Source organism: Pseudomonas sp. 2FE (assembly GCF_005503735.1).
Classification (GTDB): domain Bacteria; phylum Pseudomonadota; class Gammaproteobacteria; order Pseudomonadales; family Pseudomonadaceae; genus Aquipseudomonas.
The window spans coordinates 451838-567180 of record NZ_SCMO01000001.1 but is presented as its reverse complement, the minus strand read 5'-3'; the positions used below and the strand labels follow the sequence as shown (position 1 = coordinate 567180).

General features: G+C 60.8%; 100 protein-coding genes, 7 tRNA genes, 1 other RNA gene and 1 pseudogene (1 of these 109 cut by a window edge). 33 read left to right on the top strand and 76 right to left on the bottom strand.

Translation table 11 applies throughout. The annotated features are described in order from the left end of the window. Window positions 1-5: 5 nt before the first annotated feature. The 11 genes from FFS12_RS02775 to gspE all read right to left on the bottom strand — a co-directional run bounded on the left by FFS12_RS02775 (window position 6) and on the right by gspE (window position 7734). Window positions 6-82 (bottom strand) — tRNA-Asp (locus FFS12_RS02775). Between the two features lie 35 nt (window positions 83-117). After that, window positions 118-193: transfer RNA gene (locus FFS12_RS02770), tRNA-Val, on the bottom strand. Window positions 194-342: 149 nt separating this feature from the next. After that, complete coding sequence (locus FFS12_RS02765; protein ID WP_137885423.1) at window positions 343-867, bottom strand: type II secretion system protein M; 525 nt, start codon at window positions 865-867, stop codon at window positions 343-345. 2 nt (window positions 868-869) lie between these two features. Continuing rightward, window positions 870-2009, bottom strand: a complete 1140-nt coding sequence (gene gspL / locus FFS12_RS02760) for a type II secretion system protein GspL (protein ID WP_137885422.1) — start codon at window positions 2007-2009, stop codon at window positions 870-872. Next, entirely contained in the window at window positions 2006-2977 is a 972-nt protein-coding gene (gene gspK, locus FFS12_RS02755; RefSeq protein ID WP_137885421.1) for a type II secretion system minor pseudopilin GspK, read from the bottom strand. Before gspK ends, gspL begins: the two co-directional genes overlap by 4 nt. Continuing rightward, window positions 2974-3657 (bottom strand): type II secretion system minor pseudopilin GspJ, encoded by a 684-nt coding sequence (gene gspJ / locus FFS12_RS02750; protein ID WP_137885420.1) that lies wholly within the window; start codon window positions 3655-3657, stop codon window positions 2974-2976. Before gspJ ends, gspK begins: the two co-directional genes overlap by 4 nt. Continuing rightward, the gene (gene gspI / locus FFS12_RS02745) at window positions 3654-4043 is read right to left on the bottom strand and encodes a type II secretion system minor pseudopilin GspI (RefSeq protein ID WP_137885419.1); all 390 of its coding nucleotides are present in this window, start codon (window positions 4041-4043) and stop codon (window positions 3654-3656) included. The genes gspJ and gspI overlap by 4 nt, the downstream gene beginning before the upstream one ends. Continuing rightward, complete coding sequence (gene gspH / locus FFS12_RS02740; RefSeq protein WP_137885418.1) at window positions 4040-4573, bottom strand: type II secretion system minor pseudopilin GspH; 534 nt, start codon at window positions 4571-4573, stop codon at window positions 4040-4042. The genes gspI and gspH overlap by 4 nt, the downstream gene beginning before the upstream one ends. A gap of 6 nt (window positions 4574-4579) precedes the next feature. Beyond that, window positions 4580-4966 carry a type II secretion system major pseudopilin GspG gene (gspG, locus tag FFS12_RS02735; RefSeq protein WP_137885825.1) on the bottom strand — a complete coding sequence of 129 codons (387 nt, stop codon included), beginning with the start codon at window positions 4964-4966 and terminating at the stop codon, window positions 4580-4582. Between the two features lie 49 nt (window positions 4967-5015). Then, window positions 5016-6233, bottom strand: a complete 1218-nt coding sequence (gene xcpS / locus FFS12_RS02730) for a GspF family T2SS innner membrane protein variant XcpS (protein ID WP_137885417.1) — start codon at window positions 6231-6233, stop codon at window positions 5016-5018. Between the two features lie 13 nt (window positions 6234-6246). After that, the gene (gene gspE, locus FFS12_RS02725) at window positions 6247-7734 is read right to left on the bottom strand and encodes a type II secretion system ATPase GspE (protein WP_137885416.1); all 1488 of its coding nucleotides are present in this window, start codon (window positions 7732-7734) and stop codon (window positions 6247-6249) included. Window positions 7735-8057: 323 nt separating this feature from the next. On the opposite strand from gspE, the gene FFS12_RS02720 reads away from it, so the two are divergent. Together FFS12_RS02720 and gspD are read left to right on the top strand one after the other, a co-directional pair. Then, window positions 8058-8630, top strand: a complete 573-nt coding sequence (locus FFS12_RS02720; protein WP_137885415.1) for a type II secretion system protein N — start codon at window positions 8058-8060, stop codon at window positions 8628-8630. Window positions 8631-8634: 4 nt separating this feature from the next. After that, the gene (gene gspD, locus FFS12_RS02715; RefSeq protein WP_137885414.1) at window positions 8635-10590 is read left to right on the top strand and encodes a type II secretion system secretin GspD; all 1956 of its coding nucleotides are present in this window, start codon (window positions 8635-8637) and stop codon (window positions 10588-10590) included. A gap of 82 nt (window positions 10591-10672) precedes the next feature. On the opposite strand, the gene FFS12_RS02710 is transcribed toward gspD, so the two are convergent. The 17 genes and pseudogenes from FFS12_RS02710 to leuC form a co-directional block, all read right to left on the bottom strand. Further along, complete coding sequence (locus FFS12_RS02710; protein WP_137885413.1) at window positions 10673-10918, bottom strand: GlsB/YeaQ/YmgE family stress response membrane protein; 246 nt, start codon at window positions 10916-10918, stop codon at window positions 10673-10675. Between the two features lie 109 nt (window positions 10919-11027). Next, window positions 11028-11656 (bottom strand): annotated as a pseudogene (locus FFS12_RS02705) (SDR family oxidoreductase). Window positions 11657-11796: 140 nt separating this feature from the next. After that, window positions 11797-13008, bottom strand: coding sequence for an O-succinylhomoserine sulfhydrylase (locus tag FFS12_RS02700; RefSeq protein WP_137885412.1), 1212 nt, complete (start codon window positions 13006-13008; stop codon window positions 11797-11799). Between the two features lie 40 nt (window positions 13009-13048). Continuing rightward, window positions 13049-14554: an amidophosphoribosyltransferase gene (purF, locus tag FFS12_RS02695; protein ID WP_137885411.1), complete on the bottom strand. Its 1506-nt coding sequence runs from the start codon at window positions 14552-14554 to the stop codon at window positions 13049-13051. A gap of 46 nt (window positions 14555-14600) precedes the next feature. After that, the gene (locus tag FFS12_RS02690) at window positions 14601-15155 is read right to left on the bottom strand and encodes a CvpA family protein (RefSeq protein WP_137885410.1); all 555 of its coding nucleotides are present in this window, start codon (window positions 15153-15155) and stop codon (window positions 14601-14603) included. Window positions 15156-15319: 164 nt separating this feature from the next. Beyond that, on the bottom strand, window positions 15320-15925 hold the full coding sequence (locus FFS12_RS02685) for an SPOR domain-containing protein (RefSeq protein WP_137885409.1): 606 nt from the start codon (window positions 15923-15925) through the stop codon (window positions 15320-15322). A 3-nt stretch (window positions 15926-15928) separates the two neighbouring features. Next, window positions 15929-17215, bottom strand: a complete 1287-nt coding sequence (gene folC, locus FFS12_RS02680) for a bifunctional tetrahydrofolate synthase/dihydrofolate synthase (protein WP_137885408.1) — start codon at window positions 17213-17215, stop codon at window positions 15929-15931. Beyond that, window positions 17212-18084 (bottom strand): acetyl-CoA carboxylase, carboxyltransferase subunit beta, encoded by an 873-nt coding sequence (accD, locus tag FFS12_RS02675; RefSeq protein WP_137885407.1) that lies wholly within the window; start codon window positions 18082-18084, stop codon window positions 17212-17214. Before accD ends, folC begins: the two co-directional genes overlap by 4 nt. A gap of 427 nt (window positions 18085-18511) precedes the next feature. Then, window positions 18512-19132, bottom strand: coding sequence for a phosphoribosylanthranilate isomerase (locus FFS12_RS02670; protein WP_137885406.1), 621 nt, complete (start codon window positions 19130-19132; stop codon window positions 18512-18514). 47 nt (window positions 19133-19179) lie between these two features. Further along, entirely contained in the window at window positions 19180-20010 is an 831-nt protein-coding gene (gene truA / locus FFS12_RS02665) for a tRNA pseudouridine(38-40) synthase TruA (protein ID WP_137885824.1), read from the bottom strand. Between the two features lie 36 nt (window positions 20011-20046). After that, entirely contained in the window at window positions 20047-22905 is a 2859-nt protein-coding gene (locus tag FFS12_RS02660) for a FimV/HubP family polar landmark protein (protein WP_137885405.1), read from the bottom strand. Between the two features lie 165 nt (window positions 22906-23070). Then, window positions 23071-24081 carry an aspartate-semialdehyde dehydrogenase gene (locus FFS12_RS02655; RefSeq protein ID WP_137885404.1) on the bottom strand — a complete coding sequence of 337 codons (1011 nt, stop codon included), beginning with the start codon at window positions 24079-24081 and terminating at the stop codon, window positions 23071-23073. 95 nt (window positions 24082-24176) lie between these two features. Then, window positions 24177-25289, bottom strand: coding sequence for an aspartate-semialdehyde dehydrogenase (gene asd, locus FFS12_RS02650; RefSeq protein WP_137885403.1), 1113 nt, complete (start codon window positions 25287-25289; stop codon window positions 24177-24179). A 71-nt stretch (window positions 25290-25360) separates the two neighbouring features. After that, the gene (gene leuB / locus FFS12_RS02645; protein WP_137885402.1) at window positions 25361-26443 is read right to left on the bottom strand and encodes a 3-isopropylmalate dehydrogenase; all 1083 of its coding nucleotides are present in this window, start codon (window positions 26441-26443) and stop codon (window positions 25361-25363) included. 95 nt (window positions 26444-26538) lie between these two features. Further along, window positions 26539-27303 carry a class I SAM-dependent methyltransferase gene (locus FFS12_RS02640; protein ID WP_137885401.1) on the bottom strand — a complete coding sequence of 255 codons (765 nt, stop codon included), beginning with the start codon at window positions 27301-27303 and terminating at the stop codon, window positions 26539-26541. A gap of 72 nt (window positions 27304-27375) precedes the next feature. Then, the gene (leuD, locus tag FFS12_RS02635) at window positions 27376-28020 is read right to left on the bottom strand and encodes a 3-isopropylmalate dehydratase small subunit (protein WP_137885400.1); all 645 of its coding nucleotides are present in this window, start codon (window positions 28018-28020) and stop codon (window positions 27376-27378) included. Window positions 28021-28031: 11 nt separating this feature from the next. After that, a complete protein-coding gene (gene leuC / locus FFS12_RS02630) occupies window positions 28032-29459 on the bottom strand; it encodes a 3-isopropylmalate dehydratase large subunit (RefSeq protein ID WP_137885399.1) in 1428 nt (475 codons plus the stop codon). A 138-nt stretch (window positions 29460-29597) separates the two neighbouring features. Here leuC and FFS12_RS02625 point away from each other — a divergent pair, with 138 nt between their 5' ends. Then, on the top strand, window positions 29598-30479 hold the full coding sequence (locus FFS12_RS02625) for a LysR family transcriptional regulator (RefSeq protein WP_137885398.1): 882 nt from the start codon (window positions 29598-29600) through the stop codon (window positions 30477-30479). 76 nt (window positions 30480-30555) lie between these two features. Here FFS12_RS02625 and FFS12_RS02620 read toward each other — a convergent pair whose 3' ends face one another. From FFS12_RS02620 to FFS12_RS02555, 14 genes are all read right to left on the bottom strand, one after another. Continuing rightward, window positions 30556-31002, bottom strand: coding sequence for an Hsp20 family protein (locus tag FFS12_RS02620; RefSeq protein WP_137885397.1), 447 nt, complete (start codon window positions 31000-31002; stop codon window positions 30556-30558). Window positions 31003-31120: 118 nt separating this feature from the next. Further along, entirely contained in the window at window positions 31121-32095 is a 975-nt protein-coding gene (locus FFS12_RS02615) for a tRNA-dihydrouridine synthase (protein ID WP_137885396.1), read from the bottom strand. Window positions 32096-32227: 132 nt separating this feature from the next. Further along, a complete protein-coding gene (locus FFS12_RS02610) occupies window positions 32228-32677 on the bottom strand; it encodes a thioesterase family protein (RefSeq protein ID WP_137885395.1) in 450 nt (149 codons plus the stop codon). Next, a complete protein-coding gene (locus tag FFS12_RS02605) occupies window positions 32674-33324 on the bottom strand; it encodes a bifunctional 4-hydroxy-2-oxoglutarate aldolase/2-dehydro-3-deoxy-phosphogluconate aldolase (RefSeq protein WP_137885394.1) in 651 nt (216 codons plus the stop codon). Before FFS12_RS02605 ends, FFS12_RS02610 begins: the two co-directional genes overlap by 4 nt. 37 nt (window positions 33325-33361) lie before the next feature. Further along, on the bottom strand, window positions 33362-35164 hold the full coding sequence (gene edd, locus FFS12_RS02600; protein WP_256657275.1) for a phosphogluconate dehydratase: 1803 nt from the start codon (window positions 35162-35164) through the stop codon (window positions 33362-33364). 48 nt (window positions 35165-35212) lie between these two features. Continuing rightward, on the bottom strand, window positions 35213-35896 hold the full coding sequence (gene pgl / locus FFS12_RS02595; protein WP_137885392.1) for a 6-phosphogluconolactonase: 684 nt from the start codon (window positions 35894-35896) through the stop codon (window positions 35213-35215). Window positions 35897-36023: 127 nt separating this feature from the next. Beyond that, complete coding sequence (locus FFS12_RS02590) at window positions 36024-36860, bottom strand: alpha/beta fold hydrolase (protein ID WP_137885391.1); 837 nt, start codon at window positions 36858-36860, stop codon at window positions 36024-36026. 11 nt (window positions 36861-36871) lie between these two features. Beyond that, complete coding sequence (locus tag FFS12_RS02585) at window positions 36872-37411, bottom strand: TetR/AcrR family transcriptional regulator (RefSeq protein ID WP_137885390.1); 540 nt, start codon at window positions 37409-37411, stop codon at window positions 36872-36874. Window positions 37412-37586: 175 nt separating this feature from the next. Continuing rightward, window positions 37587-37662, bottom strand: a tRNA-Glu gene (locus FFS12_RS02580). Between the two features lie 85 nt (window positions 37663-37747). After that, window positions 37748-37823, bottom strand: a tRNA-Ala gene (locus tag FFS12_RS02575). A gap of 51 nt (window positions 37824-37874) precedes the next feature. Then, window positions 37875-37950 (bottom strand) — tRNA-Glu (locus FFS12_RS02570). A 70-nt stretch (window positions 37951-38020) separates the two neighbouring features. Beyond that, window positions 38021-38096 (bottom strand) — tRNA-Ala (locus FFS12_RS02565). Window positions 38097-38241: 145 nt separating this feature from the next. Beyond that, entirely contained in the window at window positions 38242-39723 is a 1482-nt protein-coding gene (gltX, locus tag FFS12_RS02560) for a glutamate--tRNA ligase (RefSeq protein ID WP_137885389.1), read from the bottom strand. 79 nt (window positions 39724-39802) lie between these two features. Beyond that, window positions 39803-40723: a LysR family transcriptional regulator gene (locus FFS12_RS02555; protein WP_137885388.1), complete on the bottom strand. Its 921-nt coding sequence runs from the start codon at window positions 40721-40723 to the stop codon at window positions 39803-39805. A 105-nt stretch (window positions 40724-40828) separates the two neighbouring features. Between FFS12_RS02555 and FFS12_RS02550 the strand changes: the two genes are divergently transcribed. From FFS12_RS02550 to FFS12_RS02540, 3 genes are read left to right on the top strand one after another with little or no spacing between them, the layout of a single operon-like run. Then, window positions 40829-41875 (top strand): HlyD family secretion protein, encoded by a 1047-nt coding sequence (locus FFS12_RS02550; RefSeq protein WP_137885387.1) that lies wholly within the window; start codon window positions 40829-40831, stop codon window positions 41873-41875. 52 nt (window positions 41876-41927) lie between these two features. Further along, window positions 41928-43415, top strand: coding sequence for an MDR family MFS transporter (locus FFS12_RS02545; protein WP_171011817.1), 1488 nt, complete (start codon window positions 41928-41930; stop codon window positions 43413-43415). Window positions 43416-43458: 43 nt separating this feature from the next. Continuing rightward, window positions 43459-44358, top strand: coding sequence for an EamA family transporter (locus FFS12_RS02540; RefSeq protein WP_137885385.1), 900 nt, complete (start codon window positions 43459-43461; stop codon window positions 44356-44358). Window positions 44359-44464: 106 nt separating this feature from the next. Here FFS12_RS02540 and uvrB read toward each other — a convergent pair whose 3' ends face one another. Next, on the bottom strand, window positions 44465-46480 hold the full coding sequence (gene uvrB, locus FFS12_RS02535; RefSeq protein ID WP_137885384.1) for an excinuclease ABC subunit UvrB: 2016 nt from the start codon (window positions 46478-46480) through the stop codon (window positions 44465-44467). Window positions 46481-46666: 186 nt separating this feature from the next. Between uvrB and FFS12_RS02530 the strand changes: the two genes are divergently transcribed. Together FFS12_RS02530 and FFS12_RS02525 are read left to right on the top strand one after the other, a co-directional pair. Further along, on the top strand, window positions 46667-47863 hold the full coding sequence (locus tag FFS12_RS02530; protein WP_137885383.1) for an amino acid aminotransferase: 1197 nt from the start codon (window positions 46667-46669) through the stop codon (window positions 47861-47863). 67 nt (window positions 47864-47930) lie between these two features. Continuing rightward, window positions 47931-48006: transfer RNA gene (locus FFS12_RS02525), tRNA-Asn, on the top strand. A gap of 262 nt (window positions 48007-48268) precedes the next feature. Here the strand turns inward: FFS12_RS02525 and FFS12_RS02520 are convergent. Further along, complete coding sequence (locus FFS12_RS02520) at window positions 48269-48994, bottom strand: TetR family transcriptional regulator (RefSeq protein ID WP_137885382.1); 726 nt, start codon at window positions 48992-48994, stop codon at window positions 48269-48271. Between the two features lie 146 nt (window positions 48995-49140). On the opposite strand from FFS12_RS02520, the gene FFS12_RS02515 reads away from it, so the two are divergent. The 11 genes from FFS12_RS02515 (at window position 49141) to FFS12_RS20425 (ending at window position 62109) form a co-directional block, all read left to right on the top strand. Next, window positions 49141-50703, top strand: coding sequence for an NAD(P)/FAD-dependent oxidoreductase (locus FFS12_RS02515; protein ID WP_137885381.1), 1563 nt, complete (start codon window positions 49141-49143; stop codon window positions 50701-50703). After that, window positions 50700-51587: an SDR family oxidoreductase gene (locus FFS12_RS02510; RefSeq protein WP_137885380.1), complete on the top strand. Its 888-nt coding sequence runs from the start codon at window positions 50700-50702 to the stop codon at window positions 51585-51587. The genes FFS12_RS02515 and FFS12_RS02510 overlap by 4 nt, the downstream gene beginning before the upstream one ends. A 353-nt stretch (window positions 51588-51940) precedes the next feature. Next, on the top strand, window positions 51941-52849 hold the full coding sequence (locus FFS12_RS02505; RefSeq protein WP_137885379.1) for a glutamate/aspartate ABC transporter substrate-binding protein: 909 nt from the start codon (window positions 51941-51943) through the stop codon (window positions 52847-52849). 187 nt (window positions 52850-53036) lie between these two features. After that, window positions 53037-53783 carry an amino acid ABC transporter permease gene (locus FFS12_RS02500; RefSeq protein WP_137817290.1) on the top strand — a complete coding sequence of 249 codons (747 nt, stop codon included), beginning with the start codon at window positions 53037-53039 and terminating at the stop codon, window positions 53781-53783. After that, complete coding sequence (locus FFS12_RS02495) at window positions 53780-54448, top strand: amino acid ABC transporter permease (RefSeq protein ID WP_171006390.1); 669 nt, start codon at window positions 53780-53782, stop codon at window positions 54446-54448. Before FFS12_RS02500 ends, FFS12_RS02495 begins: the two co-directional genes overlap by 4 nt. Continuing rightward, complete coding sequence (locus FFS12_RS02490; RefSeq protein ID WP_137885378.1) at window positions 54445-55179, top strand: amino acid ABC transporter ATP-binding protein; 735 nt, start codon at window positions 54445-54447, stop codon at window positions 55177-55179. The genes FFS12_RS02495 and FFS12_RS02490 overlap by 4 nt, the downstream gene beginning before the upstream one ends. 232 nt (window positions 55180-55411) lie before the next feature. Continuing rightward, window positions 55412-56500, top strand: a complete 1089-nt coding sequence (locus FFS12_RS02485; protein ID WP_137885377.1) for an asparaginase — start codon at window positions 55412-55414, stop codon at window positions 56498-56500. A 167-nt stretch (window positions 56501-56667) separates the two neighbouring features. Next, on the top strand, window positions 56668-58584 hold the full coding sequence (locus tag FFS12_RS02480) for an ATP-binding protein (RefSeq protein ID WP_137885376.1): 1917 nt from the start codon (window positions 56668-56670) through the stop codon (window positions 58582-58584). After that, window positions 58577-59902, top strand: a complete 1326-nt coding sequence (locus tag FFS12_RS02475; RefSeq protein ID WP_137885375.1) for a sigma-54 dependent transcriptional regulator — start codon at window positions 58577-58579, stop codon at window positions 59900-59902. The genes FFS12_RS02480 and FFS12_RS02475 overlap by 8 nt, the downstream gene beginning before the upstream one ends. A 169-nt stretch (window positions 59903-60071) precedes the next feature. Then, on the top strand, window positions 60072-60542 hold the full coding sequence (locus FFS12_RS02470; RefSeq protein WP_137885374.1) for a hypothetical protein: 471 nt from the start codon (window positions 60072-60074) through the stop codon (window positions 60540-60542). A 1513-nt stretch (window positions 60543-62055) separates the two neighbouring features. Then, the gene (locus FFS12_RS20425; RefSeq protein ID WP_372239446.1) at window positions 62056-62109 is read left to right on the top strand and encodes a hypothetical protein; all 54 of its coding nucleotides are present in this window, start codon (window positions 62056-62058) and stop codon (window positions 62107-62109) included. Window positions 62110-62286: 177 nt separating this feature from the next. Here FFS12_RS20425 and FFS12_RS02460 read toward each other — a convergent pair whose 3' ends face one another. The 5 genes from FFS12_RS02460 to dnaX form a co-directional block, all read right to left on the bottom strand. Further along, window positions 62287-62859 (bottom strand): hypothetical protein, encoded by a 573-nt coding sequence (locus FFS12_RS02460; RefSeq protein WP_256657249.1) that lies wholly within the window; start codon window positions 62857-62859, stop codon window positions 62287-62289. Between the two features lie 299 nt (window positions 62860-63158). Beyond that, window positions 63159-64307, bottom strand: a complete 1149-nt coding sequence (locus FFS12_RS02455) for an acyl-CoA dehydrogenase family protein (RefSeq protein WP_137885371.1) — start codon at window positions 64305-64307, stop codon at window positions 63159-63161. 175 nt (window positions 64308-64482) lie between these two features. Continuing rightward, window positions 64483-65082 carry a recombination mediator RecR gene (gene recR / locus FFS12_RS02450; RefSeq protein ID WP_137817300.1) on the bottom strand — a complete coding sequence of 200 codons (600 nt, stop codon included), beginning with the start codon at window positions 65080-65082 and terminating at the stop codon, window positions 64483-64485. A gap of 158 nt (window positions 65083-65240) precedes the next feature. Beyond that, a complete protein-coding gene (locus tag FFS12_RS02445; RefSeq protein ID WP_137885370.1) occupies window positions 65241-65567 on the bottom strand; it encodes a YbaB/EbfC family nucleoid-associated protein in 327 nt (108 codons plus the stop codon). A 155-nt stretch (window positions 65568-65722) separates the two neighbouring features. Continuing rightward, window positions 65723-67789 (bottom strand): DNA polymerase III subunit gamma/tau, encoded by a 2067-nt coding sequence (gene dnaX, locus FFS12_RS02440; RefSeq protein ID WP_137885369.1) that lies wholly within the window; start codon window positions 67787-67789, stop codon window positions 65723-65725. A 413-nt stretch (window positions 67790-68202) separates the two neighbouring features. Between dnaX and FFS12_RS02435 the strand changes: the two genes are divergently transcribed. The 5 genes from FFS12_RS02435 (at window position 68203) to FFS12_RS02415 (ending at window position 73740) form a co-directional block, all read left to right on the top strand. After that, window positions 68203-69522 carry a site-specific integrase gene (locus FFS12_RS02435; RefSeq protein WP_137885368.1) on the top strand — a complete coding sequence of 440 codons (1320 nt, stop codon included), beginning with the start codon at window positions 68203-68205 and terminating at the stop codon, window positions 69520-69522. Window positions 69523-69871: 349 nt separating this feature from the next. Further along, the gene (locus FFS12_RS02430) at window positions 69872-70210 is read left to right on the top strand and encodes a hypothetical protein (RefSeq protein WP_137885367.1); all 339 of its coding nucleotides are present in this window, start codon (window positions 69872-69874) and stop codon (window positions 70208-70210) included. Between the two features lie 123 nt (window positions 70211-70333). Then, the gene (locus FFS12_RS02425) at window positions 70334-70633 is read left to right on the top strand and encodes a hypothetical protein (protein WP_137885366.1); all 300 of its coding nucleotides are present in this window, start codon (window positions 70334-70336) and stop codon (window positions 70631-70633) included. 455 nt (window positions 70634-71088) lie between these two features. Further along, window positions 71089-71853 carry an ArsR family transcriptional regulator gene (locus FFS12_RS02420; protein ID WP_137885365.1) on the top strand — a complete coding sequence of 255 codons (765 nt, stop codon included), beginning with the start codon at window positions 71089-71091 and terminating at the stop codon, window positions 71851-71853. 1176 nt (window positions 71854-73029) lie between these two features. Further along, window positions 73030-73740: a recombinase family protein gene (locus FFS12_RS02415; protein WP_137885364.1), complete on the top strand. Its 711-nt coding sequence runs from the start codon at window positions 73030-73032 to the stop codon at window positions 73738-73740. 257 nt (window positions 73741-73997) lie between these two features. On the opposite strand, the gene FFS12_RS02410 is transcribed toward FFS12_RS02415, so the two are convergent. The 6 genes from FFS12_RS02410 to ffs all read right to left on the bottom strand — a co-directional run bounded on the left by FFS12_RS02410 (window position 73998) and on the right by ffs (window position 78398). Next, on the bottom strand, window positions 73998-74612 hold the full coding sequence (locus FFS12_RS02410) for a hypothetical protein (RefSeq protein ID WP_137885363.1): 615 nt from the start codon (window positions 74610-74612) through the stop codon (window positions 73998-74000). Between the two features lie 27 nt (window positions 74613-74639). Continuing rightward, window positions 74640-75308, bottom strand: a complete 669-nt coding sequence (locus FFS12_RS02405; protein ID WP_256657247.1) for a hypothetical protein — start codon at window positions 75306-75308, stop codon at window positions 74640-74642. Window positions 75309-75382: 74 nt separating this feature from the next. After that, entirely contained in the window at window positions 75383-75781 is a 399-nt protein-coding gene (locus FFS12_RS02400; RefSeq protein ID WP_137885362.1) for a hypothetical protein, read from the bottom strand. A gap of 651 nt (window positions 75782-76432) precedes the next feature. Continuing rightward, the gene (locus tag FFS12_RS19825; RefSeq protein WP_171011794.1) at window positions 76433-76570 is read right to left on the bottom strand and encodes a hypothetical protein; all 138 of its coding nucleotides are present in this window, start codon (window positions 76568-76570) and stop codon (window positions 76433-76435) included. Window positions 76571-76832: 262 nt separating this feature from the next. Further along, a complete protein-coding gene (locus tag FFS12_RS02390; protein ID WP_137885360.1) occupies window positions 76833-77432 on the bottom strand; it encodes a hypothetical protein in 600 nt (199 codons plus the stop codon). Window positions 77433-78301: 869 nt separating this feature from the next. Further along, an RNA gene (gene ffs, locus FFS12_RS02380) (signal recognition particle sRNA small type) lies at window positions 78302-78398 on the bottom strand. 406 nt (window positions 78399-78804) lie between these two features. Here ffs and FFS12_RS02375 point away from each other — a divergent pair. Continuing rightward, window positions 78805-79083, top strand: a complete 279-nt coding sequence (locus FFS12_RS02375; protein WP_137885359.1) for an HU family DNA-binding protein — start codon at window positions 78805-78807, stop codon at window positions 79081-79083. Window positions 79084-79268: 185 nt separating this feature from the next. Here the strand turns inward: FFS12_RS02375 and FFS12_RS02370 are convergent, their stop codons facing one another. The 14 genes from FFS12_RS02370 to FFS12_RS02305 form a co-directional block, all read right to left on the bottom strand. Beyond that, window positions 79269-80315 (bottom strand): lipopolysaccharide assembly protein LapB, encoded by a 1047-nt coding sequence (locus FFS12_RS02370; RefSeq protein WP_137885358.1) that lies wholly within the window; start codon window positions 80313-80315, stop codon window positions 79269-79271. Window position 80316: 1 nt separating this feature from the next. Beyond that, window positions 80317-81285, bottom strand: coding sequence for a type II secretion system F family protein (locus FFS12_RS02365; RefSeq protein WP_137885357.1), 969 nt, complete (start codon window positions 81283-81285; stop codon window positions 80317-80319). Between the two features lie 141 nt (window positions 81286-81426). After that, window positions 81427-82413, bottom strand: a complete 987-nt coding sequence (locus FFS12_RS02360) for a type II secretion system F family protein (RefSeq protein WP_137885356.1) — start codon at window positions 82411-82413, stop codon at window positions 81427-81429. After that, a complete protein-coding gene (locus FFS12_RS02355) occupies window positions 82413-83849 on the bottom strand; it encodes a CpaF family protein (protein WP_137885355.1) in 1437 nt (478 codons plus the stop codon). Before FFS12_RS02355 ends, FFS12_RS02360 begins: the two co-directional genes overlap by 1 nt. 3 nt (window positions 83850-83852) lie before the next feature. Then, the gene (locus FFS12_RS02350) at window positions 83853-85073 is read right to left on the bottom strand and encodes an AAA family ATPase (RefSeq protein WP_137885354.1); all 1221 of its coding nucleotides are present in this window, start codon (window positions 85071-85073) and stop codon (window positions 83853-83855) included. Then, window positions 85067-85555 (bottom strand): TadE/TadG family type IV pilus assembly protein, encoded by a 489-nt coding sequence (locus FFS12_RS02345; RefSeq protein WP_137885353.1) that lies wholly within the window; start codon window positions 85553-85555, stop codon window positions 85067-85069. The genes FFS12_RS02350 and FFS12_RS02345 overlap by 7 nt, the downstream gene beginning before the upstream one ends. Then, complete coding sequence (locus FFS12_RS02340; protein WP_171011793.1) at window positions 85552-86031, bottom strand: TadE/TadG family type IV pilus assembly protein; 480 nt, start codon at window positions 86029-86031, stop codon at window positions 85552-85554. The genes FFS12_RS02345 and FFS12_RS02340 overlap by 4 nt, the downstream gene beginning before the upstream one ends. 10 nt (window positions 86032-86041) lie before the next feature. Then, a complete protein-coding gene (locus FFS12_RS02335) occupies window positions 86042-87256 on the bottom strand; it encodes a pilus assembly protein TadG-related protein (protein ID WP_305955912.1) in 1215 nt (404 codons plus the stop codon). A 73-nt stretch (window positions 87257-87329) separates the two neighbouring features. Continuing rightward, window positions 87330-87602, bottom strand: a complete 273-nt coding sequence (locus FFS12_RS02330; protein ID WP_137885351.1) for a hypothetical protein — start codon at window positions 87600-87602, stop codon at window positions 87330-87332. Between the two features lie 12 nt (window positions 87603-87614). Beyond that, complete coding sequence (locus tag FFS12_RS02325; protein WP_137885350.1) at window positions 87615-89132, bottom strand: type II and III secretion system protein family protein; 1518 nt, start codon at window positions 89130-89132, stop codon at window positions 87615-87617. 165 nt (window positions 89133-89297) lie between these two features. Next, window positions 89298-90092 (bottom strand): Flp pilus assembly protein CpaB, encoded by a 795-nt coding sequence (cpaB, locus tag FFS12_RS02320; protein ID WP_137885349.1) that lies wholly within the window; start codon window positions 90090-90092, stop codon window positions 89298-89300. Window positions 90093-90104: 12 nt separating this feature from the next. Then, complete coding sequence (locus FFS12_RS02315) at window positions 90105-91427, bottom strand: AAA family ATPase (protein ID WP_137885348.1); 1323 nt, start codon at window positions 91425-91427, stop codon at window positions 90105-90107. 14 nt (window positions 91428-91441) lie between these two features. Next, window positions 91442-91960, bottom strand: a complete 519-nt coding sequence (locus tag FFS12_RS02310) for a prepilin peptidase (RefSeq protein WP_137885347.1) — start codon at window positions 91958-91960, stop codon at window positions 91442-91444. A 28-nt stretch (window positions 91961-91988) separates the two neighbouring features. After that, window positions 91989-92183, bottom strand: a complete 195-nt coding sequence (locus FFS12_RS02305) for a Flp family type IVb pilin (protein WP_137885346.1) — start codon at window positions 92181-92183, stop codon at window positions 91989-91991. A gap of 420 nt (window positions 92184-92603) precedes the next feature. On the opposite strand from FFS12_RS02305, the gene FFS12_RS02300 reads away from it, so the two are divergent. After that, window positions 92604-93482 carry an AraC family transcriptional regulator gene (locus tag FFS12_RS02300; protein WP_137885345.1) on the top strand — a complete coding sequence of 293 codons (879 nt, stop codon included), beginning with the start codon at window positions 92604-92606 and terminating at the stop codon, window positions 93480-93482. Window positions 93483-93487: 5 nt separating this feature from the next. Here the strand turns inward: FFS12_RS02300 and ligA are convergent, their stop codons facing one another. The 5 genes from ligA to FFS12_RS02275 all read right to left on the bottom strand — a co-directional run bounded on the left by ligA (window position 93488) and on the right by FFS12_RS02275 (window position 103193). Further along, window positions 93488-95887, bottom strand: a complete 2400-nt coding sequence (gene ligA / locus FFS12_RS02295; RefSeq protein ID WP_137885344.1) for an NAD-dependent DNA ligase LigA — start codon at window positions 95885-95887, stop codon at window positions 93488-93490. 84 nt (window positions 95888-95971) lie between these two features. After that, window positions 95972-96805 carry a cell division protein ZipA gene (gene zipA / locus FFS12_RS02290; RefSeq protein WP_137885343.1) on the bottom strand — a complete coding sequence of 278 codons (834 nt, stop codon included), beginning with the start codon at window positions 96803-96805 and terminating at the stop codon, window positions 95972-95974. Window positions 96806-96976: 171 nt separating this feature from the next. Further along, window positions 96977-100480, bottom strand: a complete 3504-nt coding sequence (gene smc, locus FFS12_RS02285; RefSeq protein ID WP_137885342.1) for a chromosome segregation protein SMC — start codon at window positions 100478-100480, stop codon at window positions 96977-96979. Between the two features lie 32 nt (window positions 100481-100512). Next, window positions 100513-101172: a GntR family transcriptional regulator gene (locus tag FFS12_RS02280; RefSeq protein ID WP_137817320.1), complete on the bottom strand. Its 660-nt coding sequence runs from the start codon at window positions 101170-101172 to the stop codon at window positions 100513-100515. 371 nt (window positions 101173-101543) lie between these two features. Next, complete coding sequence (locus FFS12_RS02275) at window positions 101544-103193, bottom strand: phosphoethanolamine transferase (protein ID WP_137885341.1); 1650 nt, start codon at window positions 103191-103193, stop codon at window positions 101544-101546. 331 nt (window positions 103194-103524) lie between these two features. On the opposite strand from FFS12_RS02275, the gene xdhA reads away from it, so the two are divergent. The 5 genes from xdhA (at window position 103525) to guaD (ending at window position 109887) form a co-directional block, all read left to right on the top strand. Continuing rightward, on the top strand, window positions 103525-104979 hold the full coding sequence (gene xdhA, locus FFS12_RS02270; RefSeq protein ID WP_137885340.1) for a xanthine dehydrogenase small subunit: 1455 nt from the start codon (window positions 103525-103527) through the stop codon (window positions 104977-104979). Next, on the top strand, window positions 104972-107368 hold the full coding sequence (xdhB, locus tag FFS12_RS02265; protein WP_137885339.1) for a xanthine dehydrogenase molybdopterin binding subunit: 2397 nt from the start codon (window positions 104972-104974) through the stop codon (window positions 107366-107368). Before xdhA ends, xdhB begins: the two co-directional genes overlap by 8 nt. A 97-nt stretch (window positions 107369-107465) precedes the next feature. Then, window positions 107466-107639 (top strand): hypothetical protein, encoded by a 174-nt coding sequence (locus tag FFS12_RS19820; RefSeq protein ID WP_171006392.1) that lies wholly within the window; start codon window positions 107466-107468, stop codon window positions 107637-107639. Next, the gene (xdhC, locus tag FFS12_RS02260; protein WP_137885338.1) at window positions 107636-108487 is read left to right on the top strand and encodes a xanthine dehydrogenase accessory protein XdhC; all 852 of its coding nucleotides are present in this window, start codon (window positions 107636-107638) and stop codon (window positions 108485-108487) included. Before FFS12_RS19820 ends, xdhC begins: the two co-directional genes overlap by 4 nt. Before the next feature lie 95 nt (window positions 108488-108582). Next, window positions 108583-109887, top strand: a complete 1305-nt coding sequence (gene guaD / locus FFS12_RS02255; RefSeq protein WP_137885337.1) for a guanine deaminase — start codon at window positions 108583-108585, stop codon at window positions 109885-109887. Between the two features lie 191 nt (window positions 109888-110078). Here the strand turns inward: guaD and FFS12_RS02250 are convergent, their stop codons facing one another. Then, a complete protein-coding gene (locus tag FFS12_RS02250; RefSeq protein WP_137885336.1) occupies window positions 110079-110846 on the bottom strand; it encodes a GntR family transcriptional regulator in 768 nt (255 codons plus the stop codon). A gap of 792 nt (window positions 110847-111638) precedes the next feature. Here FFS12_RS02250 and FFS12_RS02245 point away from each other — a divergent pair. Further along, on the top strand, window positions 111639-112982 hold the full coding sequence (locus FFS12_RS02245) for an NCS2 family permease (RefSeq protein WP_137885335.1): 1344 nt from the start codon (window positions 111639-111641) through the stop codon (window positions 112980-112982). An 87-nt stretch (window positions 112983-113069) separates the two neighbouring features. Then, the gene (locus FFS12_RS02240; RefSeq protein WP_137885334.1) at window positions 113070-113696 is read left to right on the top strand and encodes a LysE family translocator; all 627 of its coding nucleotides are present in this window, start codon (window positions 113070-113072) and stop codon (window positions 113694-113696) included. An 824-nt stretch (window positions 113697-114520) separates the two neighbouring features. Here FFS12_RS02240 and FFS12_RS02230 read toward each other — a convergent pair. Then, a protein-coding gene (locus tag FFS12_RS02230; protein ID WP_137885333.1) for an amino acid permease crosses the window boundary here: on the bottom strand, window positions 114521-115343 show its 3' portion. Its footprint extends 731 nt past the window's final position; the window shows 823 of its 1554 coding nt (coding positions 732-1554); the start codon falls outside the window, past its right edge — the gene reads right to left on this strand; the stop codon is at window positions 114521-114523.

Here is a 115343-nt window from a genome sequence, read left to right as displayed (position 1 = left end):
GAATATGGCGCAGCGGACGGGACTCGAACCCGCGACCCCCGGCGTGACAGGCCGGTATTCTAACCGACTGAACTACCGCTGCGCGTCGGTCGGACTTGCGTCCGAAATTCACAAGAGTGGTGGGTGATGACGGGATCGAACCGCCGACCCTCTGCTTGTAAGGCAGATGCTCTCCCAGCTGAGCTAATCACCCGCTGCTTGCGAGGCGCGAAATTTACGCGGGAGACGCACCTAAGTCAACACCCTACATAGAGTTTTTCTTCAAAGAGGGGTTTATCTCGGCAACCTTCGAGTTTGCCTCAGGCTGCCCGCGCAACCGACCACCATGCTCGCGCGACCCGATCAATGCGCTACGCGCAAGGTCAGGCGCGCGGCGACCCGACCCTCTTCGTCACGATCCAAGCCCGCCTCATCGATCCGCACGCCCTGCCCTTCGAGCAAGGCAAACCAGCGCAACAGCTGGGCAAAAGGTGCTGGCTGCAGGTTGACCTGCAGGCCGCCATCCCCCTCGCTGTCCAAACGCTCCACGGCCAGGTTCTGCTGCGCCGCACTGGCAGTAATCAGACCTTGCAGCTTCGCGGGGTCCAGGCTGACTTGGGGTTTGCTGTGCAGCGCACGGGCTAAAGGTGCCCGTGCCTGCAGATAGGCATTCAGCTCGCGCTGCTGCTCGAAAGCACTGCGCGCGGCGATCAGGCGTTGCTCGGCAGGGCGCCAGACACTCAGATAGAGCAGCAGCGCCAGCAAAAATAACGCCAGCAGGCTCAACGCCAGGCGCTCACGAGGGATAAGCGCGCGCCAGCGCTGTAACAACACGGAACGCTCCAGTTGCGCCGCGAAGGGATTTTTCAATGCACTCAAACCGCTCATCCTTAGCCTCCAATCACCAAGCGGGCACTAACCCCAGTCGCTTCACGGCTGGCTGACCCCAACTGCACCACCAATCCAGCCGCGATCAGGCGTTCACGCAACCGCTCCAGCGCGTCGAAACCCGGCGCCTGCACCTGCAGCGCCAAGTCGCCGCGGCTGTCACTGAAGTCCAACTGCTGCACACGCACCTGCGCGCCTTCGGCAATCAGCGCTCCGGCTGCCTGACCGAGCAGACTGAGCAAACGGCTCTGACTACCAGCAGCACCTTCGGCCAAATGCTGGTCGAACTGGGTACGCAGGTTGACCAGCTTAGTGTCCTCAGGAAACAGCTCGCGATAGAGCGCCACATTGGACGCGGCATAGACCTCGCTCTCGCGCTGCACTTGCCAGCTCTGCGCCACATTGAAGCCCCACTGCAGCACCAGCCACAGGCCAACCAAGCCCAGCACCGGGCGCCAACGCAGCCAATCCTCGGCTGACTCACGCGGCGCGAACTCGCCTTGGGCCAGGTTGCAGCCCGCAGTCTGGCTGGCCAACCAGAGATGCAGATCCGGCTCGCGCTGACACTCGCCAATCCCTGCCGGCAGCGCCTGCTCCGGCCGGGCATAGGCCATGTGCGGCAGCGGACAGACCGGCGCCAGCGACGGCCAATCCTCGGCGGCCAGCGCCATGCGCGTCGGCGTGACTCCACCGAGCAGCCAACGCTCATCCAGCCAGAGCAGTTGCGTACCTTGCGCCGGTAGCAGATCCGCGTCGACCTGAATCGTCGCCGGCCGGTTTTCCGCGCACAGCGTCAACCAACCCGCCAGCCAGCTACGGCGCACGGCGAACACCCGGTGCCGACCGTCCGCCAACTGCTCGCCCAGGGCCAGATGGAAGTGCTCGACCTCTTCAGCCAGCAGCTCCTCCACCGCAAACGGCAAGGCCTGGCGCAACCAACGGGACTTCTGGGTCGGCAGTTGCACAACGCAACTGGTCACCGCCTCCACCGGCAGCACCAGGCGCCAGGGCGCCCCCAGCTCCGCCACTGCCGCGCAAAAGGCTAGCTGCGTGCGGACGCCCGCCTGCACGCGACACACCACCAGCTCAGGATCCGCCGCCACACAGGCGGTCGGCGGCAGAAAGATAGACACCTGACTCATTGACCGGACTCCTTGATTGGCGCTGGCGCTGAACCAGCCTGCCCTAAATCACGCGCCAGTACCCGCAGGCGACCATCTTCAGCACGTTGCAAACTGCTCACCAGCACCTGACGACGATCACCCACTCGAACCTCGCTGACCACCTGAAAATAATTAGTGCCCACAGCCACGTCCTCCTTCTGCACACCGAGCCCAGCCAATGGCGCCAGACCGCGGAAGCTATCCGCACTGAGAAAACCCTCGCTACCCCGCATCGCCAGCAGACCTTGGGCAACGCTCGGCGTCAAACCATCGGCCAGGCTGGAAAGCACTAAGGCACTGGCAGTATTGACGTTTAGCGTAGCGTCTGCGGGTAATGCGCTGACATAAGGCAACAGCCGCCGGTAGTCCGCCTCATTCATGCCCAATAACAGGCGCAGCTCGGAGACATCGCGCAGCAGTTGATTGGCGGCTCGGTAGGCGGGCTTTGCCAGCAGGTATTGATTGTCCTCCGCGCCAAAGGCGCCGCTCGGTTCCTGGTCGACATCCAGCCAGTCCTGCAAGCGCTCGGCATAGGGCTGCTCGATATCCAGGCGCAACAACAAGCGGCGAAACTGCGCCACGGCCCTTGCATTGACCTGACCCTGGCGCACCAAACTGTTGAGATTGAAGCGCCCGCTCGGATCCTCGATACGCACCCGCAACTCCCCCCCTTCATCCAGCTTGAAGGGAGCCTGCGGTCGCGCCCACGCCTCACCCAGGTGATCCACCGGCTGGCGCGGATCACCCTGGCGCAAATCGCGCAGCAGGAGCGCCTTGGCTAACGTCTCGCCACCCATGGCATAATGCCAGGCCTGACGCACATTCAACAGGTTGGCACTGCTCCGAATGGCCAACTGCTGGCGCGCGATCAACCCGGCACAGACCACCGTCACCACGGCCACCACCAGCAGCACCGTGATCAAGGCGACTCCCCTTTGGCGCTTCATGAGCCGGCCTCCGCTTCGGGCTCGGGCGCTGGCTGCTCACCACCTTCGGTGCCTTCCTTGGCCGCATCCTTGGGCATATCCGGCAAGCGCAAGACACGCCGCAGCTCACCATAACGACGATGCTCCAGCACTAACTCGACAGCCCTCGGCAACTGCTGCAAACGCTGGTCTTCGGCGCCTTCGGCCGGCGGCCAGTTGTCCAACCAGCGCCCCTCGCGATCCAGGTAACGCAGAGCAAAGTGGGTAACCCCGTCCAGCGCCTGCTGCACGCGCGGCTGGCTGTCCTGGGCCTGATCCAACACCGTCCAGTAACGTCGCTGCCACTGTTCGCCACTCAACTCCCAGCGAACCCGCTGCAAGCGCGAACGTGGCGCCCCAATGGGGTTGCGCCAGCCATTCCGGGTGAACTCCAATGCCGTGCGATCCCCATCCTCGCCGAGTAAGGCCGCACGCGGCTCGCCAAACGGGTCGCGCACCGGCCGCGCCACCACCTGCAGCACATCGCGCTCGAAAGCCGCCATGGCGCGGATCAACTCGCGTAATTGCTGTTCCTGGACTCGTGTCGCAGTGTCGGTGCGCAGCACGCTGCTGAGCATGCGGTAAGTGCCCAACCCCAGCAGGGCGAAGATCGCGATGGCAATCAGCAACTCCAACAGCGTGAAACCCGCGGAACGCCTCATGGTTCAGCCCCGAGGAAGCCGGTCAGGCTTAATACCGCGCGCTCTTTCAGCTCGCCACGGGCACCGCGCTCACCGCTCAGCGCCACCCAGAGCGTGACCCGGCGCATCGTCGGCTCGCTGGTTGGCTCAATCAGGCTAAGCCACTCCCAGTGTCGCCCGGCATAGTCCAACTGACCCTGCGCGCGGCCATCGGCCGGCGGCGTTTCGGCCAGTTGCAGTTCGCTCAAACGATTGTCGGCAATCCACATGGCCAGGGTCTTGTCTTCCAGGCGTGCGGCCGTCTGCAAGCTACGCGAACTGGCGGTCAGCACGCTGGCCGCGACCAAGGCGAAAATGGCCAGCGCGACTAACACCTCAAGCAAGGTGAAACCCCGTGCGCGCGTCATCCGGCCCGACCCTTGAGCCCCTCTAGCTCGACTCTGGGCAAGCGGAAACCATCGCTGGACATCTGCAGCCGCAAGCCATCTTTGCGCCGTTCAGCCAGGCGCAAGCGAAAAGGACTGAGTTCGCCGCTCGAGAGAATCAGTAACTGCGGGGCTTGGTTTTTGGCTTTTTTATCGTCATCCGCAGCCGGTGTAGGCAAGTTCAAGGCTTCGCCATCTAACTCGAAGCTCAGCACCGCCCAACTCGGCAAGCGATGGGCAGCCTTATCCACTGCCAGCCACTTGCCCGTGATTTCGTCGTAGCGCAGCACTTGATAGGCCTCGGGGCTCAGTCGTAGACCGTACTCGCGGTTGTCCAATACCGCCTCGTCGGCTAACACGCCGATCAAGCCGGTCAGGCGCTCAGCCTCGTTGTTCAGTTCCCGCGCAGGCCCTGCGATGCCGGTGCTGAGCACGGCCAACCCAACCAGGCTGCCGAGGATCACCAGCACCACGAGCAGCTCGATCAGCGTGAATCCCCGCGAGCAGCGCATCGCGGCTTACAGATCCCAGTTGCCGATATCGGCATCGTGGTCGTCGCCGCCTTCCTTACCGTCGGCCCCGAGGGAATACAGATCGAAAGGACCTTTAGTGCCCGGCGCCAGGTATTGATAGGGATTGCCCCAAGGATCGACCGGCATCCGCTTGAGGTAGCCGTCCTTGTTCCAATTCTTCGCCGGAGGGTTGCCCGAGGGCTTGTTTACCAGGGCTTCGAGCCCTTGCTGGGTGTTCGGATAGGCGTAATTGTCCAGTTTGTACATATCCAGCGCGGCGGAGATGGCCTTGACATCACCCTTGGCCACAGTGACCTTGGCCTGATCCGGGCGGCTCATCACCTGCGGTACGATCAAGGCCGCGAGGATCCCGAGGATCACAACCACCACCATGATTTCGATCAGGGTAAAACCCTGTTGCTTGCGCACGTCCTTCACTTGCTTACCCCACCAGTTGATTCAACGACAAAATCGGCAGGAGGATGGCCAGCACGATCAACAGCACCACCACCCCCATAAACACCAGCATGAACGGCTCGAACAGCCCGACCAATAAGGCGACCTGCGCGCCCAGATCATTCTCCTGATTGCGTGCGGTACGCGCGAGCATTTGATCCAACTCGCCGGAGCGCTCGCCGCTGGCAATCATGTGCAGCATCATCGGCGGAAACTGGCCACTGGCCTCCAGTGCGCGAGTCAGGCTGCCGCCCTCGCGAACCTTCTGCGCGGCCAGCACCACTTCGGCGCGAATCACCCGGTTGGCGATCACCTGCGCGCCAATGCCGAGGGCTTCGACCAAGGGCACGCCACTCCGGGTGAGGATCGCCAGGGTCGAGGCGAAACGCGCGCAGTCGGTCGCCCGCACCAAGCGGCCAACCAAAGGCAGGCGCAACAGCAAGCCATGCCAACGCCGCTTGACCCGCTCATCGCGCAATGCCCAACGCAGCCCAAAGCCGCCGGCGAGCAGCAGCAAGACCAGCAACCAGCCCCAGGCTTTAACCGCGTCACTGAGTGCAATCAGACCGCGCGTCAGCGCCGGCAAGGTCTGCCCGGAGTCGACAAATACTCGCACCACATCCGGCACCACATAGCCCAGGAGAAAGGCAACGATGATCAGCGAGGTGACCATCAGGATCAGCGGATATAGCAAGGCCAACTGAATCTTCTGCCGCGACTGTTGGCGCTGCTCGGTGTAATCCGCCAGTTGCTCCAACACCGGGCCCAAATGCCCGGCGTGCTCACCGGCGGCGACCGTGGCGCGGTACAACTCGGGAAAGGCCGCGGGGAATTCTTTCAGGCTAGCGGCCAGACTATGGCCCTCCAGCACTCTGGCGCGCACGGCGAGCAGCATCGCCTCGATACGCGGCGCGGTGGATTGCGCAGCGGCGGCGCGCAAGGCTTCTTCGATCGGCAACCCGGCCTGAATCAGGGTGGCCAACTGCCGGGTCACCAACGCCAGGTCGCGGGCGGAAAGCCCACGAACGAAGCTGAAATGCCCGTCATTGCTGGCTTGCTCGCGAGTGCGGGTGGCCTTCACCTGCAAGGGCGCCAACTGCCGCTCACGCAGCAACTGCCGCACTTGGCGGGCGCTGTCGGCCTCCAGAACGCCTTTCTGCTGACGCCCCTTGGGGTCGAGGGCGAGGTACTCGAATGCGGCCATGATGGTTCCTAGATCACTCTTCCCGTGTCACGCGCAGCACTTCTTCCAGGGTAGTCGTCCCCTCCAGCACCTTACGCCGGCCATCCTCACGAATGCTCGGCCCAAAGCGGCGCGCATGTTGGATCATTTCCTGCTCGGAAGCGGCGTTGTGCACCAAGGTGCGCAGATGGTCATCGAACACCACCAGTTCATAGATACCGGTACGCCCGCGATAGCCCTGCTGCTTGCACTCGGCGCAGCCACGGGCATGCTGGATCAGCGGTGGCTGCGCACTGTCGACGCCCAGCAGCGCACACTCCGCGGCATCGGCGGGGTAAGCCTCTTTGCAATGCGGGCAGAGCACGCGCACCAGGCGCTGGGCGAGCACTCCCAACAGCGAAGACGACAACAGGAACGGCTCGACGCCCATATCTACCAGCCGGGTAATGGCACCGATGGCGCTGTTGGTATGCAGGGTGGAGAGCACCAAGTGGCCGGTCAGCGACGCCTGCACGGCGATCTGCGCGGTTTCCTTGTCGCGTATTTCACCGACCATCACCACGTCCGGGTCCTGGCGCAAGATGGCGCGCAAGCCGCGAGCGAAGGTCATATCGACCTTGGGGTTGACCTGGGTTTGGCCGATGCCTTCCAGGTGGTATTCGATCGGATCTTCGACCGTGAGAATGTTCCGCGTACGGTCGTTGAGGCTGACCAAGCTGGCGTACAGCGTGGTGGTCTTACCCGAGCCGGTGGGGCCGGTGACCAGCAGAATCCCGTGGGGTTTGCGCACGGTTTCTTCCATCAGCTCGCGGTCACGCGCGCACATGCCTAAATGCTGCAGGGTCAGGCGCCCGGCCTGCTTATCGAGCAAGCGCAGCACCACCCGCTCGCCATTCGCCGAAGGCAGAGTGGACACCCGAATATCCACCTCGCGCCCACCCACCCGCAGCGAAATCCGCCCGTCCTGCGGTACACGCTTCTCGGCAATATCCAGCCGCGCCATGACTTTGATCCGCGACACCAGCAATGCTGCCAGCTCGCGCTTGGGTTCCAACACTTCACGCAAAATACCGTCGATCCGGAAGCGTACGACCAAGCGTTTCTCGAAGGTTTCCAGGTGGATATCGGAAGCGTTTTCCTTGATCGCCTCGCCGAGGATGGCGTTGATCAGGCGGATGATCGGCGCGTCATCCTCCTGCTCCAGCAAATCCTCGGTTTCTGGAATCTGCTCGGCCAGAGCAGCCAGGTCCATGCTGCCACCGATATCTTCGGCCAGCTGCATGGAGGCGGAATCGTGTTGGTAAGCATTGGCCAGGGCCAGTTCAAAGGCGTCGGCCGAGAGCGCGCGCAAGGGCAGACGCCGCCCGGCGAAACGCTGCGCTTCGACCAGAGCCACCAGTTCAACCGTGGGCCGGTGCCCCAGACAAGCCTGGTCGGACTCGACCATCAGCACCACACCATGGCGCCTGGCGAAACTGAATGGCAACCGGCGTAGCGGCGCCTCAGCAGGGAGAGCGTTCATATTGATCGGGCCTTCAAACGGTAATCTTGAGCGAGTATCACAGGCAAATTTGACCGGCGTACGTCACGACTCCGCATTTTTTTGTCGTTATCAATGCTCCCACTACGGGAGGGGTCACAGAGGTCTATCTTTAGCACATCAGACTATGGCACACACCCCCAAATTGGTTGCGGAGCCAAGCCTGCTAACTGCTATGATCGAGCCGCGATCCACACCACCAATAACAACAAATTCACGGAGTGACGCCCTTGCCCTTCCCTGGATCTCAGCGCTGGCTGCAATTGCAGGCCCCGACATTAGTCGGTGCCGCGCTGATCCTTGCCATGAGCCTAAGTTTAGCCTGGCAAACTACCGACTGGCTGCGCCTGCTGCGTGCTCCGACCCACTCCACCAGCACCGATACCCCGGCCGTGCTCGCAGCCCCTGCACTGGAACGCCTGGAACCCCTGTTCGGCACCAGCAGCCCGGCCAGCGATGCTCCACCACCGGCCACTAATCTGCGCTTAAGCTTGCATGGCAGCTTCGTACATGCCGATCCGCAACGCTCTAGCGCGATCATCCAGCGCGAAGGCAGCAAACCACAGCGCTATGCGGTCGGCGTCGAATTGAACCAAGGGGTGCGCCTGCATGCGGTCTATCGCGATCGCGTAGAGCTTGAACGCAACGGCCACCTGGAAAGCCTGCCCTTCCCCAGCCGCAAGAGCAGCGCAAACAGCGCTAGCGATACCGAAGCCGCACCCGCAGAAGACTCGGTCGATCAATTGTCGACGCTGCAAGAAGACAATGCCGCACAGCTGCGCGAACGCATGGACGCCCTGCGTCAACAGATGGATGCCGCCGGCACCCTGCCCGCCGCCGAACCCAATTCCACCGAACAGCCCACGGAAAGCGACTGACACGATGTCTCCAACCCTCTCTCGCCTGACTTTCGCCCTGCTCGCCACCGGCCTGATGGCCATGCCACTGCCGTCGAGTGCGGCGATCACACCCGCCTCAACAAGCGCCAACCAACAGGAGGAGCGCTGGACGATCAACCTGAAGGACGCCGAAATCCGCGAGTTCATCGACCAAATCGCCGAGATCACCGGCGAGACCTTCATCGTCGATCCACGGGTCAAGGGCCAGGTCAGCGTGGTGTCCAAGGCAGCACTGTCGCTGAGTGAGATCTATCAGCTGTTCCTCTCGGTGATGGCCACTCACGGTTTTAGCGTGATCACGCAAGGCGAACAGGCCCGCATCGTGCCCAACGCCGAAGCCAAGGCCGAAGCCGATGTCGGTCGCGCCGCGCCAAACCGCCTGGAAACCCGCCTGATCCAGGTGCAGCACGGCTCGGTGACGGAGCTGATTCCGCTGATCCGCCCACTCGTACCGCAATACGGTCACCTGGCCGCAGTGACCTCGGCCAACGCCCTGATCATCAGCGACCGCAGCGCCAATATCGCGCGCATCGAAGACCTGATCCATCAGCTCGACCAGAAGAGCGATCACGACTACAGCGTGCTCAACCTGCAGCACGCCTGGGTGATGGATGCCGCCGAAGCACTCAATGCCGCCCTCGCCCGCGGCCAGGCCAAAGGCGCCTCCGGTGCTCAGGTCATTGCCGATGCCCGCACCAACCGCCTGATCCTCCTGGGCCCGCCGGCTGCCCGCGCCAAGCTGGTGGCGCTGGCACAGTCTCTCGATACTCCCACCACGCGCTCGACCAACACCCGCGTGATCCGCCTGCGGCATAACGATGCCAAGGCGCTGGCACAGACCCTCGGGGAAATTTCCGAAGGGTTGAAAGCTCCAGCCGCCACCGGTGAAGCCGCCGGCAAGCCGCAGGACATCATGATTCGTGCCGATGAGAGCCTGAATGCCCTGGTTCTACTGGCCGAACCAGACCTGGTGGCGACGCTAGAGGACATCGTCCGCCAGCTCGATGTACCGCGCGCGCAGGTGTTGGTGGAAGCGGCCATCGTCGAGGTATCCGGCGATATCACCGACGCCCTCGGCGTGCAGTGGGCAGTGGATGCCCGCGGCGACACCGGCGGACTCGGCGGGGTCAACTTCCGCGGCACCGGACTGTCGGTCGGTTCCGTGCTGCAAGCCATTCAAGACACTAAGAATGACGTAGACAATCCGCTGCTGAACACCCTGCCGGATGGCGCGATCATTGGCATCGGCACCGACCACTTTGCGGCGTTGATCACCGCGCTGTCAGCCAACAACAACAGCAACCTGCTGTCCACCCCGAGCCTGCTGACCCTGGACAACCAGAAGGCGGAAATCCTGGTCGGGCAAAACGTGCCCTTCCAGACCGGCACCTTCACCACCGATGCATCCGGGGCTAACAACCCTTTCACCACCATCGAGCGCCAGGATATCGGCGTCACCCTCAAGGTCACCCCACACATCAACGAAGGCGCCTCCCTGCGCCTGGAGATCGAGCAGGAGATCTCCTCCATCGCCCCCGCCGCCACCCTCACCGCTCAGGCGGTGGACCTGATCACCAACAAGCGCTCGATCAAGAGCACCATCCTCGCCGAAGATGGCCAGGTCATAGTGCTCGGCGGGCTGATTCAGGACGACATCACTAAGACCGACTCGAAAGTCCCGCTGCTGGGCGATATCCCCTGGCTGGGCCGGCTGTTCCGCTCGACCAGGGACCAGCACGTCAAGCGCAACCTGATGGTCTTCCTACGCCCCAGCGTGGTCCGCGACGGTGCCGGTCTGGCGGCCTTGTCCGGGAAGAAATACAGCGACATCCGCGTGCTCGGCGACCAAACCAACACGACTCGCCCGAGTCTTCTGCCGCACAACCCCGGACAGCTGTTCGACGGCCATGGCGACTCGGCGATCGACCTGCGCCAATAGTCGAGCCGCGCCACCAACAGGCGCATAAAAAACGGGCGGCGTGCCTTTCAGCGACGTCGCCCGTTTTTTTATGGGGTACGACTCAAGCTTTTTTAATCAAGCCAACGATAAACAACAACACTACCGCACCGATCACCGCCGTGAGCAGTGAGCCAATCACCCCTCCACCCGCCGACACACCGAGATAGCTGAACAAGTGCCCACCGATTACCGCGCCGACTATCCCCACCACCAGATTGCCGACCAGACCAAAACCGCCACCGCGCATCAACTTACCGGCAATCCAGCCGGCGACAGCGCCAATAATCAAGAACAGTATCAGGCTCATGTGCGCCCCTTCATCTGTGGTTAGTCCTACAAGACTAGACCTTGCTCAAGCAGGTGCGCTGCCGACATGTCTGGGATGGGCTCGCGGGCGTCCCTGGCTGGGGCACAGCTCAGAGATAAATCATCTTGCGCGTCATCCCACCGTCGACCACCAACTCCTGCCCGGTGACGAAGCCGGCGTTGCCCGACAGGAGCCAGGCGACCAACGCGGCGATGTCCTCGACAGTGCCCACCCGGCCGGATGCTGGGCATGCTCGAGATCGGACAGCGGTGCGGTGCGGCGCGCGGAAAGATCGCGCGCGTCGATCCATCCGGGGCTGACCGCGTTAACCTGCACCTCTGGGCCGAGACTGGCCGCCAGCGCGTGCGTCAGTGCCAGCAGGCCGCCTTTGCTGGCCGCGCAAGCTTCCGAGTCCGGCTCGGACTGCTGAGCGCGGGTAGAGGTGAGATTGACGATAGAGCCGTAATGAGCGCGCAGATAAGGCGCGCAATACTTGGCCAACAACAGCGGGCCGCCGAGATTGACCGCCAACACCCGATTCCACTGATTCAACTCGAGACTTTCCAGCGGCGGGTTATGCGGCTCGGCGATGGCGGCGTTGTTGATCAGCGCATCGAGGCGGCCGAACTGGCCAAGCACTTCGGCCACCCCGACCACCACCTGGCTTTCCTGGGAGACGTCCATCGCGACGAACCAGGCGTTATCCCCCAAGGCCTTGGCTACCTTGGAGCCACGCACGCGGTCGGTATCGGCCAACACCACCTGCCAACCTTCGGCGATCAGTCAGGCCGCGATGCCCAAACCAAGGCCGCGCGCCGCACCGGTGACTAGCGCAACTCTGCCGTTATTCGGGGCCGCACGCTCCACTTCCCACTCAATCACAAAGCCGCTAGACCACGCACCAGGTCGGCCTTGAGGTCGGCCACATCTTCCAGACCCACGGCAACGCGGATCAGGCTGTCACGAATACCCGCAGCCGCGCGTTCTTCCGGCGACAGACGCCCATGCGAGGTGGTGCTCGGGTGAGTAATGGTGGATTTGCTGTCACCCAGGTTGGCGGTGATGGAAAGCAGGCGGGTGGCGTCGATAAAGCGCCAGGCACCGTCCTTGCCACCCTGCACCTCGAAACTAACCACCGCGCCGAAGCCGCTCTGCTGGCGCTTGGCCAATTCATGCTGCGGATGACTGGCTAAACCGGCGTAATGCACCTTCTCAATCCCGGGCTGCTGCTCCAGCCACTCGGCCAGAGCCTGGGCGCCGGCACAATGGGCTTGCATCCGCAGGCGCAGGGTTTCCAGGCCCTTGAGGAACACCCAGGCATTGAACGGGCTGAGCGTCGGCCCAGCGGTACGCAGGAACCCCACGACTTCTTTCATCTGCTCGCTACGACCCGCCACTACGCCGCCCAGGCAACGCCCCTGGCCGTCGATGAACTTGGTCGCCGAGTGCACAACGATATCCGCCCCCAGGGCCAACGGCTTTTGCAGCACCGGTGTGCAGAAGCAGTTGTCCACGACCAGCGAGGCGCCATGGCTATGCGCCACCTCGGCCAAGGCCGCAATATCCACCAGTTCGGCCAGCGGATTGGACGGTGACTCGACGAACAGCAGCTTGGTATTGGGCTTGCAGGCTTTTGCCCAGGCAGACAGGTCCGCCAGCGGCACGTAGTCGACCTGCACAGCGAAACGCTTCAGGTACTTCTCAAACAAGCTGATGGTCGAGCCAAATACGCTGCGCGAAACCAGTACGTGATCGCCCGCACTACAGAGGGCCATCACCGTGGCCAGAATGGCCGACATGCCCGAGGCCGTCGCTACAGCCTGTTCGGCACCTTCCAGCGCGGCGATACGCTCTTCGAAAGCGCGCACCGTCGGGTTGGTGTAACGCGAGTAGACGTTGCCCGGCACCTCGCCAGCAAAGCGCGCAGCCGCATCCGCGGCGGTGCGAAAGACATAGCTGGAGGTGAAGAACAACGGCTCACCGTGTTCGCCCTCCGGCGTGCGGCGTTGGCCGGCGCGTACCGCCAGGGTGTCGAAACCTACACCTTCGAGGTCGCTGTCCAGCCGGCCGGCATCCCAATCCTCTGTCATGCCGCTACTCCGTCAATTGTGTTATCGAGCACTTAATTGATCAATTATTGTACAGGTCGATGATAGCGCTGACCGCATGGGCCTTGACCTTGGACGAGTCGTTGCGCGCCTGTTCGATCTTGTTCAGATAGGCCTCGTTGACGTCGCCGGTGACATATTTGCCGTCAAAAACCGCGCAGTCGAAATGCTCGATCTTGACCTTGCCGCCGCCCACCGCATCGATCAGGTCGCTAAGATCCTGATAAATCAGCCAGTCGGCGCCTATCAGCTCCGCCACCTCTTCGGTCGTACGGTTGTGCGCGATCAGTTCATGCGCACTCGGCATGTCGATGCCATACACGTTCGGGTAACGCACTGCCGGCGCGGCCGAGCAGAAGTAGACGTTTTTCGCCCCGGCTTCGCGCGCCATCTGAATGATCTGCTTGCAGGTGGTGCCACGGACGATGGAGTCGTCCACCAGCATGACGTTCTTGCCGCGGAACTCCAGCTCGATGGCGTTGAGCTTCTGGCGTACGGATTTCTTGCGCGCCGCCTGCCCCGGCATGATGAAGGTGCGGCCGATATAACGGTTCTTCACGAAGCCTTCGCGGAACTTCACCCCCAGATGGTTCGCCAGCTCCAGCGCAGCCGTGCGGCTGGTGTCGGGGATCGGGATGACCACGTCGATATCGTGCTGCGGACGCTCGCGGAGGATCTTCTCCGCCAGCTTCTCACCCATGCGCAGGCGCGCCTTGTATACCGAGATACCATCCATGATCGAGTCCGGACGCGCCAGGTAGACGTGTTCGAAGATGCACGGCGAGTAATGCGGATTAGTCGCGCACTGACGGGTAGAGAGCTTGCCGTCTTCGGTGATGTACACCGCTTCGCCCGGCGCCAGATCGCGAATCAGAGTGAAGCCGAGGACATCCAGCGAGACGCTTTCCGAGGCGATCATGTACTCCACGCCTTCGTCGGTATGACGCTGACCGAAGACGATCGGGCGGATCCCGTTCGGATCGCGGAAACCAACAATGCCGTAACCGGTAATCATCGCCACCACCGCGTAACCACCGCGGCAACGCTTGTGCACATCGCTCACCGCGGCGAACACATCATCTTCGGTTGGCTGCAGCTTGCCGCGTACGGCCAGCTCATGGGCAAACACGTTGAGCAGCACTTCCGAGTCGGAGTTGGTGTTGACGTGGCGCAGGTCGGACTCGTAAATCTCCTTGGCCAGTTGCTCGACGTTGGTCAAATTACCGTTGTGCGCCAGCGTGATGCCATACGGCGAGTTGACGTAGAACGGCTGCGCCTCGGCAGAACTGGAGCTGCCGGCCGTCGGGTAACGCACATGGCCTATGCCCATGTGGCCGACCAGGCGCTGCATATGGCGCTGATGGAACACATCGCGCACCAGGCCGTTGTCTTTGCGCAGAAATAACCGACCGTCATGGCTGGTCACAATACCGGCAGCGTCCTGGCCGCGATGCTGGAGGACGGTTAGCGCGTCATACAGCGACTGATTGACGTTCGACTTACCGACGATACCGACGATGCCACACATGCGACGCAACCCCTACTCAGTGAATCAGGCTAATTCTGAAAGCTCTTTACGGCAGTTTAGGCTGCAAGAGACCTTCTTTAAACGGCAGCTCAACAGGCGTGCTGATACCGCTGGCGAGCCACTGACTGGCAAGCCCTAAAATGAGGTTTTTCGACCAGTCGGCGACCAGCAAGAAATGTGGCAGCAGACTCGACTGCTGCCACCAGGAATCTTGTTGTACCGGCGCCAGGCTGAGCAAGCCAACCAGCAGCACCACCAGCAAAGCACCGCGCGCGGCGCCGAAGGCCATGCCGAGAACACGATCGGTGCCCGAAAGGCCGGTGACCCGGACCAGCTCACCAATGAGGAAATTGAGCAAGGCGCCGACCAACAAGGTGGCGACAAAAAGAATGGCGCAGCCGGCAATGACGCGGGCCGAGGGTGTTGCGATAAATTCGACCAGGTGCTGCGAGAGCGCGCCACCGAACATCCAGGCGACGACCCCAGCAATGATCCAGGTGACCAGCGACAGAGCCTCTTTAACGAAGCCACGTTTTAAGCTGATTAAGCTGGAGACGGCGATGACGGCGATAATCGCCCAATCGACCCAGGTGAATGGCACAGTGCAGCCTACGAACGGGAAAGGCGCTGCATTTTAACAGAGCCCTTCCCAAGGGGTAAGCCGAGGATTCGACCGTCGCGGATTTATTCAGAGCCTATGCGCTAAAAACATCTGACGCCAGCACGACAAAGCGCCTGATTTGCCACCTTCTCTTGAACGGGTCCTTAGCTGCTCTCTGGCTGGAAGCGAACGATAAAACCCTTGAGCTTCTGTTGACGAGTCAACTGATCACGCAAACGATCGGCCTCGGCGCGCTCAATCAGCGGGCCGACAAATACCCGGTTCATCCCGTCAACACTGCGGATATAGGCGTTGTAGCCTTGGCTGCGCAGGGTTTTCTGCAGGCTTTCCGCACTGGCACGGTTAGACAGACTGGCCAACTGGATCGACCAACTGACCGGCAGACTGTTCGCATCCAGACGACTCGGCACCGGAGCAGGAGCAGGAGCAGCCGGCGCCACTGGTGCGCTGGCTTGAGCCTGCGACTGGCTCGGCGCTACAGCGGCCGGTGGCGGCGTCTGCAGCGACGCGCTTGCGACGGGATCGACCGGCACAGGCTCTTCCGGCAACAACTGCGGCTCTGGCACCGCGACCGGCTCGACTGCTACCTGCGGCATAGCCGGTGCTTGCGGCATGGCCGGCGCCTCGACCACCACGCGGCGCAACTCGTCCTCGCGGGACAGCAGCATCGGCAGAAAAATTACCGCCAACGCGACCAGCACCAGGGCACCCACTATCCGTTGCTTCAGTCCTTTATCCAGCAAAGCCATCCCCTACTTCCCCTTGGCATGGCAGGCCAGCCAGTCCAGGGCCTCGGCCACGCAATAAAAAGATCCAAACAGCAGAATTTCATCATCCGCCGAAGCCTTAGTCCACTGCCCTTCCAGAGCCGCCGCCACATCGGCGTAAGCCGTGACTGTCGCACCTTGGTTGAGCAAGGCCGCTTCCAGCTCGGCGACCGGACGCGTGCGCGCAGTCGGCAGCGGCGCTACCGCCCAATCTTGCACCACATCCAGCAGCGGAGCCAAAACCCCGGAGAGATCCTTATCGGCCAGCAAACCAAAGACTGCCAGACGCTTGCCCGTCACCGGTCGGCTCGCCAGGCGCTGGGCAAGATATTCAGCGGCATGGGGATTATGCCCAACATCCAGCAGCAGTGTGAGCGACTTACCCTGCCAATGCAGCGTTCGCCGATCCAAACGACCGGTTACCCGCGTGCGCAATAGCGCAGCGACAATCCGTTCAGCCTGCCAGGGTAGACCGAGCAAGGCATAAGCCTGCAGCGCCAAGGCCGCGTTTTCCATGGGTAGATCGAGCAACGGCAGGTCATGCAGCTCAAGGACTGCACCCGCCAGAGTCAGCCCGCGCCAATGCCACGCCTGCTCAGCAACGGCCAGGTCGTAATCGCGTCCACGCAAGAAGAACGGGCAACCCAACGCTGCCACTTGCGCCAACAACGGCCGCGGCGGCTCAAGGTCGCCACACAAAGCCGGCACCCCGGCGCGGAATATACCGGCCTTCTCAACAGCCACCGACTCACGGCTATCGCCCAGCCAATCGGCATGATCCAGGCCAATACTGGTGACCAGAGCAAGATCGGCGTCGATCAGATTGACCGCATCGAGCCGACCACCCAGGCCAACTTCCAGCACCGCCGCATCCAGAGCGCTACGCTCGAACAGCCAGAAAGCTGCCAAGGTACCCATTTCGAAATAGGTCAGGGATATCTCGCCACGCGCGGCCTCAACGGCGGCAAAGGCTTCGCACAGCTCCGCATCCGAGGCATCAACGCCGGCAATCTGCACACGCTCGTTGTAACTCAGGAGATGTGGCGAGCTGTAGACGCCGACTTTTAGACCCTGCTCTTGCAGCAGCGAGGCCAAAAAAGCGCAGGTGGAGCCTTTACCATTGGTGCCGGTAACCGTGATGACCTTGACCGCCGGCTTACCCAGGCCAAGCCGGCGCGCCACTTCACGCGAGCGCTCCAGCCCCATATCTATCGCCGAGGGATGCAGCTGCTCTAGATAAGCGAGCCAGTCGGCCAGGGTACGGTCAGTCATGCCGTGACGGGGGACGGCAAACGCATCAGCTGCGCCAACAACCTGGCCAGGCGTGGGCGTAGCTCTTCGCGGTGGATGATCATGTCGATCGCGCCATGCTCCAGCAGGAACTCGCTGCGCTGGAAGCCTTCCGGCAGCTTCTCACGCACGGTCTGCTCGATCACTCGCGGGCCGGCGAAACCGATCAGCGCGCGCGGCTCAGCGACAATCACGTCACCGAGCATGGCCAGACTGGCCGATACGCCGCCGTAGACCGGATCGGTCAGCACGGAAATGAACGGCACGCCCTCCTCACGCAGACGCGCCAATACCGCGGAGGTCTTGGCCATCTGCATCAGCGAGATCAGCGCTTCCTGCATCCGCGCGCCACCGGAAGCCGCGAAACAGACCAACGGGCAACGTTGCTCCAGCGCCACGTTGGCCGCGCGAACAAAGCGCTCACCGACAATGGCGCCCATCGAGCCGCCCATAAAGGAGAACTCAAAGGCGCAGGCCACCACGGGCATTTTCTCGAGGGTGCCGCGCATGGCGATCAGCGCATCCTTCTCGCCCGTCTGCTTCTGCGCGGCGGTCAGACGATCCTTGTACTTCTTGCTGTCGCGGAACCTCAGACGGTCGACCGGTTCCAGCTCGGCAGCGATTTCTTCGCGCCCTTCCGTATCGAGGAAGATATCCAGCCGGGCACGCGCATCGATACGCATGTGGTGGTGGCATTTGGGGCAGACATCCAGGGTCTTTTCCAACTCGGGGCGATACAGCACCGCCTCGCAAGACGGACATTTATGCCAGAGGCCCTCAGGTACCGAGCTTTTCTTCACCTCGGAACGCATGATCGAGGGGATCAGCTTGTCTACCAGCCAGTTACTCATGCACTTATTCTCCAAAGCTGTTGGCCCGGACGCGCTAACGAGCGATTGCCGCGCGCATGTCCTTGAGCAAATTCACGATTGCAGTCCTAGTCAGGGCCGACTCTGCGCATTCAGCAAATCGCACGAACAGCGCAAAGCCTACCACCACACCATCGACTATCCGGGCGACAATTCCACCAGAAACACCTAACCCTCTGTCACTGGCCCGACTCTCAGCATGGCTGAACCAGCCGCACCCTTTTGTTCTTCGTCATAGCGTTAACCGCGCGACATCATGCGAAGCTCAATACGGCCCCAAGGCCTACCTGCAACTCCAGGCTAATGGACGGCCAAAAATCTTCGCCCGTCACATAGAGAATCCAGCTCCGGCCTGCCAGCAGCGCCCGCTCGTGCCTACCCTAAGGCCATGCCCGCGAGGCCATCGAAGTCAGGCACGACCGACCTCGCGGATGAAGGCACGAATCTTTTCCGCATCCTTGATGCCCTTGCTCGCCTCCACGCCGCCGCTGACATCTACCGCATAGGGGCGCACTTGCCGGATCGCGGCGCGGACATTCTCCGCACAGAGCCCACCCGCCAGGATAATCGGCTTGGACAAATCATGTGGCACCAGCGACCAATCAAAGGACTCACCGGTGCCGCCCGGCACACCAGCTACGTAAGTGTCCAGCAGGATACCGGAAGCTTGGGAGTATTGAGCCGCTTGCGCCGCTATATCGTCGCCAGGCTTGACCCGTAGCGCCTTGATATAGGGGCGGCGGTAACCGGCGCAGTCGGCCGGTGTTTCGTCACCATGAAACTGCAATAGATCCAGCGGCACAGCATCGAGAATCTCGTTCAACTCACAGCGGCTGGCATTCACGAAGAGCCCAACCGTGGTCACGAACGGTGGCAAGGCCGCGATAATCGCCTGAGCTTGCTGAACACTGACCGCCCGCGGACTTTTGCCGTAGAACACCAACCCAATGGCATCCGCACCGGCTTCGGCGGCGACAAGCGCATCCTCGATTCGAGTAATGCCACAAATTTTGCTGCGAACGGCTGACAAGATGCGGCACCTTCATGGAAAGACTATGAATGGTAGCAAATGCCTTTTTAGGCGTCAGCCGCGAGTTCCGGCAAGCCCGAAAGGAAATGCGGCCCGATGTAACGCTCTGGCAAGACAAACTCTGGCGGGTACTCGACCTGCACCAGATAGAGCCCGAAAGGATGCGCGGTAACGCCGCCGAAGCGACGTATGCGAGCCTCCAGCACCTCCTTCGCCCACTCGACCGGCCGCTCGCCAGCACCGATGGTCATCAGCACCCCGGCGATATTGCGCACCATGTGGTGAAGAAAAGCGTTAGCCCGGACATCCAGCACGATCATCTTGCCGTGCTGAGTAACGCGCAGGTGGTGCATTTTCTTGATCGGCGATTTCGCCTGGCACTGCCCGGCCCGAAACGCACTGAAATCATGGGTGCCCACCAACGCCTGCGCCGCCTCGCGCATGCGCTCGACATCCAGCGGGCGGTGATTCCAGGTGATCTCCTCGGCCAGATGCGCCGGGCGAATCTGGTCGTTGTAGATCACATAGCGATAACGCCGGGCGACGGCCTTGAAGCGCGCATGAAAGTGCGCCGGCATCACTTTCGCCCAGGCCACGCTGATATCCGGTGGCAGGTTGATATTGGCGCCCATCACCCAGGCTTTAAGCGAGCGCTCGGCCTGCGTATCAAAGTGTACGACCTGACCACAGGCATGCACACCGGCATCGGTGCGCCCTGCACACATCAACGAAACCGGGGAGTCAGCCACCCTGGACAGTGCAGTTTCAAGCACTTCCTGAACCGTCGGCACACCCGAGGCCTGGCGCTGCCAGCCACGATAGCGAGAGCCTTTATATTCGACGCCAAGGGCAATTCTGGAAAAACCAACGGCAGCCATTTCGGCTGCCGCTGTCGGTATTGCTTCAGTCATGGATCAGACGATACGAGCGATCAATTCGCGCGCTTCCTGTTGTTGGCCATCGCTACCTTCGGTAATCACTTCGTCGAGAATGTCGCGAGCGCCTTCGGTGTCACCCATATCGATGTAGGCCCGCGCCAAATCCAGCTTAGTCGCCGTCTCGTCAGTACCGGAGAGGAAGTCGAAATCGTCGTCGGCATCCAGGCTAGCCGATTGCGGCGCGCTGGTAGCCGGAACTACGAACTCATCAAACCCAGCAGGCTGATCCAAGCTTTCGCTCAACTGATCAAGCTCGGCAGTGACTTCATCAAGCTGCGCCGCAAAGCTATCCGCGGCAGGTGCAGCCGGCGCCTCATCAGTCAGGGACAGATCGAAATCAGCCGCCAGCTCCAGATCGGCGCCCAAACCTTCTTCCGACAGATCCAAGCTCAGATCGGCAAACTCATTCATGGTCGGAGCGGCGCTCAACTCGTCATCCAAACTCAGCAGGAAATCATCTTCCTCCGAAACGGTGGATTTGCTGTCCCCGTCCAGATCCAGGCTGAAATCGGCCAGGTCATCAGTCAACGCCAAGCTGTCGGCAGCGGTTTCGCTATCCAAGCTCAGACCGAAGTCCAGGTCATCTGCCGCAGGCACGGCCAACGGGCTTGGCGAGCCCAGATCCAAATCGCTATCCAGGCTCAGCTCAGCAAAATCACTCAAAGAGTCATTGCGGTCAGAGGCTGGCAGATCACGCTCAAGCTCGGCCTCAAGTTCGTCCAAGCTCAAATCGAAAGCATCGTCCTGCTCGTCAGCATGGGCGACTGGCTCATCCAGTGTCAGGTCGTCGAGGCTAAAGCTATCCAGCTCATTGGCAGCCGCCGCACCAGCCAAACCGACCCCAGCCAAAGCAACCATGGCCGGATACCTGGACTTCAGCTGTTCAATCTCAGCGCTAGCGCCGCCGATTTCGCGCAATTCACTTTCCTGACGGGCAAAACCTTCGCGATCGCCCAGTTCGGCCTGCACTTCCATCAGTTTCAGGCGCAGGTCGCTGCGTTGCGGCTCATCGTTGATGGCGTCCTGCAGCAACTCGGCAGCTTGAGTAAAGCGGCCATAGGCAATGTAAATATCGGCCTCACCGAGCACATCACCAGTTTGTGCGGTAACGCGATCCTCTGGGGCCGGCGCTACCGCTTCGGCGGCAGCATCGCTATCCAGCCCATCAAAACTGCTGTCTGGCAACTCCAGATCGGTATCAAAGGGGCTTTCTTCGTCCTGGGCAGCCAGGCTGTTCTGCAGTTCGGCCTCTTTCAGGGCATTGCGCCGCGACAGCACCATCAAGCCAACCAGCAGCGCCAGCAACGCCCCGCCACCGGTCAAACCCAACAACATGGGATTGGCCATCAGCACATCGACAAAGCTGGTTGACTGCTCCTCTTCTGCCACTGGGGCAGATGCCGGTGCGCTCTGAGTGGTTTGAGCCGGCACTTCGGCAGCAGGAGCAACTGGTTGAGCGGCTGGAGCCTCAGCGACTGGCGGTTGAACAACGGCCACAGGCGCGACTTCAGGTTTAGCGGCCGGTTCCTCGCTGGAGTTATAGTCTGGAGCCGCAGCTGGCAGTGCAGCTGGGGCAGGCACTGCCGACTCGGCAGCAGGAGCCGGCTGCGCCGGCGCGGCAACGACTGGCGCGGCCGGCACAGCAGCAACCTCGGTACTGGGTTGCTTGGCATGCGCAGCCAAATCAGCCTGCAGCTTGGCGAGCTGGCTGTCTTTCAGCTGAATTAGACGTTGCAGCTTGTCCAATTGGCTCTGCAGATCGCCCATACGACTTTTCAACTCGTCATTCTCACGACGACTGGAGTCAAGGCTTTCTTTGGTGACAGCCAGCTTGTCATTCAGCGCCTTGCTATCACCGCTCGCGCCTTTATCGCTGCCAGCCGTGGCCTTTCCCGCTTCGGCAGAAACCAGTTTCAGGCTGTCTTTGCTTTCGGCTTGCGCTGGAGCGGCGCCCGCTGCGCTGCGCTTGGTCGCATCCAACTGACGCGTACCGGCAGCGGCCAAGCTGCGACCTTCGCGCCAGGCGGCGTTTTGCTCGGAGACCTGGGCAATCGCCTCACTCTGCGCGCGACTTTTGATCTGTTGTTCGTCGGGCAGACGGAGCACCTGACCGCTTTTCAAGCGGTTGATATTACCGTCGACGAAGGCATTCGGATTGAGGTCCTGAATAGCCAGCATGGCTTGGTGCGCCGAACCACCGGCACGCACACGCTGGGCGATGTCCCACAAGGTGTCACTGGAGGTGGTCTTGTATTCATTACCTTCCAGCTTGCTGGTTGCGACCGGGGCTGGCGGTGCAACTGGGGCCGCAGGACGACTAATCGGTGCAGTGGCTACCGGTGCCGCAGGCCGCGGAGCAGGAGCTGCCAGCGGACGTGGCGCCGGAGCGGCAACCGGAAGCTGAGGGGCAGCGGCTGCCGCGGTTTGCGGGGAATACAGCGGTGGGTCGAGCAGCAGGGTGTACTCACGCAGCACGCGACCACTTGGCCAGAGCACTTCAACCAGGAAATTCAGGTAGGGCTCGCGCACCGGCTTGCTCGAGGTCACGCGAATGACACTCTTGCCATTGGGCTTGAGCACCGGAGTGAACTTGAGGTCGGTGAGGAAATACTGGCGATCAACGCCGGCTTTGTTGAACTCTTCAGGAGACGCCAGATTCGGAATCACCTCGTTAGAGGCCAGATCGCGCACCTCCACCAATTCGATTTCGGCCACCAACGGCTGATTCAGCGCAGACTTCAGGGTCACTTCCCCGAGCCCTAGCGCCTGTGCCACACCGGAGGTCAGCGCCGAAGCAGCCGCGATTGCCAGCACCAGTTTGCGAACCCGAGCCATAGCGTTATCCCTTGTTTTATCTTTTTACTCGACGGGCGAGAGGGTCTTATAGTTGCTGCCTGTTCCGCCTTGCAGCGGTTCCCCACCAGCAAACAGCTCAGCCCCCCGGTATCACCAAGATAGGCCAAGCTCGAATGATTCTTCAAATTTCCAGGTAAGTATCTTTTACAGATAGTGTTTTATCAACAACTCACCTATTTGCACAGCGTTCAGAGCCGCGCCTTTGCGTACATTATCAGACGCAATCCACAAATTGAGTTCGCTCGGATCATCCAGTCCGTTACGCACTCGCCCGACATATACAACATCCTGACCAACCGCATCACCCACCACCGTCGGATAGTCACCCCGCTCTACCCGCTCGATGCTCGGCGCGCGGTCCAGAGCCGCACAGACTGCCGCTAGATCAACCGCGTTTGCCGACTGTAGCGACAGGCTCAGGCTATCGCCAAAAAACACCGGGGCCTGCACGCAGGTCGCTGCCACCTTTAACGCCGGAGCGGCGAGGATCTGCTTCAGCTCATCGGCCAGACGCTTTTCCAGAAGCGTATGCCCACTGTCATCTGCCGGCCCGACCTGACCCAGTAGATTGAACGCGATCTGCCGATCAAAAAACCGTGGCTCGAGCGGGCGCACATTGAGTAGTTCGGCCGTTTGCCGCGCCAGTTCGACCACAGCTTCGCGCCCCTGACTGGAGACCGCCAGGCAGGCCGTGACGCTCAGGCGTTGCAGCGTCAGCAGAGCGCGCAACGGCGCCAGCACCACGGCCAAAGCGACTACCGAGGCACTCGGACTACTCAACTGATAAGGCGCTGACAGCGACTTGAGCAATTCGGCGTTTGCCTCGGGCACCAGTCGCGGGGCCTGCTCCGCCGGCAAAGCACCGGACAAGTCAATCAGCGCGCAACCGGCCGCGTGGACACGCGGTGCATAGGTACGAGTTACCTCCTCGCCAGCGGCAAAGAAGACCAGGCGCACTTTGCTGAAGTCGAACTCATCGACCTCCCGCACCCGCAGGTTTTTGCCGCGAAACGGCACGGACTGGCCTGCCGACTCGATACTGGCCAGCAAATGCAAGGTGCCTACGGGGAACGCGCGCTCTTCGAGGAGCTGGACGAGGGTTTCGCCGACGGTGCCGGTGGCGCCAATCACGGCGATATCGAAGGGCTGGCTCACGGAACTACCTCAGGCGAAACGGGGAGCGGCACTTTAACCGCCACCCCGCGCCCAGGCAATCAAGCGCCGACGAGCCCGTCGGCGCCTGGTCTGAATTAACGCTCGAGCAGAATACGCAGCATGCGCCGCAGCGGTTCGGCAGCGCCCCACAGCAGTTGGTCACCGACAGTGAAGGCGCCCAGATACTGCGACCCCATGTTGAGCTTACGCAGACGACCGACCGGTACGCTCAAGGTGCCCGTCACCGCAGTCGGAGTCAGCTCCTTGATGCTGACTTCGCGCTGGTTCGGTACCAGTTTCACCCAAGGGTTGTGCTGGCTGATCAGCCCTTCGATATCGCTCAGCGGCACGTCTTTGTTCAGCTTCAGGGTCAACGCCTGGCTGTGGCAGCGCATGGCGCCGATGCGCACACAGATGCCGTCGACCGGAATCGGGCTCTTGAAGCGACCGAGGATCTTGTTGGTCTCGGCCTGGCCCTTCCACTCTTCACGGCTCTGGCCGTTCGGCAATTCCTTGTCGATCCAGGGAATCAAGCTGCCGGCCAGCGGCACACCGAAGTTCTCGGTCGGGAAGGCTTCGCTGCGCATGGCTTCGGCCACTTTGCGGTCGATGTCGAGGATCGCGCTAGCCGGGTTGGCCAGATCATCCGCCACCGCCGCGTGGGTCGCGCCCATCTGCTTGATCAGTTCGCGCATATTCTGCGCCCCTGCCCCGCTCGCAGCCTGATAGGTCATGGCGTTCATCCACTCGACCAGACCGGCCTCGAACAGGCCGCCCAAGGCCATCAGCATCAGGCTGACGGTGCAGTTGCCGCCGATGTAGTTCTTGGTGCCCGCGTCCAGCGACTGGTCGATCACCTTGCGGTTAACCGGGTCGAGCACGATGACCGAGTTATCGTCCATCCGCAGCGACGAGGCCGCGTCGATCCAGTAACCCTGCCAGCCCGCTTCGCGCAACTTAGGGAACACTTCACTGGTGTAGTCGCCGCCCTGGCAGGTGAGGATCACGTCGAGGCTTTTCAGCTCGTCGATGCTGTAAGCGTCCTTCAGCGGAGCAATCTCCTTGCCCACGGCCGGGCCTTGGCCGCCAACATTGGAAGTGGTGAAGAACACTGGCTCGATCAAATCGAAATCCTGTTCTTCCAGCATCCGCTGCATGAGTACGGAACCGACCATCCCGCGCCAACCGATCAGACCTACACGTTTCATCGCAACTACACCTTCATAAAAAGTGGGCCACTGCCTCGGCAGCGGACCCGAGAGATTACCTGACTTGCAAACTAGAGCGCACTCAGAGCTGCGACTACCGCATCACCCATTTCGCGAGTACCGACCTTGGTGCAGCCTTGCGACCAGATATCACCGGTACGCAGGCCTTGATCCAGCACCAGACTCACGGCTGTTTCGATGGCTTGCGCCGCGGCGTTCTGGTTGAAGCTGTAGCGCAGCAACATCGACACGGAGAGGATGGTCGCCAGCGGATTGGCAATGCCCAGGCCAGCAATATCCGGCGCCGAACCATGGCACGGCTCGTACATACCTTTATTGTTGGCATCCAAGGATGCCGACGGCAGCATGCCGATGGAGCCGGTGAGCATCGACGCCTCATCCGACAGAATATCGCCGAACATGTTGTCGGTCACCATCACATCGAACTGCTTGGGCGCGCGCACCAGTTGCATCGCCGCGTTATCGACATACATGTGGCTGAGCTCGACGTCGGCGTACTCCTTGGCCACTTCCTCGACCACTTCGCGCCACAACTGACTGGATTCCATGACGTTGGCCTTGTCCACCGAGCACAGCTTCTTGCCACGCACGCGGGCCATGTCGAAACCGACCTTGGCGATCCGGCGGATCTCGCTTTCGCTGTACGGCAGGGTGTTGTAGCCCTGGCGCTCGCCATTTTCCAGGGTACGGATACCGCGCGGGCCGCCGAAGTAGATGCCGCCGGTCAGCTCGCGAACGATGAGGATATCCAGACCGGAGACCACTTCCGGCTTCAGCGTCGAAGCCTCCGCCAGTTGCGGATAGAGAATGGCTGGCCGCAGGTTGGCGAACAGACCCAACTCGGCACGAATCTTCAGCAGGCCTTTTTCCGGACGGATGGCGCGATCTAGCTTGTCCCACTTCGGCCCGCCAACGGCGCCGAGCAACACCGCGTCCGCCGCACGCGCACGCGCCAGGGTTTCGTCGGCCAGCGGCACACCGTGCTTGTCGATGGCAGCGCCGCCGATGACGTCTTCGCTCAGCGCAAAACCGAGCTGGAACTTGTCATTCGCCAGCTCCAGCACCTTGACCGCTTCGGCCATGATTTCCGGGCCGATACCGTCACCGGGGAGAATCAGAATCTGCTTGCTCATAACGTCCTCGTTTATTCGTGGCGGCATCGCCAAATTCTTATGCAGGAGCGAGCATCGCTAATCGCTCGCGATGCTCGCTCCTACCAAACAAAAGCTTACCGCTCGGCCCAGAGCACCAGGACATCGAAGCTGAAGGAGCCGTCGGCGGCCACTTCGAAATACTCGCGCACCTCTTCGCCCACCGCCGCCTGCAAGGCGCGGATGGCCGCGCGAAACACCTCGGGGGTGCGCATGCGCTCGACCCAGGAGGCGAACTCGATGTGCAGGCGCTGGCGGCTATGACCGGTCACCTGCAACCCCGCTTCGCCGACCTGCCGCAGCCATTCGGCCGCCGAATAGTCGCGCACATGGCTGGTGTCGCGCAGCACTTCCACCGTTTGCAGATGGGTATCCAGCAGCGGACTGCCCGGCGCCATCACATCGATAAAGGCCGCCACGCCACCCGGTTTAAGCACGCGGCGCACTTCCCGCAGGGCTAAACCAAGGTCACTCCAGTGGTGCGCCGAATAGCGACTGAAGACGAAATCGAACTCGCCATCGGCAAACGGCAGCTTCTCGGCGGCACCGCGCTCGGTGCGCACATTGCCCAGCCCACGCTGCTCGGCAGCTGCAGCAACCACCTCAAGCATTTGCGCCGACAGGTCATAAGCCACCACCTCCCCCACCAAGGGGGCAACCTGGAAGCTGACATGCCCGGCACCGCAGCCGAGGTCGAGCACCCGCGCCTCGCCTCGGCCGGCAACCGCCGCCTGCAATAGCGCGAACTCGGTCCCCTGGGCATGCACCGCACTGTTTAAGTAGGCGTTGGCCTGCTCGCCGAACTGACGCTGGACTACCTGTTCATGGGTCTTGTCGTTCATTTCAGCTCCATCTGTACTCACCAATCGGATGCGTTGGCCCTGCGGGGTCACGCATCCTACGAAAAAATGCACTCAAGCGTCGCGGAACAACCAGGGTTGGCTTTGCCGATGCTGAACCTCGAAAGCACTAATGGCCTCGCGGTCTTGCAGGGTCAGGCCGATATCGTCCAAACCATTCAACAGGCAATGCTTACGGAAGGCGTCGACCTCGAAACCGAGCACCTTGCCATCGGCACGCGTCACGGTCTGCGCCGCCAGATCCACGCTCAGGCGATAGCCCTCATTGGCCTCGACCAGTTGGAACAGCTCGTCGACTTCGGCTTCCGGCAAGATGATCGGCAGCAGGCCGTTCTTGAAGCTGTTGTTGAAGAAGATATCGGCATAGCTCGGCGCGATGATGGCGCGAAAGCCGTACTCCTCCAGCGCCCACGGTGCATGCTCGCGACTGGAGCCACAGCCGAAGTTCTCGCGGGCCAGGAGCACGCTGGCACCCTGATAACGCGGCTGGTTGAGCACGAAATCCTGGTTCAACGGGCGATTGCTGTTATCCCGCCCCGGCTGACCGACATCCAGGTAACGCCACTCATCGAACAGGTTCGGACCAAAGCCCGAGCGCTTGATCGACTTCAAAAATTGCTTGGGGATGATCTGGTCGGTGTCGACGTTGGCACGATCGAGCGGAGCGACGAGACCGCTATGTTGGGTAAAGGCTTTCATCTTCGCTCTCCTCAGGCCTGAATCAATTCACGTACATCGATAAACCGGCCAGTCACGGCGGCCGCGGCGGCCATCGCCGGGCTGACCAAGTGGGTACGCCCGCCAGCGCCCTGACGACCTTCGAAGTTCCGGTTGGAGGTGGATGCGCAATGCTCGCCACTGCCCAACTTGTCCGGGTTCATCGCCAGGCACATCGAGCAGCCCGGTTCACGCCATTCAAAACCGGCTTCGATAAAGATGGTGTGCAGACCTTCCTGCTCGGCCTGCGCCTTGACCAGACCGGAGCCCGGCACCACCATCGCTTGCTTGACCGTCGAGGCAACCTTGCGGCCCTTGGCGATAGCCGCGGCAGCGCGCAGATCCTCGATCCGCGAGTTGGTGCAGGAGCCGATGAACACGCGATCCAGCTGAATATCGGTAATTGCCTGATTCGCCGCCAAGCCCATGTACTTCAAGGCCCGTTCGATCGAGTCTTTTTTAACCGGGTCGGCCTCTTGGCTCGGGTCCGGCACATACGCATCCACCGGCAAGACCATCTCCGGCGAGGTGCCCCAGGTCACTTGCGGCTTGATCTGCGCGGCGTCCAACTCAACCACGCTGTCGAATACCGCATCGGCGTCGGAAACCAGGTCTTTCCAGGCCTCTACCGCTGCGTCCCAATCCGCACCTTTCGGCGCAAACGGACGGCCCTCGATGTAAGCGACGGTTTTCTCATCCGCAGCCACCAGGCCCACGCGCGCACCGGCTTCGATGGCCATGTTGCAGATGGTCATGCGGCCTTCCATCGACAAATCGCGAATCGCGCTGCCGGCGAACTCCAGGGCATGGCCGTTGCCGCCCGCAGTGCCGATCTTGCCGATGATGGCCAGCACGATGTCCTTGGCGGTGACGCCGAAAGACAACTGCCCTTCGACCTTGACCAGCATGTTCTTCATCTTCTTCGCGACCAGGCACTGAGTCGCCAGCACATGCTCAACTTCGGAAGTACCGATACCGTGAGCCAGCGCACCGAAGGCTCCATGGGTCGAGGTATGGGAATCGCCGCAGACCACGGTCATGCCCGGCAAGGTCGCGCCCTGCTCCGGGCCGATGACGTGAACAATGCCCTGACGCACGTCGTTCATCTTGAATTCGAGGATGCCGAACTCATCGCAGTTATCGTCGAGGGTCTGCACCTGGATGCGCGAGACTTCGTCGGCGATGGCCGCGATGCCGCCCTTACGCTCGGCCAGCGTGGTCGGCACGTTGTGATCCGGGGTGGCGATGTTGGCATCGATGCGCCACGGCTTACGCCCAGCCAAACGCAGACCCTCGAAGGCTTGTGGCGAGGTCACTTCGTGGAGAATGTGGCGGTCGATATAAATCAGCGACGAACCGTCATCCCGACGTTTAACCTCGTGCGCGTCCCAGAGTTTGTCGTAGAGCGTTTTGCCGGCCATCAGAAAATCCTCATCAGCGTGTTTCTATGCCAGGCCTATTAAATAGCCCTTTGGCTTATGTGGATGATCCTAGGGACTTGCATTAAATAACTCAAATTCATATTTTTCATACTTTGGATAACCAACAGGAATTCGAGCATGGATCTGGCCAGCCTCAACGCCTTTATCGCCATCGCCGAAACCGGCAGTTTTTCCGCGGCGGGAGAACGCCTGCATCTGACCCAGCCGGCGATCAGCAAACGCATCGCCAGTCTCGAACAACAGCTGAATGTGCGCCTGTTCGATCGCCTGGGCCGCGAAGTCAGCCTGACCGAGGCCGGCCGCGCCCTGCTGCCGCGCGCCTATCAGATTCTCAATGTGCTCGATGACACCCGCCGCGCCCTGACCAACCTCAACGGCGAGGTGAGCGGCCGACTGACGCTCGCCACCAGCCACCACATCGGCCTGCACCGTCTGCCGCCGCTGCTGCGCGCCTTTACTCGGGCGCACCCGCAGGTGGCGCTGGATATCCAGTTTCTCGACTCGGAAGTCGCCTATGAGGAAATCCTCCATGGTCGCGCCGAGCTGGCGGTGATCACCCTGGCGCCGGAAACCCACGCGCCGGTCAAGGCGGTGGTGGTGTGGGACGATCCGCTGGACTTCGTCGCCGCCCCCGAGCATCCGCTGGCGCGTAGCGGCGCCATCAGCCTGGCCGACGTGGCGCGGCATCCGGCGGTGTTCCCCGGCGGCAATACCTTTACCCACCACATCGTCAGCAAGCTGTTCGCCGCCGAAGGCCTGACACCGAACATTGGCATGAGCACCAACTATCTGGAGACGATCAAGATGATGGTGTCCATCGGCCTGGCTTGGAGCGTGCTGCCGCGCACCATGCTCGATGAACAGGTGGCGCGCCTGCCGCTGCCGGGCATCCAGCTCAGGCGCCAGCTCGGCTATATCCTGCACACCGAGCGAACCCTGTCGAATGCGGCGAAAGCCTTTATGGCGCTGCTCGACGCCCAGCGAGAAAGCCTGGCCTAGCGGCCGAGACTGGCGTGGCGTCATAAACTGAAATGAACAAGGGCGCCTCTCGGCGCCCTTGTTGATACGGCGAAGCTTAACTGTCCAGCGCTGCACGCGCACCGTTGATCGGGATGCGCTTGGCCTTCGCCTCTTCCGGCACGACCCGTTCCAGGTCGATATTCAGCAGGCCGTTGGCCAGTGCCGCAGCCTTGACCTCGATATGGTCGGCCAGACGAAAGGACAACTTAAAGGCCCGCTGAGCGATGCCATGGTGCAGATAGGTGACGTTCTGCGCGCTGTCGGCGCGCTTGCCGCCACTCACCGTCAACACGCCACGCTCGACCTGCAACTCCAGGTCATCGTCCTGAAAACCGGCGGCGGCAATGACTATGCGGTACTGGTCGTCCGCGTGCTTTTCGACGTTATAGGGCGGGTAGGAACTACCGGGCTCATTGCGCATGGCCGCTTCGAACAGATCGTTGAAACGATCGAAACCGATGGAATGGCGGAACAGCGGAGCCAAGGAAAATGCAGTGCTCATGTAAGTCTCCTGATTTCAGCGAGTGATTGACCCGGGACCCGCTTGCGGCATCCCGGCACTCTTAGAAATAGGGACTGCCGGAGCGATTTCAAGGCCGCGCTCACTACTCCGGAAAAACTCAAACCGCCGCCAACAGCTGCTCTTGATTCAGCTCCACACCCAGCATGGCATCGATCCGCTCACAGCTGCTCTCCCGCCGCACGGCGTTAAACAGCTCCACCGCTTGCGGGTAATTGCGCGTCAGCTGGCCTAGCCACTGCTTCAGCCGACCCGGCGCATAGCGCGGAGAAAGCTTGCGCCGGGCCTGCAGCCAGAACTCCTGCAACAGGGGCATAAACTCAGGCCAGCGCATTTCCTGCACTTCTTGGCCGGCCCGCGCCGCTGCGATCTGCCGCGCCAGGTCCGGGCGCGCAACCAGCCCACGGCCGAGCATGATGTCCTCGACCCCGCTCACCTCGCGGCAACGGCGCCAGTCGTCGACGCTCCAGATTTCACCATTGGCGAACACCGGCACCTTGACCACCTCCTGCACCCGCGCCACCCACTCCCAATGGGCCGGCGGCTTATAGCCGTCGACCTTGGTCCGCGCATGCACCACGATCTGCGCCGCGCCGCCCTCGGCCAGCGCCCGCGCGCAATCCAGGGCGCCGTCGGGGCTGTCGAAGCCCAGGCGCATCTTCGCCGTGACCGGAATCGCCGCCGGCACCGCACGGCGCACCTCACGGAGGATGGCATGCAGCAGCTCCGGCTCTTTGAGCAGCACCGCACCGCCACGTGAGCGGTTGACTGTCTTGGCCGGGCAGCCGAAGTTCAGGTCGATCACCGGCGCGCCCAGCTCGCAGGCGAAGGCGGCGTTATCCGCCAGGCAAACGGGATCGGAACCGAGCAGCTGCACCCGCAGTGGCGTACCGGCGACGGTTCGAGCCCCAGTCTCCAGCTCGGGCGCCAGCTGCCGATAGGTCGTCGCCGGCAACAAGCGTTCAGACACACGGATAAACTCGGTGACGCACCAGTCGATGCCGCCGACACGCGTCAGCACATCCCGCAGGATCTCGTCGACCAAGCCTTCCATAGGCGCCAGGGCGATTTGCATACACAGGCTCTCAAGGAAAAGGCGCGCAGTTTACGGGCATCTCCGGCGCAGGAGAAATCCAGCGCAAAGCCTACTCGTTGCGCCGTGCTTGCACAGCACTCTAACGCTTAACTAAACGACATTAACGGCCTGTTAAAGCTCCAGCGGATAAGGCTCGACCAGCGCCGGGCCATAGCCCTCGATGAATTCCTGCGGCATGCGCTTGGGCTTGCCGCTGGAGAGCTCGATGCAGACGAAGGTGGTCTGCGCGCGCAGCAGCGTGGCGGCGTCGGACGGGCGGATCAGCTGGAAACGGCGGGTCATTTTCAAGCGCTGGTCCGACTCGACAATCCAGGTCGCCAACTGCAACTCATCCTCTTCATAGGCGCTGGCCAGGTAATCGATCTCATGGCGCAGCACCGCCATGGCGCGATCCAGGCGGCGGTACTCGGTCAAGTCCAGCCCCAAGCTCTGCGAATGACGCCAAGCGCAACGCTCCAGCCAGCTGACATACACAGCGTTGTTGGCATGCCCGAGGCCGTCGATATCTTCAGCGACAACCTGCAGATCGATGGTGAACGGCGTCGGCAAATCCCAGCTCATGCGTGGTGCTCCAGACTACTGGCAAGGTCGCGTGCCTCGGCCGCCAGTTGGGTGATCTGATCCCAGGCGCGCGCGCGCACCAGGTTGCTCGGCGCGATCCAGGTACCGCCGACACAGGCGACATTAGGCAAGCGCAGGAAACTCAGCAAGTTGTCTGGCGTCACCCCACCGGTCGGGCAAAAGCGAATCCCGGTGAACGGGCCCTTGAAGCTTTTCAGCATTTTCACGCTGGTGGCGCCATTGGCCGGGAACAGCTTGAGCGAGCGGTAGCCGTATTCCAGCGCCAGCAGTACTTCCGAGGGCGTCATCACCCCGGGCAGGTAAGGCAGGCCGGAATCTTCCGCCGCAGCGGCCAGGCGCTCGGTGCAACCGGGGCTGACGGCGAAGTGGGCACCCGCCTCGCGCGCCTCGAGAAATTGTTCGGTGTGGATCAGGGTGCCGGCGCCAACCAGCAGGTCCGGCAGCTCCTTGCGGATCGCCGACAACGCATCCAGCGCCCGCGGCGTGCGCAGGGTCACTTCCAGCACGCGGATGCCTCCGGCGTGCAGCGCGCGAGCCAAGTCGACCGCCAGACTAATGTCCTCGATCACCAGCACCGGCAGCACCGGGCGGGCCTGTTGCAGCACCACATCCATAGTCAGGCTCATGCTCTCGCTCCCAATAGTCCTACAACCCTAGATAATCCTAAAACAACGTCGTCGCGCCCTGGTCGGCCGGGCCAACCAAGCGGCGCTGGGCGGCAAACAGCCCCAGACCATAGCCTGCGGCCAATTCTTCTGGCGCGCTAGCCGGCTCACGCGCCGCCAATTCGGCATCGCTCAATTCCACCCGCAACACGCCTTGCAGCGCATCCAGCTCGATCCAGTCGCCATTGCGCACCTTTGCCACAGCACCGCCAACCGCCGCTTCCGGGGTCAGGTGCAAGGCCCCTGGCACTTGGCCTGAAGCACCGGACAAACGTCCATCCGTGACCAAGGCCACCTGTTGCCCGGCCTGCTGCAAGTTCGCCAGCAGTGGCATCAGCTTGTGCAGCTCCGGCATGCCATTGGCACGCGGACCTTGGAAGCGCACCACCAACACCAAGTCACCCACCAGCTCGCCACGTGCATAGGCGGCCTGCACCGCCTCTTGGCTGTCAAACACCAAAGCCTGCGCCCGTACGCGCCAATGCGCCGGATCGACCGCCGAGGTCTTGAGCATGGCCCGTCCCAGATTACCGCTGAGCAGCGCCAGCCCCGCTTGCGCATCGAAGGGCTTTTGCGCCGTACGGACGATATCCGGCGCCGGGCTTTGCCGCGGCAGTTCACGCCAAGCCAAGCGATCGCCATCCAACCAGGGCTCGCGGGCATAGGCCGGCAACCCCTCGTCCGCGACGGTCTGGACATCGGCGTGCATCAGCCCGGCGTCGAGCAACTCGCGAATGATCCACGCCGGCCCGCCAGCCGCCTGGAACTGGTTTACATCGGCCGCACCATTGGGATAAACCCGCGCCAGCAGCGGCACCACTTTCGACAGCGCAGCGAAGTCTTCCCAAATCAACTCATAACCGGCGGCTCGGGCGATAGCCGGCAGGTGCAAACCATGGTTGGTCGAACCGCCGCTGGCCAACAACGCCACCACGGCGTTGACCAGCGCCCGCGCGTCGATCTGCTTGCCCAGCGGCAGATAGCGCTCGCCCTGGCGACTGTTGCGCGCCACCAGGCGTGCCGCCTCGTCGGTCAAGGCATCGCGCAGCGGCGTATGCGGATGGACAAAGGCACTGCCCGGCACATGCAACCCCATGGCCTCCATCAGCAGTTGGTTGGTGTTGGCGGTGCCGTAGAAAGTACAGGTGCCATCCTGGTGATAAGCCGCCTGCTCGGCGGCAAGCAGCTCATCGCGGCCGACCTCGCCACGCACATAACGCTGCCGCACGGCCGCTTTGTCCTTGTTGGCCAAACCAGAGTGCATCGGCCCGGCCGGCACGAACACCGCCGGCAAGTGCCCGAAGTGCAAGGCGCCGATCAGTAGACCTGGGACAATCTTGTCGCAAACCCCAAGGTAGAGGCCGCCGTCGAAGATCGCATGGGTCAGGCCGATGGCGGTGGCCTGGGCGATCAGATCACGGGAAAACAGGGACAACTGCATGCCCGCCTCGCCCTGGGTGATGCCGTCACACATGGCCGGCACCCCGGCGGCGAACTGCGAAGTCGCGCCGGCCTTAGCCAGGGCCAGCTTGAGCCGGTCCGGGTAATCCTTGAGCGGCGCATGGGCAGAAAGCAGATCGTTGTAACTGGAGACGATGGCGATATGTGGCGCGCCGCCCTGCTTCATGATCAGCCGTGCGTCATCCGCCTGTGCGGCCAAAGCATGGGCCAGGTTAGAGCAGCCGAGCTTGTGCCGCGGCTCACGCCCAGCTGCGATTTCCAGCCGCGCCAAATACTGCGCACGGCGCGCAGCGGAGCGCTGCTCCAACTCGGCGGTAACCTGTTCGACAACGACCTGCAGCATGGCAACACCCTGTTTTCAACAAGTACTTACTCTCAGTGTACCGGCTCAGGGCGCCCAATAAATCCTCACCTGCAGTGGGCTGTGCCAGAGCAATGCATACAACGGCAGCGTGCGGCTGGCCGGTTCGTCAGCCAGCACCGCTTCGATCAAGCGACGTTTAACCGGCCCGAAAGCCAGCAAACCGATCCAGTGGCTCTGCAGCAGCATCGACAGATTCAGTGACAAGCGGGTAGACGGCTCGCTCGGGGCAATGCCCACCAGCCCAGCAGGCGCGGCGGCAGGATCGAGAGCCGCCGTCAGCCCAGGCATAGCGGGAAACAGCGAGGCGATATGTGCGTCTTCGCCCATACCCAGCAGCACCGCGTCGAACGGCAACCATTCACTCAACTGCGCCGCCCAGGCGCTGGCAGACTGCTGCGGGCCCGCAGCCTGGCGCGGATCGCGGCAAGCCGCCCCTGGCAACCCCGCCCGTAGCAGACGCCAATTGCTTTGCGCAGCGTCCGCGGGCACCCAGCGTTCGTCGGTTGGGCTCAGGTCGATGCGCGACCACTCCACAGGCTGCGCCGCCAGCACTGGCAACAACGCCTGCGGGCTACTGCCACCCGGCAATAGCAGGCTGGCGCGCGGTTGCTCGGCCAGCGCCTGTTGCAGTTGCGCACCCAGGTCGGCACTCAACTGTGCGATGCAGGTTTCACGCTGCGGATATTGCAGAAAAATGCTCTGACTCATGACAGAAGGCTGGCACGCTAGCGATCGAAATAGACGCCGCCATCATGCGCCATTCTCGATTGGCTCGCAGCCTGCCTGGAACTGTACCGGCAGCCCACACTAGCAACTCAGCTCCAGGCCGCAGCCTTCAAGCCACCGCATTCGCAGACGCCTGACGCACGCCTGCGAGCAACTCCAACACGCCCTCGATCAACCGCGGATCGGCCAGTACACGCTGATGCCCACCCTGCGCCAAGCGCAGTAAACGGCTGTCGAACCAAGCTGCATGAATGATCTCGGCTTCGCTCACCGGCACCATCGGATCATCTTCCGCATGCACGACCAGGCCAGGGAGATCCAGCTGATAACGTGCCACATCGAGGTGCGCCGCCGGCATTCCGGCATGCTGCTCAACCAGGCGAACAAAGTGCGCCCGCGCCTGCTCGGGTAACGCCATAAAACGCGCGAAACGCCGCAGCACGCCGAGAATCCGACTAGGCGCCGAGATGCTCACCACTGCCTTGGTGCGCAACCCCAATTGGCTCGCCAACAGCGCACTGGCCCCGCCCATAGAATGGCCGATCACCGCCTGCAGCGGCGGCAACTCCCCAGCAGCCTCGAGCAAGGCGCGAGCGAACAGCACCACGTTGGCCTCATGACCTGGCGAGCGGCCATGGGCCGGCGCATCCAGCGCTATGACCCCATAACCGGCGTTGACCAGCGCCTCGATGAGTGCGGCGAACTGCGTCGGCCGGCCTTCCCAGCCGTGCAGCAACAACACCGTAGGGCCACTGCCCCAGCGCAACGCCGAGAGCCCGAACCGCAGCGTGATACGCTCGGCCCGCCCGAGCCAAGGCAACTCCCAGTCACGCGGCGGCAGTTCGCGCGGCGTCATGAACTCGCGGCGCATCTTGCTCGCCACTGCCTGCGGGGCCAGCCGACCGACGGTGGCATTGAAACCACGCACCCAACTCAAGTTGTTCATCGCACACCTCCTCAGACCACCGCCGACTTGGCGGCACGCAGCACTCGGTCGGACAACTCGCCCGGGCCCAATGCCCGAGCCAAAGCCAGCCCGCCCACCATCAAGGCAAGATCGGCGAGTACGTTGTTGGCCTCTTCCGGGCTGCCCGCCAGCTCCGCCGTCATCAGCTCCAGATGCTCAGCCAAGCTCACGCGAAAACCTTCCGGCAGGCGCGTTAATTCACCCAGCGAACTGGGTAACGGGCAGCCATCGGTTTGCGCATCCCGATGCTTACGGGACAGGTAAAACGCCGCCATCAATGCCCGCCGCTCGACTGCCGGCAGGCTCCGATCGAGCTCACTGAGCAGGCTGCGGCGCCGTCCAAGCAACTGGCTGAAGGCCTCCAGCATCAGCGCATCCTTGCTCTCGAAATGCGCATAAAAGCCACCAACGGTGAGACCTGCCGCACCCATCACCTCGCCCACACTGGGCTCGGCCGGGCCACGCTGGAACAACGCCGCACTGGCAGCGCCGAGGATGCGTTCGCGGGTTTGCGCCTTCTTATCGTTCATACTCGCCTCCAAAATATTACGATTGAAATATTATACTCGTAATAAATTTAAGCAAGCCGAAACCCACACCGCCGGTCGGCAAGATCGGAGCAAGACAAGAGGAAAAAGCAGCAGACAAACAAAAGGGCCATTCCGTGAAGAATGACCCTCTAAAATCCCGCAAAGCGGGTGAAAATGGCGTCCCCTAGGGGACTCGAACCCCTGTTACCGCCGTGAAAGGGCGGTGTCCTAGGCCACTAGACGAAGGGGACAAAACCTTCGAAAAACAAGGCCAGCTTTACGCTGGCCTGTGGCAGTTTTTTACAATCACAAGCATTTGATTTGTAACTGCAGAATTGGTGGAGATAAACGGGATCGAACCGTTGACCTCTTGCATGCCATGCAAGCGCTCTCCCAGCTGAGCTATACCCCCAGATTTATCGCCTCTCGGCTCACAGCACCTTGCGGAACTGCTTTTTAATACTGGCGTCCCCTAGGGGACTCGAACCCCTGTTACCGCCGTGAAAGGGCGGTGTCCTAGGCCACTAGACGAAGGGGACGCAAAACCCTTCTAACAACTCGACCAGTTCAACAAACTGATCGTGGCAAGCCTTTCGGCTTTAAAGAGATTGGTGGAGCTAGACGGGATCGAACCGTCGACCTCTTGCATGCCATGCAAGCGCTCTCCCAGCTGAGCTATAGCCCCATCTCAAGGACGGGGCGCATGTTAAATGCGACCCTAATGGCTGTCAACAAAATTTTCCTCTCTTCGCGTTTCTTTATGCTGACAGAACAACTACTTACCCTGCCCCGCCAGCACTTGCCGAAGCCTGTACGGGCGGAGCAGTGGGTCAGGCGATAGCCGCCAGCAGCTTTTCCCATTCCTTGGTTTCTTTCTTCGACACGCCACCCAACAGCTCGATAGCCTGACGCAGGCGGAAGCGCGTGAGGTCGGGGCCGAGAATTTCCATGGCATCCAGCACCGATACCGAGCTGGCCTGACCACTGATCGCCACGAACATCAGCGGCATCGCATCACGCAGCTTCAGCTCCAGATGTTCGACCACCGCCTGGATGCAGGCGGTGATCTGGTCTTTTTCCCACTGACGCAAGGCTTCCAGCTTCCACAGGATCAGCTGCATGACCTGCCGCACCTGCTCTGGCGAGAGCTTCTTGTGCTCGAACAGCTTGGCCTCCAGCGGCAACGCACCGGCAAAGAAGAAGCCGGCCAGCGGCGCGATCTGACTGAGCGTCTCCACCCGCCCCTGCACATGCGGGGCAATCTTCATCAGGTATTCGGGGTTGAGCGCCCATTTCTGCACTTCAGCCGCAAACGCCTCGACGCTCAGCTCGCGCAGCCATTGGCCGTTCAGCCAAGAGAGCTTTTCCAGATCGAAAATCGGCCCGCCGAGAGAAACCCGCTGAATGTCGAAGTGCTCGATCATCTCGTCGAGGGTGAACTTCTCGCGCTCGTCCGGCATCGACCAGCCCATGCGGCCGAGGTAATTGAGCATCGCCTGCGGCAGATAGCCCATGCGCTCGTAGAAGGTGATCGAGGTGGGGTTCTTGCGCTTGGACAGCTTGCTCTTGTCCGGATTGCGCAGCAGCGGCATGTAGCAGAGTTGCGGCTGTTCCCAACCGAAGTACTCGTACAGTTTGATCAGCTTGGGTGCCGACGGCAGCCACTCTTCGCCGCGCAGCACATGGGTGATGCCCATCAAATGGTCATCCACCACGTTGGCGAGGAAGTAGGTCGGTAGACCGTCGGTCTTCATCAGCACCTGCATGTCCATGCGATCCCAAGGGATCTCGACCTCGCCACGGAGCATATCCGGCACCACACAGACGCCTTCGGTCGGCATCTTCATGCGGGTCACATTCGGCTCACCCGCCGCCAGGCGCTGCTGCGCTTGGTCTTTCGACAGCTGCATACAGAGGCCGTCGTAGCGCGGGGTTTCCTTACGGTCAGTCTGTTCCGCGCGCAGCTTGTCCAAGCGCTCGGTGGTGCAGAAGCAGTGGAAGGCATGGCCTTTTTCCACCAGCTCGGCGTTGTACTTCTGGTAGATCGGACCACGCTCGCTCTGCCGATACGGGCCGTGCGGGCCGCCCACATCCGGACCTTCGCTCCACTCGATGCCCAGCCAGCGCAAGGCGTCGTAAATCTGCTGCTCGGACTCGCGAGTCGAACGCACCTGGTCGGTATCTTCGATGCGCAGGATGAACTCACCGCCGTGCTGGCGAGCGAAGCACAGGTTGAACAGGGCAATGTAGGCGGTGCCAACATGCGGGTCGCCAGTCGGTGACGGCGCGATACGGGTACGGACGGTGGTCATTGAGAGTCTCGAATCAACGGATCAATTAAGGAGCCTCCGATTGACTCAAAGGCTCTCCGGCACATGGCTGTACCGTTCATTAAGGGGGCAATGTTAACAGGGGCTCCCCTGTGGGCTCCAGCAACTGCCCCTCTTCCAGCGGCAGGCTACGCATCAGGAAATCCAGGAAGGCTTTCACCTTCATCGCCTGGAAGCGTCGCGATGGATAGACCGCATACAGCTCACCGATCGGTAGCCGCGCCCCAGGCAGCAGTTCGATCAGTTGGCCACTCTGCACCATCGCCTCACTGATCATCACCGGCAAACCGGCGATCCCCGCCCCCGCCAATACCGCTTCACGGGCGAAGGTGATGTTGTTGCAGGACAGCACGCGCTGACAGGGAATGCTTTCGCCGAGCAGCGGCCAGTAACGCGGCGAGTCTTGCGGCAAGAGGATGGCGCGATGAGTGGCCAACTGCTCGGCCGTCGCCGGCACACCATGGGCCGCCAGGTACTCGGGACTGGCACACAGGCGCCGACTGCTGGCAAAGAGCTTGCGCGCGATCAGCGTTGAGTCCTGCGGCTGGCCTAGCAGAATGGCGATGTCCACGCCCTCTTCCACCGGGTCGACGTGACGCGAGGTGATCTCGGCCTCCGCCGTAATCTGCGGGTATTGACGCATAAACGCGCCGAGCACCCGGCCGAGGAACAACTGACCGAACTCGATCGGCGCGGTGATCCGCAGCAAACCGGAAGGCTCCTGCTGAAGCTGCATGACGGCCTGCTCGGCCTCGGCAAAGTCCAGCATGATCTGCCGGCAACGCTCGTAGTACGCCTGACCGACCTCGGTCAGGCGCAATTTGCGCGTGGTGCGGTTCAGCAGGCGCACGCCGAGGCGCTCCTCCAACAGGGCGATACGGCGGCTGACCGTGGACTTCTGCATTCCCAGACCCAAGGCGGCCTGGGTGAAGCTGTGGCACTCCACCACCCGGGTAAAGATCAGCGCATCATCAAGCCCCATTATTGTTCCCCATAAGCAACAAAGTTTCTGAATTCTAGCGTCTACATACTTAGAAGGAACACTGTTAGATTCACTTACACTTTTGCCCGCACTTCGAGCACTCGCATGCCAGCCCAACTGCAACGCCGCTTATTTATTTTCCTTGCCGCGCTTGGTCTGATCGCCCTCGCCTTCTTCGCGCACTGGTTCTTTATTGACCGATTTGTCGAAAGCACCGACAACGCCTATGTGCAGGGCGAGATCACACGTATCTCCAGCCAGCTCAGCGCGCGCATCGACAAGGTTCTGGTGCAGGACAATCAGCACGTGCAAAAAGGCGAACTGCTGGCGGTTCTGGAGGCCGACGACTTTCGCCTTGCCGTCGAACGCGCGCGTGCCAACCTGGCGACCCGCGAGGCCGAACAGGCTCAGGCGCGAAGCAAACTGACCCAACAAGCCAGCCTGATCGCCGCCAGCCGGGCCGATGTCTCGGCGACCCAGGCCACCCTTGGCCGTACGCAAATGGACCTGTCCCGCGCTCAGACCCTGCGCAAACCCGGCTACGTCTCCGAAGAGCGCGTCACTACCCTGGCCGCCGATAGCCGCGTGGCCCGCTCGCAAGTGAGCAAGGCCGAGGCCGACTTGCAAGCACAACGCCAGCAGATCAACTCGCTTGACGCCGAAATCAAACGCCTCGACGCACAGATCGCCAACGCCCGCGCCGAGCTCGCCCAAGCCGAGCTGAACCTCGGCCGTACCGAAATCCGCGCGCCCATCAGTGGCCTGGTTGGCCAGCGCGCCTCGCGCACCGGTCAGTACGTACAAATAGGCGCCTACTTGATGTCGCTGGTGCCGGATGAAGACATCTGGATCCAGGCCAACTTCAAGGAAACCCAGATCGGCCCGATGCAGCCCGGACAAAAGGCCGAGCTGGTGTTCGACGCCTATCCGGATACGCCGATCGACGGCACGGTCGAAAGCCTGTTCGCCGCCTCCGGCGCGCAGTTCAGCTTACTGCCTCCAGACAACGCCACCGGCAACTTCACCAAGGTGGTGCAGCGTATTCCGGTGAAACTGACCTTTGCCGCCGACAACCTGCTGAAGGGCAAGATTCGCCCCGGCATGTCCGTGACGGTCAAGGTCGACCTCAAGGCCGGCAACAGTGGCAGCTGATGCGCTGATCCGCCCTACCGGCGAGCCGAGCCGCCGCGACTGGATCGCGGTAATGAGCGCCATGCTCGGCGCCTTTATGGCGGTGCTGGATATCCAGATCACCAACTCATCGCTGAAAGACATCCAAGGCGCACTCTCCGCGACCCTCGAGGAAGGTTCGTGGATCTCCACCTCCTACCTGGTGGCCGAGATCATCATGATCCCGCTCACCGCCTGGCTGGTGCAGTTACTCTCCGCACGGCGCCTGGCGGTCTATGTCTCGATTGGCTTCCTGATCGCCTCCCTGCTCTGCTCGATGGCCTGGAGCCTGGAGAGCATGATCGTCTTCCGCGCCCTGCAAGGCTTTACCGGCGGTGCGCTGATCCCGCTGGCGTTCACCCTGGCGCTAATCAAACTGCCGGAACAGCACCGCGCCAAAGGCATGGCGCTGTTCGCACTGACCGCCACCTTCGCCCCCTCCATCGGCCCCACGCTCGGCGGCTGGCTGACGGAAAACTTCGGCTGGGAATACATCTTCTATATCAACGTGCCGCCGGGGCTATTGATGATCGCCGGGCTGCTCTATGGCCTGGAAAAGAAGGCGCCGCACTGGGAGCTACTGAAAAGCACCGACTACGCGGGCATCCTCACGCTGGGGGTAGGCCTCGGCTGCCTACAGGTGTTTCTCGAGGAAGGCCACCGTAAAGATTGGCTGGAGTCCAGCCTGATCGTCGGCCTCGGCGGCATTGCCCTGGTCAGCCTGATGACCTTCGTGATCCTGCAGCTGTCCAAACCCAACCCGCTGATCAACCTCGGCATCTTGCGCAACCGCAACTTCGGCCTCTCGAGCGTCTCCAGCGTAGGACTGGGGGTTGGCTTGTACGGCTCGATCTACCTGCTGCCGCTCTACCTGGCGCAGATCCAGGGTTACAACGCCATGCAAATCGGCGAAGTGATCATGTGGATGGGCATTCCGCAGCTGTTCTTGATTCCGTTGGTGCCGAAGCTGATGAAGATCCTTTCACCGAAATGGCTGTGCGCGCTGGGCTTTGGCTTGTTCGGCTTCGCCAGTTTTGCCTCTGGCGTGCTGAACCTGGACTTTGCCGGCCCGCAGTTCAACCAGATCCAGCTAGTGCGCGCGCTCGGCCAGCCACTGGTCATGGTGACTATCTCGCTGATCGCCACGGCCTACATCCTGCCGCAGGATGCCGGCTCGGCCTCCAGCCTGTTCAACATCTTGCGTAACCTCGGCGGCGCCATCGGCATCGCGCTGCTTGCCACCCTGCTCGACAGCCGCGCCAAGACCTATTTCGACTATCTGCGCGAAGCCATAGTCCCGAGTAACCCGCAAGTCGCCGAACGCCTGACCCTGCTGACGGAAAAGCTCGGCAACGAACAGGCGGCGCTGGGCAAGCTGAGCGAGATCGCGCACCAGCAGGCGGCGATCATGGCTTACAATGACGCCTTCCATTTTGTCGGCATCGCGCTCGGCATCAGCATGCTCGCCGTGCTGCTGACCCGTTCGCTGCCGGCTGGCGTCCAAGGCGGCGCTGCTCACTAACCACGCGCCGGTGCAACCCGGCGTGTGTCTTCCCAGGCTCCCCATGTCCGCAACTGCTTCCCGCGCCCGCTCGCTGCTGCTGATTGGTGCGTTCGCCGCTATTTATATCGGCTGGGGTACCACCTACCTGGCCAACCACTTCCTGCTGCGCGAATTGCCGCCCTTCGTCATTGCCACCTTGCGCTTCTTCTTCGCCGGCAGCCTGGCCTTGGCCTGGGTGCTGATCAGTGGCCAGGCGCGCATGCAACGCAGCGACTGGGGCGGTGCCTTTATTGGTGGCTTGCTGTTGATCACGGTCGGCCAGGGCGCGCTGCTTTATGCCAACCAGTACCTGCCCACCGGCTTGCTGGCGATGCTCTACACCACCCTGCCACTGTGGAGTGTGGCGCTGGAGTGGCTGCTCGGCGACCGCCCACCGCCCTGGGTGCTCTGCGGCCTGGCGCTGGCCTCGGGCGGCATTGTGCTGCTGATGAACAATGGCCTGGGCAGTGCGGCAACCGCCCAGCAGTGGTTTGCCGGCAGCCTGGTGGTGATCGCCACGCTGCTCTGGGCCATCGGCGCCTGGTGGCTGCGCAGCCGCCCGTCGTTTCGCTCCAACTGGCTGGGGATGAGCCTGCAAATGCTGATCGGCGCGGTGCTGCTCGCGCTCTTCGGGCTGTGGCGCGGCGACTGGCAGGGCGTGCAGTTAGCCGAACTCTCCCAGCAAGGCTGGCAATGGCTGGCGTACTTGGTACTGCCGGTCAGTCTCGGCGTGTATCCGGCGTATTTTTGGCTGCTCCGCGAAGTACGGCCGAGCCTGGTGTCGACCTTTGCCTTCGTCAACCCGCTGATCGCCCTGCTGCTCGGCTACCTGCTGCTGGATGAGAGCCTGAGCCTCACTGCCCTGCTGGCGTGCCTGGCGACGCTCGGCGGGGTGACGCTGATTATTTTCGGGCGCCGCTGAGCCCCCACTGCGTAGGGCGTACTCGCGAAGCAGTACGCCGTCGAACTGGCGGGCTGCCGCTACGCGGCGAGGCCGCCCTACGTCGCACGCTCGCTCCTACACCTGATCACACCTGCAGCAGGCGCTCGCGCAGCTTCTGGATCTCGTCGCGCAGTTGCGCGGCGGCCTCGAATTCCAGGTCGCGCGCCAATTGATACATCTTTTCCTCCAACTGGCGAATGCGCTTGGTGATTTCGCTCGGCGAGCGCAGTTCGTTTTCGTAGCGGGCGCTCTCTTCCGCCGCCTTCGCCATGCCCTTGCGCTTGGTGCTGCGCGAGCCGGGGACATGGGCACCTTCGAGGATGTCCTGAACGTCCTTCTTGACCCCTCTGGGCGTGATGCCGTGCAACTCGTTATGGGCAATTTGTTTGTTGCGCCGCCGCTCGGTCTCGCCTATCGCCCGCTCCATCGAGCCGGTGATGCGATCGGCATAGAGAATCGCCCGACCGCTGAGGTTACGTGCGGCACGGCCGATGGTCTGGATCAGCGAACGCTCGGAACGGAGGAAACCTTCCTTGTCCGCATCGAGGATCGCCACCAGCGACACCTCGGGCATATCCAGGCCCTCGCGCAGCAAGTTGATGCCCACCAGCACATCGAAGGCGCCGATACGCAGGTCACGGATGATCTCCACGCGCTCGACGGTATCGATGTCCGAGTGCAGATAGCGCACGCGCACACCGTGGTCGGCCAGGTAGTCGGTCAGATCCTCGGCCATGCGCTTGGTCAGTGTGGTGACCAACACCCGCTCCTCTAGCGCGACGCGCTTTTTGATCTCCGACAGCAGGTCATCCACCTGGGTGACGGCAGGGCGCACTTCGATCTGCGGATCGACCAGACCGGTTGGCCGCACCACTTGCTCGATCACCCGGCCGGCATGCTCGGCCTCATAGTTACCCGGCGTCGCGGAAACGAAGATAGTTTGCGGGCTGATCGCCTCCCACTCATCGAAGCGCATCGGCCGATTGTCCAACGCCGAGGGCAGCCGGAAGCCATACTCGACCAGCGTTTCCTTACGCGAACGGTCGCCTTTATACATGGCACCGACCTGCGGCACGCTGACATGGGACTCGTCAATAACCAGTAGCGCGTTTGCCGGCAAATAGTCATACAGGGTCGGCGGCGCCTCCCCCGAACCACGACCGGAGAGGTAGCGCGAATAGTTTTCGATGCCATTGCAGTAGCCCAGCTCGAGGATCATCTCCAGATCGAAGCGGGTGCGCTGCTCCAGGCGCTGCGCCTCCACCAGCTTGTTGGTGCTGCGCAGGTATTCCAGACGCTCCTTCAACTCCACTTTGATATGTTCCACCGCCTCCAGCAGCTTCTCCCGCGGAGTCACGTAGTGGCTCTTGGGATAGAGGGTGTAGCGCGGCAGCTTGCGCAGCACCTCACCGGTCAACGGGTCGAACGCGGCGATGTTCTCCACCTCCTCGTCGAACAGCTCGATGCGAATGGCTTCCAGATCCGATTCGGCCGGGAACACATCGATCACATCGCCGCGCACCCGGAAGGTCGCGCGGGCGAAGTCCATGTCATTGCGGGTGTACTGCAGATCGGCCAAACGCCGCAGCAGCGCGCGCTGATCCATTTTGTCGCCGCGATCGATGTGCAGCACCATCTTCAGGTACGACTCGGGATCGCCCAAACCGTAGATGCACGACACCGTGGTGACGATGATCGAGTCCGGCCGCTCCAGCAGCGCCTTGGTCGCCGAGAGGCGCATCTGTTCGATATGGTCGTTGATCGAGGCGTCCTTCTCGATAAAGGTATCGGAGGATGGCACGTAGGCTTCCGGCTGGTAGTAGTCGTAATAGGAAACGAAGTACTCCACCGAGTTATTCGGGAAGAAGCTCTTGAACTCGCCGTAGAGCTGCGCCGCCAGGGTTTTATTCGGCGCCAGCACCAAGGTCGGGCGCTGCACCTGAGCGATCACATTGGCGATGCTGAAGGTCTTGCCGGAGCCGGTTACCCCCAGCAATGTCTGGTGCGAAAGCCCAGCTTCCAGGCCTTCCACCATCTGTCGAATAGCCTCGGGCTGATCACCGGCCGGCTGAAACCGGGTCACGAGTTGAAACTGCGACATAACCTACCTCGACAAATGGTTGTGACGCGGCCATAGAGCCTGCGTCAAACCTGGCGAAAGCGTGCGTGCGATATCGCCGCACGCAACCTTGGCCGCTATAATACCGGCCTACTTGCGCAACCCCCTAGCATCAGTCGTAGCGGGGTGTTGCTTGGCTTCCCACCCTCCTCTCCGAGCTGCCGCATCATGAGTTTGTTCTCTGCCGTAGAAATGGCTCCGCGCGACCCCATCCTGGGCCTAAACGAAGCGTTCAACGCCGACACCCGCACGACCAAGATTAATCTGGGCGTGGGCGTTTACTTCAACGAAGAGGGTCGAATTCCGCTGCTACGCGCAGTGGCTGAGGCCGAGCAAGCTCGCATCACGGCCCACGCACCGCGCGGCTACCTACCGATCGAGGGCATTGCCGCCTACGACCAGGCCGTGCAAAAACTGATCTTCGGTAGCGACTCCAGCCTGCTGGCCGAAGGCCGCGTGGTCACCACCCAGGCAATCGGCGGCACCGGCGCACTGAAAATCGGCGCCGACTTTCTCAAGCGCCTGCTGCCGAACGCAGTCGTCGCCATCAGTGACCCGAGCTGGGAAAACCACCGCGCGCTGTTCGAGTCCGCCGGTTTCCCCGTCCAGAACTATCGCTACTACGACGCCAGCAGCAACGGCGTTAACCGTGCCGGCCTGCTGGAAGACCTGAAAGCCCTGCCGCCACGCTCGATCGTGGTATTGCACGCGTGCTGCCACAACCCGACCGGTGTCGACCTGAACCTTGAGGACTGGGGAAAAGTTCTCGAGGTGCTGAAAGAACAAAACCACGTGCCGTTCCTCGACATCGCCTACCAGGGCTTTGGCGATGGCATCGAAGAAGACGCCGCCGCCGTGCGCCTGTTTGCCAAGTCCGGGCTGACCTTCTTCGTCTCCAGCTCCTTCTCCAAGTCCTTCTCGCTGTATGGCGAGCGGGTTGGCGCGCTGTCTATCGTCACCGAGTCGAAAGAACAAGCCGCCAAGGTACTCTCGCAGGTTAAACGAGTGATTCGCACCAATTACTCCAACCCGCCGACCCATGGCGCCACCGTGGTCGCCGCAGTCCTCAACAGCCCCGAACTGCGCGCCCTCTGGGAAGAGGAACTGGGCGAAATGCGTATTCGCATTCGCGCCATGCGCACGGCCCTGGTCGAACAACTGGCCGCACAAGGCGCCAAACGCGACTTCAGCTTCGTTGCCCGCCAATGCGGCATGTTCTCCTACTCCGGCCTGACCGCCGAGCAAGTCGAGCGCCTGAAGAATGAGTTCGGCATCTACGCCGTAAGCACCGGCCGCATCTGCGTTGCCGCGCTAAACAACAGCAACCTGAATGCCGTCACCAGCGCCATCGCCAAGGTCCTCTAAAACACCTGAGGGGAAGTTAGCGAAAGCTTGACTTCCCTTTCTTAATCAGTAGGATACGCACCGTTGTTCCGCGATAGCTCAGTTGGTAGAGCAAGTGACTGTTAATCACTGGGTCCCTGGTTCGAGTCCAGGTCGTGGAGCCAAATTCAAAACCCAGCCAATGGCTGGGTTTTTTTATTCAGGCGAAGAAGCGCACGACTGCATGAATGCAGGAGTTAGAGCGAAGCAGGATGCCCGAGCCGAGCTTACGAGCTGTAAATGAGCATGATCGCTTCGCTCGCACCGAAGCAGGCCGCGCTAAAGCGCGTTAGCAACAAGCTGCTTGCTGAGCCTGTTTTTAACGCAGCAGTACGCGCGAAGCCTGCAGCGGATCCTGAACAGGCTCTTAGCGGACAGGCTGAGTTTTCAGCCATTCGCTGCGCCGCTCAGTTTCAATACGCCCAGGCTTTGCAACAAGGTCGCGCCGGCGAACATCATCAGGATCTGCGCCTGGGCCTGGGCACAGATGGCCGTGCGCCGTTCCGGTTGTTCGATATAGTCCAGTGATTGCTGGAATAGCTGGCGGCTGATCAGCGAGGAGACCTGGCGAATCGCTGCCTTATCCAGACTCGGTAGCAACTGCAGCTCGCCGATGTCCTCCGCCATATCATCGGCAAACTCATCCATCACCCGACGCAAAGCCTCACGCAGCACCGGCGAAGCGCCGTGCAGTTCGCGCATGCCGACGATAAAGGCTTGCGGGTTGTCGGCGACGAAGGCGAAAAACAGCTCGACCGTCTCGCAGCAGACCCGCCGCCCACGGCCCAGGTCGATGCCCAGCGGCAGGGCTTTGGCCGCCACTTCGCACAGCGAGTCATCGGCCCGCTGCGCCGCCTGCCGGCGTAGATCACGCAGCGGCTGACGGATCTGCGCCGCCATTTCGCCAATCAGCGCCAAGCCCAGATCATCGACCGTCTTGAAGTGCCTATAAAAGGTGTTCGGGTTCAACCCCGCGGCGCGCGCCAACTCGCGCAGGCCTAAGCGGCTTAGGCTGCGGGACTCGGCAGCCAGGCGCAGCGCGGCATTCATCAACAAGCGCTTGCCCTGCGCCTCGACCACTTTGGGTGGGCTGACCTCTACCGCTACTTTCATCGTGCTCGACCCACTCTTCGGAAGATTGGCTCTACGGAAAATTGACCCTACGGAAGATCGGCTTGACCCTTCGGTATACGGGTGTATACATACCCTCCAGGTAGACAAGCGTATACACCGAAAACAAGCATAACAGGAGCTTGGTCATGAGCGCACAACCTGCCGTCCCACCTACCACTGCCAGACACACCAAGATCGCCATCATCGGCACCGGCTTCTCCGGCCTGGGCATGGCGATCCGCCTGAAGCAGCAAGGCGAAAATGACTTCCTGCTGTTCGAGAAGGCAGGCGGCGTCGGCGGCACCTGGCGGGTCAACAATTACCCCGGCTGTGGCTGCGATGTGCAATCGCACCTGTATTCCTTTTCCTTCGAGCAGAACCCCGAGTGGACGCGCATGTTCGCCCCCCAGCCGGAGATCAAGAGCTATCTGGAAGGCTGCTGGGAAAAATACCGCCTGCAGCACAACACCCTGCTGCAGACCGAAGTGGCGGGCCTGCGCTGGGATGACGAGTTGCAGCTGTGGCACCTCCATGATGCGGCCGGCAACCACTACAGCGCGCAGTTCGTGGTGTCCGGTATGGGCGCCCTGTCGACCCCATCGATCCCCCAACTGCACGGCCTGGAGCGTTTTGCCGGCAAGCTGTTCCACTCGCAGCAGTGGGATCACGCCTATGACCTCACAGGCAAACGCGTTGCGGTGATCGGCACTGGCGCTTCGGCTATCCAGTTCGTCCCGCAGATCCAGCAACAGGTCGGCCAGCTTGACCTCTACCAGCGCACCGCGCCCTGGATCATGCCGAAACCGGACCGCGCCATCCGCGAGGCCGAGCGTGAGCGCTTCAAGCGGTTCCCGCTGGCGCAGAAGCTCTGGCGCGGCTTGATCTACACGCTACTGGAAAGCCGCGTGATCGGCTTCGCCTGGGCGCCACGCCTGATGAAACTGGCGCAATGGCTCGGTAAGGCGTTTATCCACAAGCAGATCAAGGATCCCGTGCTGCGCGCCAAGGTCACCCCGGACTACCGCATGGGCTGCAAGCGCGTGCTGATCTCCAACGACTACTTCCCGGCCCTGACGCAGCCGAATGTCGAGGTGATCAACGACGGCATCCAGGAAATCCGCGCGCACAGCATCCTCAGCGCCGACGGCCGAGAGCGGCAGATCGACGCGATCATCTTCGGCACCGGCTTTACCCCGAGCGACCCCATGCCGCGCGGGGTGATCTTCGGGCGTGGCGGTGTCGACCTGCTCGACACCTGGCCAGACGGCCCGCAGGCCTACAAGGGCACCCTGACGGCGGGCTTCCCCAACCTGTTCTTCCTGATGGGGCCGAACACCGGGCTGGGGCACAACTCGATGGTGTATATGATCGAGTCGCAGATTCACTACGTGCTCGGCGCCCTCAACCTGCTGAGCGAACGCAAGCTGCAAAGCCTGGAGGTCAAACGCGCGGTACAAGACAGTTTCAACGCCAAGCTTCAAGGCCAGCTCGGCAACAGCGTGTGGAACGCCGGCGGCTGCAAGAGCTGGTATCTGCACCCCGTCAGCGGCCGTAACTGCACGGTCTGGCCCGGCTTCACCTGGCGCTTCCGCCTGCTCACGCGCAACTTCGACCCGGCGGCCTATCACTTCAACCGCGCCCAACCCGCGCACCCGGCCCAAGGCGTTATGCCGGCCGTAGCCCGTCAGATTGAAGAGGCCAGCGCATGAAATCCTTCGAGAACAAAGTCGCCGCCATCACCGGCGCCGGCTCCGGTATCGGCCGCGCGCTGGCCTACGGTCTAGCGCGCCAGGGCTGCCATCTGGCGCTCGCCGACCTGAACGGCGAAGCCCTGGCAGAAACCGCCGCCCAGGCGCGCCTTCTCGGCGTACAGGTGACGGAGAGCAAGGTCAACGTCGCCGACCGCGACGCCGTACACGCCTGGGCCGAGCAGGTGGTGCTGGATCACGGCCGGGTCAACCTGATCTTCAACAACGCCGGCGTGGCCCAGGGCGGCACCGTGGAAGGCAACGATTACGCCGACTACGAGTGGACCATGGACATCAACTTCTGGGGCGTGGTGCACGGCAGCAAGGCCTTCCTGCCGCACCTGCAGGCCGCGGGCGAAGGCCATATCGTCAACGTCTCCAGCGTGTTCGGGCTGTTTGCCCAGCCGGGCATGAGCGCCTACAACGCCAGCAAGTTCGCCGTGCGCGGCTTCACCGAGTCGCTGCGCCAGGAACTGGACATGGAAGGCGGCGGCGTGTCGGCCAGCTGCGTGCACCCGGGTGGGATCAAGACCAACATCGCCAAGACCGCGCGGATGAACGACAGCCTGAGCAAGGTCACCGGGCAAGGCGCCGATCAGGCGCGCCAGCAGTTCAACGACCAACTGCTGCGCACCACCCCGGACAAGGCGGCCCAAGTGATCATGCGCGGCGTGCTACGCAACAACCGGCGCATCCTGATCGGCGCCGACGCCCGGGCGCTGGACGCCATTCAGCGCCTGCTGCCGGCCCTCTACCAGCGTCTGCTGGTCGGCTCCATGCGCCTGGCCGCCCGTTTTGCGCCCAAGCCGAAATACTCGGGCAACAGCCAGGAAGTGGCTGAATAAAGGGCGCTACCGGTAGAACCCAGTAAAAACAGAGGGCGGCGGTTCAACGAACCGCCGCCCTTGGTGCGTCAGCCAGCCGAGCAGCAATTTCTGCAACGGAAAACCCGCCAGCTCGTTCGGAAAACCGAATGCACATCACCCCTCTATTCGGAAGACCGGACACAACGCATTTCCCCCCGCGCGCAAATACTAAAAATAACCCTTTAAATTCAAATACTTAAAAAATTGAATCAAACCCAAAAAAGCTGGCATATATCCTGCTCTTAGGCATGGGAGGAATGCGAACCGACATCTGAACTCGTTCAGCGCCCCTGTCGTAGTCCCAACATAACAACAAGCCGAGGAAAAGACTCATGCGTATCGTTCCCCACCTGTTGGGCGCAGCCATCGCTGCCGCTCTGCTGACCACCCAGGCCCACGCCAACGAACTCACCGGCACCCTGAAGAAGATCAAGGATTCCGGCACCATCACCCTCGGCCACCGCGACGCCTCCATCCCCTTCTCCTACCTGGGCAACGATCCGCGCCAGCCGGTCGGCTACTCCCATGACCTGCAGCTGAAAGTGGTCGAGGCGATCAAGCAGGAACTCGGCCTGCCGGAGCTGAAGGTGCGCTACAACCTGGTCACCTCGCAGACCCGTATCCCGCTGGTGCAGAACGGCACCGTCGACCTGGAGTGCGGCTCCACCACCAACAACATCGAGCGCCAGCAACAGGTCGACTTCTCGGTCGGCATCTTCGAGGTGGGCACCCGCCTGCTGACCAAGAAGACCTCCGGCGTCAGCGACTTCGCCGACCTCAAGGGCAAGAACGTGGTGACCACCGCCGGCACCACCTCCGAGCGCCTGATCAAGACGATGAACGCCGAGAAGCAGATGGGCATGAACATCATCTCGGCCAAGGACCACGGCGAATCCTTCCTGATGCTCGAGTCGAGCCGCGCCGTGGCCTTCATGATGGACGACGCGCTGCTCTACGGCGAAATGGCCAAGGCCAAGAAGCCAGACGACTGGGTCGTGGTCGGCGAACCGCAATCCTTCGAGATCTACGGCTGCATGCTGCGCAAGGGTGACCAAGGCTTTAAGCAGGTGGTCGACACCGCCATCAGCGCCACCTTCAAGTCCGGCGAAGTCAACGCCATCTACAACAAGTGGTTCCTCCAGCCGGTTCCGCCGAAGAACCTGAACCTGAATTTCCCCATGAGCGATGAGCTGAAGAAGCTGATCGCCAACCCCACCGACAAGTCTGCAGAACAGATCTGAAGGTGATGCCCCCTCCTCGGCCACAAGCCGGGGAGTAAGCGGGGAATAGGGAGCGGCACTCAACCTCTCCCACTCTCCAACTGAATGGACAAGGGACCATCCGCCACCCGCGGATGCGGGCACGCTCGCGCGTGCCCGGCCCCCGACTCCACGCCATTGCTTTCGCGCCATCCGAGGGGAAACCCGCATGAATTACAACTGGGACTGGGGCGTGTTCTTCAAGTCCACCGGCATCGGCAGCGAGATCTACCTGGACTGGTTCGTCACCGGCCTGGGCTGGACCATCGCCGTCGCCCTGGTGGGCTGGATCATCGCCCTGCTGCTGGGCTCGCTGCTCGGCGTGCTGCGCACCGTGCCGAACCGCTGGGTCTCCGGCCTCGCCACCACCTACGTGGAAATCTTCCGCAACGTGCCGCTGCTGGTGCAGCTGTTTCTCTGGTATTTCCTGGTGCCAGACCTGCTGCCCGAACCGCTGGAGCTGTGGTTCAAGCAGGACTTGAACCCGGCCACTTCGGCCTACCTCTCCGTGGTGGTGTGCCTCGGCCTGTTCACCGCCGCGCGGGTCTGCGAGCAGGTGCGCACCGGCATCCAGGCGCTGCCCAAGGGCCAGACCGCCGCGGCCTATGCCATGGGCTTCAAGTTGCCGCAGATCTACCTCAACGTGCTGCTGCCGCAGGCCTATCGCATCATCATTCCGCCGCTCACCTCGGAGTTCCTCAACATCTTCAAGAACTCCTCGGTGGCGTCCTTGATCGGCCTGATGGAGCTGCTGGCGCAGACCAAACAGACCGCCGAGTTCTCCGCCAACCTGTTCGAAGCCTTCACCCTGGCCACGCTGATCTACTTCACGCTGAACATGGGCCTGATGCTGTTCATGCGCATGATCGAGCAGAGAGTCGCGGTGCCGGGCCTGATCTCCGTGGGAGGTAAATGATGGATTTCAGCGCGATAGTCCCCGCCCTGCCGGGCCTGTGGGAAGGCATGCTGATGACCCTGCAGCTGATGGTGCTCGGCGTGCTCGGCGGCGTGGTCCTCGGCACCCTGCTGGCGCTGCTGCGGCTGTCGCCCAGCAAGCTGCTGTCCAACCTGGCCGGCGCCTACGTCAACTACTTCCGCTCGATCCCGCTGCTGCTGGTGATCACCTGGTTCTACTTCGCGGTGCCCTTCCTGCTGCGCTGGATCACCGGCGAGGACACCCCGATCGGCGCCTTCAGCTCCTGCCTGGTGGCCTTCATGATGTTCGAGGCGGCGTATTTCTGCGAGATCGTCCGCGCCGGCATCCAAGCCATTCCCAAGGGCCAGATGGGCGCCGCCCAGGCACTGGGGATGAGTTACGGGCAGATGATGCGCCTGATCATCCTGCCCCAGGCCTTCCGCAAGATGACCCCGCTGCTGCTGCAGCAGAGCATCATCCTGTTCCAAGACACCTCCCTGGTTTACACCGTCGGCCTGATGGACTTCCTCAACGCCTCGCGCTCGCGCGGCGACATCATCGGCCAGCCCCATGAGTTCCTGATCTTCGCCGGTCTGGTGTATTTCACGATCAGCTTCGCCGCCTCGCTGCTGGTGAAGCATCTGCACAGAAGGTTAGCCGTATGATTTCGATCGATAACGTCAACAAGTGGTACGGGGACTTCCAGGTGCTGAGCGACTGCACCACGCAAGTCAAAAAAGGCGAAGTGGTGGTGGTCTGCGGCCCGTCCGGCTCCGGCAAGTCCACCCTGATCAAGTGCGTCAACGCGCTGGAGCCCTTCCAGAAGGGCGACATCCGGGTCGACGGCACCTCCATCGCCAATCCGAAGACCGATCTGCCCGAGCTGCGCTCCCGGGTCGGCATGGTGTTTCAGCACTTCGAGCTGTTCCCACACCTGTCGATCACCGAGAACCTGACCATCGCGCAGATTAAGGTGCTCGGCCGCAGCAAGGCCGAAGCCACCGAGAAAGGCCTCAAGCTGCTCGACCGCGTCGGCCTGCTGGCCCACGCCCACAAGCACCCCGGGCAACTCTCCGGCGGCCAACAGCAGCGCGTGGCGATCGCTCGTGCGCTGGCCATGGACCCGGTGGTGATGCTGTTCGACGAACCGACCTCGGCCCTCGACCCGGAGATGGTCAACGAGGTGCTCGACGTCATGGTGCAGCTGGCCAACGAAGGCATGACCATGATGTGCGTGACCCACGAGATGGGCTTCGCGCGCAAGGTCGCCGACCGCGTCATCTTCATGGACCAGGGGCAGATAGTCGAAGACTGCGCCAAGGAAGAGTTCTTCGGTGACGTCTCGGCCCGCTCCGACCGCGCCCAACAGTTCCTCGCCAAGATCCTCCAGCACTGATGCCGCGATCCGCCCCTCAGAACCTGTTCTAGGTCGTCGCGAGCGCAGGTCAGGCAAGGCGAAAACAGGCGAAAAAGCGCAGTTTACGAGTTGTAAATGAGCATTTTGAGCCTGTTTTCAACGCAGCATGACCAAGCGCAGTAGACCTTGAACAGGTTCTCCCGGCGAGAGCGGCGGAGATCGCTGCACGTTCTCTAACCAATAACAACAACCCACCAGAAGAGACGCACGCATGAAGAACGTTTTGCATTCATTCGCTCCGGGCGCACTGGCCCTGATGTTCCTGCTGCCGCAAGGGCTGCAGGCCAAAGAAGCCGAGTCGCAGCAGAAGCTCGCCAATGTGGTGATCCTCGCCACCGGCGGCACCATCGCCGGCGCCGGCGCCAGCGCCGCCAACAGCGCCACCTACCAGGCGGCGAAAGTACCGGTCGAGCAGCTGATCGCCGGCGTGCCGGAGCTGAAGAACCTGGCCAACGTGCGCGGCGAACAGGTGTTCCAGATCGCCTCGGAAAGCATCTCCAACGACAACCTGCTGCAGCTGGGCAAGCACGTCGCCAAGCTGGCCGAGAGCGACGAGGTCGACGGCATCGTCATCACCCACGGTACCGACACCCTAGAAGAGACCGCCTACTTCCTCAACCTGGTGGAGCACACCGACAAGCCCATAGTGGTAGTCGGCTCGATGCGCCCGGGTACCGCCATGTCCGCCGACGGCATGCTCAACCTGTACAACGCCGTCGCCGTGGCCAGCAACAAGGCAGCGCGCGGCAAGGGCGTGCTGGTGACCATGAACGACGAGATCCACTCCGGGCGTGATGTCAGCAAGTCGGTGAACATCAAGACCGAAGCCTTCAAGAGCCCCTGGGGTCCGCTGGGCATGGTGGTGGAAGGCAAGAGCTACTGGTTCCGCCTGCCGGCCAAGCGCCACACCAGCGGCTCCGAGTTCGACATTCAGAAGATCTCCAGCCTGCCACGCGTAGACATCGCCTACGGCTACGGCAACGTCGATGACACCGCCTACAAGGCCTTCGCCCAGGCCGGCGCCAAGGCCATCATCCAGGCCGGCACCGGCAACGGTTCGGTGGCCTCGCGCGTCGTGCCGAGCCTGCAGGCCCTGCGCAAGGATGGCCTGCAGATCATCCGTTCCTCCCACGTCAACCAGGGCGGTTTCGTTCTGCGCAACGCCGAACAGCCGGACGATAAGAACGACTGGGTGGTCGCCCATGACCTCAACCCGCAGAAAGCCCGCATCCTCGCCTCGGTCGCCCTGACCAAGACCCAGGACAGCAAGGAGATGCAACGGATCTTCTGGGAATACTGACAGCGTGCGGCGGCGGGCCTGGCTCGCCGCCATCCTGATGCGAACAGAATTGAGCGGATATCGCCGATGCCCCCTACAGCCGATACCGCCAAGCAGACCTGGCCGCAGTGCCGCTCAAGGCTGCGCAGCCTAGACGCGGCGCACGACGCCGGACTGGCCGCCCGGCCATGATTGTGCTGCAATCGCCTTTCCCCAACCCTCGCGCGCTGCCGCCCTTGCTGACCGTGAAGCCTCGTCTGATCCGTCGCCTGCTCCTGCCCTTGCCGATCATCCTGCTGATGCTCGCCTGCGGTTATAGCGCCTATTACCTCAGCACCCAGATCGGTATCCGCGCCCTGGCCGAGAGCGGCGAACGCCAGCTCGAGCTGCACGCCCGCGCGGTGGAAAGCGAGATCAGCACCCACACCTACCTGCCCAGCCTGCTGGAGCTGGAGTCCAGCGTCAGCCGCCTGCTGCTCGACCTCAGCGAGCCCCGGCGCGAACGGGTCAACACTTACCTCGAGGGCCTGAACAAACGCAGCGGCAGCCTGGCCATCTTCATCCTCGACACCAGCGGCCGCGTGCTGGCCACCAGCAACTGGCGCGACGCCGACAGCTTCCAGGGCGAGGACCTGGCCTACCGCGCCTATTTCCAGGATGCCATCCAGGGCAAGCCGGGGCGCTTCTACGGCATCGACAGCACCGGCGAAGCCGGCTATTACCTGGCCCACGGCCTGCGCCATCGCGGCACCATCATCGGCGTGGCGGTGGTGAAGATCCGCCTCGACCCCCTGGAGAAACGCTGGGAACGGGCACGCCTGGAAGCCTACGTCAGCGACGAAAACGGCATCATCATCCTCTCCAGCGACCCGGCGCGCCGGCTCAAGGCCGTACACCCCCTCAGCGCCGAGACCAAGGCGCAACTGGCCGGCAGCCTGCAATACCACTGGACCACGTTCAAGGAGCTGCAACTCCTGGCGCGCCAGCGCATCGCCGCCGATACCGAGCTGCTGACGCTGCCCGCCAGCGGCGAAAACGCCAGCGCAGCGCAGCCGATCAGCTACCTGGCGCAGACTCGTCCGCTGAACGACACCCTCTGGCACCTGACCCTGCTCTCCCCCTTGCAGGACCTGCGCCGCGCGGCCATCAGCCACGGCATGCTGGCCGCGGTGGCCTGCGCCCTGCTGGCCTTTCTGCTGATCGCCTGGAACGAGCGGCGCAAGGTGATCGCCACCCGCCTGGCCGCCCGCGAGGCCCTGCAGCAGGCGAACAACGAGCTGGAGCGCAAGATCGCCGAACGCACCGCCGACCTGCGCGCCAGCAACGAACGCCTGAAGGCGCAAATCCGCGAACGTCGGCAGGCCGAGGAAACCCTGCGCAAGGCCCAGGACGACCTGGTGCAAGCCGGCAAGCTGGCGGTGATCGGGCAGATGTCCACCAGCATCGCCCACGAACTCAACCAGCCGCTGGCCGCCCTGCGCACCCTCTCCGGCAACACCGTGCGCTTCCTGCAACGTGGCGCCCTGGATACCGCCAGCAGCAACCTCGCCACCATCAACGAACTGGTCGACCGCATGGGCCGTATCACCGCCAGCCTGCGCGCCTTCGCCCGGCGCGCCGACGACAGCGGCGAAGCCCGCCTGGGCAAGGCCATGGACGCGGCCCTGTTCCTCCTGCAGCCACGCCTGGAGCGCACGCCACTGCGTATTCACCGGACCTACGGCGACGCTCGCCTGGCCATCGACCAGACGCGCCTGGAACAGATTCTGGTCAACCTGGTCGTCAACGCCATCGACGCCATGCACGGGCAGAGCGACCGCCAGCTCTGGCTCGAAGGCCACGCGGAGGACGACCACTATCGGCTCCAGGTCCGCGACAACGGCCCGGGCATTCCGCCCTCGGTGCGCGTGCATCTGTTCGAGCCGTTCTTCACCACCAAACCGGGCGAACAAGGGCTGGGCCTGGGTCTGACCCTGTCGGCCAGCCTGGCCGCCGCGGCTGGCGGCAACCTCAGCGTGCAACACCCGGAAAGCGGCGGTACCGCCTTCGAGCTGAACCTGCCCCTGCTGCCCCAATCCCCTGCCGAGTCCAGCCGCGATGAATGACCACTTGACCGTCCTGATCGTCGAAGACGACCCGCATGTCCTGCTCGGCTGCCAGCAAGCCCTGAGCCTGGAGGACATTCCCAGCATCGGGGTCGGCAGCGCCGAGGAAGCCCTGCAGCGGGTCGGCGAGAACTTCGCCGGCATCGTCATCAGCGACATTCGCCTACCCGGCATCGACGGCCTGGAACTGCTCGCCCGCCTCAAGGCCCGTGATCGCAGCCTGCCGGTGGTACTGATCACCGGCCACGGCGACATCTCCATGGCCGTCGGCGCCATGCGCGACGGCGCCTACGACTTCATGGAGAAACCCTTCTCCCCCGAGCACCTGGTGGATGTGACCCGCCGCGCCCTGGAGCAACGCGGGCTGGCCCGCGAGGTCTCGGCGCTGCGCCGCCAGTTGGCCGGCCACCAGGCCCTGGAGGAGCGCCTGCTGGGCCGCTCACCGGCCATGCAGCAATTGCGCGAGCTGATCGCCAACGTCGCCGACACCTCGGCCAACGTCTTGATCGAGGGCGAAACCGGCACCGGCAAGGAACTGGTCGCCCGCTGCCTGCACGACTTCAGCCGGCGCAAGGATCACCAGTTCGTCGCCCTGAACTGCGGCGGTCTGCCGGAGAACCTGTTCGAGAGCGAGATCTTCGGCCACGAGGCGCATGCCTTCACCGGCGCCGGCAAGCGCCGCATCGGCAAGATCGAGCACGCCAACGGCGGCAGCCTGTTCCTCGACGAGATCGAGAGCATGCCGATCAACCTGCAGATCAAACTGCTGCGGGTGCTGCAGGAACACAGCCTGGAGCGCCTCGGCTCGAACCAGAGCGTGGCCGTGGACTGCCGGGTGATCGCCGCGACCAAGGCCGACCTGGATGAACTGGGCAAGGCCGGGCAATTTCGCAGCGACCTGTACTACCGCCTCAACGTGGTCACCCTGGAGTTGCCGCCGCTCCGCGAACGCCGTGAGGACATCCCGCTGCTGTTCGAACACTTCCTCCAACATTCCTCGCTGCGCTTCGACCGCGCCGCGCCGGAACTGGATCGGCACACCCTGTCGAGCCTGATGGCCCACGACTGGCCGGGCAACGTGCGCGAATTGCGCAACGTCGCCGAACGCTTCGCCCTCGGCCTGCCGGTGTTCAAGAAAAGCGGGCTAGCGGCGGAAAGCAGCGGCCCGTCCTTCGCCGAGGCGGTGGACGCCTTCGAGAAGAGCCTGCTCAGCAGCGCCCTGGAACGCCACAGCGGCAACCTCAGCCAGGCCAGCCAGGCCCTGGGTATGGCCAAGACCACACTGTTCGACAAGGTGAAGAAACACGGGCTGCAGTAACCCCAGCTCGCCGCCGCGGCCCCGCCCAACCCAGAGGCAAAGGGCGCTATGCAACCCGCGGCGATTTAGGCATGGTGCTGCCACCGCGCAACGGTCAGCAGCTTGCCGCCCGCACGGCGCACTTATTCAATGCATGCAGGCCTGCACTGAGCTGGCCACGGAGAACCTCATGAGCGCAAAAGACCAGGAACGCAGCACCGACGAAGTCTGGGTGCAGCTCTGCGAGGCCGGCGAGCTTGACCCGGCAAAGCGCCTTGCTGCCCGGCTGGCGATCCTCGGCAACCCGGACGCCCAGGATTGCAGCCTCTACCGCCCGGACGAAAATGACCCGGACGCCGAGGAAGAAGACCTTGGCGATGCCAAAATCCTCTTCACGGGCCTGTTCCAGGCACCCGAAACCTGGGATGAAGCAACCCGCGCCGAGTTTTTTGACGACGCCGACCCCGAACTGTTCATGACCGCCTTCATCGAGTGTGAAGCCAGGCCGGCGTCTGCCAAATTCTTCACCCCCGAAGTCGGCGACTATGTGGCGACCCTGCCCGGGCTGGGAGCAGTCGTGATGTTCTATGTGCACGACTACCTCGAGGATGAGAACGGCAGAAAGTGCATCCTCATCCGCGACAACGAGGCGATGGACTAAGGCCGCCGGAGACTGGACGCATAATTCCTCTGGCGAAATTGCTACTGAACTATCGGTGGTTGGTGGGTAGCGCTTAACGTCCGTTCCTGGGGTTAAAAGCTGCCTGGCGGCGGCAATCGGCCAGGAGCGGACCTTACAGAAGATTCCAGTGTGTTAGGCGTGTCTTATTACACCAGGGAAGGCGTTGCGAAGCTCATTATATATATCGTCCGCTTCTTCGTGCAGGGGATTTAACCCCTTACTTTCCGGCCAGCTCCGAATATGCAATTCGAAGACAAATTTGCTTGTCATTGGGTCGCTATCATCACGCTTAGCTCGCTCCAATGCTTCTACAAGGCCGACCTTGCCTTTAGCAACCAAAGCCATTAGCTCTTCAAATTCGTTAACTGTTAGGCAGAAGATGTTTTCGTTTGGGATATGGCAATCTGCGGGATATTGATTCCTTATTTCTGAAAGCTTTGCCTCTCCAACTCCTGAAGAAAGAGCGCGACCAGTGCCTATGTAGAGCTCTTTGTATGTCACTACAATCAAGTAATTTACAGGGCGGGACCGGATTACAGGATGCTCATCGGAGATAAGATTTTTCAGGCGCGAGCACAAATCATGCCCTTGCACAAATGCTTTCATGAGAGAGGTGCCTGTAGCTCCCTCAACTATCTGTTGCTGGTGAGCGACCATCCCGCGCTGAGCCATTTCGACGCCTTTAGCATCAATCAGGACGTTAGCTCCACCGTCTGACACAAGGAAGTCAATCAGATTGCCATCCCCTGGTAGGACACTTTTCTGTTCCTCCTCGGTGGCAACCGGCAGGGAAGTCATATTGATCCACGTGCCTACGTATTTCTCGAAGGCTTTGCCCCAGGGGGCGTTGAATCTGTTCACGTTGTCACGCTTGAGGAGGTCGTAGATAAAATATCCCAAACCACGATGAAGCACATGTGGCGATACGCACCAGAATTGCCCGCCAACTTTGATAAGGGGGAAGCTGTAGAATGGAGTCTGATACAGAAAACCCCTTTGATCATAAATATTTTCACCCATCGCCTTAAGTGTTTTAGGCAACTCCGGCAACTCAATAGAAACAGCTCTCAGAAATGCGTCAACAACGTGAGGCTTAAAGTACGGGCAAAGACCAAACATCAATGTACGAGGGATAACGCAAGCATGCTTGTGCGCAGCAGATAGCAAAACTATACTCAATCGCATGAAATCAGGAACGGCTACACCTGTTATAGCTTCGAACCGAGCTTTGAAATAATGATTATCCTCTACCCTTGAGAACAGTGCTTCCTGCCTTGCAATATCGAAAAACCCCCGTTTATGCTGGTAGTAGAACTGCCGATAAGCCGTAACCCTCACGAAAAGGCTCACGTCCTCATATTCGTCGGGCATGCGCCCGATGTCTTCAAGGTTGTATATCTGCTGCAGGATATCTACTAGTTGGGTGCCCGAAATTGGCGGTCGGCCCTGGACATTGCAAGATTCGTCCTGAAAGACCCATTTGATCAGTAACATGACCAGCCATGGGTGCTTAAGCAGTTGGCCGAGAGGATTTTTCGATGGTTGATAGAGGTACTCTAGGCTCTGCTGAAGCACACTAATCGGGTCATAACGTCGAAATTCGCGCTGAACTTCAATGACGCGGATCTTGTATTCACCGGCGGAAAAAGTGGGCATCGTTGTCATGCGGTGAGCCTCATCTGCCATGTTTGCAATTAATTCTCTTACGCCAGTTATGCCGCTGTCATCGATCAACGAGCCTAACGCTTTGTAGAAACGATGATTTGGTTTCCTCCAACATTACATCGTTCCTCTCGATCCAACGCTCCAAAGCCTCAAAGGCATCGGGCCATTCATGGTTGTACTCCACGTCAAAAATCACCATACACGCGCGCATGGCTTCTAGGTGGCGACCGCCATAGAGCACTCCCCAGCGATTCTGAAAGTTGGTGGTGTGGCTCTGCCAATCTGACTCAGAGTATCCGAACAACATACCCTCAAAGTTCGGGTGCGCGCCCTCAGAAAGTTCTGCGTACAATTGCTCCAATCCTGGATAGCGCTTGTCCGCCTTATTGAGCACCCCGAGGATGTTTATCGATTCGTGCGGTGTGCTTTTGTCGCGCGACCCTAGCAAGAGCCTCGTGGTTCGTTCGGAAAATTCATGAAAGTTTGCTGTGCCGGCGACTACCTGGCGGGTGGCTTGATTCAAGTGAATTAGGACAGCGGCCGTTTCGAATGCACTACGCAGTAGAATGCGCGCGCCAAGCAGTTGAGATGCCGCATACAACGCATGCGACTGCTCAAGCAGGTCCAGCATGCGCCATGCAACTGATTCGCGGAGTAGTAGTCCACGCCAGGGGGCCTTCCATTTGTGCGCGATGTTGCTCCTGGCGAATAAGCCACCAACGTCGACCTCTCGGCAGAGAGAGGTCTTCCAAGCTGCTAGCGTTGTCGCAATGTCTTGCATGGGACACCTCACGTTGGAACACAGCCGTGTCAAAGGCTTCGGCTGCGCTGGAAAATGGAGAGGGGATTATTTTCTACGACTTGACCGTCCGCAATGGGTCGTTTTCTGCCACTCGCCAACCGGCTTATTGCGCCGGCGAATACCCCCACCTACAAACCCATCTGTTTGCTGATGATCTCGTTCATCACTTCCCGCGTGCCGCCGCCGATGGAAAGGATGCGGTTATCCCGGTACAGGCGTTCCACCAGGCTTTCACGCATATAACCCATGCCCCCGGCGATCTGCACCGCGTCGTAGACGATGCGGTCGGCGATATCGGTGGCGAAGTTCTTGGCCATGGAGATTTCCTTGATCACCGATTTACCCGCAGCCATCTTCGCCGCCTGGCGGTAGGTGAACTCGCGGGAAACCTCCAGCTGCGTCGCCATCTCCGCCAGCCGGTGTTTGAGCACCTGGAATTTGCCGATCGGCTTGCCGAACGCCTCGCGCTGGCTAGCCCACTTGAGGCTTTCTTCCAGCGCCAGTTGCGCCGTCATATTGGCCATCAGCGCCAACGACAGCCGCTCGGACTGGAAATTGGCCATGATCCCGGCAAAGCCCATGTTTTCCACACCAATCAGGTTTTCCACCGGCACCCGGCAATCATCGAAGAACAGCTCGGCGGTGTCCGACGCCCACCAGCCCATCTTCTTCAGCTTGCGGCCGACGCTGAAGCCCGGCGTGCCCTTCTCGATCAGCAACAGGCTGACGCCGCCAAAGCCGTCGCCGCCGGTGCGCACGGCCACGGTGTAGTAGTCGGCGCGCACGCCGCTGGTGATAAAGGTCTTGCTGCCGGTCACCCGGTAACAGTCGCCACCGCGCACCGCACGGGTCTTTAGACTGGCCACATCCGAGCCGCCGGACGGCTCGGTCACCGCCAGCGCCATGATCTTCTCGCCGGAGAGCACCTGCGGCACCACGCGGTCACGAATCGCCGGCCTGGCCCACTTCACTATCGGCGGCAGGCCGATATCCAAGGAGCCAAGCCCAGCCACCAGGCCGCCGGAGCCGGAGCGCATCAGCTCTTCACTGGCCGCCACCTTGGCGAACAGATCGCCCTCGTGGCTGCCGCCAAACCGTTCCGGATAACCGATCCCGAGAATCCCGGCGGCACCGGCCTTCAGGTACAGCTCGCGGGGAAATTCCTCGGCCTCCTCCCAGTCGGCGATAGATGGCAGGATTTCCCGCTCGACGAAACGCCGCACGGAGTCACGCACCAGTTGATGGGATTCGTCGAAGTAGTCCTGAAAAGCGGGCATGGCCAAGCTCCGGATAGGGGTTTCCCGACCATACCGAGCGCTTGCTTGGTTTTCAAGGTGAAGCATTGGCCAACACGCAGGGCGATAGCGCCTAGCCATCAGAGGATAGACAGGCTTCAGGATTGGATTAAAGCCGAGCGGTTGACCAAGGCCGCGCTATGCCTACCGGCGAGAATCAGAGGCTGATCGGTCTACGTCCGGCTAGCGCATGCGCCAGGGTGCCGCCATCGACCAGTTCCAACTCGCCACCCAGCGGCATGCCGTGGGCGATGCGTGAGGTGATCAGGCCTTTGTTGGCCAGCAACTGCGCGATGTAATGAGCCGTCGCTTCACCTTCAACCGTCGGATTGGTGGCGAGTATCACTTCGCTGAAGGCGGCCTGCTGGATACGTGCCAGCAGCTCGGGAATGCCGATGGCCTCTGGGCCGAGGCCATCCAACGGCGACAGGTGCCCCTTGAGCACGAAGTAGCGCCCGCGATAGCCGGTCTGCTCGACCGCATACACATCCATCGGCCCCTCCACGACGCAGAGCACACTGTCATCGCGGCGCGGGTCCGCACACTGCGGGCACAGGTCGTCTTCGCTCAGGGTCCGGCATTGCTTGCAGTGGCCAACGCCCTCCATCGCCTGCGTCAGCGCCTGCGCAAGCCGCAGAGCGCCACTGCGATCACGTTCGAGCAGCTGCAGGGCCATGCGTTGCGCAGTCTTCTGCCCTACTCCCGGCAGAATGCGCAGGGAGTCGATCAGTTGGCGAATCAGCGGACTGAAGCTCATGACAGGCACTCACAAAATGCGGGGTACGGAGCGGGCCGCTCAGGCAGTGTGCAGGGTAAGGCGCCGACGGGCGAGGAACCGGAGTGTGCCAGTGCACATGAGGATTCCGAACCCGGCGGCAACGCCGCCATGCGCGCTGCATGGGCGGCACGAGCAATCTAGAAGGGCATTTTGAAGCCGGGGGGCAACTGCATCCCAGAGGTCATGCCCGACATTTTGTCCTGGCTGTTCTGCTCGATTTTACGCACGGCATCATTCACCGCTGCGGCGATCAGGTCTTCGAGGACTTCTTTGTCTTCCTGCATCAGGCTGTCATCCAGGTTGATGCGTTTGACATCATGCCGACCGGTCATCACCACGCTGACCAAGCCCGCACCGGATTGACCGGTCACTTCGGCGTTCGCCAGCTCTTCCTGCATCTTCTGCATTTTTTCTTGCATCTGCTGCGCCTGCTTCATCAGGCCGGCCATGCCACCTTTCATCATGGGAATCACCTCAAAAGTTGTCTTGAAAACTACTGCGCGGCGCATCTGCTGCGTTGCGCGGTGCTCACTTCCTCGCCGTACTACCTGTACTGTCTCGTCGTTGCGCTCCGGGCGCCTTGCATATACGCCTGCTCGCTACGTTTCCAAGACAACTTTCAGGTATTCAGGGGTTCGATAGTGCCGTCGCGAATCACCGCGGCGAACTGTTGAATCATTTGCTGCACCAGCGGATCGCTATGGATCGACGCCTCCGCCGCGCGCTGGCGATCTGCGCGTTTACGCGAGGCGGCCTGCGCCGGAGTTTCCTGCTCGGGCTTATGCAACTCGATTTCCAGCGTTAGCGGACGCTCATGGTACTGATTCAACGCATCGTTCAAACGGCGCTGCTGGGTCGCGTTGAACAGCGCACTTTGCGCAGGGTCCAGGTGCAGGCGCCAGGTATCACCTTCGATGGCGACCAGCGTGCAGTTGGCGGCGATGCTAGCGGTCAGGCCGGTTATGCCCAGACGCGGGAACAGGTCCAACCATTCAGCCGCCAGGCCAGTGGCCGGCTGCGCCGCCGGTTGCGGTTCGGCTTCGACGGCTGGCGCAGCAACACCGACAGACTCCAGAGCATCGAGGTAGGCATCCGCCTCGCCATCGACCTCGTAATAATCCTCATCCGGGAGCGGCGGTTCATCATCGCGCTCAAGGTCATTCAGCATGGAGGCCAGCTCAGCCAGCATTGGAGTGGGGGCTATGTCAGACGCCTCTGGCTCGACTGCTGGCTCGGCTTCGACCACCCGCGAAGGAGCGCTAATGCTCGGCTCATTCCACGGCAGGTCAACTACCTCGGCCGCCTGCGCTGCGGGCGCTACAGCTGCGGGCAGCGGAGTAACGGGTTGCGCGGCGACGGGGGCGGGCTCGACCGTGGTAGCAGCTACGACAGCAAGCGGCTCGACGACAGGCGCCGCAGCTGCAACAGGCGCGAGTACAGGCGCAGGTGCAACAACTGGCGCTGCCGGTGGAACCGGAGCAGAAGTTACGGCCATAGCCGGCGCCGCCATAGCAGCCCCGGCCACTGGGTTGGGTCTGGGATCAGCAGTGGCCTGGCTAATCCCTAGCGGCTTTAGCGCCACCCTCGGCGCGTCATCCGTATCCGCCGGGCGGAAGGCCAGCATCCGCAACAGCACCATTTCGAAGCCACTACGCGGATCCGGTGCCAGCGGCAAATCACGCCGACCGATCAGGCCCATCTGGTAATAAAACTGCACATCTTCGGACGGCAATGCCTGCGCCAATGCCAACACGCGATCGCGGTCACCCTGGCCATTATCGACCGCCTCTGGCAGCGCCTGGGCGATGGCTACGCGGTGCAACACATTGAGAATTTCCGCCAGCACGCCGCTCCAATCCGGGCCTTGCTCGGCCAGGTGGCGCACCGTTTCGATCACGCCACGGGCATCGCCTTCCAGCAGCGCCTGCAACACGCCGTAGACTTGGCCGTGATCGAGGGTACCGAGCATGGCACGCACATCCGCGGCCAGCACTTTGCCCTCGCCAAAGGCGATGGCCTGATCGGTGAGGCTCATGGCGTCGCGCATCGAACCGTCAGCCGCGCGGCCCAGCAGCCAGAGCGCATCCTCTTCGAAGGGCACGTTCTCGACGCCAAGCACATGGGTCAGGTGCTCGACTACCCGCTCCGGCGGCATGTTCTTCAGGGAAAACTGCAGGCAACGCGAGAGGATGGTGGCCGGCAGCTTCTGCGGGTCAGTCGTCGCCAGCAGGAATTTGACGTGCGGCGGCGGCTCCTCAAGGGTTTTCAGCAGGGCATTAAAACTGTGGGTCGAGAGCATGTGTACTTCGTCGATGAGGTACACCTTGAAACGCCCACGGCTCGGTGCGTACTGCACGTTTTCCAGCAGTTCGCGGGTATCTTCGACCTTGGTACGGCTGGCGGCATCGACTTCGATCAGGTCGATAAAGCGCCCCTCGTCGATCTCTTTACAGACCGAGCAAACACCACAGGGCGTTGAGCTGATACCGGTTTCGCAGTTCAGGCACTTGGCAATGATCCGCGCGATGGTGGTCTTGCCCACCCCGCGGGTGCCGGTGAACAGATAGGCATGGTGCAGGCGCTGACTGTCGAGGGCATTGATCAGGGCCCTCAGCACATGAGTCTGGCCGACCATTTCGCGGAACGAGCGCGGACGCCATTTACGTGCAAGAACCTGATAACTCATCGAAAACCGTCGCAGCTGGGGAGCAAGAAGTCGGCTAATCCTAGCGGAGCCCGGGGCAAATTGCATCCGATGCGCTCGCCTATCCATGCACTGGGGCGAATGAGGAAGTCAGGGGATATCGAGAGATCGTGGCGCGCTGAAGCTGAATGGCCACTTGAAACTGGAGGCAACCCCACCAGCCACACCCCGGCACACAATTTCACCGCTGCGGCTGCTCCCTTCCAGGCCTGACCGGGGTGGCATGCAAGCATGCTCGCAGTTTGCTGAAAGCCGCACTGCGTCTGGGCTGATGGGGTTCTGATGGGTTCGCTTCCAGCACCATTTCAGGCGGGTTATTACGTTCTGAGAGGCGCAAAAAATCTGGGGTGTGACCAGCATTGTTCCACTTTGCTGTACCACTTCGGTGTACCACTTTGGCTTACATAACCCGACGCGGGGCCGTCTACTATCTGAACTTGCGGCTACCTAAGCACCTATATCCGCACCGTCACACTCTGCGTCTGAGTCTGGGCGTCACAGAGCGTAAAGCTGCCTTATTCCTAGCAAGCTCTCTCACCCAACGAGTGCATGAGCACATAGCCTCGCAGCCGCTTACAGAGCCCCGTAGGCTGAGTGCTCTGTGTGCAACATGGCGAAGTAGCATCCCTACCCCAACGGCTCTCCAGCCGCCTACCAGAGCCCATAGCAGCGCCCTCACCACCACTCCTGCTAACGGCCCCAATCTGAGCACTCTGTCGAAGCTATATATAGAAGAAGGGAAACGTGGCGGTACATGGCGAACCGTCAGCACCTTTGAAGTGGAACGAGCCTTACGCGATCTATTTGAATTGATGGGGGATATGCCTGCGGCAGCCTTCGACGTAGAGCAAGCACGCATCCTCAAGGATCGACTGAGCCGTTGCCCGCAATACTTCGGACTTCGCCCAGAGTTTGAAGGTATGACGCTACGTCAGGTTGTTGAGGCTGAGAAGACGTATAAAACTATCAGTGCCGTTACCGTCAATAATCGACTACGTAAGCTCTCTGCGTTCATGAATTGGTGCAAGGCCAATGGGTACGTGAAAGAGAATCCGTTATCAGGTCTAAAGGTGATGACGGGATCAGCGAAAGACGCCCGGCTGTCGTTTGAAAATGGAGACTTACGCAAGCTGCTTGACCTGAACGCCCTACGAACCGAAGCACGTAAACATCTATGGCGTTACTGGCTCCCGCTGCTGGGTCGATACACTGGTGCACGACTTGAAGAGCTTTGCCAACTACATGTCGAAGACATAGCCGAGGTGCAAGGCATTCCGTGCCTCCGCTTCGATGATAGCCGCGAAGATCAGAACCTAAAAAATGGCAGCAGTCGTCGTGTCATCCCCCTACACCCAGCCCTTATTGACCTTGGATTTGTGGGGCATGTGCATCAGATCAAATCTAGTGGCGTTGTACGTCTGTTCCCAGAGCTTGAGCCCACACGAGATAAGCTGGGGCATGCACCAAGCAAATGGTTCAGCCGTTACAAACACAAGCAAGGCGTCACCGATGCTCGCAAAACCTTTCACAGCTTCCGACACACCTTCATTGACGATATGCGAGATGCGGGAGTTCAGGACTCACTTGTGAAACGCATGGTTGGTCACGAAGACAACTCTGTCACGTTTGGAATCTACGGAAGCCGAACTCCACTCAAGGCGATGCTGGAAGCACTGCAATATCTTGACTGGATGCCGGAGCAGTCAAGGACGTGACAGGTAAAAACCAATGCGTTTGCATTCCCGCCTGACCGCCAGCTTGCATCCGACTAGCCGTCATGCCTGTGTGCCGCATAGCAGGCAGAGATCGGCCAGAAGGGGCTACTAGTCAGAATGGTGGCAAATGACTGGCGTTGTTTGGTCTGCAGCCTAAGCTAATTGAGCGGCCTTGGCTTGCCGTCCGTGTCGCGTTTCTTCCTGAGTGATGTCGCGTTTTCCGTGACCACCTCTAAGCTAGACAAGGACTTACAAGACGACAAGGAACGTTATATGACATGCAGTCGCGACAAAAAATGCAACTTGGCATGTCGCCTAATAGTAGTTAGCACTCTATGAGGGTAGATATGTGAACCAGGCAGAGAAAGAAAAGAGACTACAACTCCTACTCGTTAATTTGGAACGGCTCATTGGAGACAATTGCTACAACTCGAATATCCAAAATTATGGACCCGGTGGTGAGTGGGAAGGTGAAGGCCGTGAGTTTCGATATCCGATTGCATATCGTGACTCATACGGTAACGAAAGGAAGGAGAAATATTTCTGGCCAACAGGTCTAGACGAACAACATCTGAAAAACTTCTCAACTAACGGGCATTATAAGTTTGGCGCCAATCAGCTGATGATCATGCAAGGGCTTAGAAAGGTAATTAAATACCTCGAAGATAACCATGCCCTCAAGATATAGTGCAAACAAGACGCTGCATCGGACACCCTGCACTGCGCAGCTTTTTGTGCAATTCGCTTCGCTCACTGGACTCGCAAAAGCTACGCTTTTGCTCGCCGGTTAGCACAAACGTTAGGCAAGCATATGCAAGATGAACGATTTTACACTCAAGTGAGCGAAGAGCTTAAGCATCAGCCGGTGATCCCTGGGCTGTGGGCAAAAGCTTATGCAGAATCGAATGGAAATGAAGCACAAGCAAAAGCTCTTTATATTCGTTCCAGAGCAGAGCAACTCGAAAAAGCTGAGCAAGATCTTCTACAAGAATACCTTGCAAAGAAAAAACGAGACGAGCTGCTCTGTGAACTCAAGCAAAACTATAAACTCCACATACCTTTTCTTGCTCTAGCGATAGTCTACATACTGGTTACCATTGCAGCATGGTGAATAGCCTAACAAACGGTTCAAGCCGTTCGCTTCGCTCACCGAACCCTACTAACAATGAACTAACACCCTCCAAGACATCGTATAAGCCACGATACTCTATTGGCCATAGCCAACCTACAGCTAACATTTCAGCGCCATCCAGAACGCACTGTAGGCACAATACACGACAGTGAAGTAACCGCGAACGGATCAGCGGCCTCTAAGTGCTTGCCCTAGAAAAGCAACTCACCAACCACTCGCAATAACAGCTTGACAAGCAAGCCGTTTCATGTAGTATCTGCTCCCTGTTCGAAAGAGCAGAGCCAGACACCCGAAGCCTCTACGCGACCATTGCGGAAACGCAGTGCATTGCACGGAGGCTTTGTCGTTTCTGGGGTTTGTAAAAGTAGCAGCATCAACACAACCGGCAAATACCAGCCAAACCAACGGGATATCCCGAGGAAACGCCTATCGAAATGAACTTGAACAAGGAGAAAAATATGGACAACTGCGTCACCCCCAATTCCTGCGACACCCCTAGCACCATTCAAGACGTAACCGGATACGAGCTACCCGATATCCATCTCGCACTCGTGGAAAAGCGAGCCGATCTTGTCAACGGTTTCATTGTTGACAAAGAGACTGGCGAGATTCTAGGCGAGTATGCCCAAGCATCAGCATCCCACACGCTCTCTCGTCCGCGCCCCCATAAAGCGCCCGACGAGTGCCTGAGCGTGGATGATTGGCACAACTACCGAGATCAGCATGTTGACCGCCGCGAGCTCCCCTCGCACACCAAAAGCGCATTGCTCGATGCGCAGGACGCGGCGCTGGGTGAGCGTTTTCGAAACGGTGAAGACTATCGAATCAGCAGGCCGATGATGGCGTTGCTACTCAAGTTGCACGAGATAGCGCTGTATCGCAATGTCATCGTCATGACACAGACCGATCTCTCCAAACATCTTGAAGTGAATGAGTCGAACCTATCCGCCAAACTGGCCAAACTGGTTGAGGCTGGGCTGCTCAGGGTGTTCACCTCCCGCACTGGCAATATGCGTAAGGGTGAAATCAAACTGCTGATCAATCCGAGACTGGTGTTCCGTGGCAATGATTACCTACAGGGTAATGCCATTGAAACATGGTATCGTCATCAGACAGTGGAAGCTGGCCACCAGATTCAACATGATAGCCAATTTGTTATGCACGATCACCGTGTACGACCTGTGCAAATTGCTGCGTAGACTTCCATGGTTTTTTAGAAAAACCTATGGGGAAACACCTCCACAGGCCACTGAAATCAAGGGGTTTGCAACTTTCCTTATATATAAGAGAGAGAGTGTAACTCGACGTGCTTCGCTAGCATGAGCTAACGCAACACTATCGTAAGTAATACTATCGTCAACTCAAGCCAGCTATTCGCTGGACGTTGGCTCAACACATATTTAACTGTCGTACTCCGTACAAATGAACGAAGTCTACACAAATCTTGATCTTGATCTTGATCTTGATCTTGATCTTCTCTGAATTGTGCTAACTGTACACCGAAGGTGTGAGTGTTACTAATGTTAACTCCGTTAACCTGTTTGCACTAATGAATGAGATCAAAGGCAGGAGCAAGAACTGGATTTGTGTAAAATTTTGATTTTGATTTATGTTCGACCGGAAGGTCATCGTTGTTCTCTCGTTAGTTGGATAACTCTGTTACCAGAGTCAGCAAAACGGAGTTTTCTATGTAACCAGCATTAGCGGGTTGGCGAGTAGCCAAGAGTCGTAGACGAAAAGCTAATGTCATTCCCAGGCTAGATAGGTCTCCAGCTAGATAGATAGCCCTGATAGGGCGGGACGCCCACATGCAAGCCCCCTGCTGAACAGTTCCCAGGATGGAGTGTAGGGGGCATACATAACAGATGAAATCTGATGCCCGCTCTTCCGTTCTTGCCTTTGCCGTTGTGATGGATGGGCGCCAGCATGTCGAGCCTTGCGAGATATTGATTGGTTAATAATTGATCAATATCCTATGTAAACTGGGGTTAAACCTTAACGCTCTTCATTACTAAAGTAGGGCGGATTAAGTGTAGCACGTCTGTAGCCCTCATTCTAAGGGCGACTCGTCCCCCTGCTGATAAGCAAAACGCGTTCTCTTTCTCCGCTTTGCTCTTTTCGATGAGATAAATGGAATGGGCGAGCGAAGATCACAGTCAAACGCTGCTGTCAACAGTTTTGTGGCGAGAGAATACAAGACATGTTCAACATTCAGGTGTTAGGGAATGTCAAGCTGGCGCTTGGGCCTTACACATCTATTTTTGTGCAACAGCTCTGATAGATGGTTGTGTAACAGTGCTAGAACGAACGTTCATTGGTGTTACACAAACAGGTTGTGCGTGTTACACTGCATGCACGCCAAGAGGAAACACAAAATGAACGTTGTTTCTTACTACCGAGTGTCTACAGCCAAGCAAGACAAGTCAGGATTAGGTTTGGAAGCTCAGCGTTCCTATATAGAAGCAGCGGCCCGCCAGAATGGCTGGCATGTGATAGCAGAGTTCACAGACACAGAAAGTGGCGCTGTAGCTCCTACAGAACGTCAGGAGTGCATCAAGGCTCTGAACGCCTGTAAAGAATTCTCCGCTGTGCTGGTTGTGGCCAAGCTTGACCGTTTGTCGAGAGACGTTGAACACATTGCAGGCTTGATGAAGAGAGCTGCATTCAAAGTTGCAACGATGCCCCATGCAGACGCCTTCCAGCTTCACCTATTCGCAGCTCTAGCGGAACAGGAACGCCAGTTCATCAGCCAACGCACAAAGGACGCTCTGGCAGCCCTCAAGGATCGTGCAGACGGGGGGTGTGTCGAGAGTGTTGCTAAAATAGCCCGTAGGGCTACAGCTCTAGCCAAGGGCCGTAATAGTGTATCCCGCACCCTTGGTACAGAAGCCACAGCAGCCAAGGCTAAAGCCTTCGCCTACGCAGTAGAACCACACATCATCCATGCTATTAGTAAGGGCGCTGCTTCTCTTCGTGCTGTAGCGACGTTCCTCAACACACGTGCTGTCACCACACCCACTGGTAGCGAATGGCACGCAGTGCAGGTAGCCCGCGTGATGAAGAGTCTGTCATTGGCATTCGTCTGACAGCCTTTGTAAGCCCCTACAAGCTCTATAGAGCCCTTCCCCTATACACACACATACATCATCTTACACGGCATCGCTCAGAAGCTCTTGTAGAGCCTCCTGTCTTATTTCTATAAATCAGCCGTTTCTATTCGGCCTGTGTGCAATTGGTTAAGCGGTGCGGGCATAAACCCGGCTTCCATTATTTCTGGCCAGCTACTACAAAACACCCCCACCCCATGTGCAAAGTCGCTCCGGCGGCGGGAGTGGGGGCTGGTTCAGAGCACTTGGGTAACGTAGTTCGCCACGCCTAATGTAATCGCGAATGCGGCTAGTAAGTATGGCACGATGTAACCGGCAAAGCTGGGCTCAGCGATGAATGTCTTGCATGTCAGAAGAAGGGCGACAGACCAGCCCTTGATGCCGCTAAGATGTAACTCTCCGGATCTAACGTTTCCCTCGTGGCTTATTAGAGCCCGGTGCCCTGACGCGCTTCTGCTGATGCTAGTGGCATTGATGTATCCAACTTTTACCCGGTTTCCGTTCCACCAGACACCGCTGGGGAAGTAGCTTTGCTGTGGGTCATCTGCTTGCTTGGGGAGGGTTGAGTCCAAGTGTCTTTTCAGGGTGGCGCTGGACTGCTGTTTCACAAACTCGGCGGGGAATGCGTTCCTGAAGTGGTCTTGATGTGTTTGCCAGTACCTGTAAATGAACCAGAACAGCATCAGCCATGCGATTACAGCCAAGACCGTAGGGCGTGAGAAGTTGATGTTCACCACTTCAAGTGTTATCTCGTTGTTCTTGAAGCTACCTCCCGCTAGGTAGTAGATGATGAATGCTGCTGACATTACAGTCAGATTTCTACGCTCTGGGTCGGAATCCTCAATCGCCAAAGTAATCGTCCTTGTTCGTTGGGTGGGCTACGGCTTTTGCATGTCTTGTATCAGTTGTTCTGTGATAATCGCCTGCTCGATCCATCCTACGGTCAACTTGATTAGAAGTTTCAGGTCTTTGATGTCCTTGTCAATCCAAGTCCTGACATAATGCGTTTCATCGTTTCCAAGCCAAACAGCCCGTTTTGCACACTGTTTGATATTTTCGTTGTCCACGTAGGTGTCTATCACCTGTCCAAGAGGTCTTGATTTTACTTCGTCTGCTTTGTCAGGGAATTTTGTGGTGCAATAGTCTTTAATAAGAAACTCAAGTGCTTTTCGGTAGCCAACCCCAGCAATTGCACTAAGTTCAAATGCCTCGGCCTTGGCTGATTGTGTAAATATTTCCACAAACTGTGGTGATACTTCTTTTGCCTCTTCGGGGATGTCCGGTGCTATGGGGTTCCTTGGGTATGTTACCTGAAGAGCGAAGTGTTTAGAAAGCTCTGTAAAATTAACTTGGAGCCTTTTAAATACGGCTACAAATAGTCTGTGGCAATCATTTTTTGGGCATCTGTAAGCAGCATCTATACATTTTCCAGAGTTGTACATTAGTGCTTCAATGAATTCAGCTTTAATTGCGTGGTGGCAATGCGGACACACGTCAGGGTGGTTGTCGATTTCAAAATGATTGCTGCCTATCTTTAGTGCTTGCATGGCCAGTATCCATTTTTGGCTTGCAGGATGAACAAAACCCACCATGAGCGGGCTTATGTGTAGAGTAGAGCGATTTAGTCGCCTACAGTCTCCAGCGTGCTAGCTGGTTCAGGCTCAAGCTTGGCAATCTCCGCCTCTACATCAGCCAGTGCAGCCTCCAGCTCTGTGCGCTTGGCCTTGAGGAATTTCAAGAATTTCTGTTCCTTGGTTTCCTCCTGCTTCGCCAACGCTTCTTCAAACTCAGCCATCAGGGTAGTGGCGCTAGCACTCTTAGTGGCAGCCTTGGGCTTGGTGACTACACCATCCCATTTCTTGAAAGTGGCATATGCTGGTTTATGTACAATGGTGCCATCTCTCAGGGTGAACTTCATCCCGTCACACCAGACGCTAGCCCCTTGATTACTGGCTTTCCATGCTGCAATAGCCTCTTGTTTCTTTTCTTCGTCCCATTTGACTTTCTGTGCTACAGCCATGTGCAATGCCCCTGTGTGTTCGTATAGGAGGTGATTGTAGGATCACACGCCACCTCTGTGCAATCGTGTGCAGTGTAATCGTGTGTAACACAGAGTTTTGCACGGGATAGCGTCTGACGACAGTCAGGAGGCGAGAGCGGAGCGGGAGCCGATAAGCTATCAATTGTACTCCCTGTGGGCGAAGCCCTGATGCTTCCTGCACACAAGCGCAACAGCCTGTCCCGACAGGCCAGCTTGAATGGTATTCAGTGTTGAATTGTATTTTCGTTGAGTAGTGGGGGGGGGGATAATAAATTAATAATTTATCCCCCATAAAATAGATAATACTCCTAACGACAGGTCAACCTGTCGTATGTATCCCTTACAAGGGGAGTCCATCGCATAGGCTGGCCTATGCTTAGTAATATGTGACCGAATAGAAATTCCCATGATGGGGCGCTCTACTCGCTGTCGCTCGCTTCGCTTTCTATTGTGCGACACAATGGAATGTTGTCCTTTGGACAAGGTGTTTCCCCTGCTGAGCAGTGTCCACAGCTTCGCTCTTCTATCTTGTGACGGAATAGAATAGCCCCTGCAAGGCTCTGCAAGCCATTTACAGCTTCTAAGAGCTACCCTGTTCAGGGGTAACAGCTTAAAGCGTCTCCGAGAGCCTCACAGGCTGCTCTGTTTGATATTGAAGTTAAACTCCAGCTTCTCAATAGCTTCTTTCTTCTGGTCGTAGCTCGGCCCAGCGAAATACACGTCAAGCGAGATATGGCCGAACTCATGCCCGAGAATTGCAGGGATCATGATAGGTGACGCACCGCATTGAAGTAGCTGTGTTGCCGTACATTTCCTGAAGCTGTGAAAGACGTGGTATTCACCGAATCCTTCTGCTCGTTTCAGTTTGGTGAACCTCTGCGAAAGGGCGCTCAGGCGTAGGTTGTGCTTGGTGCCGTCATTACCAGCGAACCGGAATTCCTAATTTTTCCCAGCCCGTACAACCCCCCGGCATGTGGTCAGTCTGAAAAATGGAGGGGCTTGTTCCGCTGTTTCGAAAAGGAGTTAGTGCTTAACCAACAGGGAACGGAGCTATGACGCTGAACGACTGCATCATCCGGTATACATACCAGCAAGCCACTCCGTACAGCAGATATGACACGATCACTAGTCCGAGGGTTGCGTAGAGAAATCCGTCTCCGATCTTGTCTTCTCGGCAGTCGTCAGACTTGCCCATACCATCGTGATAAAAGCTCTGCGAAAGGTAAGTGAACCCGGCAGCCACGCCGACACAGAGAACACTGATAGCAAGTAGCAACACCCCAAGCCCTAGGAACTCAAGCCCCTCGGGCTTCAAACTCTTCCATGCCGAGCTAGCGAAGGCCAACAGAGCCGCCGCCGCACCACCCCCAATCAGCAAGCTACTTTTCAAAGCCACTTGCCCACTATCAATCACTGTGCGAAACAGCGCCTGCTCAGATTGGTGCCTGTGCTCATGGGCTTGTTTTTGGAAATCTAGGCCCGCCTGCTCTAGCGGAGCCTGAGTCACGATGTGTTGAGCCAGCGACCCTAGGTATGACTCAAGACTCTCTACAGTGATGATCTGGTTTCCTTGAGCCTTGGCTTTCTGTACCTCGGCTTGTATCGCTTCCACTGCCTGTTGTGCGTTCATTCTACCCAGCCCCCCATGATCCCTGCCTCGCTGAAACTCATCCTAACAGCGAAATCTCATCCCATAGCGCAGAGCGCAGCACAACCGAGGAACACACCGCTTAGGCAGCAGATTGCCACCCAAGCCAGAGTCGAATGGAGGTTTACTGGAGGTAGGTCAGAGGGCGTAACTGGAGGGACTTGAGTAGTACAATTGAGTAGTACAGCCAAGAAATGAAAAGCCCCGTAAACCATTGATTTACGAGGCCTTCTTAATGAGTGGCGGGGAGATAGGGATTTGAACCCGCCGACGAACTAGGCAAGCAACTCCACCAGAGCAACGAACTGCAGGACTGGCCAACCATTGAAGCCTGCTTCCTCAGCAGGGTCGCTTACTACTCGTCATCCTCTTCATCGTCGTCCCAACCCGAGTCATCCTCATCATCAATGACCCCACCTCCCCCATCCACGAATGACTGACAACCTTCGTTGAATGAAGGTGAATTCGTACTACACGCAGAGTCATCGTCAATATCGTTCTCCTCTGCCCAGTCGTAGCCAGCTTGGTGGCCCGAGCAATCATCTAGGCACTCGTAGCTATCAAAGGTAGCCCCATGAGCCACCCCAAACGCTGCAAGCAAAACAAGGACAGAAAACGCCTGCATCCCCCCTACCCCGCGCTTTATCACGTGAATACGAGACCTAGCACGAGAATAGCCGTCCACCGAGAAGATGGGTGAAGTGGATGCTGAATTGAGCTTTGAAGAGACCGAGCGAACAGATACGATGCGTCGCACGGTGCACCACTGCGGTGTACCTAAACGCTGTTCCACTCTTCGATTTTTGGCGTGAAAAGTCTTTTATAATCAAATACCTAGAGACTGGAGGCAACCCCACCAGCCACACCCCGGCACACAATTTCACCGCTGCGGCTGCTCCCTTCCAGGCCTGACCGGGTTCACGGCTGATCGTTGCGGGGGGACCGATGGGGTCACCATAACGAAGCCCTCCAGATGGAGGGCCGCGCCATTGTACCGGCTTGTCGGCAACTTACAACTGCCGGCTGCGGATTAAAAAGATATCCGCGACAAGCACTTGCATCTTCCTATAGGCGGGAACTCGCGACCAGTTGCGCCAGCCCGGAAGACAGCTCGGACAAGCGACGATGCGCCTGTATTTCTCGCTAGCCAATGCTTGCTTGGAGCCCGCCATGGGAAGAGGCCGAGATACAAAGGCCCAGCATTTGCGCCATGCCCCTCAAGTATTAGGGCTTTTGTGCTAGCGTGCGGGCCTTTCCAGGCCGGGAACGAGTTGGCCGTCTGAGCCTCTCACCCTCTGGCGCACAGCCGGAACGCCGGCCTGGAGCCCAACTATCCACTTAACGGAGCAACACCATGGCAATGACTAAAGACCAACTGATCACCGATATCGCCGAAGCCACCGACGCGCCGAAAGCGACCGTGCGCGCAGTGCTGGAACAGCTGAGCGAGATCGTCAGTGATGCACTGGAAAACCATGACGAAATCACCTTGCCTGGCATTGGTAAATTGAAGGTGACTGATCGCCCAGCGCGCACCGGCCGTAACCCGCAGACCGGTAAGGCGATCGAGATCGCCGCGAAGAAAGTCGTGAAATACGTACCGGCCAAGGCTCTGACTGACGCGATCAACTAAGCCTCAGCAGATATGAGCCACACCAGATAGTAGGGTGGAATCCCCGAAGGGGCTTTCACCACCACGAACCGATTGATCGGCATGATTCGGTCTCGAATGAACGCCTCGCCTTGTGCGGAACGCTCGTTTCTGCGGGATGGTGGATTACGCCGCTGTGCGGCTAATCCACCCTACGCCACTGCCCGTCAGGGTACCGCTACCGCGGTCACTTCAACGCCAGGGGCGGACGCAACGGATTCGGCCACCGGCTGACTGCCCCCCAGTTGCCGAATCTGCCTGATCTGCTGAACCCTGTTCAGGTTTTCCCAGGCTGTGGCGTAATGCGCTGGCGACTGTTCGATCGCGCTGCGAAAGAACTGCTCGGCCACGTCCAGCTTGCCTTCCACCAGGCATACGTAACCGACATCATTGCTGGCTTCGGCACGTGTCTCGATCTGTTCAAAGGCGGAGACAGCCTCCTCATAACGCTCCATGCGTGCCAGTAATAACCCATAGTTGCGCCAGAGCGGCTTGTAGGTGGCGTCGTAGCTCATGCCACGCTGGTACATGCGCTCGGCTTCGGGCCACTGCCCGGCCAGGTAATAGGAATAGCCCTGGCTGTTCTGCACCAGCGCGGAATGCGGCTCGATAAGCATGGCCAGCCGATAATAGGCCTCGGCCTGCGGGAAGTCGTTGCGCAGATCCGCGAGCACGCCGAGGCCGTTGTAGACCTTGAGCGGCGACTGGCTGTCCACCTTGAGCTCAGCCACGCCAGGCAGACTGTCGCCCTTGCCGTTACCAAGACGCTTCTGGTCCACAGCGACCGCCTTGAACAACAGCTCCTGCGCACGCTCGTGATTGCGCCTGGCCAGGTTCAGCAGGCCCATCTCCGTCAGGGCTTCGAGGTTGTCCGGATCATTCTTCAGCACATCGGCGAAAGCCATCTCGGCGAGCTGGGTATTGCCCCGTTCGCGGTGGATGCGGCCCACCCACACCAGAGCGGCATAGCGCTCAGGGTCCAGTTCGATGGCTCGCAGATACTGGAACAGAGCCTGATCCAGATTGCCTGCCTGGTAAGCCATCGCGGCCATCTGCATGGCCTGATCGGGCGAGCTGATCTCCTTTTGCACCTGATAGAGCAGCGAATTGTCACCGGTGTAGATCGAGCGGCTGCCAATCGCCTGCTCCGGCCCCATGGTCTGACATCCTGACAGCACGGCCATCATGGCCAACAGCAGACAGTTCCTGTTCATGTCATAGCTTCCCGAAAACTTTAAACACCCCAATGATTGCAGGACCGATGGCCACCAGGAAAAAGCTCGGCCACAGACAGAAGATTAGTGGGAATACCAGCTTGGTGCCGATTTTCGCCGCCATTTCTTCGGCGGCCTGAGTGCGGCGGTCGCGAAACTCTTCGGCATAGATGCGCAGGGTGGCGGCGACACTGGTGCCGAAGCGGATGCTCTGCGCCAGCAAGCTGACCAGCCCGCGAATGTCCTCCAAGCCGGTGCGCTCGGCCAGGTGTTTGAGCGCCTCGCTACTGGGGATTCCGGCGCGAATCTCCGAGTTGACCAGAGCCAGTTCCACCGCCAACTCCGGCTGACTGACCGCCATCTCTTCGGCCACCCGCTCGATAGCCTGGGGCAAGGCCAGGCCCGACTCCACACAGACCACCATCAAATCCAAGGCATCGGGGAAGGCAACGAGCAGCCGAGTCATCCGCGCCTGCTTGCGCTTATCGACATAGATTGCCGGCGTCAGCCAACCCACACCGAATGCCGCAACCACCAGTGCAATGCCCATGACCAGGGACAACTTCGGGATAAATGGCAAAACCAGCAGCGTAAGGCCCAGCAGTATTAGTGGCGACAGCAGGCGAACCGCCCAGTACATCTGCACAGCCGCGGGCGAGCGATAACCCGCGTGCGTCAGCAGGGTTCGGGTGGTCGAGGCCTGTCCCTGCTCGCCGGAGGTAAAGCGCTGACCCACCTGCTCCAGCATCAGCTGCAGGTTGCTTGGCGCCTCCTGCCCGTGGCTCCCCCCGCCATGACCGCGTTTAATCAGCGTAAGGCGGCGCTGCACCGGGTCCTGCAACCCCAACACCAGCAATGCCAGGGTAACCACAGCGAACACCGCGCTCAGGCCGATGGCAGTGACGAACAACAGGCGCGCCAGCTCCTCGTTGCCCACCGCCCGATTGAGCAGACTTAGCAGATAGTCCATGGCACCCTCCTCCCCTAGGCTTTTTGCTCTTAAGGAAATGTTGAAAAGTGATCTTCGTCGTTCCCGCGAAAGCGGGAGCCCAGGCACTGCTGAACCCTGGATCCCCGCGTGCGCGGGGATGACGACTATTTCAGACCTTCCTTAAACTTGGATACGGATGATTTTACGTATCCAGAAAATTCCAATCAGCATGGCAACAAAAGCCGCCATGACCAGCTTCTGCCCCAAGGGTTCCTTGATCAGCAAGGGCAAATAGGTTGGGCTCGAGAGCACAATCGCCGCAGCCAACACAAAGGGCACAGCCACCAATATCCAGCCCGACATCCGCCCCTCAGCCGAGAGGGTCTTGACCTTGCGCTGAAAGCGGAAACGGCCGCGAATCAGGCTGCTCAACCGCTCCAGTACCTCGGTCAGGTTGCCACCGGTGTCGCGGTGGATCAGCACCGAGGTCACCAGCATCATCACCGTCATGCTCGGCATGCGCTCCAGCAGGCCAAGCATGGCCCGGCGCACATCATTGCCGTAGTTGATATCGGCGAAGGTCAGGCCGAACTCATGGGCCACCGGCCCCTTATGCTCCTCGGCCACCAGTTGCAGGGTCTCGTTGAACGGATGCCCGGCACGCAGGGCTCGGCACATGGCATCCAGGGCATCCGGCAACCCCTCCTCGAACTGGGCGAAGCGCTTACCGCGATCGCTGGAGATCTTCAACAGCGGCAACCAGAACACCGCCAAGGCCAGCGGAATCGCCACCCACCAGAGCTGCGTGAACAACCAAAGCAGAATGCCCGCGGCCACGGCCAAAACCAGCCCGAGCAGCAGCACTCGATAGGCGCGGTAGCCATGCCCAGCCTGCTCGATCATCTGCGCCAGGGCCTCCATAGCCGGTAACTGCTCCAGGCGGGCCTCCAGCGGCGACAGGCGTTTGAGGTACTTTTGCCGCAACACCGTCTGCATATTCGGCAGGTTGCTGGCCCGCTCCAGCAAGTGCAAGCGGCTGCGAATACGTTTGCGCACCTTGCCTGCCTCACCGAACACCGGCACCACCAGCCCCTGGCTGAGGAGGAAGATGGCGGTGAACACCATGCCGAGGAACGCCAGGATGAATTCACTGGGGATCTGATTCATTACTGCCCCTCCATCCATTCCGGGCGGAACAGGTTAAGCGGCAACTCGATGCCGCGCTTGGCCATCACGTCGCGGAAGGCCGGCACCATGCCCGTCGGGCGGAACTCGCCCAGCACTTCGCCATGTTCGCCCATGCCGCTGCGGACGAAAGCGAAAATCTCGGTCATGGTGATGATCTCGCCCTCCATGCCGTTGATTTCCTGCACGCTGACCAGGCGCCGCTTGCCATCCTCCTGACGTTCCAGCTGGACCACCACATCGATGGCCGAAGCGATCTGCTGGCGCAGGGCCTTGATCGGAAAGGTGGCACCGGTCATGGACACCATGTTCTCGACCCGCCCCAAGGCATCCCGTGGGGTATTGGCGTGAATAGTGGTCAGCGAGCCGTCGTGGCCGGTGTTCATTGCCGTCAGCATGTCCAGCGCCTCGGCGCCGCGCACCTCGCCGATGACGATGCGATCCGGGCGCATACGCAGGCTGTTGCGCACCAGCTCGCGCTGGTTCACCTCGCCGCGCCCCTCGATGTTCGATGGGCGGGTTTCCAAGCGCACCACATGAGGCTGCTGCAGCTGCAACTCGGCCGAATCCTCGATGGTGACGATGCGTTCGTTATGCGGAATGAAACTGGACAGCACATTGAGCATGGTGGTCTTGCCGCTGCCAGTGCCGCCAGAGATCAACACATTCAACCGCCCGCGGACGATAGCCTTGAGCATCAAGGCGATGGCCGGCGTTAGGGTGCCCATCTGCACCAGGCTTTCGGTATTGAGCAGGTCCACCGCGAAACGACGGATCGACATGCTCGGCCCGTCAATGGCCAGGGGTGGAATGATCGCGTTGACCCGCGAACCGTCCTTCAATCTGGCATCCACCAGCGGCGAGGATTCGTCGATGCGCCGCCCCAGGCTGGAGACGATGCGGTCGATGATATTCAGCAGATGCTGATCGTCGCGAAAACGCACATCGGTTCGCTGCAGCTTGCCGTGGCGCTCGACATACACCGAGGCATGCCCGTTGACCAGGATGTCGGACACGCTGTGGTCGGCCAGCAGTGGTTCCAGCGGCCCCAGGCCGAGCACTTCGTCGGTGATCTGCTTGATGATCAGCTGGCGGCTGCTGGCACTCACTGGCGCCGAATGCTCGTCCAGCAGCCGCTGGCTAATCTCGCGGATCTGCCGCCCCGCCTCGACCGGCTCCAAGGTATCCAGCAGTGACAGATCCATGACTTTGAGCAACTGCTGGTAGATCTTCTCCCGCCACTCGGTTTCCATCGGGTTGAGCTGGGTTCTGGTCTCGTAGAGCGCATCCGGTGCACTGGCCTCCCAGGCCATAGGGGCACCGGCAGAGTCCTCGCTCTTGGCTTGTGCCTCCTGCTGGGCTGCCGGAACATTCTTACCGGGCTGCTGACGCAGGCGATTGCGAAATTCGCTGAGCATGGTCTATCCCCTGAACAGTCGGCCAAAGGTACGTTGCAGCAAGCTCTGCTCGGCAGCCTCGGTGCCGAGCAACGCCTGACTCAGCTCGCGCATGCCGAGGGTCACGGGGGCCCGCGGCGCATGGAGCTCCAGCGGCACCCCGGTGTTCTGGCTTTCACAGACCACCGCATAGTCGTTGGGCAGTTTCTGCAGATCCGCGCAGCGCAGCGACTCGGCAATATCCTTGAGGCTGACCGGCGAAGCCTTGTTGTAGCGGTTGACCACCACCTGCAGGCGATTGCCCTGCACCCCCAGGTCGTCACGCAGGATGCGCACCAGGCGGGTGGCGTCCTTCAGATGGCTGAGACTCTGCTGCACCAGGATGTAGACCCGGTCGGCCTGCTCCAGGGTGACGCCGGTGAGGTGGTCGATCTGCCGCGGCAAATCCACCACCACCCAGTCATAGGTGCTGCGTGCCAGACGCAGCAGCGCCTCCAACTGCTCCAGGCGCACATCCTGCGACAGGCACAGCTCCCCGGTACGCCCGCCAAGCACATGCAGGGTCGGGCTGAAATGGCTGCAAAAGCCGCGCAAGGCGACGCTGTCCAGCGCCTCGACCTGCTGCAGAACCTCCACATGGCTGTGCGCTGGTATCACGTCCAGGCAGTGGGCCACGCTGCCGAACTGCAGATCCAGGTCCAGCAGCAGGGTTCTGCCGCCACGGGCACTGAGCTGATGGGCTAGATTACAGGCCAGCATGGTGGCGCCCGAGCCGCCCTTGGCATTCATCACCGCGATCAGTTTGCCGCCCGTCGCCTGCCCCGCCTGAGCCTCCATAAGCATACGGCCGAGAGCCGCCAGCAACTCCTCTGCTGCCACCGGCTCCGGCAGAAAGTCACGGGCGCCGGCCTGCATTGCCAGGCGCATGCCCTCGCGCTCGTCCAGTGGCCCACAGACCAGCAGTGGTGGGCGCTCCTGCGCCGGGTGCTGCAACAGCGCCGCCAGTTCCTCGCGCCACAGGTGGCTGACGCGCAGCAAGAGGAAATCAGGCATCTGCTCCAGCCCATACAGCGGATCGGTATGGCCGTTGCTCACCAGCCGCGTGATCACCTGCAGGCTGGGCAGGCGCTGGCTTAAAGTTTTCAGATGGTTCAAGGCCGCCGCGTCGCGACTGCTGATCAACAGGCGCAATCCCTGTTTACTCGGCGAACTGGATGGCGCGGGGGCTTCTCTGAGCTTTAACATGGTGTGGGTACCTCAGTCTCGCCATCGAAGCCGAGACTTTCACGGGGCAAGGTTGCCCTGAACGCCGGCAGGCTAAAGCTGCCGGCAAAACCAGGGATCAATAAGGTGAAGGGGAAATTCACGATACTGAGTTGCACGTAACGGATGGAGGAAAAGCCGGCATCGCCATCATTGGGGTTGGCCACCACGGCGCCGTTCTCGTCCAGGTAGGTCAGGGTCAGATTCGCCGTCTGCAGATTGCCGATCAGGCCACTGGCGCCGCTGTCAGTGGCCGCATTGAAGATCGCCCGGCGCAAGATCACCGGATCGCTGATTTGGCACACTGCCGCCAGACGCGCGCCACGCCGCACCACCTCGTCCAGGCCGTTGACCGTGAAGTACAGCCGCCCCATTTCCAGCACGCCGAATAGCAAGGTGAACAGCAGCAGGCCAATGATGGCGAACTCCACCACGTAAACGCCGCGCATGCGTTTGCCGTTCATTGCAGCACCCTCATGACAGTGGTGGCGATCAGCGGGATATTCAGCGCGATCGCGTTACCGAAGAAGCCCGGCAGGCTACCGCCACAATTGCCCGCACCGATCACCGGGCAGAAGTTGTAGGTGATGCTCACCTGCACATGCTCGGTACCCACGGTGCTGACCGTCACGTCGGCGGCAGTCAACCCCGGCACCACCGGCGGGAAGCCGGCCGGGCTGGACGGCACGCCATACACGGCGACATTCTTGATCCGCGTTTTCAACAACTCACCCGGCTCGGTCCCACTGTCCCAGACTGCGCCGGCGGCATAGCGGCTGGCATCGCGGCTGGCCTGCAGCAGACTGTTGTACTGGTAGAGCATGCGGCCGAACTCGCCAATGGCCAGCAGCATGAGCAGTAACAACGGCAGGGTGATGGCGAACTCCACCATCGCGACCCCACGCTGGGCCCTTGGCCGCGTGCTCCCATGACTGCGCATCGCATACCTCCTAGGAGTCGGTGCTTGGCACACCGACACCGTTGCCGATATAGGTCTTATACAGTTGGATTGTCGTCTGATCAGCGCCCCCGCAATCCTCGACAAACTGGCCGAACACCTCCTTCACAGCACCTTGCTCCACCTCCTGGGATAGATAGAAGCAACCGGTTCCAAACACCGGTAGCGTAGTGACCCCGCTCCCCGCTGCCGCACAGTTTCCAATCACGACATTAAGAACGCGCCGCTCGCGCTTGCCCGTGCATGTTCCTGGGTTATTGACGCAGGTTTCGCTGGCCTCTTGCCAATCCTTGATATCGAGTACATCGTCGGCATCGGTCGATAGGTCGCCACTATTGGAGGTGACCTCATTGCCCTGGTACATCGGGGTCGGAGGTTCGCCGTTCATGGTCACCAGCGGCTTGCTGTAATCGGTGTACAGATCCGGCTGGCAAGTGGCATCGACAGGACCGTTGTACAGCCCCAGACGGGTATTCAAGCCCTGGGCCACCGGGCCCCAACTCATACCGGGCTTGGTATCGACCGATCCTCCCACGCACTGTTTAATTCCGTTGCAAAAGGCCTCTCGAATATCCGCGGCACCGGAAGCGCCGGGTAAATCCAATAACTGACAGTTGCCGGCGCTTGGGCTGCCGGGAGTACCGCACGTCAGCGTTACCAAATCACCAAATTTATACCCCCAAAAATTGCCATTCTTAGGGTCGTGTTTAGTCGGATCGCCGCACACCATTATGGGAACGACCCCGCACGGTGGCGGTCCCGCGGTAGCGATGGCCGCTACAGCCTTGTCCGCCAGAGCCGCATTGCCGAACGACTGGGCGAAGTCCCAGAAGAATCCGGTCAGGGGGTAGGTCGGCACCGTCACCCGGACAAAGCTGGCATCCGCCGGCCCCGGGAAGGAGAAGGGGCCGTAGACACTGTTGGCCAGCTCCACCACCGCGAAACCGGCGATATTGCCGCCGATGGCCGTCGCCAGCTCGCTGTTGCCGCTGGCGTTGGCATTCTGCGAAAGCGTATTCAGCGCGGCATCCCGTGACAGCGTGGAAGCATTGCCCGTGCCCAGCACCTGCTGAAGGGTCTTGGCACCGCTCAGTGCGGCGGCGTCCACGGCGTTCTGCAGGCGCGTCTTGTTCAGCAGCATATGGCCGCCGTCCAGCGCCAGGGCGCCCATCAGCAGCATGGATGCCAGCGCAATCACGATCAGCACTATTACCGCCCCCCGCTGGCGCCCCGGCGTCGCGGTGAACGGCCGTTGGATACGGGGTTTCATCATCAAGTCCTCAGTTACCGATATTGATCTGGATTGGCTGGCCGACCTGCTCCGCATCGCCGGTGACGCCACGGAAACCGTCCATGACCTTCTCGGTCAAAGGGCCATCGGTGCCGGTTGGCGAAACTTCCGTACCTGGGTTGGCGGCCCGCTCCTTGTCGGCGATCTGCTGATAACTGGTCTGATAGACGCTGTAGCCCAGCGTACCGACCCGACCTTCCTCGTAAGTCATGCAGCCGGACAGCGCGGATACCAGCAGGCAAAGGGGCATCATGGTTTTCATGGTCGCTGTCTCCTAGTTGAGGTCATGGCCAAAGCTGCCCTCGCTGACCCCGAGGCTGACGGGAACCGAGCGCCCTGGCTCACGCCCCTTGGTCTTGCCGAGCAGGTAGAAGTCCAGGTCGCTCGGCTCGACGAATTTCTCGGTGGGCAGGCGCACGGCCCTGGCATCCACCGGCTTGGCCAGGTGGGGTGTCACCAGGATCACCAGTTCAGTTTCGCCATTGATGAACGACTGGCTGCGGAACAGATGCCCCAGCACTGGGATATCGCCCAGCCCCGGGAAACGGCTGACGAAATCGCGGGTGTTCTCGCTGATCAAACCGGCGATGGCGATGGTCTGACCATTGCCGAGTTCGACGGTGGACTCGGCGCTGCGCTTGGTCAGCGAAGGGATGACTTGGGTTACCCCCTCACCCAAAATGCTGTCCAGGCCGGTATCCAGCACCAGCGAGTTGACATTGGAAAGCTCGCTCACCGAGACATTCAGGTTGAGGTTGATGCGCCCGGAATCGAGCACCACCGGAAGGAACTTCACCCCGACCCCGAATTCCTTGTATTCGATGGTGATGCCATCGTCCTCGGTGATAGGAACCGGGAACTCACCACCGGAAATGAACTCCGCCTGCTGCCCGGTGAGGGTGGTCAGGGTCGGTTCCGCCAATACCTTGGCCGAGCCATTGTCCTTGGACGCCTCCAGCACCACGTTGAAGAGGAATTCGTCCGAGAGGAACTGGGCAAATAAGCCCGTACCACCGCCGATGAGCGAAGCGGGTGGAAGAACCGCGCCACCTCCGGGGGTCAGGCCTAGCCCCTGACCATTGTTGAAACCGCCCCCGCTCCAGCGGCTGGAAGAGCCGAAGTCCAGGGCGTTGAAGCGCACGTTGAGATTCTTGACCAGGCTGCGCTGCATCTCCGCCACTTTGACCTCCAGCATCACCTGCTGGCTGCCGCCGACGGTGAGCAGATTGATCACATCCAGCGTCTGGGTCGGCGCCGCCACGGCGGCCTCGCCCTCACCCTGCACCACGCTCGAAGTTTGCGCGGTATAGGTCTTGGCCAGCTTGACGGCGGTATCCATGGCCGCCGCGCTGCTCACCTGGCCACGCAGCACCAGGGCGCCCTGGGCGCTGAACACCTCGATGCGCTCGTTGGGCAGCAACTGGTGCAGCTTGCTCTTCAACCCGTCGAGGTCATGCACCACTTCGAGGTCGAGGGTTTCGATCAGACGGTTGCCGCTGTCCCACAGCAGCACGTTGGTGCTGCCCAGGGAACGGCCCAGCAGATAGAGCTGGGTCGGACTGGTGACCAGGATATCGGCGATTTCCGGGTTGCCGACCGAGATCCGCTTGACCGGCGAGCGCGTACTGAGCACCCGCGACTTGTAGATCGGCACTTGGATATGGCCGGTATTCGCCGCCGGCATGGCTCTCACCGCCGGCAGCGGCTCGGCCGCCTGCACTGCGGCCAACAACAGCAGCCATGCGCCCAAGGTGTGCAGCGCGTATGTCCCGAGTCTCTGGATGGTGTCCATGTACTACTCCTTGCTTGTTATGCCGCTTGCCTGCTTACAGCCCGTAGGGTGCATTCGCCCGCCAGGGCAATGCACCGCCTACCCCGAACCCTCCGATGCTCGGCGGGACCGCCCCCGGTGCAATGCCTACGGCGATTGCGCCCTACAACTTATAGCTGCGCTTTCTTATAGCTGCGCTTTCGCCACATTGACTTCGGTACCGCGAATCACGGTGATACCGCCACCGCCACCGCTACGGCGCACCACCGGCTTGGGCGCCGCCGGAGCCGGTGCCGACTGTTGCGCCACTGGCAGCGGCGGCTTCTTCTGGTTGTCAAGCGGGTTGCGCAGAGCCAGTTGCAGCTTCCCTTCGGTCATCGCCTTGACCAGGATTTCCCCCTGTTCCGGGGCCATCTCCAGGGTCACCGCGCGCACCACCACCGGCTGGGTCTTGTCGGTGCTGGCGGTCTGGTCCACGGCAAGCACGCGCAGGTCCTCGAGAATGGTTTCGGCTTCGGCATTGCTGTTGTTGCCAACCTTCTTTGTCGCCAGCACATCGACCCGGTTGCCCGGCAGCAGGAAGCCGCCCACGCCGACCACATCGTCCACCCGCACCGAGATGGCGCGCTTGTCCCGCTCGATCAGCGAGGCCAGTGTGCTGCCCCCCAGGTGCTCGGCCATACGCGCCCCGCGCAGGATGTCGCCGCGCAACATGGCGAAGGTGGCGATCTTGCCCACCACCTTGTCGGTAGCATCGAAGGCATCGTCCGGCACCGTGTCCTTGGGCATGCGCACCACGGTGACCTGCTGGGCCTCGACCATCTGCCCGAAGGGAATCTCCATCGTGGCCACCACCACGTTCTGCAGGTTGTCGTCCGGGCTGGCATTCAGCCGAGCACTGAGCCAGTTATTGGCCATCCAGGCGGCGCCCAGGCCCAGGATCAGGGAAAGGGCAACCAGGGTGAGAGTACGAGAACTCATGTCTGTGACTCCTTATCCAAGTAAATCGAGTTGGACGAAGTAGTTGCGCCAGGCCCACTCCAGCTCGCTGGGGGACAACGGCCCGGAACCGTCCAGGTAACGCTGGCGGTCCAGCGCCATGCCGAGCAGGTCACGCGGATGGCAGGGCACCAGCGGCATGCCCTCGGCCTCATACAGGCCTTGCAGCACATAGCGCAGCAGGAGCGGGTCAAAGGCGATACCCAGACGCTCGGTTTCCTGGCGCCAGATGCGCTCGTACTCTTCCGGTTGGAGGTAGTTGAAGTGCAGCTTGTAGCCAATCCGCCGGAGGAAGGCCTCATCGGCCAGCTCCAAGGGGTTGAGATTGGTGGAAAACACCAGGATCAGATCGAACGGCAGCTCGCAGTGGCGCCCGCCGCCGAGGTTGAGGAAGTCGCGCTTCTCTTCCATCGGCACTATCCAGCGATTCAGCAGCTCGGCCGGGGCCATGCGCTGGCGGCCCATGTCATCGATGATGAACAGGCCATTGCTGGCCTTGAGCTGCAAGGGAGCCTGGTACTGGCGGGTGAAGGGGTCGTAGCGGATATCCAGCTGTTCCATGCTCAATTCACCGCCGGTGATGACGATCGGTCGTTTACAGCAGAGTAGTCGACGATCGATCCCTTCATTGAGCAGCAGGCTGTTCTGCTGCTCGTCGTCATCCAGGCGTTGGTGTACCTGGGGGTCGTAGATCTCGATCACGGCTTCGTTGATCGCGATGGCATGGGGCACCCAGATGGCCTCGGCGAACAGGCGGATCAACCGGCTACTGATATAGGTCTTGCCGGTGCCCGCAGGGCCGTAAATCATGATGGCGCGCCCGGAGTTCATCGCCACGCCCAATTGGTCGAGCATGGCCTCCGCGAGCACCACCCCGCCGAAGGCGGAACGCATGTCGCGCGCGGTGATGCGGCCATGGTGGATGGTCTGCACCTTCAGCAGGGAACGGTAGGCACTCACCGGATAGGGAGCCGCGCCGATATAGCCGCTGCGCGACAGCGCATCGCGGGCGGCGCTGCGGCCGCGCTCGGTCAGGCCGTAACGCAGGGTCTGGCCACCGGCCTGGCCGAGCACCTCGACACGGCCATCCTTGCGCAGAAAGGCGAGAATCTCTTCCAGCACCGCGCCGGTCAGCGCCAGGCGCTCCACCAGTCGCGACATGTCCAGCACGCCGGCATCGTGCAGGTGCTTGCACACCAGATCACCGAGAAAATTGTCCGCCAGGCCTGTCTCGCGGATAGTGCGCGGCTGCGGAGCCAACCGCTGCACCGCTTCCCGTTCGCTGGGGTAGGAGCTGCTATCGCTGATGGCGTACATGACAGCCTCCTGGGCTATAAGCCGATGTGCAACCAATAGAGGCTGGCTAGAGTTCCCAACAAAATTGCAATTGAGTAAGGAAAAGGTTTGCCGGCCGCCTCATCTGCTGCCGGCGCAAGGTAGGCTCTCGCCTTTAGCATCAGCCCGTAACGCGACAGGGTCTGGAGCAATTGTCCGCGAAAAAGCACAATCAAGAATCCGCACAGGCCACCTGCAATCAGGCTGAAAAGCGCGGCCCAAAGCGCATCATGTGGAGTGAGAAAGGCACCGACCATGGCCATTAGCTTGACATCCCCGGCGGCCATACCGCCTAGGGCATAGAGGGGTAGAAACACGGCAAAACCGACCAACAGACCCAGCAGACCGTTTCCTACCCCGCCAATCCCACCCTCATAGGCCTGGCCGGCCAATCCGAGGGCGAGACCCAACAAAATCAGGAGGTTGGGAATGCGGTGGTGACGAAGATCGCTCACCACCGCAATCACCAGCAGCCCTAGCAGCAAAATTGCGGTAAACATCTGCTCCATGGACATCGCTGCAAATCCCACTGGGAGAAGAGTGCTAGCACGGACCGGTAGCTATGACGCAGTTGCCAAGCCGCGTAATTTGGGTGTTTACGTTACCTCCCAAAATTATGAACGCAGCGACAGCCCCTAGCGTTACCAGCCCGCCAGCCACCGCATATTCCACAATGGTCAGGCCATCCTCGTCCTTGACGAACTTCAGCACCGAAGTCTTGATCGCTTGCAGATTCATTTTGCCCACCTCACTCGAGTGTTGTTCTTTCAGGAAACCGGCAGTGCTTCGTGCACCGCCTACCTGCACCCTAGTTGCCGGCCAAAAGAGGGGTTAGGAGTTTTTTGCGAATAGCTAGGACTCTTTTGCTGTCATTGCCAGGACAGCAAAAGCAGCGAGGTCATCATCTGCGACAGCAACGGAAAGCCTAAGAGAAGGAATGACTTACGAATGACTCTGCAACTAATTCGCAAGCGACCAGCGGTCGATCCCGGGCGCGTCGATAAAAAACGAAAAGTCCGCGTGACTCCACGCGCTCAGCAATACATAGAACACAACCAGCTAAGTAGATTTTTTATTACTAGGATTTGATCTTTGCGGTAATGACACAGTGACAATACTGCTGAGGTGAGGGAACAACACGGGCGCAGAGCTAAGCAGATGAAGTCTAACTCGGCCAGAAAACCATTCCTTTTATGGCTCGATCTGACCCACGATCGATCCACGGAGGAACTCATCGCGCAATTCAATGCCTCCTGCGACTGCAGGCTGGCGAAAGAGCCCGTGCTTGCCAGCAGGGAGCCAGGCCCGCAGGCAGACATGATCTGCATGCATTTCGATCGCCCCGACGTGCTGGGCCTCAGCCTGTTGCTGGAGGTCAAACGCAGCGTGCCCTCCATCCCGATCACCATGTTCACCGTGCAGCACTCGGAAGAGCTAGCCGTCTGGGCCATGCGTTCCCGGGTCTGGGAATACCTGGTGCTGCCCCTCTCGGCCACCGAGAAGAATCGCTACTTGCACGCCCTGGAGCAGCTCTGCGAGCTGCGCCGTAACGCTAATGGGCATGGCAAGAAGCCGTTGGTCGAACACTACCCATGCCTGCCGGGCAGCATCCGACTGACCGCAGAACACCAGAAGCACCAGGCTCTCAACAAGGTGCTGCAGTACCTCGACCAGCATTTCCGCGAGAGCATCGACCAGAAGGAGCTGGCGCAGCGCTGCGGCATGACCGCATTTCGCTTCAGCCGCCTGTTCAAGGAAGTGATCGGCCTCGGCTTCATGGACTACGTCCTGAACAAGCGCATGGACTTCGCCAAGGAGCTGCTCGACAACAGCCAGATGCCCATCACCAGTATCGGCTATGAGGCCGGCTTCAAGGACCCTTCCTACTTTGCTCGCGCCTTCAAGCAGTTCGCCGGCTGCACGCCCAGCGAATACCGCCAGGCGCACCGCTCCGGAGTGCCTGTAACAGCAGAGCCGGCATTGGATGATGCTCTGCTAGAGGTGGTCGACAGCCTGGTGCTGGACGTCGGGGCCTGACGCGCCTAACCCAGGCTGCCCAGCACAGCCAGAAACTCAGCTTCATCCAGCACCTTCACCCCCAGCTCGCTGGCCTTGGCCAGCTTCGACCCCGCCCCGGGCCCAGCCACCACGCAATGGGTCTTGGCCGAAACCGAACCAGACACCTTGGCGCCCAAGGCCTCCAGCTTCTCCTTGGCCAGCTCCCGACTCATCACCTCCAGCGTGCCGGTCAGCACCCAGGTCTGACCCGCCAGCGGTAAGCCCTCGACGGTCTTCTTCGCGCTTTGCCAGTGCATGCCAAACTCCCGCAGCTGCGCCTCGATGGCTTGCGCGCGCTCGACATTGGCCGGGTTATCGAAGAACTCACGCAGCGACTTGGCGGCCTTCTCGTTCAGCCGCTCGACCTGACGCAGATCCAGCCAGTCGGCGCTGATGATGGCGTCCAGCGAGCCAAACTTGGCGGCGAGCTTTTCCGCGCCGGTCGCCGCGATAAAGGGGATATTCAGCTTGTCGATAAAACCCGCCAGGCTGGCGCAAGCGGCGAACTCCGGATGCAGGTCACCCTCCTCTTGCAATTCCAGACCGCGCTCCAGCAGTTGCGCGATCACCGAGCGGTTGTGCTCGTCCTCGAAGAAACTGTGGATCTCATGGGCGACCTCCGCGCCGACATCCGGCAGATACGTCAGCACTTGCGGCAGCGCCTGCTGGATGCGCGTGAGCGAGGCCAGGGCGCGGGCCAATACCTTGGCCGTTTCTTCGCCAACATCGGGAATCCCGAGCGCGTAGATAAACCGCGCCAGGGTCGGCCTCTTGCTCTCGGCAATCGCCGTCAGCAAGTTCTGGGTGGACAGCTCGGCGAAGCCTTCCAGCTCGACGAGCTGCTCGAAGCGCAAAGTGAACAGATCGGCGGGCGACTGCACCAGCCCCTCGTCCACCAACTGCTCGATGCTCTTCTCGCCAAGCCCTTCGATGTCCATGGCGCGCCGGGACACGAAGTGAATGATCGCCTGCTTGAGTTGCGCGCCACAGGCCAGGCGACCGACGCAGCGATACGCCGCCCCTTCACTGACGGTTTCGCGGCCTTTACTGCGTTTGATCAGCTGAGTGCGCTCGACTGCCGAGCCACAGATCGGGCACTCACTCGGCACCTTGACTGTTCGTGCTGCAAGTTCATCCGCAGACCAGTCAGGGCGCCGCTCCAGTACGACCTGCACCACTTGCGGAATCACATCGCCAGCGCGGCGAATGATCACGCTGTCACCGATCATCAGCCCCAGCCGCTCGACTTCATCCATGTTGTGCAAGGTGGCATTGGAGACGGTGACGCCAGCCACCTTCACCGGCTTCAGGCGCGCCACCGGGGTGATGGCGCCGGTACGACCGACCTGGAACTCCACCGCCAACAACTCGGTCAGCTCTTCGCTAGCCGGGAACTTGTGGGCAATCGCCCAACGCGGCTCACGGGCGCGGAAACCCAGCTCGCGCTGCCAGGCCAGGTTATTCACCTTGAACACCACACCATCGATTTCATAGGGCAGCGCGTCGCGCTTCTCGCCGATGGCACGGTAGTAGTCCAGGCACTCTTCGACGCCCCGGGCCAACTGCAACTCGTGACTGATCGGCATGCCCCAGCCCTTGAGGGCTGTGAGGATGCCGATATGGGTGTCCGGCAATTCGCCCTGTACCTGGCCGATGCCATAGCTGCAGAACTCCAGCGGGCGGCTGGCGGTAATCTTCGGGTCCAATTGACGCAGGCTGCCGGCCGCGGCATTCCGCGGGTTGGCGAAGGTCTTGCTACCGCTCTCCAGCGCGCGGGCGTTCAACGCATCGAAGCCGGCGCGGGACATATACACCTCGCCGCGCACTTCCAGCACGGCCGGCCAGCCGCTGCCTTGCAGCTTGAGCGGGATATTGCGCACGGTACGCACGTTGACGCTGATGTCCTCACCCGTCGCACCGTCGCCACGGGTGGCGCCGCGCACGAGCTGGCCATCGCGATACAACAGGCTGACCGCCAAGCCGTCGAGTTTCGGTTCACAGCTGTATTCCACCGCCACGCCGCCGCCGAACAGGTCGCCGGCGGGCAACTCATCGGCCAAGCCTTCGCGCACGCGGCGGTCGAAGTCCCGCAGGTCATCTTCGGCAAAGGCGTTGCCGAGACTGAGCATCGGCACTTCGTGCTTGACCTCGCCAAAGGCCGACAGCGCCAGGTTACCGACGCGCTGGGTCGGCGAGTCGGCGGTCACCAACTGCGGATGCTCGGCCTCCAGCGCTGTCAGCTCGTGGTACAACCGGTCGTACTCGGCATCCGGAATGCTCGGCGCGTCGAGGACGTGATAGCGGTAGTTGTGCGTGTCCAGCTCGGCGCGCAGTTCGAGAATGCGGGCAGCGGCATGCTTTGTGGTTGTAGAGGCGTCGGTCATGGTGACTCTCTGGAAAACGAAAAGAGCAGCCGCGGCTGCTCTGCAATCAGTTCCCTCGCCCTAAAGGGCGAGGGGGGCGCTTTGTTAGCGTTTGTGGGTCAGCAGCTTGCGCTCGAACTCGACGATGCGCTGACGGTAATGCTCGATGGTCTGCGCGGTCATGACGCTGCGCTGGTCGTCTTTCAGCTCGCCATTCAACTCGTGCGCGAGCTTGCGTGCGGCGGCCACCATCACATCGAAGGCTTGCTTGGGATGACGCGGGCCCGGCAGGCCGAGGAAGAAGCTCACCGCGCGGGTGCTGAAGTGGTCGATATCGTCCAGGTCGAAGGTTCCCGGCTTGACCCCATTAGCCATGGAGAACAGCACTTCGCCATTGCCGGCCATGCTTTCGTGGCGATGGAAAATATCCATCTCACCGAATCGCAGACCACTTTCCAGAATATTCTGCAGTAGCGCCGGGCCATTGAAGCCTTCGCCTTCGCGGGCGACGACGTTGATCACCAGCACTTCCTCGACGGGTGGCAAGTCTTTGCTGTCTTCCTGGGCGCTGACTTTGCGTTTCTTCGGTTCGGCGTCATCGACTGGATTGAGCAGCGTCGGCACCGGCTCGTCGAGACCGAGATTGAGGTCGCCCTGATGCGGCTCGACCGGCGTGCCCCGGCGGCGATTGAGCTCGCGCGCACTCATGGCCGGCAGGTCTTCTTCCTCCAGCCCGGGCTCCTGATGACGCCCCAAAACCCGTGACGGCCCGAGCAACTCCGGGGCGCCATCATCATCCGGCAGGTTGGAAAAACTCCGATCAAGCCTGAACTTCAACTTGCCCTTACCACCGCGCATACGCCGCCAGCCATCGAAAATAATGCCAGCGATAACAATGATGCCGATGACGATCAGCCACTCGCGCAGACCGATATCCATGTAACTCCTTAACCCCTAAAAATGATGATGAAGAAAGGGCGTCCTCGCCCCTTGAAACGCGGACAACTGTATGTTCTTACAGCTGTTTTCCGCGCGTAACAAAAGTGTGGCTTAAGCTAGCACGACAAACGGCATTTTTGCACCGTCGGCTAGCCAATCGGCCAGGCGGACTCAAGCCTCGACCATGGCCAGGGCTTCCTCCACATCCACCGCCACCAACCGCGAGCAGCCTGGCTCATGCATGGTCACCCCCATCAACTGATCGGCCATTTCCATGGCGATCTTGTTGTGGGTGATATAGATGAACTGCACCTTCTCCGACATCTCTTTCACCAGCCGCGCATAGCGACCGACGTTAGCGTCATCCAGCGGCGCATCGACCTCGTCGAGCATGCAGAAGGGTGCCGGATTGAGCTGGAAAATGGCGAAGACCAGCGCCAACGCGGTCAACGCCTTCTCTCCACCGGAGAGCAGGTGGATGGTGCTGTTCTTCTTGCCCGGCGGGCGCGCCATGATAGTCACCCCCGTATCGAGCAGATCTTCGCCCGTCAGTTCCAAATAGGCGTTGCCGCCGCCGAAGACCTTCGGGAACAGCGCCTGCAGGCCGCCGTTGATCTGGTCGAAGGTTTCCTTGAAGCGGTTACGGGTTTCCTTGTCGATCTTGCGAATCACGTTTTCCAGGGTATCCAGCGCCTCGACCAAGTCGGCGTTCTGCGCATCCAGGTAGCGTTTACGCTCGCCCTGCTGCTGGTATTCGTCGATGGCGGCCAGGTTGATCGGACCCAGGCGTTGAATCCGCGCGGCCAAACGCTCCAACTCTTCCTCCCAGGCCCGTTCGCTGGCCTCGGCCGGCAAGCTGGCGAGCACGCCATGCAGGTCGTAATGGTCTTCCAGCAACTGATCCTGGATGGCCTTGCGGCGCACGCTCAGCGCTTGCCACTCCATGCGCTGCTGTTCGAGTTGGCCACGCAGCAGTTGTGACTGCTGCTCGGCCTGAGTCCGGCGCTTTTCCGCGTCGCGCAGTTCGCGGTCGGCATCTTCCAGCGCCAAACGGGCCAGCTTGAGTTCGTCTTCCACGCCCATGCGCTTGTCGAGCAGCTCTTCGAGCTTCATGCGCAACTCTTCCAGCGGCGCGGCGCCCTCGTCCAGGTTGAGATTGAGCTGTTCGCGCTTTTCGCTCAGGCGCTCGGCTTGCAGCTCGAGCCGCTCGAGGGCCTGACGCGTCGAGTCATGCTGCGCCTTGAGCGAGCCAAGCCGCACGGCCAACTGATGGGCATGGTCCTTGTGCTGACGGGCCTCCTGGCGGACCCGATCGAGACGTTCGCGCAACTGATCGCGCCGGGCCAGCAGCTGTTCGCGCTGCTCGGTGTCGATGGCCATGGCGTCCAGTGCATCTTGCAGTTGCAGGCGCGCTTCGCCCAACTGTTCGTGCTCGATGGCGCGCTGTTCGCCGAGCTCGCTGAGCTCGGCGTCGAGACGCCGACGCCGCAGGGTCAACTGCTCGACCTTGGCCTGCCCGGCGGATAGCTGCGCCTTCAACTCGCCCTGCCGCCGAACTTCCTCCTGCAGGCGGCGACGTTGCTGCTCGCGCGCCTCTTCCTGTTGCTGTTGGGACTCGCGCAACGCCAGCAACCGCTCGTCGAGGCTGGCCAAGGCCGCTTCACGCTCTTCACGCTCCAAGCCCAGGCGTTCCAGTTCCTGAGCACGGGCCAGTACGCCGCTTTGCGCTTCACTGGCGCGCCGCACGCGGAGGAAGTGCCGGCCGACCCAGTAACCGTCACGGCTGATCAGGCTTTCGCCCTCGGTCAACTGGCCGCGCCGCGCCAGGGCGTCATCGAGGGACTCCACCGGCTTGACCTTGGCCAGCCAGGGCGCCAGATCGACGCTGGCCTCAACCTTATCCAGCAGGCTGCCAGCCACCCGCGCGCCACCTTGGGCCGGGCTGACCAGGCGCAAATCGCCTTGAGCGAAACCGGCCAGATCCAGGCTGGCCAGATTCTGACTTAGAGAGTCATCTAACAGCACGGCGTGCAGATCGGCGCCGAGCACGGCTTCCACCGCCGACTCCCAGCCCGGCTCGACCCGCAGGCCTTCAGCCAGGCGCGGACGCTCGCTCAGCTGTTGCTCGCGCAACCACTCGGCGACGCCTGTGCCGGGATCGAGCGCGGCTTGTTGCAAGGCTTCCAGCGAGGCCAGCCGGCCGCTCAGCCGCTGCAACTCGCCTTGCGCCTGCTGCTGCGCCTGACCGGCTTGCTGCAATTCACCACGCAGTTGCTGCAGACGCTCCGCCTGCTGTGCATCCGCGGCATGCAGCTCTTCCAGGCACAGCTCGCTGCTGGCGACTTGTTCACTCAGCTCGAGGATCGCCGCATCTTCCGGGTCGGCCGACAGCTGCACGCCCTCGTCACCCAGACGCCGCTGGCGCTCGGCCAGACGCTCGAGGCTCTGCTCCAGTTGCTGGATGCGCGACTGTTGCACCTCGGCCTGACGCCGCGGTTCGGCGGAACGCTGGTTGAAGCCATCCCACTGCTCCTGCCAGCCGTGCATGGCGGTTTCAGACTCTTCGAGGGTTGCCGCCGCCTCTTCCGCGGCGGCGCTGGTCATGTCCTGCTCGGGTGCGAGCAGCGCCAGCTCCTCACCGAGGGTAGCCAGCAGCGTACGGTCGTGGCCGAGGTGGGACTCGGTTTCCAGGCGCGAACGCTCGGCCTCGTTCAGGTCATCCTGCAGCTGGCGCAGGCGTTGCTGGCCGTGCTGGATGCTCTGCTCGACGCGGGCGATATCGCCACCGACGGAATAGAAGCGCCCCTGCACCAGATTGAAACGCTCGGACAGTTCATGATGGCCATCACGTAGCCGCTCGATGCTGGCATCGGCATTGCGCTGTTCGGCGACCAAGGCTTCGAAACTGATTTCCTGATGGCCGATCACCGCCTCGCGCTGGCCGACCTGCTCGTTCAGCGCCTGCCAGCGCAGGGCCGACAGCTGGGCCTTGAGCTGGCGCTCTTCGGCCTTGTATTCCTGGTACTTCTCCGCCGACTGGGCCTGACGGTGCAGACGATCGAGCTGGCGCTCCAGCTCTTCGCGCAAGTCGGTCAGGCGCGCGAGGTTTTCATGGGTGCGGCGGATGCGGTTTTCCGTCTCGCGGCGGCGCTCCTTGTACTTGGAGATGCCGGCGGCTTCCTCGATGAAATTCCGCAGATCCTCGGGCTTGGCTTCGATCAGCTTGGAGATCATGCCCTGCTCGATGATCGAGTAGCTGCGCGGGCCCAGGCCGGTGCCGAGGAAGATGTCGGTAATGTCGCGGCGCCGGCATTTAGTGCCGTTGAGGAAATAGCTGTTCTGGCTGTCGCGGGTGACGCGGCGGCGGATGGAAATTTCCGCGTAGCCGGCATATTCGCCGACCAAGGTGCCATCGGAGTTATCGAAGATCAGCTCGATGGAGGCCTGGGTCACCGGCTTGCGGGTGTTCGAGCCGTTGAAGATGACGTCGGTCATCGACTCGCCACGGAGGTTCTTCGCCGAACTCTCGCCCATCACCCAGCGCACGGCGTCGATGATGTTGGATTTGCCGCAGCCGTTAGGCCCGACCACCGCCGCCATATTGCTCGGGAAGCTGACCGTGGTCGGATCGACGAAGGACTTGAAGCCCGCCAGCTTGATGCACTTTAGCCGCATAGATCGCCTTCCCTAGCCCAAGCCCCAAGCACTTAGCGTTCGGCCAGCGCGGCGAGAACCATCTGGCAATTGTGCTTGCCGTAGGCACTCAGCACTTCGCGGATCTGCTGCTGGTCACGGGCAATCACCGCCTGTAGCAAGGCGGCGAAGGCATTGAGGAACTGGCTCATCTCGGTTTTGCGCCGCTCCAGCGCCAAATGGTAGGTGCGGCTGATGGCCGGCAACAGGTTCTCCAGCGTCTCCTGCAAATAGGGGTTATTAGCGAAGGGAAAGGCGGCGCGCATGACGTCGAAGCTGTCTTCGACAAAGGCGTTGATGTCCTGGCGCTGGGCACTGTCAACCAGGCGCTGCTGAATCACCAGGAGTGGCGCCAGGTCTTCCTGAACCCGCCAGCGCTCGGCCACGGCATAACCCAGCAGGATGTACAGCTCCATCACCAAGGCATAGAGGCTCTGCACGTTGTGCGGAGTCAGCTCGGTTACCTGGGCGCCACGGCGCGGCAGGATGGCGATCAGATGGCGGCGCTCGAGGATCAGCAGCGCTTCACGCACGGAGCCGCGGCTGACATTGAGGGATTGGGTGACTTTCAGCTCTTGAATGCGCTCACGTTCTTTCAGCTCACCCCGGATGATGCGCTCCGCAAGGTGGTGAGCAATCTGCTCGGCGAGGCTGTCCGGTGCCTTGAACGTCATGGTTTTCCTTCGAAATCGTGGCTAACGCGCAGGCCGCGAAGTGTAGCACAGGGTGTTACCCGGCCAACCCGGATGAAATCGAAGACGTCCCACAGATGAACAAGCAAGGCTATTACCGTCCGCTTAGAGCCTGTTCACGATCTCGCGAGCTAAGGTCAGGCAAGGCCGCGCCCGCTCCATGCGGGCTAGCGGCATTCACCACATCCCTGTGGATCGCGAAATCGGGCGAGAAAGCGCAGTTTACAAGTAGTAAATGAGCATTTTGAGCCCGATTTCAACGCGGCATGGCCGACGCGCAGCAGATCATGATCAGGTTCTTAGCCTGGCCACCGTGCCGTTTTGCTCGGCGTGCGGATATGGGAGGGCGCGGCTTATTCGACCGCCAAGGCCTGACGCACAGGCGCGCCCCGACAGGCGGCGAACATATCCAGCGCCGGGTTATAGGCTTTGCTCCGGACTTCCAGCAGACCGAGCATGGAATGGAACAGATTGTCCTGACTCAGGGGCTGGTCGCGCTCGGCACGCAGGCAATCAGCATCCAGCGCAAAGGCCTGCTGATAGGAGTCGGAAAACCACGCCAGCATCGCCACATGCTTTTGTTGATCCGGCGCCATCAGATAGGGGGTGCCGTGCAGGTACAGGTTGTATTCACCCAACGACTCGCCATGGTCGGCCAGGTAGAGCATGGCACTGTCCAACTTGCCCTGATTGCTACGCAGCAGGTCGATCAGGCTGGCCAACACATGATCGGTGTAGGCCAGGGTGTTGTCGTAGCCATTGACGATGCTCGCACGCGAGCAATCATTCAGCGCATTGCTGTTGCAGACCGGGGTGAACCGCTCGAACTCTTTCGGGTAGCGCTTGAAATAGTCCGGGCCGTGACTGCCCATCTGGTGCAGCACCAGCACCGTGTCCTGCTCCAGCTTATCGATGAAGCCCTGTAGATCCTGCAGCAAAATCTCGTCATGGCACTCGCCACTGGCGCAGAACTGCGGGTCGTGGCGATGGCTTAAGTCCTCGAACGCCACCCGCTCACAGGTGCCCTTGCAACCGGCCTGATTGTCGCGCCAGAGCACATGAAAACCGGCTCGCTGCAAGACATCGAGCAAGCCTTCCTGCGACTTCGCCTTGGCCGCGCTGTAATCGCCACGGCCGAGGTTCGAGAACATGCACGGCACCGAGACCGCGGTCTCGGTGCCGCAGGAGCGCACATTGGTGTAGGCAATCAAGCCGCTTTCCGCTTGCAGTTGCGGCGTGGTGTTGCGTGGGTAGCCAAGCACTCCAAAATTCTCCGCCCGCGCGCTTTCCCCGACCACCAACACCGTCAGCGACTTGCGCCGGTGGGTCTGCCAGATCGGCGCTTTTACGGCGTCGACGCCCACCTGCCGGAACGGCTGCTGGCTCGAACTAATCTGCTCGCGCAGATAGCTCAGCGAGGCGCCCACATAGTTACTCGGAACCACCATCAAGCGCAGTTCATGGTGATTACGGAACAGCGAGGAAAGCCCCTGATAGTTAACCAGCGCAACCCCGCCGAGCACCGCCACACAGGCCGCGCCGACGAGCACTTTGCTCAACAGTTCGCGCGGCCAAACCCGGTAATTGACCGGTGTGCGCCAGACCAAGCAAACCGGTAACACGCCTAGCAACAGGACATAGACCGCCAATTTGCTCGACAACAGGTCGCGCACTTCCGCCACATCGGTTTCCGCCGCGTTGCGCAACATGCCAGCGTCGATCAGCACGCCGTACTGGCTCATGAAATACGCCACGCAGGCACTGATCAGCAGCAAGAGCGTCAGTATCGGCTTCAACACCCAGCGAAAAGCCAGCAGCGTGAGCACCAGATTGAAAATCGCCAGCACGATCAGCCCGAATGCCAGCCGCATGAGCAGCCCCTGCCAATCGCCCGAGGTGATCGAGAACAGGTGTTGCCACAGCACAAAGTTGCAGCACAGCAACAGGAACGCACTGCTCAACAGGGTCAATACTTCAGGGCGCACGGCCTTTATTTTCAACATGGAGTTCTGCTCGATCCCACTCAGGACAACGTCAGTCACTGGGTATGGCGAGCCATACCTCTTATGGGGGCGCAGCCTAGGGACGTCGCTATCAAGTTTTCGTGAAAAAAAGCTCAACAAAAGGTTGCCGGCGGGCCAGTGCAGCAGCCAGCCGCAGCTCAAGAACGCAAAGGCCGCAGGCCACCCCACTGGCCGTGGCCGGCTCATAACTGAAAGGCATGACGATTGCCTGACTGCCAGGTCAAATATTTATTGACCCAAAAGTCAGAAAACTCTAAATTCACTTCCATACGAGCCCTCGTAAAAACAATAAAGTGCCTGGAGGTCGTCCTTGATCCAGTTTTTACTCAATCGTGAGCTGCGTACCGAGCAGCGTCTCGACCCGAATGTCACCGTGCTGAACTACTTGCGTGAGCACGTGGGCAAGCCCGGAACCAAAGAAGGCTGCGCCTCTGGCGATTGCGGTGCCTGCACCGTGGTGGTTGGCGAGTTGGATGGCGACTCGATTCGCTACCGCACCCTGAACTCCTGCCTGACCTTTGTGTCCTCCCTGCACGGCAAACAGCTGATCAGCGTTGAAGACCTCAAGCACGACGGCAAACTGCACAGCGTGCAGCAGGCCATGGTCGACTGCCACGGCTCACAGTGCGGCTTCTGCACCCCCGGCTTCGTCATGTCGCTGTTCGCCCTGCAGAAAAACAGTGACGGCCACGACGAGGCCCCCCATCGCAAAGCTAAGGCCCAGGAAGCACTGGCCGGCAACCTCTGCCGTTGCACCGGCTACCGGCCAATCCTGGATGCCGCCGAACAGTCCTGCTGCCAAGCCAAACCTGACCAGTTCGATGCCCGTCAGGCCGAGACCATCGCCCAGCTGCGCGCCATCGCGCCGAAGGACATCGCCGAACTGAACAGTGGCGACAAGCGTTGCCTGGTGCCGCTGACCGTCGCCGACCTGGCCGACCTCTACAGCTCGCATCCGGAAGCCCGCCTGCTCGCCGGCGGCACCGACCTGGCGCTGGAAGTCACCCAATTCCAGCGTGCCCTGCCGGTGATGATCTATGTCGGCAACGTCGCCGAAATGAAGCGTATCGAACGCTTCGACGAGCGTTTGGAGATCGGCGCAGCCACCGCGCTGACCGACTGCGCCGAAGCCCTCAGCGCGGAATACCCGGACTTCGGCGAGCTGCTGCACCGCTTCGCCTCCTTGCAGATCCGCAACCAAGGCACCCTCGGCGGCAACATCGGCAACGCCTCACCCATCGGTGACACCCCACCGCTGCTGATCGCCCTCGGCGCACGGATCGTCCTGCGCAAAGGCGAGAACACTCGCACCCTGGCGCTGGAAGACTACTTCCTCGACTACCGGGTGACGGCTCGCCAGGAAGGCGAGTTCATCGAGAAGATCATCGTGCCGCGCGCAAGCAGCCGCCAGGCCTTCCGCGCTTACAAAGTGTCCAAGCGCCTGGATGACGATATCTCCGCCGTCTGTGCGGCCTTCAATCTGCGCATCGAGGATGGCGTGGTCACGGACGCCCGCGTCGCCTTCGGTGGCATGGCGGCCATCCCGAAACGCGCGGCGGCCTGTGAGCAAGCCCTGTTGGGCGCCACCTGGTCACAGACTGTCATTGAGCGCGCCTGCGCGGCCTTGGCGGAGGACTTCACCCCGCTGTCGGACTTCCGCGCCAGCAAGGAATACCGCCTGCTCACCGCGCAGAACCTGCTGCGCAAATACTTCCTCGAACTGCAAGCCCCTGAAGTCGAAACACGGGTGACCGCTTATGTCTAATCACAGCGTTAAAAAGACCCAGGAAGAGCTGACCGCGCTGTTCCACCAGGACCTCCGCACCGGCGTCGGCCGTAGCGTCAAACATGACAGTGCGGACAAGCATGTGTCCGGTGAAGCGACCTATGTCGACGACCGCCTGGAGTTCCCCAACCAGTTGCACGTCTATGCCCGCATGAGCGACCGCGCTCACGCCCGCATCACCAAGATCGACACCGCACCCTGCTATGCCATCGAGGGCGTGACCCTGGTCATCACCAGCAAGGACGTGCCTGGCCAACTGGATATCGGCGCAGTAGTGCCGGGCGACCCGCTGCTGGCGGACGGCATCGTCGAATATGTCGGCCAGCCGATCATCGCCGTCGCGGCGAAGGATCTAGACACCGCGCGCAAGGCGGCGATGGCGGCGATCATCGAGTTCGAAGACCTCGAGCCGATCCTCGACGTCGAAGAAGCGCTGCGTAAAAAGCACTTCGTCCTCGACAGCCACCAGCACAAACGCGGCGATTCCGCCAGCGCCCTGGCCAGCGCGCCCCATCGCCTGCAAGGCAAGCTGCATATCGGCGGCCAGGAACACTTCTACCTGGAAACCCAGGTGTCCTCGGTGATGCCGACCGAAGACGGCGGCATGCTCGTCTACTGCTCGACGCAAAACCCCACCGAGGTACAGAAGCTGGTCGCCGAAGTGCTCGGCGTGCCGATGAACAAGATCGTCATCGACATGCGCCGCATGGGCGGTGGCTTCGGCGGCAAGGAAACCCAGGCCGCCGGCCCAGCCTGCCTGTGCGCGGTGATCGCGCACCTCACCGGCCGGCCGACCAAGATGCGCCTACCGCGCGTCGAAGACATGCAGATGACCGGCAAACGCCATCCGTTCTTCGTCCAGTACGACGTCGGCTTCGATGACAGCGGCCGCCTGCACGGCATCCAGATGGAGCTGGCGGGCAACTGCGGGTACTCGCCGGACCTGTCCGGTTCGATAGTCGACCGCGCGATGTTCCACTCGGACAACGCCTACTACCTCGGCGATGCCACCATCAACGGTCATCGCTGCAAGACCAACACCGCCTCCAACACCGCCTACCGCGGCTTCGGCGGCCCACAAGGGATGGTCGCCATCGAAGAAGTGATGGACGCCATCGCCCGCTCCCTCGGCAAAGACCCGCTGGAGGTGCGCAAGGCCAACTACTACGGCAAGACCGAGCGCAACGTCACCCACTACTACCAGACCGTGGAAGACAACCTGCTCGAAGAGATGACCGCCGACCTCGAGGCCAGCAGCGACTACGCCAAGCGTCGCGAGGAAATCCGCGCGTTCAACGCCAAGAGCCCGGTGTTGAAGAAGGGTCTGGCGCTGACGCCGGTCAAGTTCGGCATCTCCTTCACCGCCACCTTCCTCAACCAGGCCGGCGCGCTGATCCACATCTACACCGACGGCAGCATCCACCTGAACCACGGCGGCACCGAAATGGGCCAGGGCCTGAACACCAAGGTGGCGCAAGTCGTCGCCGAGGTGTTCCAGGTCGATATCGAGCGGATTCAGATCACCGCGACCAACACCGACAAGGTGCCGAACACCTCGCCGACCGCCGCCTCCAGCGGTGCCGACCTGAATGGCAAGGCTGCGCAGAACGCCGCCGAAACCATCAAGAAACGCCTGGTCGAGTTCGCCGCGCGGCACTACAAGGTCACCGAGGAAGACGTCGAATTCCGCAATGGCCACGTACGGGTGCGCGACCAGATACTGACGTTCGAGGAGCTGATCCAGCAGGCCTATTTCGGCCAGGTGTCGCTGTCCAGCACCGGCTTCTATCGCACCCCGAAAATCTTCTACGATCGCAGCCAGGCGCGCGGTCGGCCGTTCTACTACTACGCCTACGGTGCCGCGTGCGCCGAGGTGCTGGTGGACACCCTGACCGGCGAATACAAGATGCTGCGTACCGACATCCTGCACGACGTCGGCGCCTCGCTGAACCCGGCCATCGACATGGGCCAGGTCGAAGGTGCCTTCATCCAGGGCATGGGCTGGCTGACCATGGAAGAGCTGGTGTGGAACGCCAAAGGCAAGCTGATGACCAACGGCCCGGCCAGCTACAAGATTCCGGCGGTGGCCGATATGCCGCTGGACCTGCGCGTCAAGCTGGTGGAAAACCGCAAGAACCCGGAAGACACCGTATTCCACTCCAAGGCCGTCGGTGAGCCGCCGTTCATGCTCGGCATCGCCGCCTGGTGTGCGATCAAGGATGCCGTCGCCAGCCTGGCCGACTATCGCGCCCAACCGGCGATCGACGCCCCGGCCACGCCGGAGCGCGTACTCTGGGGCGTGGAGCAGATGAAACGACTGCAGCAGCCGGCCGAATCCGCTGCCGCAGTCGAGGTCGAACCCGCTTGAGCCATGTAGGAGCGGGCCATGCCCGCGAAGCAACGCCGCTGATGCAAAAGCATCGCGGCCATGGGCCGCTCCTACAAAAAACCAACGGTGCACAACAATGACAACACACACCGAACATTCACCAGAAGCACCGGCGCAACAGGCTCGCGAAGCACTGCCGCCGCTGCTCCTGCTGGAGCCGCTGGGCACGCCGACGCGTCCGCACAAAGACGACGACTGGCGCCTGTCGCGCTCCGCTCGCCCACTACGCACCTGGAGGCTGAGCAAATGAGCAACTGGATCAGCGCCCTCGCCGACCTGCAGCAACAAGGGCAACCTTGTGTGCTGGTGACCATCATCGAAGAGCGCGGTTCGACGCCGCGCAACGCCGGCTCGAAAATGGTGGTCACCGCCGAGCGGATCTTCGAAACCATCGGCGGCGGCCACCTGGAATACAAGGCGATGAAAATCGCCCGCGAGATGCTCGAAAGCCGCAGCCAGGACACCCGCCTGGAACGCTTCAGCCTCGGTGCCAGCCTCGGTCAATGCTGTGGCGGCGCCACCGTGCTGCTGTTCGAGCCGATGGGCCAGCCACAGGCGCAGATCGCCGTGTTCGGCGCCGGGCATGTCGGTCGCGCCCTGGTGCCACTGCTGGCCAGCTTGCCGTGCAAGGTGCGCTGGATCGATTCGCGGGAAAGCGAATTCCCCGCGCAACTGCCGGCCGGGGTGGAAAAAGTCATCAACGAAGAACCGGTCGATGAAGTAGAGAACATGCCAGCCGGCAGCTACTACATCGTCATGACCCACAACCATCAGCTCGACCTGGAGCTGACCGCGGAAATTCTCAAGCGCAACGATTTCGCCTACTACGGCCTGATCGGCTCGCGAACCAAGCGGGTCAAATTCGAACACCGCCTGCGAGAGCGCGGTTTCCAACCCGAAGTCGTGCAACGTATGCGCTGCCCCATGGGCCTGCCCGAGGTGAAGGGCAAGTTGCCGATTGAGATTGCCGTGTCCATCGCCGGCGAGGTGATAGCGACCTACAACGCCCATTTCGGTGAACAAAGCAGCGGCCAGGATGTGAATAAGGGTGTACCTGTCGCCAAGCTGCTGCCCAGCTCACGCCGAGAGCAGGCCTGATCTCCCCTCTCCCCAACCCTCTCCCGTAAACGGGAGAGGGAGATAACTTCCTGCGCCTCAGCGACTATCGAACACTATCTGAATCAGGGATTCCCATGACTACAACGATCAAAGCCTACCGCGCCGCCATCCTGCACAGCATCGCCGACCCCGCCGAAGTGGGGATCGAGCAGTCCTACCAGTACTTCGAGGATGGCCTGCTGGTCGTCGAGAACGGTCAAGTGTCCCAGGTCGGCCACGCCGCGGATCTGCTGCCCAGCCTGACAGGCGTGGAGATCACCGAATACCGCGATGCGCTGATCACCCCGGGCTTTATCGACACGCACATCCACTACCCGCAGACCGGCATGATCGCCGCGTATGGCGAGCAACTGCTGGACTGGCTGAACACCTACACCTTCCCCACCGAAAAACAGTTCGCCGACAAGGCGCATGCCGCCGATGTGGCGAGCATTTTCCTCAAGGAACTGCTGCGTAACGGCACCACCACCGCGCTGGTGTTTGGCACGGTACACAAGCAATCGGTGGATGCCTTCTTCGAGGCGGCCGAGGCACTGAACCTGCGGATGATCGCCGGCAAGGTGATGATGGACCGCAACGCCCCGGACTACCTGACCGACACCGCGCAATCCAGCTATGTCGACAGCAAAGAGCTGATCGAGCGCTGGCACGGCAAGGCCCGTCTGCACTATGCCGTGACCCCGCGCTTCGCGCCGACCAGCACGCCCGAACAGCTGACCTACGCCGGCAAGCTGCTGCAGGAATACCCCGGGCTGTACATGCACACCCACCTCTCGGAAAACCTCGACGAGATCGCCTGGGTGAAAGCGCTGTTCCCAGAGCAGAAAGGCTATCTGGACGTTTACGACCACTTCCAGCTACTCAGCGAGCGCTCGATGTTCGCCCACGGCGTGCATCTCTGTGATGAAGAGTGTCAGCGTCTGGCGCAAACCGGTTCGGCCGTCTCGCACTGCCCGACCTCTAACCTGTTCCTCGGTAGCGGCCTGTTCAACCTCAAGCAAGCCGAGCAGTTCAAGGTCAATGTCGGCCTGGGCACCGATGTCGGCGCCGGCACCAGCTTCTCCATGCTGCAAACCCTGAACGAGGCCTACAAGGTCCAGCAGTTGCAGCGCAACAAACTCAGCCCGTTCAAGTCACTGTACCTGGCCACCCTCGGCGGCGCTCGGGCACTGCGGCTGGAGGACAAGATCGGCAGCTTCGCCAGCGGCAACGATGCGGACTTCATCGTGCTCGATTACCACGCCACGCCGCTGTTGTCCTTCCGCTTGCAACAGGCCAAGGATGTCGAAGAAAAACTCTTCGTGCTGATGACCATCGGCGATGACCGGGCGATTAAAGAAACCTTCGCCGCCGGCCGCTCGGTGCACCAGCGCGGCTGAATTAGCGTAACAGGCGTAGGGCGGACTCAGGAGCGCAGCGAACAGTCCGCCGCTTGAGGTGGCGTACTGCTTCGCGAGTACGCCCTACGCCTACGGAGTTTTTCTAGTTGCCACGCCCAGCGTGGGGACGATCGACACTCTTGGATTCTGCGCCCGTCATTCCCGCGTAGGCGGGAACCCAGCCGACAAACTCAGCGAGGCGTCGCCGCGCGCGTGGACTTCTTCTTGGTCTGCAGCAGGTGCGAGAACACCGCATGCAGATCGTCGGAAGCGCTGTCTTCGTCCAGATTCAGTTTGCTGTCGATATGATCCATGTGGTGCATCATCAGGCTCACGGCCTTGGCGGTGTCCCGCGCCTCGATGGCGTCGATCAGTTGATTGTGTTCATCGTATGAACAGTGCGAACGGCTGCCGCTCTCGTACTGGGCGATGATCAACGAGGTCTGCGACACCAGGCTGCGCTGGAAGCTGATCAAGGGTGCGTTCTTCGCCGCCTCCGCCAACTTCAAGTGGAACTCGCCGGAGAGGCGGATACCGGCACCGCGATCGCCGCGGGAGAAGCTGGTCTGCTCGTCGCTGACCATCTGCCGCAGCTCAGCCAACTGCTCAGCCGTCGCGTGCTCGACCGCCAGTTCGGTGATCGCGCGCTCGACCATCCGCCGGGCGTAGAAAATCTGCCGTGCTTCCTCCACACTCGGGCTCGCCACCACCGCACCGCGGTTGGGGCGCAGCAGCACCACACCTTCATGGGCCAAGCGCGATAAGGCCCGGCGGATGATGGTGCGGCTGACGCCGAAGATCTCGCCCAAGGCCTCTTCGCTCAGCTTGGTACCCGGCGCCAGGCGCTGTTCGAGGATGGCATCGAAGATATGCGCGTAAACGATATCGTCCTGGGTCCCGCTGCGGCTGCTTTTGCCGGTACGCGGTTGCTTCTTGAGGGGCTGTAATTGTTCGTTCATTCGGGCTCGCGTCAAAGAGGTCGGCGGTCATGCGAGACTCTACTGCCTTTCCCCGGGCTGCTGGCAAGCAGAAATAGCGGAAAGTCAGAGGATAAAAGTACTGACATATTGTACACAATCAAACCCGCCTGCACACTTTGCGCCCCGTCGCATTTGCCTGCGCGCTAGTGGCCTGTACGGCTAGTTGGTTAACTCAAGTTCGGATACCTGGAGCCCTGAGACAAGGCGCGGCGACGAGTCATAGCTGGGCTATGGCGAGGAGCGGCAACGCAGTATCGGGGTTTCAGGCGCCGAAATTGACTAATTGAACTAGCCACACAGGCCACGAGGCCCTCGTCCATTCCGTAAAGGATCCTGGCTGGCTGCCTATTGCTCTGCTCAGCCGAGCGCCCCTTAGAAAAATCTCTCTACGCATGGCGTTTGCCCGCTATGGCTTCGCGATTTATGCCGCTTAAACCCACCGCAAGCAATCCACAACGCGCCTTAAGGGCCTCACAAAAAACTCTATCTGTATGTTTTTAAAGGAGTTTATATCAATATCGAGGCTCGATTGCGCGCACAATCCATCTCTCTATATATCCACAATCCAGCGGTGCGATTTACGCAACACTGAAAACATTATTTGCTTTTTTTGTATACAAACGCATAATCCGGCTCGTGTGACTTCCTGACCTTATGGTCAACAAACCAAGACGGTAAGCGCACCACCCATGCCACCTGCCTCAGAGAGCCGCTGCAGCAAAACCACCGGCTCTCGGTGAACAAATACAAGAGATGAGGAGTACCCCCGCTGTGGAAAGCACTAAACAAGAACAAATATATGTCGCGAACCCCGCTAGCCCTGGCCTGCTTGAACGTCTGTTCAAACTGAGCCTGCACAACACCACGGTAAAGATCGAACTGGCCGCTGGCCTGACTACCTTTATCACCATGGCTTACATCATTTTCGTTAACCCCAACATCATGGTCGCCGCTGGCATGGATCACGGGGCTGCGTTTGTTGCCACCTGCCTGGCTGCCGCCTTCGGTTGTTTCCTGATGGGCCTCTATGCCAACTGGCCGGTCGGCCTGGCACCGGGCATGGGCTTGAATGCATTCTTTAGCTATACCGTGGTTGGCGCCATGGGCTACAACTGGCACGTCGCCCTGGGCGCAGTGTTCCTTTCCGGCCTGCTGTTTATGATTCTGACGTTCACCAAGATTCGTGAATGGCTACTCAACAGCATCCCGCCCAGCTTGCGTTTTTCCATGGGCGCCGGCGTCGGCTTGTTCCTCGGCCTGATCGGTCTTAAAGAGGCCGGCATCGTGGTTGCCAGCCCTGCCACGCTGATCCATTTGGGCGACATGACCTCGCCTGCGCCATTTTTGGCAGCCATCTGCTTTTTGATGATCGCGATCATGGAACACCACCGCGTGTTCGGCGGCATCCTCATCAGCATCCTCACCGTAACCCTAGCGGGCTGGGGTTTGGGTCTGGTCGAGTACCATGGCGTCTTCTCGATGCCGCCGAGCATTGCGCCAACCTTTATGGCGATGGATATCGGTGGCGCCCTTAACGTTGGCATGATCAGCGTGATTTTGGCCTTTCTATTTGTGCACATGTTCGACACCGCTGGCACCCTGATGGGCGTGGCACAGCGTGCCAACCTGGTTAGTGAAAACGGTCACATCGAGAACCTGAGCAAAGCAATGAAGGCTGACAGCACCGCCAGCACCTTCGGCGCCCTGCTCGGCTGCCCGCCGGTTACCAGCTATGTAGAGAGCGCTGCCGGCGTTGCCGCGGGTGGCCGTACCGGGCTGACCGCAGTGACCGTTGGCGTACTGTTTGTCGCCGCCATGTTCTTCGCCCCGCTGGCCGGAATGATTCCCGCATACGCCACCGCCGGTGCGCTGATTTATGTGGCCATGCTGATGATGAGCGGCATGGCGCATATCGATTGGAAAGACCACACCAACACCATCCCAGCCATCATCACCGCCATCATGATGCCGCTGACCTTCTCGGTCACCGATGGTCTGGCCCTGGGCTTTATCACCTTCGTGGTAATTAAGGTGGGGACCGGCAAGCACAAGGAAATCTCTGCTAGCCTCTACGCGCTGGCAGCGATCTGTATTGCCAAGTTCATCTTCCTGTAAGGTTTAACTCGGCGACAACAAGCCTCAGCGCTCCGGCGCTGGGGCTTTTCTACATCTGGAGAGAAGCAACATCTGGAGAGAAGCAAAATGAGCCTGGAAACCTGGCTGCTGTTCAGCAGCGCCGCGCTGATCGTGATCCTGATCCCCGGGCCACTGTCCTTGCTGATGGTCAGCAACAGCCTGAACTATGGGCTGCGCCGCTCCTTGCCGGCCTTTCTCGGTGGCGTCAGCGCCTCGATCTGCCTGCTCAGCACCTCCGCCCTCGGGCTTGGCGCCTTGCTGCTCGCCTCGGAAAGACTCTTCAGCGGGTTGAAAATCGTCGGCGCGCTCTATCTGTTCTATCTCGCCTGGCAAAGCTGGGGCGAATCGCGCCAGGCGGCCAAACCGGCGAACGCCGAAGAACAGCCCGTCAACCCAAGTTGGCGCAGCATGTTCTGGAAGGCCTTTGGTCTGGGCGCCAGCAACCCGAAGGACATCCTGTTTTTCGCCGCCTTCCTGCCGCAATTCATCAGCGCCGAGCGCCCGCTACTGACTCAGCTGCTGGTGCTGATCGCCACCTGGACAGTGCTCGACCTGGCCAGCAAGCTGTTCTACGGTCTGAGCGCACGCGGCGCCGCGCGCTTTCTGCGCTCAGGCAAGGGGCAGGTGTGGTTCAACCGGATCAGCGCAGGGCTGTTCGCCGGGGCGGGTACGGCTTCATTGCTGAGTCGTTAAGCCGCTTGAAGCCAGGCGTTGGCAATCAGCCCCCACCGCCCCCTCGGTCATGCGCGACTGATTAGCGGGGTTTAGCGCATGCCTGGGGCGCACGAGCGTTAACCTGAACTCGCCGGGCTGCAATCGGGATAGGGGGCAGCCGAAGCTGCGCCCCTCCCACACCACCCGGCATGCGGGTCCGCACCGGGCGGTTGGAGCAGTTGAGGTCATCGGACTTGTGACTCTCCCGGCCCGATGCCTGGGGTTGTGTTTTCCGACTCGGCGGAGATGATTCCTCGCTGCCGTTGCCTTTCAGGCTTCACCTGGCAGGACATAATTGGCGAGCTTCGCTTACGCGATCATCTGAGGCATTTCAACTCCGATAGCCAGGGCACTTACCCTCCTACTCCTTCGGCCCTTCGTCAGGTGTTTCGAGCCTACAGTGACTCAACTATTTGACTACTATGGCCTCTGCTGACTTCTCGCTCCGGCTTGCGCCGTCGCCCTTTCAGGCGCAAGGCGAGATCTCCCCAGGTAAGAACGCAATCCTTCACCGCACAACCGCCGGATCTACGCTGCCGCCCTTTGACCACAAGAGTTTCGCGGTTTTTGGCCCGCTCACCCTGGTCGGCATCGCCTTCTATCCGGTTCTTGTTCATCGGCTCACGGCTTCGCTCCACGCTTCCTCCCCACACTCGGTCGCCCTCATGCAGTTGCGCTTCACTTCGTTCGCTGTGGTCAGCTCACGGCGGGACTTTCACCCACAAGATTGCGCCCATGCTGGGCGCACCAAAGAAACGGGGCGCTCAGCGCCCCGTTTTGCATCGCGCTGACCAGCGCTGCCTTTACTTGTCCAAAGCCGCTTCAGCGGCGGCGATCTCCGCCTGACGCTTGGCGATCATCTCGCCCACGGGTGGGCCCTGGAAGCGCCGCGCTTCAAAGGCGAACCAGACAATTGCCGTGAGGATCAGAAAGCCGATGGTGATGTACAGCGCCCAATCGTTAGGCGGCTGGATGCCGATGACGAAGATCACCACCATCGAGATGATCGAGAGGATCGCGAACAATGAGAACAGCCCGCGCCCCAGGTTCCACGGCCCCATGCTCGGCCACTTCGAGGTCCCGTAGGTGAACAGCCCGAGCACTATGGGAATGACGAAGGAGAAGAACAGGAAGATCACCGTACAAGACACGACAATCGTGTAAACCGGCGTTTCGCCGATCGATACCAGGGACGAGCCCCAGACGAACAACACCGCCAGAATCGCCCCGGTCCAGATTGCCGCCACCGGGCTGCGGTGGGTGGGTGAGACCTTGGCCAGTGCTTTCGAGCAGGGTAGGCCGCCGTCTCGTGAGAAGGCGAAGATCATGCGCGAGACCGAGGTCACGGTGGCCAATCCGCAGAGAAACTGCGAGATGAAAATCGCGAGGTAAAGCGCCATCTTGACGGCCGGGTTGACCTGGGTATCCATCGCCCAGAAGAACACGTTCCAGCCCTGCTTCGCCGCCTCGTCCATGCTCGGCAGCATGAGTACGAAGGAGCAGAGCATGACCCAGCCGAACAGCAACGACCAGACCACCGACATGACCATGCCGCGCGGCACCGAATGGGCTGCCTGGTGGGTCTCCTCGGAGGTATGCGCGGAGGCGTCATAGCCGGTGATGGTG

Coding starts and splice junctions, on each gene's coding strand:
- FFS12_RS02700 (WP_137885412.1), bottom strand. CDS start 13,008: ATGACAGAGGATTGGGATGCCGGCCGGCTGGACAGCGACCTCGAAGGT.
- FFS12_RS02550 (WP_137885387.1), top strand. CDS start 40,829: ATGCCAGCCCAACTGCAACGCCGCTTATTTATTTTCCTTGCCGCGCTT.
- accD (WP_137885407.1), bottom strand. CDS start 18,084: ATGAGTAACTGGCTGGTAGACAAGCTGATCCCCTCGATCATGCGTTCC.
- FFS12_RS02625 (WP_137885398.1), top strand. CDS start 29,598: ATGGATCTGGCCAGCCTCAACGCCTTTATCGCCATCGCCGAAACCGGC.
- FFS12_RS02510 (WP_137885380.1), top strand. CDS start 50,700: ATGAAATCCTTCGAGAACAAAGTCGCCGCCATCACCGGCGCCGGCTCC.
- zipA (WP_137885343.1), bottom strand. CDS start 96,805: ATGGATATCGGTCTGCGCGAGTGGCTGATCGTCATCGGCATCATTGTT.
- FFS12_RS02555 (WP_137885388.1), bottom strand. CDS start 40,723: ATGGGGCTTGATGATGCGCTGATCTTTACCCGGGTGGTGGAGTGCCAC.
- FFS12_RS02330 (WP_137885351.1), bottom strand. CDS start 87,602: ATGAAAACCATGATGCCCCTTTGCCTGCTGGTATCCGCGCTGTCCGGC.
- FFS12_RS02355 (WP_137885355.1), bottom strand. CDS start 83,849: ATGCTCAGCGAATTTCGCAATCGCCTGCGTCAGCAGCCCGGTAAGAAT.
- smc (WP_137885342.1), bottom strand. CDS start 100,480: ATGCGGCTAAAGTGCATCAAGCTGGCGGGCTTCAAGTCCTTCGTCGAT.
- FFS12_RS02350 (WP_137885354.1), bottom strand. CDS start 85,073: ATGTTAAAGCTCAGAGAAGCCCCCGCGCCATCCAGTTCGCCGAGTAAA.
- ligA (WP_137885344.1), bottom strand. CDS start 95,887: ATGACCGACGCCTCTACAACCACAAAGCATGCCGCTGCCCGCATTCTC.
- gspI (WP_137885419.1), bottom strand. CDS start 4,043: ATGACGCGCGCACGGGGTTTCACCTTGCTTGAGGTGTTAGTCGCGCTG.
- FFS12_RS02615 (WP_137885396.1), bottom strand. CDS start 32,095: ATGCAAATCGCCCTGGCGCCTATGGAAGGCTTGGTCGACGAGATCCTG.
- asd (WP_137885403.1), bottom strand. CDS start 25,289: ATGAAACGTGTAGGTCTGATCGGTTGGCGCGGGATGGTCGGTTCCGTA.
- xdhC (WP_137885338.1), top strand. CDS start 107,636: ATGAGCAACTGGATCAGCGCCCTCGCCGACCTGCAGCAACAAGGGCAA.
- FFS12_RS02605 (WP_137885394.1), bottom strand. CDS start 33,324: ATGAGCCTGACTATGGATGTGGTGCTGCAACAGGCCCGCCCGGTGCTG.
- truA (WP_137885824.1), bottom strand. CDS start 20,010: ATGGCTGCCGTTGGTTTTTCCAGAATTGCCCTTGGCGTCGAATATAAA.
- FFS12_RS02390 (WP_137885360.1), bottom strand. CDS start 77,432: ATGAACGCACAACAGGCAGTGGAAGCGATACAAGCCGAGGTACAGAAA.
- FFS12_RS02710 (WP_137885413.1), bottom strand. CDS start 10,918: ATGAGCCTGATACTGTTCTTGATTATTGGCGCTGTCGCCGGCTGGATT.
- gspH (WP_137885418.1), bottom strand. CDS start 4,573: ATGCGCTGCTCGCGGGGATTCACGCTGATCGAGCTGCTCGTGGTGCTG.
- FFS12_RS02365 (WP_137885357.1), bottom strand. CDS start 81,285: ATGGACTATCTGCTAAGTCTGCTCAATCGGGCGGTGGGCAACGAGGAG.
- FFS12_RS02340 (WP_171011793.1), bottom strand. CDS start 86,031: ATGCGCAGTCATGGGAGCACGCGGCCAAGGGCCCAGCGTGGGGTCGCG.
- FFS12_RS02460 (WP_256657249.1), bottom strand. CDS start 62,859: ATGCTGGACCTGCTTGAGCAGTCGCATGCGTTGTATGCGGCATCTCAA.
- FFS12_RS02515 (WP_137885381.1), top strand. CDS start 49,141: ATGAGCGCACAACCTGCCGTCCCACCTACCACTGCCAGACACACCAAG.
- folC (WP_137885408.1), bottom strand. CDS start 17,215: ATGACTGACCGTACCCTGGCCGACTGGCTCGCTTATCTAGAGCAGCTG.
- FFS12_RS02590 (WP_137885391.1), bottom strand. CDS start 36,860: ATGAACAACTTGAGTTGGGTGCGTGGTTTCAATGCCACCGTCGGTCGG.
- FFS12_RS02345 (WP_137885353.1), bottom strand. CDS start 85,555: ATGAACGGCAAACGCATGCGCGGCGTTTACGTGGTGGAGTTCGCCATC.
- FFS12_RS02620 (WP_137885397.1), bottom strand. CDS start 31,002: ATGAGCACTGCATTTTCCTTGGCTCCGCTGTTCCGCCATTCCATCGGT.
- FFS12_RS02315 (WP_137885348.1), bottom strand. CDS start 91,427: ATGTACGCCATCAGCGATAGCAGCTCCTACCCCAGCGAACGGGAAGCG.
- FFS12_RS02610 (WP_137885395.1), bottom strand. CDS start 32,677: ATGAGCTGGGATTTGCCGACGCCGTTCACCATCGATCTGCAGGTTGTC.
- FFS12_RS02495 (WP_171006390.1), top strand. CDS start 53,780: ATGATGGATTTCAGCGCGATAGTCCCCGCCCTGCCGGGCCTGTGGGAA.
- FFS12_RS02505 (WP_137885379.1), top strand. CDS start 51,941: ATGCGTATCGTTCCCCACCTGTTGGGCGCAGCCATCGCTGCCGCTCTG.
- FFS12_RS02400 (WP_137885362.1), bottom strand. CDS start 75,781: ATGGCTGTAGCACAGAAAGTCAAATGGGACGAAGAAAAGAAACAAGAG.
- leuD (WP_137885400.1), bottom strand. CDS start 28,020: ATGAAAGCCTTTACCCAACATAGCGGTCTCGTCGCTCCGCTCGATCGT.
- FFS12_RS02545 (WP_171011817.1), top strand. CDS start 41,928: ATGAGCGCCATGCTCGGCGCCTTTATGGCGGTGCTGGATATCCAGATC.
- FFS12_RS02280 (WP_137817320.1), bottom strand. CDS start 101,172: ATGACGTTCAAGGCACCGGACAGCCTCGCCGAGCAGATTGCTCACCAC.
- FFS12_RS02475 (WP_137885375.1), top strand. CDS start 58,577: ATGAATGACCACTTGACCGTCCTGATCGTCGAAGACGACCCGCATGTC.
- FFS12_RS02325 (WP_137885350.1), bottom strand. CDS start 89,132: ATGGACACCATCCAGAGACTCGGGACATACGCGCTGCACACCTTGGGC.
- xdhB (WP_137885339.1), top strand. CDS start 104,972: ATGTCTAATCACAGCGTTAAAAAGACCCAGGAAGAGCTGACCGCGCTG.
- leuB (WP_137885402.1), bottom strand. CDS start 26,443: ATGAGCAAGCAGATTCTGATTCTCCCCGGTGACGGTATCGGCCCGGAA.
- recR (WP_137817300.1), bottom strand. CDS start 65,082: ATGAGCTTCAGTCCGCTGATTCGCCAACTGATCGACTCCCTGCGCATT.
- FFS12_RS02360 (WP_137885356.1), bottom strand. CDS start 82,413: ATGAATCAGATCCCCAGTGAATTCATCCTGGCGTTCCTCGGCATGGTG.
- FFS12_RS02305 (WP_137885346.1), bottom strand. CDS start 92,183: ATGAATCTGCAAGCGATCAAGACTTCGGTGCTGAAGTTCGTCAAGGAC.
- xcpS (WP_137885417.1), bottom strand. CDS start 6,233: ATGGCCGCATTCGAGTACCTCGCCCTCGACCCCAAGGGGCGTCAGCAG.
- FFS12_RS02420 (WP_137885365.1), top strand. CDS start 71,089: ATGAACTTGAACAAGGAGAAAAATATGGACAACTGCGTCACCCCCAAT.
- gspL (WP_137885422.1), bottom strand. CDS start 2,009: ATGAGTCAGGTGTCTATCTTTCTGCCGCCGACCGCCTGTGTGGCGGCG.
- gspJ (WP_137885420.1), bottom strand. CDS start 3,657: ATGAGGCGTTCCGCGGGTTTCACGCTGTTGGAGTTGCTGATTGCCATC.
- FFS12_RS02370 (WP_137885358.1), bottom strand. CDS start 80,315: ATGAACAGGAACTGTCTGCTGTTGGCCATGATGGCCGTGCTGTCAGGA.
- FFS12_RS02310 (WP_137885347.1), bottom strand. CDS start 91,960: ATGTCCATGGAGCAGATGTTTACCGCAATTTTGCTGCTAGGGCTGCTG.
- pgl (WP_137885392.1), bottom strand. CDS start 35,896: ATGAGTCAGAGCATTTTTCTGCAATATCCGCAGCGTGAAACCTGCATC.
- FFS12_RS02530 (WP_137885383.1), top strand. CDS start 46,667: ATGAGTTTGTTCTCTGCCGTAGAAATGGCTCCGCGCGACCCCATCCTG.
- FFS12_RS02685 (WP_137885409.1), bottom strand. CDS start 15,925: ATGGCTTTGCTGGATAAAGGACTGAAGCAACGGATAGTGGGTGCCCTG.
- FFS12_RS19820 (WP_171006392.1), top strand. CDS start 107,466: ATGACAACACACACCGAACATTCACCAGAAGCACCGGCGCAACAGGCT.
- FFS12_RS02250 (WP_137885336.1), bottom strand. CDS start 110,846: ATGAACGAACAATTACAGCCCCTCAAGAAGCAACCGCGTACCGGCAAA.
- gltX (WP_137885389.1), bottom strand. CDS start 39,723: ATGACCACCGTCCGTACCCGTATCGCGCCGTCACCGACTGGCGACCCG.
- FFS12_RS02240 (WP_137885334.1), top strand. CDS start 113,070: ATGAGCCTGGAAACCTGGCTGCTGTTCAGCAGCGCCGCGCTGATCGTG.
- FFS12_RS02765 (WP_137885423.1), bottom strand. CDS start 867: ATGAGCGGTTTGAGTGCATTGAAAAATCCCTTCGCGGCGCAACTGGAG.
- FFS12_RS02520 (WP_137885382.1), bottom strand. CDS start 48,994: ATGAAAGTAGCGGTAGAGGTCAGCCCACCCAAAGTGGTCGAGGCGCAG.
- gspE (WP_137885416.1), bottom strand. CDS start 7,734: ATGAACGCTCTCCCTGCTGAGGCGCCGCTACGCCGGTTGCCATTCAGT.
- FFS12_RS19825 (WP_171011794.1), bottom strand. CDS start 76,570: ATGATCCCTGCAATTCTCGGGCATGAGTTCGGCCATATCTCGCTTGAC.
- FFS12_RS02275 (WP_137885341.1), bottom strand. CDS start 103,193: ATGTTGAAAATAAAGGCCGTGCGCCCTGAAGTATTGACCCTGTTGAGC.
- FFS12_RS02480 (WP_137885376.1), top strand. CDS start 56,668: ATGATTGTGCTGCAATCGCCTTTCCCCAACCCTCGCGCGCTGCCGCCC.
- leuC (WP_137885399.1), bottom strand. CDS start 29,459: ATGGCCGGCAAAACGCTCTACGACAAACTCTGGGACGCGCACGAGGTT.
- FFS12_RS02375 (WP_137885359.1), top strand. CDS start 78,805: ATGGCAATGACTAAAGACCAACTGATCACCGATATCGCCGAAGCCACC.
- FFS12_RS02500 (WP_137817290.1), top strand. CDS start 53,037: ATGAATTACAACTGGGACTGGGGCGTGTTCTTCAAGTCCACCGGCATC.
- FFS12_RS02415 (WP_137885364.1), top strand. CDS start 73,030: ATGAACGTTGTTTCTTACTACCGAGTGTCTACAGCCAAGCAAGACAAG.
- dnaX (WP_137885369.1), bottom strand. CDS start 67,789: ATGAGTTATCAGGTTCTTGCACGTAAATGGCGTCCGCGCTCGTTCCGC.
- FFS12_RS02540 (WP_137885385.1), top strand. CDS start 43,459: ATGTCCGCAACTGCTTCCCGCGCCCGCTCGCTGCTGCTGATTGGTGCG.
- cpaB (WP_137885349.1), bottom strand. CDS start 90,092: ATGAGTTCTCGTACTCTCACCCTGGTTGCCCTTTCCCTGATCCTGGGC.
- FFS12_RS02405 (WP_256657247.1), bottom strand. CDS start 75,308: ATGCAAGCACTAAAGATAGGCAGCAATCATTTTGAAATCGACAACCAC.
- gspD (WP_137885414.1), top strand. CDS start 8,635: ATGTCTCCAACCCTCTCTCGCCTGACTTTCGCCCTGCTCGCCACCGGC.
- uvrB (WP_137885384.1), bottom strand. CDS start 46,480: ATGTCGCAGTTTCAACTCGTGACCCGGTTTCAGCCGGCCGGTGATCAG.
- FFS12_RS02485 (WP_137885377.1), top strand. CDS start 55,412: ATGAAGAACGTTTTGCATTCATTCGCTCCGGGCGCACTGGCCCTGATG.
- FFS12_RS02640 (WP_137885401.1), bottom strand. CDS start 27,303: ATGAACGACAAGACCCATGAACAGGTAGTCCAGCGTCAGTTCGGCGAG.
- FFS12_RS02490 (WP_137885378.1), top strand. CDS start 54,445: ATGATTTCGATCGATAACGTCAACAAGTGGTACGGGGACTTCCAGGTG.
- FFS12_RS02585 (WP_137885390.1), bottom strand. CDS start 37,411: ATGAACGATAAGAAGGCGCAAACCCGCGAACGCATCCTCGGCGCTGCC.
- gspG (WP_137885825.1), bottom strand. CDS start 4,966: ATGGTGGTGGTTGTGATCCTCGGGATCCTCGCGGCCTTGATCGTACCG.
- FFS12_RS02470 (WP_137885374.1), top strand. CDS start 60,072: ATGAGCGCAAAAGACCAGGAACGCAGCACCGACGAAGTCTGGGTGCAG.
- FFS12_RS02425 (WP_137885366.1), top strand. CDS start 70,334: ATGCAAGATGAACGATTTTACACTCAAGTGAGCGAAGAGCTTAAGCAT.
- FFS12_RS02445 (WP_137885370.1), bottom strand. CDS start 65,567: ATGATGAAAGGTGGCATGGCCGGCCTGATGAAGCAGGCGCAGCAGATG.
- gspK (WP_137885421.1), bottom strand. CDS start 2,977: ATGAAGCGCCAAAGGGGAGTCGCCTTGATCACGGTGCTGCTGGTGGTG.
- FFS12_RS02720 (WP_137885415.1), top strand. CDS start 8,058: ATGAGCCTAAGTTTAGCCTGGCAAACTACCGACTGGCTGCGCCTGCTG.
- FFS12_RS02660 (WP_137885405.1), bottom strand. CDS start 22,905: ATGGCTCGGGTTCGCAAACTGGTGCTGGCAATCGCGGCTGCTTCGGCG.
- FFS12_RS02455 (WP_137885371.1), bottom strand. CDS start 64,307: ATGCCCGCTTTTCAGGACTACTTCGACGAATCCCATCAACTGGTGCGT.
- guaD (WP_137885337.1), top strand. CDS start 108,583: ATGACTACAACGATCAAAGCCTACCGCGCCGCCATCCTGCACAGCATC.
- purF (WP_137885411.1), bottom strand. CDS start 14,554: ATGTGTGGCATCGTCGGTATCGTCGGTAAGTCGAACGTCAATCAGTCG.
- FFS12_RS02300 (WP_137885345.1), top strand. CDS start 92,604: ATGAAGTCTAACTCGGCCAGAAAACCATTCCTTTTATGGCTCGATCTG.